The organism is Pseudomonas sp. Pseusp88, from assembly GCF_047303955.1.
Lineage (GTDB): Bacteria > Pseudomonadota > Gammaproteobacteria > Pseudomonadales > Pseudomonadaceae > Aquipseudomonas.
In genome coordinates this window covers 283,742-399,084 of sequence record NZ_JBGLYM010000003.1, presented here as the reverse complement: position 1 = coordinate 399,084, position 115,343 = coordinate 283,742, and the positions used below count along the sequence as shown (strand labels likewise).

Genomic DNA, 115,343 nt, shown 5'->3' with positions numbered 1-115,343 from the left:
TCACGCTCTCAGGCATGCCGCAGCCGGTATCGCTGACGCTGAGCATCACGTAGTCGCCGGGCAGCAGGTTTTCATGATCGACGGTGTAGCTGCGGTCCAGATGCTGGTTGCTGGTTTCAATCAGTAGCAGGCCGCCATCGGGCATGGCATCCCGAGCGTTGAGCACCAGATTGAGCAGGGCGCTTTCCAGTTGATTGGGGTCGGCTTCGGCAGTCCACAGCTTTTCATTGAGGACCATTTCCAGGCGAATGCTCTCATTGATGCTGCGGTGCAGTAGCTCGCCCATGGAGGTGACCAGTTGATTCATTTCCACCGGCTTGGAATCCAGTGACTGGCGGCGGGAGAAGGCCAGCAGGCGATGGGTCAGGGCGGCTGCGCGATTGGCCGAGGTGACGCCCAGATCGATCAGGCCATCGAGGTCCTCGGTACGGCCACGGGACAACCGTCGTCGCAATAACTCCAGGCTGCCGATAATGCCGGTCAGCATGTTGTTGAAGTCGTGGGCGATGCCACCGGTCAACTGGCCGACGGCTTCCATTTTCTGTGACTGGCGCAGCACTTCTTCGTTATGCCGCAGCTGTGACGTGCGTTCTTCGACCTGCTGCTCCAGGGTTTCGTTGAGGCGTCGTAGCTGGGCTTCAGCCTGTTTGCGCTCGGTGATGTCCGAAGTCACGCCGACCAGGGAAACCACCCGGCCATTGCGTGCGCGAATGGCTCGGGCGCGGACATCGACCCAGTTCAGCGACCCATCCGGCCAGACGTTGCGAAATTCGATAACGAAGTCATGGCCCATGTCCAGGCTCAGTTGCAGCGCCGATTGCATGCGCGGCTGGTCCTGGGGGTATACCGTTTCCAGCCAGTCCTCGTAAGTGAAGGGCTGTTCTTCGTCGCGACCGTAGTGGGATTTGCTCATGGCCGAGCAGTTAAGCACGCGAAACTCCGTTTCCAGCTGCCAGGAGCCCAGGCGTCCTGCTTTGAGCGCGTGCTGCAGGCGCTGCTCGCTTTCCAGCAGATCGGCCATGCGGCTGCGCGCCTCATATTGGCGGCGCCGACTGCGTACGGCGGTACTGACCAGGCTGACCAGGGTTGCGGGGTGAAATGGCCGCTCGAGAAAGGTCACGTTACCCAGCTGACGGCCCAAGTGGGCGGAAGGGTTGCGTTCCGGCCCGCCGTGGTGAGTCAGCAGGACGATGGGCAGGTCCGACCAGGCCGGTTGCGCGGCCAGCAGGCTCAGCAAAGGGTTTATGTCGGTGCCGCGCAATGCTTCGTCGGCGATGATTGCCAGCCCCACTCCGGCGCTGATTTCCCTGCTCAGCTCATTCAGATCGTGGGCGATCAGGGCCGGGAAACCGGCCTGTTGCAACACCATCAGGGCAATCTGACTGTCGCGCCCCAATGGCGCAAGAATGACGGCGCGTTCCGATAATAACCCTGGCGTGCTCACGTATCCTCGTCCTGCAATAACGGCATGCTTTCGCCAAAGTAATGGGGGACACCGCGCAGTACACCCTGGAAGGCTTCCAGCGGTGCTCCGATTTTCAGGCCGGTGGCGCCGATGCGGTATTCACGAATGGTGGACTCGTGATCGCCGGTGCGTTTCTTGATGATGGAAATGGCCCGGCGCACCTTGCCCAATGCCTCGAAGTAACGCAACAGAATTACCGTGTCAGCCAGGTAGGTGATGTCCACCGGCGCCCGCATATCGCCAACCAGGCCATGCTGGGCCACTGTCATGAAGGTCGACGCGCCCTGGCGATTCAAGTAGAGCAGCAGTTCGTGCATGTGCAAGACCAGCGCATTTTCTTCCGGCATGGCGGCCTGATAGCCGTTGAGGCTGTCGATGACCACGGTCCTGATATGTTTTTTGTCCACATAGCTACGCACCCGGTGCGAAAATTCTCCCGGCGACAGCTCGGCGGCGTCGACCTGTTCGATCAGCAGGTTGCCGGTTTCCTTCAAGGCCTGCAGATCGATGCCGATCTTGCGCATGCGCGAATGCAGCAGGCCCATTTCCTCATCGAAGATAAACAGGCCGACCCGCTCGCCACGAGCCACCGCAGCGGCGGCGAAGATCAGCGAAATCAATGACTTGCCAGTACCTGCCGGGCCAAGAATCAGGGTGCTGGAACCGCTGTCGATGCCACCGCCGAGCAGGTCATCGAGTTCCTGAATACCGCTGCTGATCTGCTGGCTGTCATTGCGGTTGCGGTGTTCGGCGGCCACCAGGCGTGGAAATACATGGATGCCGTCCTCCAGAATAGTGAAGTCGTGATAGCCGCCGCGATATTTCTGCCCGCGATACTTGACCACCCGCAGGCGGCGACGCTCGGCGCCGTAGTTGGGATTGAGTTCTTCCAGGCGGATCACGCCGTGGGCGACGCTGTGGACGGTCTTGTCCAGGGTCTCGGTGGTCAGGTCATCGAGTAGCAGTACGGTGGCGTCATAGCGCGCAAAGTAATGCTTGATGGCCAGGATCTGCCGTCGGTAGCGCAACGAGCTTTGCGCCAGCAGGCGGATTTCCGAGAGGCTGTCGATGACCACGCGGGTAGGACGCACGCGCTCGACGGCATCGAAAATCTGCCGGGTCGCCTCGCCCAGTTCCAGGTCCGAGGAGTACAGCAGGCTTTGCTGATGCTCGGGATCGAGGAGGCTTTCCGGCGGGGTCAGTTCAAAGATGTCGATGTGTTCGTCAAAGGTCCAGCCGTGGGAGAGCGCTCCGTCGCGCAACTCCTTGTCCGTCTCGGACAGAGTGATGTAGAGCGAGCGTTCGCCTGCTGCTGCGCCGGCCAGCAGAAACTGCTGGGCGACGGTGGTCTTGCCGGTACCGGGCTCGCCTTCGAGTAGAAAGACATGACTACGTGACAGACCGCCCGCCAGGATATTGTCGAGGCCGGCAATGCCGGTTGCTGCTTTGGATGTATTCAAGAGTCACCCTCATGTGACTGGGGGAAGTATCCTTTTACTGGACCGCACTCGAAGTTGACCGTTCCGAGTATTTGTGAAAAACCATGGCTTTTTGCCTTGTAAAACAAACGCCCGAGTCCGGGAAATGGCGTAACCACGCCCTGCGACGCTGCCTGCAGGATTGTTATAGTCCAAGACCTTTCTCCCCGTTCGATAAGGAATGTCGCCGTGCCTGACTATCAAGCTTTTCTGGTTGAGCTGACCGATAACATTGCCCACGTGCAAATCAATCGGCCCGAGAAAATCAACGCCATGAACACGGCGTTCTGGTCGGAAATTATCGAGATTTTCCAGTGGGCCGACGACGCCGACGAAGTGCGGGTTGTGGTTCTCAGCGGCGCTGGCAAGCATTTTTCTTCCGGTATCGATCTGATGATGCTGGCCTCGGTGGCCAATGAGCTGGGCAAGGATGCAGGCCGCAATGCACGCATTCTGCAGCGCAAGATCCGCCAGTTGCAGGCCTCGTTCACTGCCGTGGACAAGTGCCGCAAGCCGGTCCTGGCGGCCATCCAGGGTTATTGCATCGGTGGCGCCATCGACCTGATCTCAGCGTGCGACATGCGTTACGCTGCTGAAGACGCGCAATTTTCCATTCGCGAAATTGATATGGGCATGGCCGCCGATGTCGGCACCCTGCAACGCCTGCCGCGGATCATCGGCGACGGCATGATGCGTGAACTGGCCTACACCGGGCGTACCGTCGGCGCCGAGGAAGCCCAGCGTATCGGTCTGGTCAACCGAACCTTTGTCGATCAACCGGCACTGCTGGACGGGGTCTTTGCCATTGCCCGGGAAATCGCCGCCAAATCACCGATCGCCATTGCCGGGACCAAGGAAATGATCACCTATATGCGTGATCACAGCATCGCTGATGGTCTCGAACACGTTGCTATCTGGAACTCCGCCATGCTGCAATCGGCAGACCTGAAGCTGGCGATGGCGGCACAGATGGCCAAGCAAAAGCCCCGCTTTGAGGACTGAGTCGGTGTAAGGTGGCGATCCATGTCGCGTAATCCCTTCGGCTCCGTACGAAAAGTGGCTTCGCTCGCTGACCTTTCGTATAGACCCTTTAAGTAGAGGAGTTTTTTTCATGACACGCCCAAAGCGTTGGACAACTGCCGTACTGGATATCGAGGTCTCGGGCGGTTGGGCGGTCGTCCACAGTGACCAGGGGTTTCTGTTGGACGGCAACGGCGTAATGTTTCCCCGTGAATGGCTCAAGCGTCAGGAATTGGCGGTCGTCAGTGAGCACGGTATCGGCCATTTCGATGGCGAGCCGGTGTATCTGTTGGTGGTCAGCAAGGCGCAGGAGGTCGAGGGCTGTAACTGGCAGGGCTTGCGCCAGTTCATGTTGCAGGGCGACTTCGACGTCTATCAGAAGCTGGGCTATGCCGCGCAGATCAGTACATGGGCCCGGGAGCATCGCTTTTGCGGCGCCTGCGGTCGGCCGACCCGGCAGATCCCCGGCGAACGTGCCATGTACTGCGAGCATGACGACCTGCGTTTTTATCCGCGCATCTCGCCGAGCATGATCGTGCTGATCACCCGTGGCGATGAAATCCTTCTGGCCCGTTCGCCGCGTTTCGTCACCGGGATATACAGCACCCTGGCCGGATTTGCCGAACCGGGTGAGTCGGTAGAGGAGTGTGTGCGTCGCGAGGTGATGGAGGAAGTGCAGCTCAAGGTCAAAAATATTCAGTACATGGGCAGCCAGTGCTGGCCGTTCCCGCACTCGATGATGCTGGGCTTTCATGCCGAGTATGAAAGCGGCGAGATTGTCCCCCAGGCCGATGAAATCGAAGACGCGCAGTGGTTTTCGGTCCACGACCTGCCGCCGCTGCCGGCCGGGCGCTCCATCGCCCGTTACCTGATCGACAGTTACGTGGCGCGGCGCTTAGGCACCGCTGAACCAGTGCTGCCAGGCTAGGCGCACGGTCAGGCCCAGGACCACGGTGATGAAGACCGGGCGGATGAATCTGGCACCGCCCTTGATCGCCGTGCGGGCGCCAAGGAAGGCGCCGACCATCAGCGCCGAGCCCATGCTCAGCCCGATCAGCCAGTTGACCTGGCCGGAAAAGATAAACACCGACAGGGCTGCAGCATTGCTGACGAAGTTCATGCTGCGCGCCACACCGCTGGCCTTGACCAGGTCCAGCGGGTAGATGAGCAGGCTGCTGACCGTCCAGAACGCGCCGGTGCCCGGCCCGGCAACGCCGTCATAGAACCCCAGGCCCAGGCCCTGTGGCAGTTGCCACTTCTTATTGATCGGCGCATTGCTGTCCAGGGGCGCCTTGGGGGTGCCGCCAAACAGCAGATACAAGCCACAGGCGAAGACAATCACCGGCAGCATCTGATTCAACCAGGCGGCGGGCAGATAGTGGGCAATCACTGCGCCGATCAGGGCGCCGATTGCCGTGCCGATCAGGGCGTTGCGCCATTGCCGGGGCGAGAACAGCTTGCGCCGGTAGAAGGTGAAGCTGGCGGTGGCTGAGCCGAAGGTCGAACTGAGCTTGTTGGTACCCAATACCAGGTGCGGCGGCAGGCCGGCGGTCATCAGGGCAGGGGTGGTCAACAACCCACCGCCACCGGCGATGGCATCGATGAAGCCGGCAACAAAGGCGACGACCGCCAGGGCGGCCAGGGTGAGGGGCTCGACACTGAAATCTATAGGCATGGAGAAAGGCTTACTGGGCAGAATGGGCAGAAGGGCTGCCCGAAAGGCGCGCAGTTTAACCGCATTTGCTCAATAAAACGCTGTCATGCAGCAAGCACATCCCGGCTCCCGGAATTGGAATGCATTCTGTAGGAGCCGGCTTGCTGGCGATTGCGTCAGCTCAGCCAATGAAGATGGTGCCTTTGATACTGCAATCGCCAGCAAGCTGGCTCCTACAAATACGCGTTCAAATTCGAACGTTGTCGTGTTCGATAGGGCCGATATTAAAGCCTGACAACTGGCTCTACCCCAAGGCGCCGGGTAGGATAGCCAGATGCAATCACCAGCCAGTCCGTCGCCATGTTCAAACCCACTTTTGCCTGGGATGCCACCCGTCGCAGCCATCAACTGATTCTGCGCCTGCTTCCCGCCATCTGCGCGTTATTGCTGCTGATCGGCCTCGGTGGCTACTTGCTGGTCAAGAATGCCCTGAGTCAGGACCTCGACGTACAGCAGCGCTCGCGCATGTTTATTGCCCGCACCCTGGAGCAGGTGCGTAACGAGGTGGGGCGCAACATCATCAACTACAGCAAGTGGGGTGAGGCCTACAAGCACTTGCATGTCACGGTGGACAAGGGCTGGGCGGACGATCAGCGCAATGTCGGTGACATTCCCTTTCAGTTGTATGGCTACAACGGTGTACTGGTGATCAATGCCCAGGACCGCACGGTGTACGCGGTGATTGATGGCAAGGCATCGGATATCCAGGCCAGCGACTGGCTGGAAGGGGACCTCAACGGTCTCGTCGCGGCCGCACGGGCGTCGAACAACGACAACGACGGTGTGGTCCGCGCGCTCACCGTCGCCGGAGTTCCTGCGTTGGTGGCGGCCTCGACCATCTCGCCGGGCTGGGACCCGCTGATTCAGGTGACCCCCGGGCCGGCCTCGGTGATGATGTTCATTTCGGTTCTCGATGCCGACAAGCTCAATCATCTGAGTGAAACCTACGGCCTGCCGGGCATCACGGTTTCCCGCGAGCCGCTGGCTGATCATGAAAGCATGCCGTTGCTGGAATCCAATATCCAGCTCAACTGGAATGCGCCCCAGCCGGGTATGGAGTTGCTGCGACAAACCCTGCCGCTCTTTATCGCCGGGGTGCTGGCCCTGGCGGCGGTGTTGATCATATTGCTGCGCTACGCCATCGCGTCGGCACGGCAGATCGATGCGCAAATTGATGCACTACGCAGCAGCCAGGCTCAAGCGCATCATCTGTCTCTGCATGACTCGCTCACCGGTCTGCCCAATCGCTATCAGTTGCACCAGTTCCTCGCCAGCCAGTTGGACCCACACCCTGCACAACCCCTGGCGCTGCTCAGCCTGGACCTGGACCGCTTCAAGCCCATCAACGATGCGCTGGGTCACGCCGCCGGCGATCAGGTGCTGCAGGAAGTCGGCCGGCGTCTGCGCGACGCGGTTGCGGCGGATGGCATGGTCGCGCGCCTGGGCGGGGACGAATTTATTGTGGTAGTCCCCGGCCGTGTGGATCAGTCAGCGCTCTTCGAATTCTGTGCCCACCTGGTCGAGCAGCTGTGCCATCCCATTCACCTCGACGGCCATACGGTTGCCATCGGTACCAGTATCGGTATTGCCCTGGCACCGGAGCACGGTCGCAGCGCCATGGATCTGCTGCGCATGGGCGACATCGCCCTGTATCAGGCCAAGGCCGAAGGGCGTAATACCTGGTGCCTGTATGCTCAGACCATGAGCGCGCAACTGCTCGCTCGCCAGCAGCTTGAACAGGAGCTGCGCCTGGCCTTGCGTGAGGGTGAGTTGCGTGTGCATTACCAACCGCGTTATGCCACCGTCAACGGCGTCCTGTGCAGTTTCGAGGCGTTGGTACGCTGGCAGCATCCGCGCCAGGGGTTGCTGGCCCCCGACGTCTTCATAGCCCTGGCTGAAGACACCGGCCTGATCCTGCCGCTGGGCCGTTGGGTGCTGGAGCATGCCTGTCTCGAGGCTGTGAAATGGCCGGACGACGTTGGCCTGTCGGTCAACCTGTCTCCGTGCCAGTTCAGTGGCAGTGAAGATATCGTTGCCAGTGTCGGGCAAGCGCTGGCCAATAGCGGCTTGCCGGCGTCGCGCCTGGAGCTGGAAATCACCGAGCGGGTATTCCTGGAAAACACCCAGAGCGCCCTCAGTACCCTGCACGGGCTCAAGGCGTTGGGTGTACGCCTGAGCCTGGACGATTTCGGCACCGGCTTTTCATCCCTGGCCTATCTGCGCAGCTATCCGCTGGATGGGATCAAGATCGACCGCAGCTTCATTACTCACCTGATCGAGCACGGCACCGACCAGGCCATCGTCCAGGCTGTGATCGATCTTGGCCGTGCCCTCGGTATTCGCGTCACGGCCGAAGGCGTGGAGACCCTCGAGCAACTGGAATGCCTGCAACGCCATCCCTGCGATGAAGTGCAGGGCTTTCATTTCAGCAAAGCGCTGCCGGCGGAGCAGTTGGCGCCGCTGTTCGCGGCAGCACCGATGGCAAGGGGCATTTGAGCATGACTGCAACGCTGCCCAACGAACCCGCGTATCTGGGCAAGCCGTATCCCCTTGGCCAGTCCCTGGCTCCGTACTTTCCCTTATTGTTGCCATGCCAATCGGCTTTTACGCCCGTTGACGGTGAGTCTGAACAAATCCGCTGGATAGAGCAGTGCGACCATTCTCTCTATGACTAACCCGATTGCCTCGCGCTGATAATGTGGCACCGGCTTCAGCCGGGAATAACCCCCCCTCGGCTGAAGCCGGGCCCACAGAAAAGCGCGTCGTTTTAATATATTCAGGAATTCCCCTTGATCATCCGCCCTAGAACTCTCTCGACCCTGACCCTGCTGTTCTCCCTCAAAGGCTCGATCATCCCGGCCATCTGGCGCAAGGTGTTGTTCACTGTATTGGTCAGTTCGGCGGTGGTAACAATTCACGGCACGCTGTTCAACTTCAAGGTCATCCTCACCGCTACGCCCTTCACCCTGTGGGGGCTGACCCTGGCGATCTTCCTGGGCTTTCGCAATACCGTGGCCTACCAGCGTTTCTGGGAAGCGCGCACGCTGTGGGGCGAGCTGCTGATCGTCAGCCGTAACCTGACTCGTCAGAGCCTCAGCCTCTTGCCTGGCCTGAGTCGTGAGCATCGCCGTGATCTTGCCGAAGGGTTGATTGTGTTCAGCCGGGCGCTGAAGAACGACCTGCGTGCCGACCCGCAAAGCCCGGAGATTCAGGCGTGGATCGACAAGGGCCATGAGCACCCTGCAGCGCCCAGGCAGTGCCTGCCCAATGCCGTGCTCGGCGAGCTGGGCAAGCGCTATATGGCGGCGACCCAACTGGTGCAGACCAGCCCCGTGGTGCAGGTGGATATCGACCAACAATTGTCACGGCTGTCTTCGGTGCTCGGAGGCTGCGAGCGCATCAGCAACACGCCGATTCCCTATCCCTACATCCTGATGCTGCACCGCATCGTGCACGTCTACTGCTTCCTGTTGCCGTTCTGCCTGGTCGACACGATTGGCTGGTTTACGCCCCTCGCCGTGTGCGTACTGGCCTACACCTTCTTTGGCCTCGACGCCCTGGGTGATCAGATCGCCGATCCGTTCGACAAGCAGCCCAACGACCTGCCCCTGGAAGCCATGTGCCGGACGCTGGAGATTTCAGTGCTGGAGCTGCTCGATGAGCCTGCGCCGACACCGTTGCAACCCACGGGCGACGTACTGCTCTGATCAGGCCGGTACGCCAGGGATAATATGCGAGGCTTTGATCAAGGTGGCGGCGACAGTAATTTCAATCGTGCTCACCTGATGGCTGAAGCTCGACAACTACCTTGCCTGTCGCTCTGCCTTGCGCCACCAGCTCGTGAGCATCGTTCACGCTCTCCAGCGTAAAGCGTCGATCATCCAGACGGACCCGCAACTGACCGGCCTCGGCCATGCGTGTCGCTTCAGCCAGAATCTCGCCATGATGCTTGCGCCCCTTGCCGGTCAGCAGCGGCAGCAGGGTGAACACCCCGGAGTACGTCGCGCCGCGAAAGGACAGCGGCGCGAGCCTGTGTTCGCCCCAGCCCAGACAGCTGACGACATGGCCGGTGTAGATTTTCGCCACTCTGAATGAGGCATCAAGGGTGGCGCCGCCCACGGTGTCGTAGACGATGTCGAAACCTTCCCCGGCGCTGTGCTGCTCCATGTACTCGGCCGGGCTCTGGTTGCGGTAATCAATGGCCGTGACGCCGAAGCTTTCAATCGTTTCGCGACTGCTTTCGCTGCCAGTGGCAAATACCGCTGCGCCATGGGCCTTGGCGATCTGCACGGCGATATGGCCAACGCCACCCGCGCCGCCGTGGACCAGCACGCTGTGTCCGGCCTGGACCTTGGCCCGATCGACCAGGCCTTCCCAGGCAGTGATGAAAATCAGCGGCAGGGCGGCAGCCTCGCGCATGCTCAGGTTATGCGGCTTGGGTGCCAGCAGGTCGGCGTCCACCGCCATGTACTGCGCCAGCGAGCCCTGCTGGCCGCCGATGCCGCCGACCATGCCATACACCTCGTCACCCACCTTGAACGCACTGACTCCGGCCCCGAGTACCTCGACCACGCCGGCCATATCCATGCCCAGTACCGCTGGCAAAGGCTGGCGGGCATGGCCGCCCTGGCCGCGGCTGATCTTGGTATCCAGCGGGTTGACGCCGCTGGCCATGACTTTCACCAATACCTGGCCTGCCTGAGGCACAGGGACGGGCAGTTCCTCCAGCTGCAAAGGCGTTTCGGCTTGTACAGCGACGGCAGCGTGCATGGTGGTCTGGCTCATGGGGTAATCCTCTGAAGTTGGGCGATGGAGACACTGTGCGCTGTTCTGGTTATTTCAATAAGTCGCCAAATGCCTATAGTATTTATTCCAGATCGTCGCTAAGTGAGATGTATATGGACGCATTGGAAGCCATGACAATCTTCGTTCGGGTGGTGGAACGGGGCAGTTTCTCCTCGGTGGCCCGGGAACTCGGCGTCACCCAACCGACCATCAGCAAGCAGATCGGCCTGCTGGAAAAGCGCCTGGGTGGGCGCCTGTTTGCCCGGAGCACTCGGCAGTTATTCCTGACCGACGAAGGTCAGCGGTACTATGAGCACTGCCGACAAATCCTCAGCGCGGTGGACAGTGCCGAGCAGAGCTTCAAGACCGGGCAGGAGCAAGTGGCCGGCACATTGCGTATCGCTTCGTCAGGCAGCTTTGGCCGAGTGCAGATCGCGCCGCGCTTGCACGGTTTTTTGCAGCGCTATCCGGACGTGACCATCGACCTGCAGCTGAGCGACGAGAACGTCGATATCATCAGCGAGGGCATCGACGTCGCCATTCGCATCGGCGAGCTGAAGGACAGCGGTCTGATCGCCCGTCAGATTGGCCTGACCCGGCGCGGCGTATTCGCCGCGCCTGCCTACCTCGAGCAACACGGGCTACCGCTGACCCCCGCTGACCTGGCCCGCCACAATTGCCTGGTGTTCAGCCAACTGGCGCAGTTTGATCGGTGGCGCTTTGCCCGCGATGGCCAATGGCAGGCGGTGCAGGTCAAAGGTAATGTGCGCAGCAATAACAGCGAGTCGATTCGGCAACTGGTGCTTAGCGGTGCCGGTTTGTCGTTGTCGCCGTCATGGCTGTTTCGCGAGGATTTACAGGCGGGACGGGTGAGGGCGGTGCTGGAGGATTACACCACCGCTACATTGCCGATTCACGCGGTATTGGCACCGGATCGACGACAGTCGGCGCGGGTGCGTGCGTTCATCGAATATCTGGCGCAGGGTTTTGCCATGAATGGGGATATTGCCTTTGCAGGCGTTCCTGCTGCCGCGCAGCAAAAACTTGGCAGGGGCGGGAGTAAATCTGGTGGGAGCGAATTCATTCGCGAATAGGTGCATCGGACGCATTAGTATCGTCTGAAGTCCCGCTTTCGAGAATGATTTCGCTCCCACAGAGTTTAGTTATTCAGTGGGTTTTGCGTTTTTTGATCAAGGCTGCCGATGACGGCGAATGAGTCTGTCAGATACATCTATGTCATGCGGTGATGCTATCCGATAATACGCAATGCAGTATACAAAGACTCAATGATGTATCTTTCATTGCTACCCGTGTAGTTGATCTGAACCTCACCGCCAGGTTCGGTTTGGTCAAGCATGAACCGCCACATGTAGACAAAGTCCTCACCGTCGGCAATCCCGAAGCGCACTGTTGCAATTACATGGCCGTCGCGTGCATAGCTTGTCCATCCGGCACCGATTATTAAAGGTCCCTGAGGGAAGTTGATTCTCAAGCCTGGCTCTGGAATGTCGTGAGGATTGAACTCACCATTAGGGGCCTGCGGAACGGTTACCGGGTCGAGCGATCCAAGCGCGTCGACAATATAAATCTGTAAGGTGGGTGAGAACTCAACGTTTCCGCTGACCGGATCTTCGACTTCGTAGAAAATATCACATACGGGGGCTTCGCCCTCAACGATATTATCCAATACCAAATTTTTCGGCAGAACGAAATCTATATAACGACCTGCTTCCGTGACGGGCAATGTTGTACGGTAATTGGCTTTTCCCCTCCAGGTAAGTCGAATACTATTGCCAGCGCGAATGCTCTCGGTTGCCACTATCCGAACAGTGACGCCGGACTCGGCAACGGCGCCTGGATATAGTATAGGAGGGTCTCGTGCCTCAACAACGGTGGGCGCTAGCAGTGCTTGAGCTCCCGGTGCGTATTGCAGCTTGTTGGATATCTTCAGCTGTCCTGGCGGAGTGGGCATATGCTGGTGTGTCTTTGCCATTTTCGGTGACCTTCCTATAAGAGTCGGTAATGTGCCACCTCTCTCTGTAAAATTCCTGAATCTCATATTTTTCAAGGCAGGAGCGATGAGCGAGCACAAGGCAAGATTACAGCGCCCATATGGCTATCGATACTGATAGAAGTACTAGTATTTAGATTGATTGGAAATTATTGAAAGTTCATCGCTGCTGTTTAATTATTTTGTGGCAGTCAGAGATGGGCTCATCTGACTTCATCTTCCCCCAGATGATCAATATGCTCAAACCGCTCGACCAGAAAATCGATCAGGCTGCGTACCCTCGCTGACAGGTGCAGTTGTTGCGGGTAGACGGCGTAGACATCGGCCCGGGTCGGGGTTTGGTCTTCCAATACCAGGCGCAGACGGCCGCTGCGTACGTAGCGGGCGATATCCCATTCGGCGCGCAAGAGAATGCCGTAGCCCTCCAGTGCCCAGTTCAGTGCCACTTCACCATCGTTGCAGCCCAGGGCGCCGCGCACCTTGATGTTCTGCGTGCGCCCGCCGTTGGTGAAGCTCCAGACGCCATAGGGCGTTTCGTTCTGGCGCAGGAAGATACAGTTGTGTTGTTGCAGGTCGGCCAGGCGTTCGGGTACGCCGTGCTTTTCCAGGTACAGCGGTGAAGCGCACAGGAGTCTGCGATTGGAGGCGATCTTGCGCGCATGAAAGGCCGCGTCCGGCAGGCTGCCGAAGCGGATGCCCAGGTCGAAGCCGTGGGTGGTCAGGTCCAGGGGGTGGTCGCTGATTTCCAGCTGGATCTCCACCTCCGGGTAGCGCGCAAAGAATGCGGCCAAAGCCGGGCCGATATAGCGGCGGCCAAAGCCCAGGGAGGCGTTGACCCTGATCAGGCCCTTGGGCGTGGCACGGCTGCTGCTGACCAACTGCTCCACTTCATCGATCTGCGTGAGGATGCGTGCGGCATGGGAGAAATACAGCTCACCCTCGGTGGTCAGGCTCATCGAACGGGTGGTGCGATTGACCAGGCGGATCCCCAGGCGCGCCTCCAGAGTGCTCAAGCGCTTGCTCACGGCGGGCGGCGTCACACCCAGCTCCCTGGCCGTGGCGGCGAGGCTGCCTTGCTTGGCCAGCAGGTAGAAAAACGACAGATCCAGAGTCTGATTCATTCGTAACTCAAAGTTATGGATGTAGTGATTTTGAGTAACTCACTGCTTTTAAGTCACTACATATACTCCCCTCAACCCCTGCTTGAACAGTCCGGTTCGCCAGGTAAAACAAGAACGTTGAGAGAGTGGAAACCATCATGAATGCATACAGAATTGCTGCGGTTCCCGGTGATGGTATTGGCGTGGAAGTGATCGCTGCCGGTGTCGAGGTGTTGCAGGCACTGTCGAATAAATCCGGCTTTGCCCTGGACTTCAAACACTTCGACTGGAACTCCGACAATTATCTGAAGGACGGCTACTACATTCCCGAAGGCGGGCTTGCCGAGCTGAAAACCTTTGACGCGATTTTCTTCGGTGCGGTCGGTGCTCTGAATGTTCCCGACCATATCTCCCTGTGGGGCCTGCGCCTGCCGATCTGCCAGGGCTTCGACCAATACGCCAATGTCCGCCCGGCGAGGGTATTGCCGGGGGTGAAAAGCCCACTGCACAACGGCCATCTGATCGACTGGGTAGTGGTGCGGGAAAACTCCGAGGGCGAGTACTCCGGCAACGGCGGTCGCGTGCACCGGGGCCTGCCGGAAGAGGTGGCCACCGAGGTGTCGGTCTTCACTCGCGCCGGGGTCGAGCGCATTCATCGCTTCGCCTTCGAACTGGCCCGCAGTCGGCCGCGCAAGCATCTGACTATGGTCACCAAGTCCAACGCCCAGCGCCATGGCATGGTCCTGTGGGACGAGATTTTCTACGAGGTGGCCAAGGACTTCCCTGATGTGCACATCGACAAGGAACTGGTCGATGCCGTGACCACACGCATGGTGCTCAAACCGGCGACTCTGGATGTGATCGTTGCCACCAACCTGCACGCCGACATCCTTTCTGATCTTGCAGCGGCCCTGTCCGGCAGCCTGGGGATCGCACCGACCGCCAACCTGAACCCTTCGCGACAGTTTCCGTCGATGTTCGAACCCATCCATGGCTCTGCCTTCGACATCACCGGTAAAGGTGTGGCCAACCCCATCGCGACCTTCTGGACCGCTGCGATGATGCTCGAGCATCTCGGCGAGGCCGGTGCGGCCCGGCAGTTGATGGCGGCCATCGAAGCGGTCACCGAAAGCGGCCTGCACACCCCTGACCTGGGCGGTAGCGCCACGACTCGACAGATCACCGATGCCGTGCTGGAGCTGATCAACCGCTGATTCAAAACAGTACTGCGGCATAGCGCCAAGGGGCAGCTCTGCACCCTTGGCATTTCCTGACAACAATAAAAAATCAGGGCCCTGTGATGAAAAGAATAATTGGCAAACTCTATGTACAAGTCCTGATCGCCGTCATTCTCGGCGCCCTCGTCGGGGTGCTGTTCCCCGACACTGCCACGGCACTCAAGCCCTTGGGTGACGCCTTCATCAAGTTGATCAAAATGCTCCTGGCACCGGTGATTTTCCTCACCGTGGTCTCGGGTATCGCGCGTATGGAAAGCATGAAGGAACTGGGCCGCGTCGGTTTTCGCGCGCTGCTGTATTTCGAAGTAGTCTCGACCCTCGCGCTGGTGGTGGGCCTGATAGTGGTGGACGTCTTCAAGCCCGGCGCAGGCATGAATATCGATGCCGCCAGCCTGGACACCACCAGCCTTGCCACCTATACCAGCGCGGCCAGGCACAGCTCCTTTATGGAATTCGTGATGAACATCATCCCGGACACTATTGTTGACGCCTTCGCCAAGGGCAATGTGTTGCAGATCCTGTTGTTTTCGATCCTGCTGGGTGTCGCCCTGGCCCAGGTCGGGCCTCGGGGCAAGGTGTTTGTCGATGCCCTGGACAGCTTGATGCAAGGCATGTTTCGCATCGTCAATATGGTTATGCGCCTGGCGCCCGTCGGAGCCTTTGGCGCAATCGCCTTTACCATCGGTAAATACGGTTTCGGCTCCTTGTTTTCCCTGGGCAAGCTGATGGCCTGCGTCTACCTGACCTGCGCGCTGTTCGTGATCTTCGTGCTCGGGCCGATCTGCCGCTACAGCGGTTTCAGCCTGTGGAAGTTCCTGCGCTTTATCAAAGAGGAGTTGTTCACTGTGCTGGGCACCAGTTCCTCGGAATCGGTGTTGCCGCAAATGATCTCGAAAATGGAGCGGGCAGGGGTGTCGAAACCCGTGGCAGGGATGATCATTCCCTCGGGCCTGACCTTCAACCCGGACGGTCAGGCGATCTATTACACCATTGCCGCGATCTTCATTGCCCAGGCCACCAATACGCCGCTGACCCTGACCGATCAACTGATCGTCCTTGCCGTACTGATGTTCACCTCCAAGGGCTCGGCGGGGGTTACCGGCTCAGGCTTTATCATTCTTGCCGCAACCCTGGCGTCACTGGGCACCATTCCGGTAGCGGGCATGGTCCTGTTGCTGGGGGTGGACCGCTTCATGTCCGAAGCCCGGGCCATTACCAACACCATTGGCAATGGCGTCGGCACCATGGCCATTGCCAAGTGGGTCGGTGCGCTGGATACCGAGAAGATGAACCGGGCTCTCAATGGCGAGCCGGAGCCTGAAATCAGTCAGGCCGCAACGCCGGTTACGCTCGCCAAGCACGGGGCGATCAGCGGGGCGGCGCGGGCCTGATCCGGGGTGAGGGCGTTGCGATGACGCCCCTTATTCTTTGGCCGCATCCCCACCATGAGCCGCTGCCAATTCCTTGGCTTTTGCCAGGTGCTCTTTGAGCTTGGGCAGGGTTTCTTTGGCGAAGGCCTGCAATTGCGCGTCCTCGCTGCCAGCTGCCTCTTCCTCGAATAGCTTGACGGCGTCCTCGTGGGCCTTGACCTGATTATTGGCGTAGGCCTGGTCAAAGGATTTGGCGCTGCGCAGGTCAAGGATCATGGTCTTGATCTTGGCCATCACGGTTGGGTCTTCGCGAACCTCCAGTTTTTTACTCTGGGCGATTTCCTTGAGCTTGTTATTGGCCAAAGTGTGGTCCTCGACCATCATCCCGGCGAAGGCTTTTACATCTTCGGAAACGCCTTTTTGCTGTGCCAGTTGGCCTGCCTGAATTTCACCGACACCGGCGGCTGAAGCGTCATCGATGAAGCTTCGCGGGCTTTCGGCGGCGAAGGCGCTATGGCAACCGAGGGTGAGGGCGAGCGCCAGGGCGCTGGATTTGAAGGTGTGAGTGAAGTTGTTAGCCATGGTTAACATTCCTTATTGTTGGGCTGGGAACAGCCGTAACGAACGGCATGGAAATGTCGACTGAGGGCATTTGCGGGGGTTCAGTTTTTTTGGCTGGGTGGCAGGTCTCAGCCGCCAGATGCGTTGGAATGCCATTTTCTTTGTGGGAGCCGGCTTGCTGGCGATTGATATCTGGCAGGCGATATCGTCATTGAGTGACCTGACCCAATCGCCAGCAAGCCGACTCCCACAGTCCGATCAACTCGCAGGTTTATCCATCAAACGCACTTCCATCACCTCCAGCACGTCACAGCTATCGCGCAACAACAGGCTGGCGGCATGGGCGATATGGGACAGGTCCTGCTCGTCCGGGTCGGGCTTGCGGGTGCCGTCGAGGCATAGCATCAGGTTCTTCACCGCCTGCAGGCGCTCGTAGGCGACGCTGTGCAGGTCGCTTAACGGGGCGTCCGGGTTGATGAACAGGACGGTATTGCAGAGGGTGCTTAAAGGTATATAGCGAGTCATACGGGAACATCCATAAGTGGTAATAACTCTGCCGCCGTCTCGTCGCCAAACGAAACAGGGTGGCAGCTGTACGCGGGTTGGCGAACCGGTCCACTTTACCCGGCAGACTCGAAAGTCTCCCGCGCACAGTTGCCATATCGATGCCCACACAGAGTGAGGCAACCGAGCTTGCAGCTGTTGCGTAAAATGGATGCGGATCGCCAAATCCGATCGCTGGTATGCAGCGACGGGGCGAATCATAGGGGGGAGGAGGATAGGGTGCAACCGTTCGACGGCAGCGGTCTGAATGGAAATGCGGTTTTTGTGGGAGCTGCCGAAGGCTGCGAAAGCGGTTTATCAGGCAAACCTATTCGCAGCCTTCGGCAGCTCCTACAGATTCGGATTGCGGGCAAGCCTCGCGGCAGCAAGGCTGCATAGCGCTTAAAGCCAGGCTTTTATCCGCGCACTGACGGCGCTTGTTGATATGCCATAGCGATCATGCAACGTTGGCAATGCGCCCGCATCCAGGAAGGCATCGGGCAGGGCGATCTGGCGGAAGGTCGGCGTCACGCCATTGCGCAGCAGCACACCCGCAACCGCCTCACCCAGGCCGCCAATGATCGAATGGTTTTCCGCCGTGACCACCAGGCGCCCGCTCTTGCGCGCTTCGGCCAGGATGGTCTGCTCGTCCAGGGGCTTGATGGTCGGCACGTGCAGCACCGCAACATCGACACCATCGGCCTTGAGCTGTTCGGCGGCTTCCAGGGCGCGCATGGTCATCAGGCCCGTGGAAATGATCAGTACATCGTTGCCGGTGCGCAGGGTCTTGGCCTTGCCGATCTCGAATTTGTAACCGTATTCGTCCAGCACCACCGGCACGTTGCCGCGCAGCAGGCGCATGTACACCGGGCCCTGGTGAGCAGCGATGGCGGGGACGGCCTGTTCGATTTCCACGGCATCGCAAGGGTCGACGATCATCAGGTTGGGCATGGCGCGGAAGATCGCCAGATCGTCGGTGGCCTGGTGGCTCGGGCCGTAGCCGGTAGTCAGGCCGGGCAGGCCGCAGACGATCTTGACGTTGAGGTTCTCCTCGGCGATGGCCATGCAGATAAAGTCATAGGCACGCCGTGAGGCGAACACCGCATAGGTAGTAGCGAAGGGCACGCAACCTTCGCGGGCCATGCCGGCGGCGGCGCTCATCAGCAGTTGTTCGGCCATGCCCATCTGGTAGAACCGCTCGGGATGAGCCTTGGCGAAGATGTGCAGGTCAGTGTATTTCGACAGGTCCGCCGACAGCCCGACGATATCGGAACGCTGCTCGGCCAGCGCTGCGAGGGCATGACCAAAAGGCGCCGCGCGAGTGGCCTGGCCTTCGGACGCGATGGAGGCAATCATCGCCGAAGTGGTCAGGCGTTTCTTGCCGGTTGCTGCTGTGTTGGCGCTGCTCATTTGTCGCTCCCACCCTGAAGAATAGTCAATGCCACATCCCATTCGTTTTCATCGACGCGAATGAAGTGGGTCTTTTCCCGGTTTTCCAGAAACTCCACGCCCTTGCCCATTTTGGTGTCGCAGATGATCACCCGAGGCCGCGCGCCGGTATGGTTGCGGGCGGCATCGAAGGCGCCCACCAGTGCCTCGATATTGTTGCCGTCCACCCGCTGGACGAACCAGCCAAAGGCCTGCCAGCGGTCGACGATGGGCTCGAAGGCCAGTACCTCGCTGGAATGGCCGTCGGCCTGCTGATTGTTCACATCGATGATGGCGATGAGGTTGTCGAGCTTCCAGTGCGAGGCCGACATGGCGGCCTCCCAGGTCGAGCCTTCGTTCAGTTCGCCGTCGGACAGCAGGTTGTAAACGAATGAATCCGACTGCTTGCGCTTGAGCCCGAGACAGGCGCCGACGGCAATGCCCAGGCCGTGGCCGAGGGAGCCGCCGGTGATTTCCATGCCGGGGGTGTAGGCGGCCATGCCGGACATGGGCAGGCGGCTGTCATCGGTGCCGTAGGTTTCCAGTTCGTCGAGGGGAATCACCTCGGCTTCGATCAACGCGGCGTACAGAGCGATGGCGTAGTGACCGATGGACAGGTAGAACCGGTCACGGCCCTCCCATTGCGGGTTATGCGGCTGATAGCGCAGGGCGTGGAAATACGACACAGCCAGCAGGTCGGCCGCGCCCAGGGCCTGGCCGACATAGCCCTGGCCCTGCACCTGGCCCATGCGCAGGGCATGGCGGCGAATGTTATAGGCGCGCTGCTTGAGTGCAGGCCCTTGGTTAGAAGCTTTTGCAGTCATGGGTGTTTACTCCGATGTCTTAACGATTGACCGAGCTGGCCGGAATGCGCAGGACCAGCAGGACCCCGGCACACAGCACGGCGGTGATCAGGTACATGCCCAGGGCGCTGGAGCCGGTGCTGGTGGTGATCCAGCCGATCAGGTAGGGCGAGCAGAAGCCCGCGAGGTTGGCGAAACTGTTGATCCCGGCGATGCCTGCGGCAGCGGACACACCACCCAGCAAGGTGGTGGGCAGCATCCAGAACAGTGAGGACGCCGACAGCACACCAGAAGCGGCCAGGCACAGGCTCAGCACCGACAGCAACAGGTTGCCGCCGAGCAGCGCCGCCAGGGTCAGGCCTATCGCCCCGGCAATCATCGGAATGATCAGGTGCCAGCGGCGCTCGCGGTGCTTGTCGCTGCTGCGGCCCATCAACAGCATGGCGACGATGGCGCACATGTACGGCAGGCTGGTCAGCAGGCCGATATGCAACGGATCGGAGACCCCGGCGTTACGGATCAGGGTCGGCAGCCAGAAGGTAATGGCGTACTGGCCCATGACCACGCAGAAGTAGATACCGGCCAGCAGCCACAGGCGCCGGTCACGCAGGAACTCGGCAGCAGAGGCGTGGTTGACCTTGCGGCTGTTGTCTTCGGCCAGTTCCTTGTTGATCAACTCCTTTTCATCGTCATTGAGCCAGGTGGCCTGGTGCACGCCATCCTTGAGATACGCCAGGACCAACAGGCCGACGATCACCGTGGGGATGGCTTCAATGACGAACATCCATTGCCAGCCCGCCCAGCCATGCAACCCGGCGAATTTGGCCATGATGAAGCCCGACAGCGGCCCGCCGATCATCCCGGACAGGGGAATGGCCACGAACCACAGTACGGTCATGCGCGCCCGGCGATAGGACGGGAACCAGTAGGTCAGGTACAGCAGCAGCCCCGGTGCCAGGCCCGCTTCGGCGATGCCGAGGAGAAAGCGCAGGCTGTAGAACTGCCAGGCGGTCTCGACGAAGGCGAACAGTGCCGAGATGATTCCCCAGGAAATCATGATGCGGGCGATCCAGCGCCGCGCGCCGACCTTGTGCAGGATCAGGTTGCTCGGCACTTCGCAGAGAAAATAGCCAAGGAAGAACATGCCGGCGCCGAGGCCGTAGACGGTCTCGCTCAGGGCCAGGTCGTTCATCATCTGCAGCTTGGCGAAGCCGACATTGACGCGATCCAGGTAGGCGCACAGGTAGCACAACATCAGGAACGGCATCAGGCGCCACGCGGTCTTGCGATAGGCGTTGGAGCGGGCGGTGACGACCGCTTCCAGGGACAGGGTTGTCATGATGGTCTGATCTCTTTGTTTTTATTGGCAGCTGACGGCTGCAACGTCGATCGGAACAGCGCCAGCCTTACGAGCTGGCGTTAATGCATCAGTGGATAAGCATGCCGCCATTCACGTCCAGGGTAATGCCCGTGAGATAGGAGGACAGGTCGCTGGCCAGGAACAGCGCGGCATTGGCCACATCCTGGGCAGCACCCAGACGACCCAAAGGGATGCCGTCGATAATGGCGTGGCGGCGCTCGTCCTGCATCAGGCCACCGGTGATATCGGTCTGGATCAGGCCGGGGGCGATGGAGTTGACCCGTACGTTATCCGGCCCCAGTTCCCGCGCCATGGCTCTGGCCAGACCCAGTACACCGGCCTTGGCTGCGCTGTAATGCGGGCCGCCGAAGATGCCGCCACCGCGTTGCGCCGATACCGAGGACATGCAGACGATGCTGCCGGATGCCTGCTTGCGCATCAGCGGAATCACCGCCTGGGACATCAGCAGAGTGCCGCGCAGGCTGACGTCGAGGACCTTGTCATAGTCGCTGCGGCCGATATCGACGATCTTCAGCGGTTGGGTGATGCCGGCGTTATTGACCAGCACGTCGATGCGGCCGAAGTGTTCGCTGATCTGGCGCACGGCCTGGCTGACCTGGGTTTCATCGGCGACATTGGCGGCCAGGCCAAGGTGTTCGGCACCCAGGGAAGCGGCAGCGTCCCGGGCAGCGGATTGATCGAGATCGAGAATGACCACCCGGGCGCCGTGGGCGGCGAAGGTGGCAGCGGTGGCGCGACCGATACCGCGAGCGGAGGCGGCGCCGGTGATGATTGCAACTTTGCCTTGAAGCAGCATGAGGATTACCTCGAATTGTTTTTGTTGGGATGCGATTCGGGGTCAATCCTGTGCCGGGGGCAGTGGCTGAGCAATAACGCAAAAATCATTGGATGCTGAAAAAAATTCAGCTCTCGATGGGCAGGCACTATTTTTGTGGGACCGGCTTCAGCCGGGAAAGGGCCGGTGCAGACAACACATTTCCGTCGTCTGAACCATGGTCTTCCCGGCTAAAGCCGCTCCCATAGTGTGCGCGGCGTTTGCGGGGTCTTATTCGCTCAGGTAGCTTGGTAAAAAAATAACAAAGGAGTCGCCTCCATGCGGCCACCCGTCGATACCCCGCAAATCCTCCCACCCCTGAGAGCAATTCAGGCCTTCGAGCAGACGGCGCGCTTTGGCAACGTTGCCCGGGCCGCCGAAGTCCTGGACCTGACGCCCTCGGCGGTCAGCCATCAACTGGCCAAGCTGGAGGGCATGATCGGTCGCCAATTGTTCGTCCGTGCGGCCCGTGGTGTCAGCCTGACGCCAGTGGGGGAGCAGTACCTGCGGGAGATTTCCGGCATTCTGCACAGCCTGGCCGTGGCTACCGAACGGGCCGGCAGCGATGCCGCCCTGGACTGCCTGCGCCTGCACTCGGCACCGAGTTTCGGCCTGCTCTGGCTGATGCCGCGGCTGGAGGCGTTTCGTCTGAGCCATCCGGATATCCAGATCAACCTGTCATGTTCCTACGAGCCCCGGCATTTCAGCCGCGACAAGATAGACGTCGATATCCGCCATGGCGTGCCCGACTGGCCGAGCTATGAAGTACGCACCATTTGCAACGAGTCCTTCGCGGTACTGGCATCGCCCAAACTGCTGGCGCAACGGTCGATCAGCGCCGCTGCCGACCTGCTGCACAGCCCGCTGATTCTCTCGGAAACCACACTGCTCAAATGGCCCGACTGGTTTGCCCTGCATGGCCTGGCGCGCCCGGAAAAGCCCTACGAATTGAGCTTCGACCGCTCCTATATGACCCTGGAAGCGGCGAGCCATGGTCTGGGCTTTGCCCTGGAGAGCTCACTGCTGGCGCACAAATACCTGATCGCGGGAGATCTGGTGGAAGTGGCGCCCGAGGCATTGAGTGCGCCGGTGGCGGCCCATCATCTGGTCTTTCCCCGGGCGCACTCCAGCTTTCCTCGGGTACGGCGCTTTCTGGAGTGGATGGAGAGTGAGTTGGGGCATGGGTTTAGCTATTGAACATGGCCCGCTTGATGCGCTTTTTGTGGGACCGGCTTTAGACGGGAAGAGGGCAATACATTCGGCATGTCTCTGTTGTGCCGAGCCATGGTCTTCCCACCCAAAGCCGGTCCCACCATATCCTCCCAAAAAAACGCATGTCGCGAATACACGCCGCCCTGTCGGCCAGAAACAACCATCCCCTGATCGCATCGCACCGGTCGTCGCCACGCCTATTCAAAAAACGACAAGCCACTTTCCTGTAAGCGACCAGGTGGTTTTCGCCCTAAAAAACTAACCCCATGAAAAACAAGGGAAAATAAAAATACTCTCTGTGTTTTTATCGTATTTTCTATGTATACATAAGAAATACATTAGCTTGACCGCCATATATACCCATGCGAATCTGCATCCATCGGCCAGCCGCAAAGCGCGGCTAGACAACCTCCGGAGGTCGTTTGTGAAAAACGGCAAGAGCACTCTTTACGAAGACTTGAAGCGTCAGATCCTGACCATGGAATTGGACCCGGACGAAGCACTGGACGAGGTCATTCTCAGCGAACGCTACGGCCTGTCCCGTACCCCTGTTCGCGAAGTGTTCCGGCGCTTGGCCGGGGAGGGTTATCTGGATATCCGCGAGAACCGCGGTGCCCGGGTCATCCCCATGAATCATTCGACCCTGCGCAACTTCTTCCTGGTTGCGCCCATGATCTATGCCGCGATCGGCCGCCTGGCCGTGCAGAACTTCAAGCAGCGTCAACTGATCGAGTTGAAGGAAACCCAGTACCGCTTTCGCAAGGCCACGATTGATCGTGACGCCTTGGCGATGGCCGTCGAGAACACCCGCTTCCACGCAATCATGGGCGAGATGGCTGGCAACCAGTACCTGCAGCCCAGCCTGGAGCGCCTGCTGATTGATCATGCCCGTATCGGGTACACGTTTTTCCGGCCGAATAACGAGCAGATGGAAGAGCGCCTCGATCAGTCGGCCGGGCATCACGACTTGTTCATCGAGGCCATTGAACGGCGCGATGAAGCTTCAGTTGTCGACCTTGTGTTTGAGCATTGGGAACTGTCCCGGGAGGACATGGAAATGTATATCGCCCCGCAAGGCCTTAAAACTGATGCGCGGGTCGATATTCCCGGTCATTCATCTTCGGAGAAATCGTCTTGAGATTTGAAGGTATTTACACGCCTGCGGTAACGCCTCATACCCCCGATGGGGAAATAGACTGGAGCGTCTTCAGCGAAGTGCTGGAGTCGCTGGTCGAGGCGAAAGTGCACGGCATTATCATCGGTGGTTCCACCGGTGAATATTATGCGCAGACCGCCGAAGAACGCTTGAAGCTGGCCGCCCGGGCCAAGGACGTGATTGGTTCACGCACCCAACTGATCATCGGCACCGGTGCCATTCGCACCGAAGATGCCGTGCTGTTTGCTGAAGATGCGAAGAGGATCAAGGCCGACGCCATTCTCGTCACTACGCCGCCGTATGCGCTGCCGACCGACCAGGAAAACGCCATCCACGCCCTGACCATCGATCGCGCCGCCAATATGCCGATCATGCTTTACAACTATCCGGGGCGCATGTGCGTGCAGATGAACGAGGACTACCTGGCTCGCGTCGGCAAGTCGAAGAACGTCGTCGCGATCAAGGAAAGCTCCGGCGAGATGGGCCGCGTGCATCTGCTTGCCCGTGAGTTCCCGCACATTGCCCTGTCCTGTGGCTGGGACGACCAGGCCCTGGAATTCTTCGCCTGGGGTGCGCGTAGTTGGGTCTGTGCCGGTTCCAACTTCCTGCCCAGGGAGCATGTCGCGTTGTACGAAGCTTGTGTGGTCGAGAAGAACTTCGACAAGGGGCGCCAGATCATGTCGGCCATGATGCCGCTGATGAATGCCCTGGACGGCGGCAAGTTCGTTCAATGCATCAAGTTCGGCTGCGAGTTGAACGGCCTGAATGTCGGTGATGTGCGTGCTCCGCTGCGTCCGCTGAACTCGGAAGACAAGCGCAGCCTCCAGACCGTCATTACCAACGTGAAGCGCACCGTCGCCCACATCACTTCGGGAGCCAGCCATGCGTGATCTGCTGACCAAGGACGAATACGCTGCCATCGCCCAGTCGATGTCATATCCGTCCAATGCCTTTATCAACGGTTCGTTCAAGCCGGCGTTGTCGGGTAATACCTTCGCCACGATCAACCCGGCGACCGGAGCATTCCTTACCGACGTCGCGGCCTGCGCCAGCGAAGACGTCGACTACGCTGTAAGCAAAGCCAGGGAGGCCTTCGACGACGGCCGCTGGCGGCTGCTGGCACCGGGCGAGCGCAAGGCGGTTCTGCTCAAGTTTGCCAAGCTGCTGGAAAACAATCGCCATGAACTGGCCGTCCTGGAAAGCCTGGACAGCGGCAAGCCGGTAAGCGAGTGCCAGATGGTCGACGTCCCGGACACCATCCATACCTTGCGCTGGCATGCCGAGTCGATCGACAAGCTCTACGATCACACCGCCCCGGTCGGCAACGATGCTTTGACCATGGTTGTGCGTGAGCCCATCGGAGTGATCGGTTGTGTGCTGCCGTGGAATTTTCCGCTGCTGATGCTGGCCTGGAAAATCGGCCCGGCCCTGGCCGCCGGTTGCTCGGTGATCGTCAAACCCGCCGAACAGACCACCCTGACCACCCTGCGTGTCGCTGAACTGGCTTTCGAAGCCGGGGTGCCAGCGGGTGTGCTGAATATCGTCACCGGTACCGGCAAGGAAGTGGGCGAGCCCATCGGCCTGCATAAAGATGTCGACATGATCAGCTTCACCGGTTCGACCGCGACCGGCCGCCGCTTCTTGCATTACTCGGCGGATTCGAACCTCAAGCGCGTGGTGCTGGAGTGCGGCGGCAAAAACCCGGCTGTGGTCATGGACGATGCCGAAGACCTGGACCTGGTGGCCCAGCACGTGGTCAACGGAGCGTTCTGGAACATGGGTGAGAACTGCTCGGCAACCTCGCGTCTGCTGGTGCACGAATCGGTCAAGGCCGAGTTGCTTGAGCGCATGGGGGCCTATATCCGCGAATGGAAAATGGGTGATCCCCTTGACCCGCAGAACCGTGTCGGCGCCCTGGTCAGCAGCGATCACTTCGAGAAAGTGAAGTCCTACCTTGAATACGCCATCGCCGGGAAACTGGATGTGGTCTACGGCGGTGATACCCAGGATGGGGCGTTCGTGCAGCCGACCGTGATCGACGGCGTGGACCGCGACAGCCGCTTGTTCCAGGAAGAAATCTTCGGCCCGGTGCTGTCGGTAACGACTTTCACGTCGATCAGCGAAGCTATCGCCCTGGCCAACGATACCGCCTATGGCCTGGCTGCTTCGGTCTACACCGGCAACCTGCGCAAGGCGATCAAGCTGGCTCGGGAGATTCGCGCCGGAATCGTCACCGTCAACTGCTTCGGTGAAGGCGACGCCTCGACGCCGTTCGGTGGCTACAAGGAATCGGGCTTCGGTGGTCGCGACAAGTCGGTGTTCGCTCACGACCAGTACACCGAAATCAAAACCATCTGGATCGATGTGTCGGATCGGTCGGTTGACGAGACCATAAAATGAGCACCCACACCATCAAGCGTCTGCCGGTCGATACCGGGGTTTCAGGTTGGGAGGCGACTTCCACGCGTACGGCTCCCATCCGCATGCTTGATGGGCCGGTAGCAGCGGACTGGCTGATTATTGGTGCCGGTTTTGCCGGCCTGTCTGCGGCTCGCCGGTTGGCTCAACTGCGGCCCGGTGAGCGCATCGTGGTGGTGGATGCCCATGAAATCGCCAAGGGCCCGGCAGGGCGCAATTCCGGCTTCATGATTGACGTGCCTCATAGCCTGTCGTCGGGTGAGTACTCGGTTGCGGGTGAGTCGGCCACGGCTCAGGAAATCGCCCAGAACCGTTTCGCCATCGGCTTTGCCAGGCAAGCGGCGCTTGAATACGGCATGTCCGCCGAGACCTTCGACCCGTCGGGCAAGATCAACGCGGCGGCCACTGATCGCGGCGACAAGCTGAATATCAATTACGCGGCGTCACTCAAGCGTATTGGTGAGCGTTTCGAGTTGTTCGATGCCGTACAGATGCGCGAAATCACCGGCTCGAAGTATTACCACGGCGGGCTTTACACGCCCGGCGCGGTGATGATTCAGCCCGCGCAATACATCCGCGACCTGGCCGCCGGGCTGGGGGGCAAGATCAGCCTGTTCGAGCGCTCGCCGATCGTTGAACTGACCCGCATCGGCAACGACTGGCGGGCGGTATCCCATCGTGGTTCGGTGACGGCGCCTAAGGTGATTCTGGCGGTGAACGGTCATATCGAAGACTTCGGTCATTTCGCCGGGCGCCTGCTGCATGTCTTCACCTATGCGTCCATGACCGCCGCTTACAGTCATGATCAGTTCGGGCAAGCGGTGACCGGCCAGCCGAACTGGGCATTGCTGCCGGCCGACCCGATGGGCGCTACGGTGCGCAAGATCACCAGCGAGGGGCTGTCGCGTATTGTGATTCGTACCCGCTTTACCTACGACCCGAGCATCCAGGTCACGCCCAGGCGCGTCGCCGACATTGCCGAGGAGCAGCGCCATTCTCTGGATCTGCGTTTCCCCGAGCTGAAATCGACGCCGCTGGAATTCAGCTGGGCAGGGCGCCTGTGCCTGAGTCGCAACAGTGCTCCGGCATTCGGTGAGATAGAAGACAACCTGTACTCGGCCTGCTGTGAAAATGGCCTGGGTACAGTCAAGAGCACCTTGGCAGGCGTGATGGCCGCCGAGTTGGCAACGGGGACTCAGTCGCAGTTTCTCGATGAGTTCAACCGCGCACCAGGGCCCAGCAAACTTCCACCCAAAATAATTACCCAGCTGGGTGTCAGTTCAGTCATCCGCTGGCAGGAGTTGCGAGCAGGACGAGAGGGCTGATTAATGAGTTGCACAACTGCTTATAAAACCAATGGCTTTTAGTCAATAACAGCCTGCCTCCAGTTGTAATCACGTAACTGTATTAAATAACCAGGGGAATGCCATGAAGAATATGTGGAAGACACTTTGCGCCGTCGCGGTGGCGGGCATGATGAGCGTATCGGTTCAGGCGGAAGAAAAAACCATCACCATGGGCACCATGAACTGGGAAGATTTGACGCCTATTACGGGTATTACCAAAAAGGTTCTTGAGGACTCTGGTTATACCGTAAAAGTTGTCGAGTTCTCCGAGTGGGGCATTGCTTACGCTGCGCTGACTAAAGGTGATGTGCAGGTTCTGGCCTCGCAAACCGATTATGCGGCGTCGGATTACTGGAATAAGAACAAGAATAAACTCGAGAAGTTGTCACCGGTCTCGTTTGGTCTTTACCAGGGCCTGGCTGTTCCCAGTTACGTCGATATCGACTCCATTGATCAGTTGAACGCCAATGCGGAAAAACTCGGCGGCAAGATCATTGGCATCGAGCCGGGTTCGGGCCTGATGAGCGACGCCACCAACGTGGTCAAGGCCTATGACCTCAAGCTCAAGCTGGTCGAAGGCAGTACCACTGCCATGACCGCGGCCTTGAAGTCAGCGGTCGATCGCAAGGAATGGGTTGCGGTCACGGTCTGGGATCCGTCGTGGATGACCAAGAAATATGACCTGAAATTCCTCAAGGATCCAAAAGGCATCTTCCCGCCGCTGCAAGGTTACTACTGGATCGGCCACAAAGGTTTTGCCCTGGAAAATCCACGTGCCCGTGAACTGATGGCCAGTGTTTATGTACCGATTGGCGATATCACTTCGATGAACGCTGAAGTCAAAGATGGCAAGACCATGGATCAGGCAGTCAAGGCCTGGACCGACAGTCACGCTGACTTGCTCAAGCGTTGGGAAAACATCAAGAACTAAGCAATAACCAGAAAAGCAACTTGCTTGTGCACCACTGCTGCCGCCCTTTGATCAATTAGAGAAACCAGAAGTTACTGGTTCGACGGGTTACGAAATGACAACGGCAAAAATTGACACTAACGAAGTGCTGGTAGATTGCCAGTCAGTCTGGAAAATCTTCGGTGAAAGTGCACCTGCGGCGATGAAGGCTGTCGTCGAAAAGGGCCTGACCAAGACCCAGATACTGCAAGACTATAGCTGCGTAGTCGGGGTCTCTGACGTCAGTCTCCAGGTTCGTCGGGGAGAAATCTTCTGCATCATGGGGTTGTCAGGCAGTGGCAAATCCACCCTGATCAGGTTGCTCAACAAACTGATCACACCCAGCGCCGGCAAGGTCCTGGTCAAAGGCAAGGACCTTTCCTCCCTGAACCCCGCGCAGTTGCGCGAGGTCAGGGCGCGGCATATCGGCATGGTCTTTCAGAGCGTTGCCTTGCTACCCAATCGCACGGTGTTGGAAAACACGGCGTTTGGCCTGGAAATGCAGGGCGTCGGCAAGGCCGAGCGCTTTAAGGTGGCGGAACGCGCGCTGGCCAAGGTCGGGCTGACCGACTGGGCCTCGCGTTATCCGAACGAACTGTCTGGTGGCATGCAGCAACGGGTCGGTCTCGCCCGGGCCATCACCGCTGATCCTGAAGTGATCCTGATGGATGAACCCTTCAGTGCCCTGGACCCCTTGATCCGTCGACAACTGCAGGATGAATTCCGCCAGTTGACCAAGGAGCTGGGCAAGTCGGCGGTATTCATTACTCACGACCTTGACGAAGCGATTCGTATCGGTGATCGCATTGCGATCATGAAAGACGGCGTGATTATTCAAGTGGGTACAGCCGAAGATATCGTGCTCAACCCGGCCGACGATTATGTCGCCGAGTTCGTTGCGGGAATTTCCCGGCTGCACCTGGTAAAGGCTCATTCGGTGATGACACCTGTGGAGCCGTTCAAAGCAGCCAATCCCGGGTGTGATGTGTCGCGCCTGCTCAAGACCACCCCCGACGCCGATATCAACGCGCTGATCGGTCTGACCATGAAGTCCGAGCGCGACGCCCTGGCGGTAGTCGATAACGGCGCGGTGGTCGGCATCATCACCCTGCGTGACCTGTTGCGCGGCGTGCAGGGCATCCCCAACGAATTCGCGGCGACCTCGACGGCTGCGGTGCTGGAGACATCGGCATGAACACGCCTGACTTCTCCAGCCAGTTCGACGGGGTGGTCGACGCAAGCCTTGAGTGGCTGGGCGACCATGGCGAATTTTTCTTCGATTTTGTCAATGCGCTGTTGGCTGGCGGTTACAAGGGCATCCTCTGGTGCATCGCCTATCCGCCGTTCTACGTTATCGCTGCGCTGATCGCCCTGATCGGCTGGCGCATGGTCGGTTTGCGTTTTGCCATTCTGTCCGGCCTGGCCTTGTTGTTTTGTGCACTGATCGGCCTGTGGACAGAGACTGTCAGCACCCTGGCTCTGGTCCTGACGGCCACGGTCCTGGCACTGATAGTGGCGATTCCCTTGGGCGTCCTCGCCGGTCTGGCGCCGCGTTTCGACCGCGTGGTTGATCCGTGCCTGGATCTGGTGCAGACCATGCCACCCTATATCTACCTGCTGCCGGCGATTGCCTTGCTCGGTTATGGCCCGGCGACGGCGCTGCTGGCAACTTTTATTGTCGCGCTGCCTCCGGCCCTGCGCCTGACGTCGCTGGGAATCCGCATGACGCCCAGGGAGTTCATCGAACTGGGCGAGGCAAGTGGCGTCACCGGTTGGCAGATGTTCTACAAGATTCGCCTGCCGTTTGCCCTGCCGAGCATCATGGCCGGGGTCAACCAGAGCCTGATGATGGCCTTCGGCATGGTGGTGATCGCCGGGATTGTCGGCTCCGGCGGCCTGGGCGAGTCCATCTATGGCGCAGTGCGTACCCTGGATATCGCCAAGTCGATCAACGCGGCCATGGCCATCGTTATCCTGACCATGATTCTCGACCGCCTGGCGCAAAGCGCTGCACAATCGCGTAAAGGAGCAAGCCAATGACTGTGGCCGATATGCGTTTCTCGCCGGGCGAGTTCCTGGCTCCGGCGGTGGACTGGCTCAACGCCAATCTGCACGATTTCTTCCTGGTCATCAGCCGCATCATCGAGGCGGTGCTGGGTTTTGCCGAAGGCCTGCTGCTGGCGCCCCATCCCTACGTCCTGATGGCGATCATCTTCGCCGCGGCCTGGTTGCTGGCGAACAAGCGAGTAGCGGTGTTCGCCGTGTTGATGTTGGCGTTTTGCCTGTTCTCCGGGCTGTGGGTGGCGTCAATGCAGACCATTGCGCTGGTCTGTGTCTCGGTGCTGATCTCGGTGACCATCGCTTTTCCCCTGGGCGTGCTGGCGGCCCGGGTCAAGCGGGTTGACGAGGCCTTTGTGCCGATTCTCAACATCATGCAGACGGTGCCGCCCTGGGTGTACCTGATCCCTGCGGTGATCCTGTTCAGCCTGGGTCGGGTGCCGGCGATCATCGCCACTATTGTCTACGGCATTCCGCCGATGCTGCGCCTGACCACACTGGCATTCAAGCAGCTGCCCAAGGACCTGCTGGAACTGGGCCAGGCCAGCGGTGCCTCGCCCCGGGACATCCTGTTCAAGATCGAGCTGCCGACGGCAGCGCCGACCCTGTTGGTGGGGTTGAACCAGTGCATCCTCATGTCCCTTGCCATGGTGGTGCTGGCCGGTCTGGTCGGTGCCGGCGGCCTCGGCGCCGAGGTGACCCGCGGGCTGTCGCGCATGGAGATGGGCCTTGGCCTGCGTGCGGGCCTGGCCATTGTCGCCATAGCCTTGCTGCTGGACCGCTTGTCCCGAGGCGCGTTGCAGCGTCACTCCCCACGCAAGCTCGCTTGAGAGGACTGAATCATGAGACGCAGCTTTTTCTGTATCGATTCCCACGCCTGCGGCAACCCGGTGCGGGTCGTTGCCGGTGGCGGGCCTTTGTTGCCTTCGGTGTCCATGGCCGAGCGGCGGGAGATTTTTGTCCGTGACCATGACTGGGTGCGCACTGCGCTGATGTTCGAGCCCCGGGGGCACGACATCATGTCCGGAGTGATCATTTACCCGTCGTCCCGGGACGATTGCGATTTCGGTGCGCTGTTCATCGAAGTCAGCGGTTGCCTGCCGATGTGCGGCGCCGGGACCATCGGCCTGTCCACCGTGGTGATCGAAGAGGGTCTGGTCACGCCGAAAATGCCGGGAAAACTGGCTATCGAAACTCCGGCCGGGCGGGTGGACGTGGACTACACCATGGGCGGCGAGTTCGTCGAATCCATTCGTTTGTTCAACGTCGCCAGCTATCTGCATAGCGCTGATGTCGCTGTCGAGGTGCCCGGTGTCGGCGCCTTGATAGTGGACATTGCCTACGGTGGTAACTTCTATGCAGTGGTCGAGCCCCAGGCCAACTGGGCGGGGCTGGAAGGTTTGCAGACGGCAGATATCGTCGCTCTCAGCCAAAAGCTGCGCACGGCCCTGGCGGCGATCAGTAATCCGGTGCACCCGGAGAACGAGCGGATCAGCGGCGTGCATCACATCATTTGGTGTGACAAGCCTCAGAGTCGCACGGCCCATGGACGTTGCGCGGTGTTTTACGGCGACAAGGCCATCGACCGTTCGCCCGGTGGCACCGGCACTTCGGCGCGCATGGCGCAGCTGTATGGCAAGGGGCGCCTTCAGGTGGGCGATATCTATCGGCATGAGAGTCTGATCGGCACGATTTTCGAGGGCAAGGTTGAAGCAGCGGTGCAGGTTGGGGAATTCGACGGGATCAGGCCGAGCATCAGTGGCTGGGCCCAGGTCACGGGGCACAACACCATCTTTGTCGATGACAAAGACCCGCTTGCCCATGGCTTTCAACTGGCATAATCGGCGTTTCGTGCGGGCACCGGATACCTGTTCGTTACTACAAGAAAGGCGAGACGAGCATTGAACGAGCGACGCCAATTCAGCGGTGGCATGAAGGGCAAGAACCTTCGCTATGTCGAAGAGGGGCCCCGGGAAAGTACGCAACAGGCCCGGGCCGGTTTTCTGTTGCTCGAACACTTCTCCCTGCCAGCTTTCACTCAGGCGCTGGACACCATTGTGACCGCGAATCTGCTGCGCCCGCGTTTGTTTTCCTCGCGCACCTTCGGCCTTGCCGAGAGTGAGGTGATCAGCGACCTGGGCCTGGTGATCCGCCCTGATGCGCAGATCAACCTGGAGGCGATTCGTAATCTGGACCTGTTGGTGATCTGCGGCGGCTATCGCACCGAACTCAAGGCCAGTGATGAGTTGACCGGCCTGCTGCGTACCGCCGCCGAGGCAGGGGTGACACTGGCCGGGTTATGGAACGGCGCATGGTTTCTCGGCATGGCCGGTCTGCTGGAAGGCTACCGCTGCGCGATTCATCCGGAACATCGCCCGGCGCTGGCGGAGATCTCCAGGGTGACCCACGTTACCAGCGAGGCCTTTGTCATCGACCGCGACCGCTTGACGGCTTCCAGCCCGGCGGGGGCGTTCCATATGGCCCTGGAGTGGATCAAGGGTCTGCATGACAAGGCGTTGATCGAGGGTATTGAAGACATCCTGTCCTTCGAGGAATCGCGCTACCGGCGGATCAATCCTTCCCGGCATATTTCCATGAGCGCGCCGCTGCGCGAAGTGGTCAAGCTGATGGAAGCCAATCTGGAAGAGCCGCTGGAGATGGAGCAACTGGCGGTATACGCCGGCCGCTCCCGGCGCCAGGTCGAGCGGTTGTTCAAGGAGCAACTGGGCACGACGCCACAGCGTTATTACCTGGAACTGCGCATTACCGAAGCGCGGCGCCTGCTGCAACATACCGAGCTGTCTCAGGTGGAGGTACTGGTGGCCTGTGGTTTTGTTTCTCCGAGTCATTTCAGCAAGTGCTACAGCTCGTACTTTGGCTATCGGCCTTCGCGGGAGAAGCGGTTGGTCAAGTAGGAGGCATCGGACCGAAGCCAGTGGGAGCGAATTCATTCGCGAAAGCGTTATTCCAAGCGAAGAATATCTGTTGAATGAATCGGCCCCTTCGCGAATGAAATCGCTCCCACAACTGCCCCTGTAATTCCCACAAAGATCACCCCAACCGTTCTCTCCCGCAGGGGTTTCCACTCCATGAATTACCGACCCGGCCATTTATGATTAGTATCAGCACCGGCCGATACAGCCAGTTGCTCGCACCCGCAAGGGACGGTGAATGTATCCTCAGGCTTGCGTCGAATCTGCGAGTTGTCCGCAGACTGACCACAGTGGCTAGCGACTGACGAAGTAATAGGTCCGATCTCCAACCGTGAAGCGACTGAGGATCTTGAGGGGAGGAGCGGGTTCGCGGCGGCTTTCCATAACGGCAATGTTGTCGGGAGAGGCCATGAGAAAGCTGTTGAGCTGCGCTTCGCTGGCGATGGCGTCGACAATACTCTGGCGATAAAACACGCTGGCCCCTGCCAGGCGCTCACTGGGTTGAAACAGCACCACGTGCCGACCCTCAGTGGTCAGGGCCTGAACCCTTTGCATCAGCGGTACAAACGAAAGTTCTTTGTCAGCAAGCGGTGCGAGCCAGACTGCAGCGACCAGGTAAACGCCGACAACCAGTGTCATCGCCACGATCGCCAATAGCCTTGTGTGCCGCGCCACGGATGCCGCAAGGGATGAGCGACTTGTCAGCATCATCAGTTGCTCACGCAGGACGGCCAGGTATTCGGCAGCAATGACCGCAGCGGCTGGCGCCAGTGACATCAAATACACCATACGCTTGCTCGACGACAGCGACAGCAGTAGCAGTTGCGCTATCAGCCACAAGCTGAAAAACCGCAGATATCGATCGCTCGCAAGCTGTTTGCGAAAGTGCCAGAGCCCCACATACACCAGAAGATTCCAGGGCAGGAAGGCTTCGAAAAGCCTGGCCAGATAGTAGTAGAACGCTTCGTAATGCCCGGCCTCTTCGAACGAGCCACTGAAGCGGCCTACGCTATTGGTCCACAACACTTCCCGCACGGCTTCTGCACCGCCGTCTCTGTATAGAAAGCACAACCAGACCACCAGCGGCAGGAGCGCAAGCAGGGTAAATGCCGCAGGGCGCAGCCAGTCAGCCAGGCCTAAGCGCCTCTGGAGAATGGATTCACTGAGCAGATAGGCGAAGATCACTACACCAGGCAGTGCCAACCCCAGTACACCCTTGCTGAGGGTCGAGATGACCATGCCAAGGGCAAACAGCAGCCAGGTGCCGGTCTGCCGGTGATGGGCGCGCGCGTTGACGGTGGCCTGGAAGAAGGCCAACAACGCCGTCATAACCCCCAGGGCCAACAGAGCATCTTCACCGACCTGGCGAACATTGCTCCAGAAGCTGGCGGTGGTCGCGAGCAAAAATGCCGCGCCACAGGCAATATTGACAGGGCGCCCGAACCGACAAAGCATGGCATACAGCAGCAAGAGGCTGAGCAGCCCGGCCAGCGCAGAGGCCAGCCGCACAGCGCCGGTATTTGCACCGAACACGCGAATGGCCGAGGCATCCAGCCATACACTCAATGGCGGCTTTTCCAGAAACGGCTGATTATTGAGCTTTGGCGTGACCCAGTCCCCCGTCAAATGCATCTGCATCGCAATGCCGGCGACACGGGGCTCGGTAGAGTTCTGCAACTGATGATTGCCCAGTGCTAAAAAGAAAAGCACCCCTGCGAGCAGGAGCAGCAGGAGTGGACGAGCGATCATGGGGAGGCCTCGAGGCGGATGTGGACAAAATCAGAAATAAAGCTGTTTCGGGTCTAGTATAAGTAGGTGAATGTCGAAAAGTTGTTGGCGAACGACCTCGGATCAATATAAACATTGCGATGTAACCGTCGTACTCCTGCCTGAATTAATGACAGTCTGAATCAGTACGTTTTCAGGTCACTTGAAAAGGTCAATGCGACGATGATATTGAAACTGATAAGGCTAAAGGTCGGTGGATGGCTGATAGCTGTGCTTGTTTTAATGTCGGGTTGCGCGGCCCTGTTTAATTTCATGTTCAATTCGCCACCGGTGTATACGCCGCTGGTCGATGCTGATAGTTCGCAGGTCTCGATGATTGGTATCGGGGATCAGGGCTCAGGAAACCTCAAACAGTGGCAGGTAGCCTTGGCAATGGAGCGAGTCGCCCTCCGGGACGGTCGCCTGGACATGGTGGTGTTGTTGGGTGACAATTTTTACGGTAAATCCCTGACCGGAGTACACGACTGGAATTGGCAAATGAAATTCGAACGTGTGTATTGGGGGCACTACCTGAGCCATATTCCATTTTATGCAGTGCTGGGTAATCACGATTATCCTGTCTCCAGCGATATAGAGATTGAGTACAGTCGCCAACATGCCGGCTCCGGACGCTGGCAGATGCCCGCTCACAGTTATACCAAAGACTTTGGTCGGGTCGATGGTCGTCCATTGTTGCGTATGGTTTTTCTGGACACATCGGCACCCTTGAATGAACTCAAGACGCAAATAGAGGGTCTGGAAAAGGCGTTCGATCAGGGGGAACCCGAGCCGGTGTGGAGAGTTGTCGCTGCACACCATCCCGTGCGTAATGCGGGTGGGCATGGTGAGGAGTCGCGTCTGGTCGAGCAATTATTGCCCGCCCTGCAGCGCAGTCGTGTGGATTTATATCTGTCTGGACATGATCACAACCAACAGTTGCTGCTGCGTGAAGGCGAACCGGCCTGGTTGATATCTGGCGGAGGCGGACAGACCATCGCGCCGTTGCCTGTGAATGGCGTAACGACGACGTTCACAGCGTCACGTACAGGATTCGTCAAACTCGACTTCAGTCGAACCCGGATGCAACTGAGTTTCTACGATGACTCCAGCAGGCCGGAAATGCGTTATTTTTGGGACCGTGATTGCCCCTGGTTGGCAAGGAGCTGTGTAAAAGCTGGCGACCCTGACTCGCGCAAATAGCACGTCATGGACAAAGATCCCCTTACTCGGGGGGCCAGCATCGCCCTGTGCAGGAGTACGCATGAAGTTTCAAGAATTGATTGGCCGCAAAGCCCGGACGCCGAGCCTTGCGCAGACAATCGAGCAGAGCGCTGCGGTGGCCAGGGGACTTTGGTTGATTGCTGTCCTGATGTTGGCCACCTTGACACGGCTCTACGGTTCCACTGCATCGGCGATCTGGTGCGATGAAGGGTCCAGTCTGCTGATGAGCCGGTATTCACCCTCACTGATCTGGTTTCACAGCGCTCACGATGTCCATCCCCCCCTGTACTTCCTGCTTCTGCACGTCTGGACAGAGGCATTTGGCGACAGCCTGTTTTCGCTCAGGTTTCTCAGTGTATTGCCGGGTATCGGTACGGTGGCTCTAGGCGTCTGGCTGGTTTACCTCACAGCTAACCGACGCGCAGCCTTACTGGCAGGGGTTCTATTGGCTTTGCTCCCCATCGCGGTGCGCTACAGCCAGGAAGTGCGCATGTATGCGCTGATGGGATTCTGGTTGCTGGGGGCGACCATCGCGCTGGTCTGCTGGGTGAAAAATCCGCAGCGTCAGCGCTATCTCGTCGCTTATGCGCTGCTCATGACGGCGAGTTTCTATACCCATTACTTCACCTGCCTGTGCGTGCTGTCGCACTGGGCTTATCTGTGGCTCATCCGTAAAGAAAAAGACCGCCTTGTCCTGCGGACTGCCTGGTGGATCGCCAACGCTCTCATTGTGCTGATGTACGCTCCCTGGATTCCCGGTCTGATTGACTTGTTACAGCACCCGGCAGAGCTGAAAGCCGGTGGCGACATCGGCTGGATACCGCCCGTCAGCCTTTACTCACTGCCTTCAGCCATCTGGCAGTTTCTAACCTTGAGTGACGGCCTTGAGCACAATTGGCTGGTCTATTTTTCGCTGCCATTGGTCCTGGTATTGCTGACCGGTATGGTCTGCCGATTGGACCGGGGGCCACATCGGTTTTCGGTGTTATTGGCGATCTATACGTTTCTGCCGTTGATTCTGATCTTTGTGGTTTCGTGGAAAACCCCCGTGCTGGTTGAGCGCTACCTGATGTTTTCGGCTCTGGGTATTGCGCTGGTCATGGCCATGGCGATCGAGCGTATCAGTCGACGCTCGCGCCCTCTGGCCGCGCTGGTGTTTACTCTGCTGCTTGCGGTGGAGACGGCAGGGTTGGCAAGTGATTACCGGGCAGATCCCGACAAATTCGATGTGCTGGTCAATTATGTAAACGAACACTATGCCGCCAATGACCGTATCGTCGTCAGCGATATGTTCTGGTACTTCGGTTATATCTACTACAACCGGACTGGATCGGCGCCATTGCTCTACACGCCGCCCCTGGCCAACGGTGCTTCGGGGCGCCCGAACAGCTACGGCTTTGGTACGCTGGTGGAGGATGATGCCAATACGATTTATCTAGACAGTCTGGAACAGCTGAAGCCGGGAGCCGGCAGGGTCTGGTTGCTGAGCGGCAGCGAGCCGCCTGACGATTTCACTTCCATACCGGGCAACTGGCGGCAAGTAGACTCGTTGAAAATCGGCGCCGTGCAGATTCGTCTTTATGCGATCCCCACAGCACCTTGATTGTCGCTATTGCGCCAATGCACTCAGGTCGGCCAACAGGCTCGGTCCGTTGGGTTGCCAGCCCAGTTGTTCCCGGGTCAGTACACTTGAGGCCGACATGTCACGACCGACAAAGCCGGCCAGCCAGCCAAAGTGTTCCTCGGCCTGTGCCGCAGGTGTTGAGACCACTGGCAGGCCGAGGTTGTGACCGATGGTTACGGCGATCTGGCGAAAGGCAATCCGCTCTTCAGCCACGGCGTGATAGCGGGCGCCCGGTTGGTTCTTTTCCAGCGCCAGGCGATACAGCCGCGCAGTGTCGGAAATATGGGCGGCTGACCAGTTATTGGACCCCTCGTCCACATAAGCGGATACGCCGGTTCTGCGTGCCAGCTCAATGACATAGCTGACCAGGCCTTGTTTTACCCTGTCGTGAATCTGTGCCAGACGCATCACAGTTACGTTGATGCCACGTTGCGTCAGTTCAAAGCCTGCCAGTTCCGAGGCGGCGCGAGGGTGGGGGTGTGCAGGATTGAACTGGTCTTCTGTGGCCATCTGCCCCGGTACTGATGAACCCATGGGCGTGCCGGAGGTAATCAGCAGCGGACGGTCGGAGCCTTCCAGTGCCGCACCGAGGGCGAGAATGGCTCTACGATCCTTTTGGCAGTTCTCGACGAAATGCGCAAAGTCATGGTCGAAGGCGGTGTGGATCACGCCGTCGCACTGTTCGGCGCCATGCTGCAAACTGGCCAGGTCTTCGATGTCGCCGCGAAAGGCCTCGGCACCTATGGCCACCAGAGCCTCAGCGCCCTGGTCCGAGCGGGTAAGGCCAAGTACCTGATGCCCGCCACGAATCAATTCAAGGGCAACCTGAGAGCCGACAAAGCCTGTGGAACCGGTAACAAATATGCGCATGGGTTTATCTCCGTTTGCTGAAGAGCCAGCTTGCGCTTAGGCTTTATCCTGTAAAAGTAGTGTTGTTATCAGGGTATAAGAACTAACAGGATCAGCATGCCGGACTCGTCAGACAATTTGCTCGGGACGTATCTGAAGGACTACCGCGGTCGCATCGATCCGGCGACCTTCGGCTTCTCCAGTTCGCGCCGACGCACGCCGGGCCTGCGTCGGGAGGAAGTTGCCCTGCGCGCCAATATCAGTCCGACCTGGTACACCTGGCTGGAGCAAGGACGTGGAGGCGCGCCGTCCAAGGAGGTGTTGAACCGCATCGCCGAAAGCCTGCTGATGACCGCGCCGGAGCGCGAACACCTGTTCATGCTCGCCTTCGGTCATCCCCCGGAGGTGGTCTACACGGTGCCCGCTGGAGTGACGCCGCGCCTGCAGCGTCTGCTGGATCGCTTTGAGGTCAGCCCGGCAATCATCAAAACGGCGACTTGGGATGTGCTGGCCTGGAACCGTGCCGCTGCCGTAGTGTTGACCGACTACAGTCTGTTGCCGGTGGAGCAGCGCAATATTCTGCGCCTGATGTTCTCCAATGCTCGGGTGCGGGCCAAGCAGGATAACTGGCTGAGTATGGCGCGGTTTGTGGTCGCAGCCTTCAGGGCTGATGCCATTCGTGCCGGGGCCGCCTCGCAAGTCAATCGACTGGTCGATGAGTTATGTCAGCTCAGTCCAGAATTTGCCACCTTGTGGCGCGACAACGATGTTCGTGTGCACGGCGAAGGTACCAAGCGGCTGCAGCACCCTGTGATCGGTGCATTGGAGCTTGAGTATTCTTCGTTCGCCGTAGAGGGACGACCTGATTTGAGCATGATTGTTTACAACCCTGTTTCTATTGCAGAGGAAGAGCGTATCCGTTGGTTGATTTATCGATCGGCCACCCCCGAGCCGATTTTGTAAGGTGCGTGATGAGTTCAGGGTGCAACGATTTGAACGCGTTGCGGTCGATGAATGAACGCGCGGCACGGGGCTTATCAGGGCATGACCGTAGCGATAAGTTCGCTGTAGCAATTTCCTTGGTTTCGTTCACACTGTTGTATCTTTTATTCGGCGTTTTTCGCAAAATCCCGGGTTTTTAACGGCTGGTTGCAGTGCCTTTTTCGACGTGCATTGGCTGACGAATAGTTTCTCTAAGCGAATCCAGTAACGCACGGGTATTTGCCCGATTGTGTTTGTATATCTTCAGGAGTTGTATTAATGGCTACATTGCAGCAGCGCACCATTGACGCGATGAAAAAATCCGAAGCCGCACTGGCTTCGGACTGGCTGGCCAATCTGGAAGCCAGCGGAGCCATTCGCAACCTCAAAGGCGAGGACGTCAGGCAGCAGATCGCTGATTTCCTGCAGCTGCTGTTGGCCGCATTTGTCAGCGACAGCAATCAGAACCTGTCCGACAGCGTCTGGACCGATGCGCGCCTGTTCCTGGAAAAGCTTTCCCAAAGCCGCGCCCAGGCCGGTCAGGATTCGCAGCAGACCGCCAGTTTCATTTTTACCCTCAAGGGGCCGGTGTTTGCCCTGTTGCAACGTGAATACAGCGACGGTGGTGTCGATCTGGGTGAACAACTCTGGGTCGTCTCCGAACTGCTGGATGCTCTGGGCCTGTACACCATCCGTACTTTTCAGAAATCCCGGGAAGCGGTCATCAAGCGTCAACAGGAAGAGCTGCTGGAGTTGTCCACCCCGGTGGTCAAGCTGTGGGATGGTGTTCTCGCGTTGCCTATGATTGGTACCCTGGATTCGCAACGAACCCAGGTGGTGATGGAGTCCTTGCTTCAGCGCATCGTTGATACTGGTTCGGAAATAGCCATCATCGACATCACCGGCGTGCCGACCGTTGATACCCTGGTGGCGCAACACTTGCTCAAGACCGTTACCGCTATTCGCCTGATGGGTGCTGACTGCATCATCAGTGGGGTGCGTCCGCAGATCGCCCAGACCATCGTGCACTTGGGGCTTGACCTGCAGGGCGTAGTCACCAAGGCCAATCTCGCCGATGCATTGGCGCTGGCCCTCAAGCGCCTGGGCGTTACCGTCAGCAAGGCGGTGTAGGCTGATGGAGCGCATTCCGATTTTGCAGATGGGCAAATTCCTGCTCGTCACCATCCAGGTGGAAATGCATGACCAGCTCGCGTTGACCCTGCAGGATGATCTGGCCGAGCGTATCAGCACCAGTTCGGCGCGAGGGGTATTGATCGATATCTCTGCCGTGGACATTGTCGACTCGTTTATCGGCCGGGTCATCGGCACCATCTCCGCGTTGTCACGGATCATGGACGTCGAGACTGTGCTGGTCGGCATGCAGCCTGCGGTGGCCATCACCCTGGTCGAATTGGGCATGACCCTGCACGGCGTCAGCACGGCGCTGAACGTCGAGCGTGGAATGAAGTTGTTGCACCAGCGGGTAAGTGAGCAATGAATGTACGCCGCAGCGGCAGCCAGCCGATTTTAATCGAACAGGATGTGGTCCTGGCCCGGCAGACTGCGCGCAAGCTGGCGCAGGAGTGCGGCATGCGCCTGGTCGACCTGACCAAAATGGTGACGGCTGTCAGCGAGCTGGCGCGCAACACCGTGGTCTATGGCGGCGGTGGTGATATGGATTGGCAGATTGTCGAGGACGAAATGCGCACAGGCTTGCGCATCACCTTCCGTGATGAAGGCCCCGGCATTCCTGATCTGAAGCTGGCCATGACCGACGGCTGGACCTCCGGTGGCGGGCTGGGACTGGGTTTGACCGGAGCCAAGCGTCTGGTCGAGGATTTTGAACTGGATACCGCGCCCGGTGCCGGTACGCGGATAACCATTACGCGATGGACGTGACTCTACGCAGCAGCCTTACCCAGGTTCTTCCTATCGACGACAGCAGTCAGATCGGCTATGCCAGGCGCATTGCGCAAACCCTGGCCGAACGCTGTGGGTTCGATGCCACCGACGCCGGGCGTGTCGCTCTGATTGTCACCGAACTGGCCAGTAATATCCTCAAGCATGCCGGGCGCGGTGAGCTTCACCTGCGCGTACTGCCGGGCGGGCTACAGGCCGGCGTTGAAATTCTCGCCGTTGATCGTGGACCGGGCTTCGATCCGCATGTCTGCATGGCGGATGGTTTTTCCAGCCAGGGCACTCAAGGCATCGGTCTGGGGGCGATCTTTCGGCAGGCGCAGGTCTTTGATGTCTATTCAGATGCCCAGGGCTCAGTTGTTCTGGCGCGTTGCTACAGTCGAACCGACAAGGTTCAGGACCTGCGTTTCGGCGTCAGCCAGCACTCGTTGCGCGACGACCCGGCCTGTGGCGATGTCTGGGGCCTGGCGATTGCCGGTTCGCGCATCAGTGCGTTGATGATCGACGGGCTTGGTCACGGCGAAGAGGCTGAAGCAGCCGGTCTTGCCGGTGCGGCAATATTTCACCAGGAGCCTTTTACCGCGCTGCATACACTTTTGGACGACATGCATCTGGCGATGCGCGGCACTCGCGGTGGCGCAGTTGCGCTCAGCCAGTTTGACGCCAGCGAAGGGCGGTTGCGGTTCCTCGGCATCGGCAACATCGGTGCCAGCCTGATCGATGTCGAGAAGTCCCGTGGGCTGACCTCGCATCCGGGCATTGTCGGCCTGCAATATCGTAAACCGCAGGCGTATGAGTACTCCCAGTCCAACGGGCAGTTGCTGGTGCTTTACAGCGATGGTCTGCAATCGCGCTGGAGCCTGGGTGGTTACCACGGATTGCGTTATCGCCATCCGGCGATTATTGCCGCTTTGCTGCACCGTGATTTCTGTCGTGGTCGTGATGATGTAACGGTCATGGCCATTGCTCTGGAGAGCGCACATGTCTGAATCGCCTTCCCCGACCGTTTCGGCCATGGAGTTGGAGCTGCAACAATTGCGCGCGGAAACGGCGGCCTTGCGCGACGAACTGGATGAGACCAACCAGGGTGTGCTGGCCTTGTACGCGGAATTGGATACCCAGGCGGAGCAATTGCGGCAGGCGTCGGATCTCAAGAGCCGCTTCCTGGCCTACATGAGCCACGAATTCAGGACCCCCCTGGGTTCGATCTTGAGTATCGCCAGCATGCTGAGTGAGGAATTTGATGGCCCGCTCAGCGCTGAACAACATAAGCAGGTGACATTCGTCACCGTTGCGGCGCGGGAACTGAGCGATATGGTCGACGACCTGCTCGATCTGGCCAAGATCGAGGCCGGGCGTATCACCATTTCTCCGGCCTGGTTTGACATGTTTGATCTGTTTGTCGCCTTGCGCGGCATGTTCCGGCCCATTGCCGACGCCGGGGCGGTAGACCTGATTTTCGAAGAGCCCGAAGGCCTGCCGCGGTTGTACAACGATGACAAGAAGCTGGCGCAGATCCTGCGCAATTTCATCTCCAACTCGCTGAAATTCACCCAGCGTGGTGAGGTGCGGGTCTCGGTACGCATGGAGGGCGAGCAGCAGGTGCGGTTTGCCGTCAGTGATACCGGCATCGGCATTCCCCAGGAAATGCACGGCGCGCTGTTCGAGGACTTTTCACAGATCGATTCCCCCCTGCAGAAGCGTCTGCGGGGGACCGGCCTTGGGCTGTCGCTGTGCAAGCGCTTCGCTAACCTGATCGGCGGTAGCGTCGGGCTCGAGAGTGAGCCCGGCCGGGGATCTACCTTCTTTGTGGTCATCCCGTTGGCGATTGCTGTGGAGTCGAGCGATGAGTCGTGAACTGCAACTGCTGATAGTCGATGACAATACCGCGACCCGCTATGCCCTGCGCCGTCGGCTGGAACGGCATGGTTTCATTGTCAGAGAGGCGGGCACCGGCACTGATGGCCTGGAAATGCTTGCCGAGCAGATGCCGGATGCACTGATTCTCGACATCAATCTGCCGGACATGAGTGGCTTCGATATTGTCCGCCAGCTGCGTTCCGACCCCGCCACCGCGCTGCTGCCGGTGGTGCATGTTTCGGCTGCGTCGGTGCAGAGCGGCGATATCGTCACCGGTCTGGAAGCCGGGGCCGATGCCTATCTGATCCATCCGATCGATCCCGATGTGCTGCTGGCGACGTTGCGCACGCTGCTGCGTGTGCGTGACACCGAGTGGGCCTTGCGCGAAAGCGAAGCCCGCTTGCGGGAGATTTTCGTCAATGTCTCCGCGCCCATCGCGGTGATCGATGAAGAGCTCAGGGTGCATGAGTGCAACCATGCTTTTACCCGTCTTCTTCACGATGAACATGCCCAGGCCTCAGTGCTGCATGCCTTTGCGGACAATCAGGATCTGATCGTTCAGGAACTGCGCGAACGCCTGGCCGTCGGAGAGCGCTGGAAGGGGACGTTGAGCATGCGTGTCAAAGGCGAGGTGCGTGAGACCGAGTGGCAGATTTCGCCTTATCGCACTCCGGGCTTGAGCCTGGTATTCGTCGAGGATGTCACCGAGCACCGCCTGCGCGAGCAGTCGCACTTGCGCCAGCTGGACAGCATGAACCATCAGTTGGCCCATGAGGTCGCCGAGCGGGAGCGTACCGAAGCGCAGTTGCTCCAGGCACAGAAAATGGACGCCATCGGCAAGCTCACCGGGGGCATCGCCCATGACTTCAATAACCTGCTGACGGGCATCATCACCGGCATCGAACTGATCAAGAGGCGCACCCGAGACGGCAACACGGAAAAGGTGATGCGTTATGCCGACGCCGCATTGGCATCCGCCATGAGCGCGGCGGGCTTGACCCACAGGCTGCTGGCCTTTGCCCGTCAGCAGCCGCTGGACACCCGTTCGGTCGATATCAACGCCCATGTGCAGTCCCTGGAGGATCTGCTGCGCCGCACCATCGGCAAAGGCATCGTGCTCCAGCTCGATCTCACCAGCAAGGCGTCGATTGCCCTGGTCGACTCCAGTCAACTGGACAGCGCGATACTTAACCTGGTGATCAATGCCCGGGATGCCTTGCCTCAGGGCGGTACGGTGCTGATAAGTACCTATGCGATGCATTCCCATGGCGATGCGAAACTGGCGGATGGCGCGTATGTCGCCCTGTCGGTCAAGGATGATGGCGTGGGCATCGATCACAATGTCATCGACAAGGTATTCGACCCGTTCTTCACCACCAAGCCCCTGGGGCAGGGTACCGGTCTGGGGCTTTCGACCATCTACGGTTTTGCCCGCCAGTCCGGCGGGGATGTGCATATCCGCAGCCTGGTCGGGCACGGCACCGAGGTGACGCTGATGTTGCCGGCCGGCACCCAGTTGCCTGTGGTTGCAGCGCCTGTGTCCGATATTCTTCAACCCGGCGCCGGGGAACACATCCTGATCGTCGAAGATACGGCGTCGGTGCGCATGTTCGTCAACGAACTGCTGGTAGACAATGGCTACTGCTGTACCCAGGCTGCCGATATCGAAACGGCTTTGGCGATTCTCAAGAGTGATGCCCCAGTTGATTTGCTGCTCAGTGATGTCGGCCTGCCGCAGATGAACGGCAGGGAACTGGCGGATCTGGCCCGGACCTGGCGTCCCGGATTGCCGGTACTGTTCATGACCGGCTATGCGGAAAACGCCGTCAACCGCCAGCATTTTCTGGGTGAGGGCATGGACATGATCATCAAGCCGTTCCAGCTCAATGCACTGCTCAAGTGCGTGAAGAATATTCTCAAGAAAAGCTGAGGGTCGGGTTGGCGTTTGTGTTGGAACTGGATTTTTTGCAAGGGCTGCTGAAGCACGTGGGCAGCCCGTTCGCAAACTGAACAAGGAATTTCCGTTCGCCCAACGGCCAACCCACGTTACAGGAGTCACCATCATGAAAGTGCCAGGCCCTGACCATCCCATCACCATCACACCTGCCGAAGAGCTGATCGTGGTCAGCTTTCACGGTCAGGAAATCGCCTGTTCCAGGCGGGCCCTGGCCCTGACCGAGTCGACCTATCCGACGGCATTTTACATTCCGCGGGAAGACGCACGAATGGAGCTTTTGAGCGCCTCGGAGCATCACACCTATTGCCCGTACAAGGGCGAGGCCAGTTATTACAGTCTGGCCGAAGTCGCCGGCGACGGCTTGAACGCGGTGTGGAGTTATGAGGCGCCGTATCCGGCCATGGAGCAGATCCGTGGTCATCTGGCCTTCTACAGCAATCAGGTGCAGATCGTCAGGACGCCGCTGACCTGACGCTATCTGCTCCCATACCTCCTTGTTTTATTGATGGGAGTACAGCTTCAAGGCCTGGGCAAAGCCCTGTGCCTTGAAGATGGCGCTGCCTTCTCCCAGGTCACCGTCACTGGCCACCAGATACACCTCGTTGGTCTCCGGCTTGAACGCCAGGCTGGTAGAGCGCAGGTAGTGGCCGTTCTCGCGGCCGGGGATCAGGATCTGGCCGATGGGCAGGCCATTGGGGTTGAGCACCAGTACGCGGCCCTGACTGTACATGGCCACGTACAGATTGCCGTCCTGATCGACGCGCATCGAGTCCGGGGAAGGGCCGTTGAAGCGGTAGACCACGGCCTCGCCGAAAGGCGCAATGGTGGTGGCGTCTTTCAGCTCGATGCGGTGCAGCAGGCCGGTGGCGAATTCCGTGACCCACAGGGTTTTGCCATCGGGCGATAGGGCGATGCCGTTGGCTATGGCCAGGTTGGGCAGGATCGGCACCACGCGCTTCCCGTCGGCAGGCACGTAGTAGACGCCACCGCTCGGCTGGGTCGAGGTGCCCTTGAAGTCGGTGAAGTAAAAGCCGCCGTTGCTGTCAAATACCAGGTCGTCGACCAGGTAGTTGCTGTTGGCCGGGATGATCACCTGCTTGCCCGAGCCATCCGCCTTGTAGGCGGTCAGGTTGCCGGTGTCCTTGAAGTTGCCCAGGCCTGCGACAAATAATCGGCCATCCTTGTGAATGGCCAGGCCCGCCGAACCGAGGGCGTTCTTCGGCACCAGGGTGCTGAGCCTGCCTTGTGGGTCGACCTTGAGCACCTGGCCGCCGAACACCTCGACCAGCAGCAGGTTGCCGTCGCGGTCGAAGGAGGGCCCCTCCAGTTGCAGGGCGCCGTCCGAGACCTTGATCCAGCGTCGGGCGGTTATCGTGGGCAGGTCTCTTTCCGCCCCGGCGATGCCCTGCAATTGTTGGCCCTGCGCAGGATAGACAAGGGCCGGGAGTGGTTCTTCGGCGTAAGCGGTGACCGCCTGTGCGGCGAAAACGAACAGCATTGAAGCCAGCAGATGGTTTTGCATCATGGTCACTCAAGTGTTGTTGTTATGTGAATCAGACACCCATCAGGGCAGTCAGGGCCGGTACCGTCAGCACCGCGGTGTAGTAGCCCATGAACTGCACGCCGATGTTGAAACCGAGAAAACGCGAGAAAAGCCCGCCCAGCAGCCCGACGGTGACGATGACCAGCAGTCCCAGCAGGCCGCCTTCCCAGATGCCGATGACCAGGATCAGCCCGACGAAGGTCGAGATCACCGCCTCATGGCTGATCTTGCGTGACACGTAAGCGGCCGCTCGGTGCGCGTAATTCATGGTGAAGGGGTAGGCGATCAGGATGGCGATCAGTACCGCCAACAGGCCATAGCCGAGAAACTCCCAGGTACTGAGCAGCGAATGCAGGTTGTTCACCTGGCCGCTGGCGGCATCAACGCTGAAGCGTGGCGGGGCGTTGAACAGCGGCGCGGCCGGGCCAGCGGCAACCGGGCTGAGGGGCAGTCCGAAAGCGATCAGCGGAATCAGTGCTTCGGCGATATAGGTAGCCTCGGTGACGCCATTGCGAGCGGTGATCACCGTGGTCAGGCGATGGTAGACATGTTTGATCCGGGCTCCGACCATCTCGCCCATGATCACGGTCATGGCCACCGGGCTGAACACAAAAGTGGCACTGGAGATGACAGCGGTCACGGCGGTCCAGCGGCTCTGGTTACTGTCGAGGACCTTGAGCGGATTGGGAAAGAAACCGCCCCAGCTCTTGATGTCGGGCGACAGGGAAAAGGTGCGCACTGCCTGACGGCGCATGCCAGCCCGTTCGGCAGGTACGAGCAGGGAGAACAGCGTGGCGATCAGCGGCCCGATGGCGATGCCCAGGAAGTAGCTGACGCTGAGCTTGACCCCGTATTTACCGGTGATGCTCTGCAGGCCGATGATGATCAGCACGAAAGGGATCAGCGCCAGTACCGCCGCCAGGCGACCTTTGGAGAACCCGGCGATGGCAATGGCGGCCGCCAGGAACACCCAGGGCGCCGCCTGTTTGATCATGTCGCCGAAAGGCGCCAGCATTACCGCGAACAGTACCGCCATGGGTACGGCGATCAACGCTGCAATCACTGCGCCGGAAATCATCTTGCGCAGGGCGATATGGGGCACGCCCAGGTTGCGCAGGAAGTTGGCTTCGCGCATCAGCGGCGTGGCCAGGGTGTCGCCGGGAATACCCAGCAGCGCTGTAGGCACGGCATGGGTCATGTGCTTGGCCACGGCTCCGGCGAGAAAGAACGTCAGAATCCCAGGCGCGGGTACGCCGAGCAGCACTACAAGAAGCGTCAACGGCGCCAGGGTCGTGGTTTCGTCGCTGCCGGAAATCAGCCCGATCCCGGCGAAGATCACCGCCCCGAGGATGCCCATGCCTGCGGCGATCATCAACGAATCAAGCAACGGACCCATCATGGCGACCTCCCTGGACGCCCGGCGCGGTCTCAGTGGCCTGGTTCGTGGTCTTCAGGCCGCGCTCGTAATCGGCGAACAGTTGGTAGAGGTCCATCTCGTGGAGTTCGGCCACGGTCGCCGCGGGCAGGTCGGCCAGACGACCCAGATCGCCAAACTCCTCCTGCAATTCGAGCAGCACCTGGCCGCGCCAGGCCGGATCGGCCTGATGCTCGACAACATTGCGTTTGGGCTTGAACAGCAACGCGCTGAGTGCGCCCCCGGCCAGACAACCGATGATACCCACGAGCATGGCGTAAGCACGGGCCATTTGTTCGGAGGCGATCCAACCCAGGAACAGTTGCTGGGCGGTGAAGAAAGCGCCGAGGCTGACGGCTGCGCCGATGAGGATGGAATAGAGCAGGTGACGACCGTCGACGGTGTCGCCCCAGACTTCATAGAGTTCAGGCTTCAAAGGTGTCTCCCACTGCCCCTGAGGGCTCTTATTGTTATGACGGTGAAGAGATGCGGCTTAATTGAGTCCCTGCGCGTGGCGTTTACCGAGTAGCGCCCGGGCGACCCTGGAGGCCGTTGTGCGGCCCAGTTCGGCGTTGATGAACTCGCCAATATTGACCAGTGCGTCAAGGTCGACACCATGTTCGATGCCCAGTCCATTGAGCAGGTACAGCACGTCTTCGGTGGCCACGTTGCCGGTGGCGCCAGGCGAGTAAGGGCAGCCACCCAGGCCCGCCACGGAACTGTCGAACACCTGTAGATCGGCTTCCAGTGCCGCAAGGATGTTGGCGACGGCCATGCCATAGGTGTCATGGAAATGACCGGCAAGAGCGCTGACCGGCACCACCTGGCGACACGCGTCGATCAGCCTGCGGGTTGCCGCAGGAGTGCCGGCGCCGATGGTGTCGCCCAGGCTGATTTCATAACAACCCATGCCATATAGCGACGCGCTGACTGCGGCGACGGCTTGGGGGCTGACATACCCACTGAAAGGGCAGCCCATGACGCAAGAGACATAGCCTCTGACCCTGACACCGGCCTCTCGTGCCCGGAGCATGACCGCTTCGAAGCGCAGCAGGCTTTCGGCGATCGAGCAGTTGATGTTCTTTTGTGAGAAGGCCTCCGATGCCGCTGCAAATACCGCCACTTCGCGACAGCCTGCTGCCAGGGCCGCTTCCAGGCCCTGGAGATTGGGCACCAGGGCGGTCCAGGTTACACCGGGAAGTGTCGGCAGAGCCTTGAACACCTCGCCGGAGCCAGCCATTTGCGGCACCCAGCGCGGTGAGACAAAGGCTCCGGCTTCAAGAGTGCGCAAGCCGGCTTGCGCAAGCCTGCACAGCAGTTGCACGCGGATCTGCGGCGACAGGGTCAAGGCTTCGTTCTGCAGACCGTCCCGGGCGCCCACCTCGACCAGGCGAACCGAAGGGGTCGCGGCAGGGCTCATCGCTGTGCCCGCTTGTGCTTGAGCAGCTCGGCGGCATGATCGGCGCGAACATCACGTGCCTGTACCATCTGCTTGACCAGCCAGTTCACCTCATCGCCGTTGGCTCCGGCCGACAGGGCAATATTGCGGGCGTGCAAGGCCATATGTCCGCGTTGAATGCCTTCGGTGGACAGCGCTCGCAGGGCACCGAGATTTTGCGCGAGGCCCACGGCCACGGCGATTTCCGCCAGCTCCTGGGCGGTCTTCACCCCGAGGATGCGCAGTGACAGTTGGGCCAGCGGGTGGGTCTTGGTGGCGCCACCGACCAGGCCTACCGGCATGGGCATTTCCAGGGTGCCGACCAGATGGCCATGGCTGTCTTTTTCCCAGGTGGTCAGCGAGCCATAGTGGCCGTCGCGACAGGCGTAGGCATGGGCCCCGGCTTCCACTGCGCGCCAGTCATTGCCGGTGGCGACGATCAGCGGGTCGATGCCGTTCATGATGCCCTTGTTATGGGTTGCCGCCCGATACGGGTCGATCACGGCAAAGTTATAGGCGTCGAGAATGCCTTCGATGACGTCCTCACCCTTGAACTCCGCGGTATCCAGCAGCCGTGGGGCTATCCTCAGCTGGGCCCGGGCCAGTCGCAGGTCGGCCAGGTTGGACAGGATACGCAGACGCACTTTGCCACCGGTGATTTCCTCCATCAATGGCGCCACGGCTTCGGCCATGGTGTTGACGGTGTTGGCGCCCATGGCGTCGCGCACGTCAACGATCAGGTGGGCCACCAGCATCGGTCCACGGGGACTCTGGGCGAAGGTATGCACTTCAATGTCGCGACAGCCGCCGCCCAGCCGATTGAGCAATTGGTCCTTGCGGTTAGCCAGCTCGATGATCTCGTCCTTGCGCCGCAGCAGGCTCAGTCGAGCATTGAACGGGTCGCTGACTTCGACGATCTGCACCTGGGCGCGCATCAGCGGCAGCGAACTGGAGGTCTGGAAGCCGCCTGCGTCCCGGGCCAGCTTGGCCATGAACGAGGCCGCAGCCACGACCGAAGGTTCTTCGACCACCAGCGGCACGATGACGTCGCGGCCATTGATTTGAAAATTGCTGGCCACGGCATAGGGCAGCTCGAACTTGCCGATCACGTTCTCGATCATGCCATCGGCGATTTCCAGGGGCAGGGCGCCTACGTTGCTGAGCAGGGCAACGTCGCTGGCGGGCAACTCAAGCAATTCTTGCAGATGCGCCAGGCGCTCGCTGGGGGTCAGGTTGCGGAACATGGGAAGGCGTGAGTCGATGCTCATGGGGCGGGCTTCCTGTAGCAATTATTGTTTTTCAGTTGCCGCCACCCTAATGCGCCCTGTACCACGAAAGAAGGTACAGTTTTGACGGACAGTACCCAAGCTGTACCCTTGTTTTATCTTTCCTTGAGGATTGCACGCCATGGCACGCCAGACGCTGGCCCAGCAACTGACGGCATCACTGGTCGAACAGATCGGCAACGGCACTTATCGGGTCGGCGATCGCCTGCCGTCATTGCGCGAGTGCATGCGCCTGTTGGGCCATTCGAAAAACACGGTGATCAACGCCTACGAGTCACTGGCGTCCATGGGCCTGGTTGAGGCCCGCCATGGCCAGGGCTTTTTCGTCAAGCAGGGTGCGCCCAATGGCAGTGAGCCGGAAGAGCCGCTGCCCTACGCCCGGGCCATGGACACCATCTGGCTGATGCGCCAACAATTCGTTCGCGAGCCCGGCCACTCACCCCTGGGTGAAGGCTTTGCCCCGGTGGAATGGCTGATGGACCTGCGCCTGGACAAGTTCACCCGGCAGATCATGCGCACCGGTGTAACCACGCTGTTTCGCTACGGCAATCGCCTGGGCAATGCCCAGTTACGCCAGCACCTGGCGCAGAAGCTGGCCACCTATTCGATAAGTGTCAGCCCCCGGCAGATTGTCACCACCCATGGCGCCAATCATGGCCTGGACCTGATCATCCGGCGCTTTGTCGCCAGCGGTGACTGTGTATTGGTCGAGGATCCCGGGTATTACCCGCTGTTCGGCAAGCTGCAATTGCAGGGCGCACTCATGCTCAGCGTGCCGCGCCTGGCAGACGGCCCGGACATGGCGATGCTGGAGCAGCATCTGCGCGTGCACAAACCGAAGCTGTTCTTCCTGCAGTCGGTGGGACACAACCCCACCGGCTCCGATATCTCCCCTGGCAAGGCCCACCAGCTGGTACGACTGGCCGAAAAGCATCAGTTCATTCTGGTGGACGATGATGCCCTGGCGGATTTCAAACCGACGTCGGCGATCAAGGTCGCGGCCCTGGACCAGCTCAAGCGTTCGCTCTATGTCGGCAGTTTTTCCAAGTCGGTGTCGGCGGCGCTGCGGGTCGGTTTCATTGCCGGGAGTAAAGAGGTCATCGACGAGCTGGGTGACTTGAAGATGCTGCTCCATACCAGCTCATCGGAGTTCTGCGAACGCACGGTGGATGTGATTCTCACCGAGGGGCACTTTCTGCGCCATTTGGTGCGCTTGCAGGAGCGCCTGAAAGCGGCCACGGCGACGGGATTGCAGGTGCTGGACGAGATCGGTGCCGAGGTCTTCGTGCGGCCGGAACAGAGTCTTTACCTATGGGCGCGTTTCGGCCATATCGCCGATGCCAGGGAGCTGACCCGGCAACTGCTGCCCAAGGGCTTCATGATTGCCCCCGGGCATATCTTTTCCCCGGAGCAATCGAGGATCAATCCCTGGACCCGGCTGAATGTTGCCTACCTCGATGATCCGCTGCTGAAGGCGGTATTCAGTCACACCTGAGGTCAGCACGGGTGCACATCCTTCATCAACAAGCCAAAGCGCAGATCCAGCCCGTCGGCGATTGGCAGATACACGGTATGGCCATCTCCTGGCGCGACTTCGACAGGCTCGCCCTGGCTGTTGTGCAATTGCAGCAGATCGAAGTGATAGTTGCCGTCGGGCGTCATCAGTTCCATATGGTCGCCCCGGGCAAAGCGGTTCTTGACCTTGACCTCGGCCAGTCCGTCGCGGCGTTCGCCGGTGAGTTCACCGACGAACTGCTGGCGCTCCGAGACCGAGCTGCCGTTCTGGTAGTTCTGGTACTCGTCATGCACATGCCGACGCAGGAAACCCTCGGTATAACCACGTTGGGCCAGGGATTCCAGGTCAAGCATGAGGCTGCGGTCGAACTCGCGCCCGGCCATGGCGTCGTCAATGGCGCGGCGATAGACCTGAGTGGTACGGGCGCAGTAGAAGTGGGATTTGGTCCGGCCTTCGATCTTCAGCGAGTGCACGCCCATCTTGGTAAGGCGCTCCACATGCTGCACGGCGCGCAGATCCTTGGAGTTCATGATGTAAGTACCGTGCTCGTCCTCGAAGGCGGGCATCAGCTCACCCGGGCGATTGGCTTCCTGCAGCAGGAACACCTGGTCAGTGGGCGCACCGCTGCCCAGGGTGGGCTCGGGCTGGAAGGTCTGGACAATCTCGCCAAGCTGGTTTTCCTTGGCCTCTTGAGCTGAATACTTCCAGCGACAGGCGTTGGTGCAGCTGCCCTGATTGGCGTCGCGCTTGTTGATATAACCCGATAACAGGCAGCGGCCGGAATAGGCCATGCACAGCGCACCATGGACGAACACTTCCAGCTCCATGGCTGGCACTTGCCGATGGATTTCTTCGATCTCGTCCAGAGACAGCTCCCGGGACAGGATGATCCGGCTCACGCCTTGCTGCTGCCAGAACTCGACGCTGGCCCAGTTCACTGTATTGGCCTGCACTGACAGATGAATCGGCATCTGCGGGAAGTGTCGCCGCACCAGCATGATCAGGCCGGGGTCGGACATGATCAGCGCGTTCGGCGCCATGGCAATCACCGGCTCCAGGTCCTTGAGAAAGGTCTTGAGCTTGGCGTTGTGCGGCGCAATGTTGACCACCACATAGAAACGCTTGCCCTGATCCTGGGCCTCACGAATACCCAGCGCCAGGTTGGCGTGATCGAATTCATTGTTGCGCACGCGCAGGCTGTAGCGCGGCTGCCCGGCATACACGGCATCGGCGCCATAGGCAAAGGCATAACGCATGTTTTTCAGGGTGCCAGCGGGGGCGAGCAGTTCTGGAGTAGAGAGAGGCATGGCGGTTGCGGCTCGCAAAAGCCGGGCAGGGTAGCGGGGTTGGCGTCGGGTTTTATTGATGCGAGTCAACGCCTGTGCAGTGTCCCTGGCACCGTGCTGTTGTACAGCAGACAGGGTTTACAGGAGCCGCCGCAGGGTGCGAATGGGTCTATCTGATACACCGCTTTCTCGGATAGCCGGCTGATCCGCTCCTATGAGCCGGCTTTCTTCTCTTGCCGTTCAGTCGCCTTTACTGCCAGGTACTTTGGCCTCCCGCCGCTGCTCCTCCGAAGGCTCCTTGATCCGATACCAGGTCACATAAAGGGCCGGCAGGAATAGCAGGGTCAGCAGGGTGGCGATAATGATACCGCCGATCATTGCGTAAGCCATGGGCCCCCAGAACACTTCACGGGCGATGGGAATCATGCCCAGGCTGGCAGCGGCAGCGGTCAACAGGATCGGGCGGCGGCGGTGGCGGGTGGCTTCGGCCACGGCGTCCCAGGGCAGGTAGCCGTCACGTTCGTAGGCACCGATCTGGGTGACCAGGATCACCGAGTTGCGAATGATGATGCCGATCAGCGCCAGCACACCAAGGATCGCCACAAAACCAAGCGGCGTGCCAGTGGGGATCAGCGCCAGAACGACGCCGATCAGCCCCAGCGGCGCGACGCTGGCAACCAGGAACATCTTCTGCACGCTTTGCAGCTGAATCATCAGGAAGGTCGCCATGAGGAAGATCATCAGGGGCACGACCTTGGCAATCGGTCCCTGGGCCTTGGCGCTTTCTTCTACGGTGCCGCCGGTGGCGACCTTGTAGCCCGTTGGCAGGCCAGCGTTGAATTTGTCTATTTCTGGCTTGAGTTGTTTGACCAGGTCGGTGGGCTGCAGGTCGTCACTGACTGCTGCTTTCACGGTAATGGTCGGCTTGCGGTCGCGTCGCCAGACCAGGGGCTGCTCTAGCTCATAGCCCACGGTGGCGAAGGCCAGCAATGGAATCGAAGTACCGCCTGGCGTGACGATCTGCAGATTTTGCAGGGTTTCCGGCGAGCCACGTTCGGCATCTTCGGCACGGCCGACGACATTGATCAGGTAGATATCGTCGCGCACCTGGGTCACCGGCGAGCCGCTGACAATGCTGTTCATCAACTGCGCCACGTCCTCGGAAGACAGGCCCAGTTGCCGTGCCTTGTCCTGATTGATATCGATGCGCAGGACTTTGCCCGGCTCATTCCAGTCGTAGATCATTTCGCCGACATGGGGGTTCTTGTTCAGCAGGGTGGCCAGTTCAATGGCGTGCTGACGGACCTTGTCGATGTTCTCGCCGCTGACCCGATACTGCAACGGCCGTCCAACTGGCGGACCCATTTCCAGGGGCTGGACGTAACTGCCGATGCCGACGAAATCCTCGCGCAAGCGCTTGTTCAGGCGAGCGGTGAGGGCGGCACGTTCTTCCAGGCCTTTGCTGACGATGACCAGTTGGGCATAGAAGGGGTTTTCAAGTTGCTGGTCCAACGGAAGATAAAAGCGTACGGCGCCCTGACCGATGTAGGTGCTCCAGCGTACGATATCCGGATCGTCCTTGAAGGTGGCTTCCAGGCGATCGACCACCTTCCGGGTCTCGTTGATCGAGGCGTTCTGCGGCAGGTTCAGGTCGACGAGGATTTCCGGGCGGTCCGAGGAGGGGAAAAACTGGTTCTGCACGAACTGCATGGAAAACACGGCGCCAACAAACAGCAGAATCGTGAACGCAATGGTCAGCCAGCGATGACGCATGGCCCAGTACATGCTGCTGTTGAAGCCCCGGGCGATGCGCCCGTCCTCTTTCTTTTTCTTCTTCAATTCGCTGCTGAGGATATGCACACCGATCACTGGTGCGAACAGCACCGCGACCACCCAGGACACCAGCATCGCCACGGCAATCACGGCGAACAGGGTAAAGGTGTATTCACCGGCTGAACTGGCGTTGAGGCCAATGGGCACGAAACCGGCGACGGTGACGAGGGTGCCGGTGAGCATCGGGAAGGCCGTGGAGGTGTAGGCGAAGGTGGCGGCCTTTTCCTTGGAGTCACCCAGTTCCAGGCGCGTAACCATCATCTCCACGGTGATCATCGCGTCATCCACCAATAGACCCAGAGCGATGATCAGCGCACCGAGAGAAATCCGCTGCATGGTGATGCCGCTGTACTCCATGAACACGAAGACCATGGCCAGCACCAGCGGGATAGAGCAGGCCACCACCAGACCTGCGCGTACGCCCAGGCTGACGAAGCTGACGATCAGTACGATCACCACGGCCTCGAACAGCGCACTGGTAAAACCGCCGACGGCCTTTTCCACCACTTCGGCCTGATCCGAAACGTTATTGACCCCGACACCCACTGGCAGGTTCGCCGTGGCGCTGTCCATGCGCGCATGCAGCGCCTTGCCGAAATCCTGGATATTGCCGCCTTTCTTCATGGCAATGGCCAGACCGATGGCGGGCTTGCCGTTAAAGCGGAACAGGGGCTTGGGCGGATCGGCGTAACCGCGGGTGATGTCGGCGATATCGCTCAGGCGATAGAAACGGTTGTTGAGGCGCAGATTGACCTCGGCGAGGTCTTTCTCCGAAGCGAATTGCCCCGAGGTGCGCACCGAGATCCGCTCCGGGCCGGCTTCGATGACGCCGGCTGGGGTGACGGTATTCTGTGCTTGCAGGCTCTGCACTACCTGACGCTGATCCAGGCCCAGGGCAGCCAGTTTGCGGGTGGAGAAATTCAGGTATAGGACTTCGTCCTGCTGGCCGATCATCTCGACCTTGCCCAGGCCCGGCACCTCGCGAATCTCTGCACGCACCTGCTCCACGTAGTCACGCAGCTGGCGCATGGTGAAACCGTCGGCGGTGAAGGCATAGATCGAGCCGTAGACATCGCCGAATTCGTCGTTGAACGCCGGCCCCTGTATGCCCTGGGGGAACTGGCCGCGAATATCGTCGATTTTCTTGCGCACTTGATACCAGATTTCCGGAATCGCCTTGGCGTCGGTGGTATCGAGCAGGTTGAGCATGATGGTGGATTCGCCGGGGCGGGTGTAGCTTTTCACATAGTCGAGGGAGTCCAGCTCTTCGAGTTTTTTCTCGATGCGGTCGGTGACCTGTTCGAGGGTTTCGTCCACCGTTGCGCCGGGCCAGCGGGTCTGTATGACCATGGTCTTGATGGTGAAGGAAGGATCTTCTTCCCGGCCCAGGTTCATATAGGAATACACGCCCATGAGCAGGGCGACGAACATCAGGTACCAGACGAACGACTGATGCTTGATGGCCCACTCGGACAGGTTGAAACTCCCTTTCATCGCGGGCTTTCCTCATCGACTTTGACTTTCTGCCCCGGTTTCAGGCTGTTCACTCCGGCACTCACCACACGCTCCCCGGCCTGCACACCGCCGTTGAGAACCACGCTGTCGGCATTGCGGCTGGCAATGCTGATCGGGCGTGGAGTGACGGTCTGGCTGTGTTTGTCGACGATCCATACCTGGGCCTTGCCATCGACCTCCTGCAGGGCGCCGACGGGCAGCTCGATACGAGTGGCGATGGTCGAACTGATGGTCACGCTGATGGCGGTACCGAGACGCAAAGCGTCCGGTGTCTCGGCCAGCGTCAGGCGCGCGCGGCGCGTGCGGGTGGTACGGTCGGCCTGTGGTTCGATTTCACGCAGGGTCGCCAGCGTGTTGACCTCCGGGGCCAGTTGGCTGGCGACCTTGAACTCGACGCCTGCCGGTAGCTGGTCCACCACCGAGTCGGGCAGGTCGATCACTGCTTCCTTGATATCCGGGCGAGCCAGGGTCACTACTTCCTGACCGGCGCTGACCACTTGGCCGGCCTCGACCTGCCAGTGAGTAACCACAGCCGCGTGATCGGCGCGCAACTCGCTGTAGCCCAATTGATCCTGAGCCTGGCGAGCAGCAGCCTGCGCCTGCTCCAGGGACGAGCGGGTGGTTTTCAGGTCGGTCAGGGCAATGTCCAGTTGCGCCTGGGCACCGACGCCACGATCAAACAGCTCCTGCTGGCGCCGGGCGTTGGCCTGGCTGTTGATCCACTGCGCTTCGATACGCGCCAGGTCACCCTGGCTGGCACGCAGGTTGTTTTGCTGATCGGTGGGGTCGAGGGTCGCCAACAGGGTGTCCTTGTCCACCTCACTGCCGACGTCGACATAGCGCCGGGCGATGCGCCCGGAAATACGGAAACCCAGGGTGCTTTCATAGCGCGCTTCGATATTGCCGGCAAAGCGCCCCAGGCTTTCCTGGGAGATCGGCTGCACATCGACGAACAGCACGGGCCGTACCGGCTCCGGTGGCGGTTCTTCCTTGCTGCAGGCGCCGAGCAGGCCGAGCAAGAGCAGACAGGGCAATCGTTTCATGGCTGCGCTCCGGCCTTGGTCTCGGCGATTTCGACCTGCATGTCCGGATGCAGCAGCTGCCCGCCAGCGACCACGACTTTTTCGCCGTTTTTCAAGCCGTCGCTGATGATCACCTTGGCGGTCAGGTAACGCCCGACAGTGACGCCACGCAGATTGGCCTTGCCCTGGTCGTCAACGATCCACACGGCAGGCTTGCCCAGTTGATCGCCCAGGCCTTTGGTCAAGGCCGCCCAGGGCAGTTCGACGCTGCTCTTGCCGGATGTGCTCAGTGCGACGCTGACTACTGAACCTAGGTCCATGCCCGGCGGCAACTGCGTCAAAGCGATTTTTACTTGCAGGGTGCCGGTCTCGGCAGATACGGCAGGCGTAACCTCGCGGACCTTGCCGAAGGTGTTGACCTCAGGGTTGTCCAGCAGCGAAACCTGTACGGGTTGATCATTGGCCGGCTGCACAAACAGTGACTCATAGACGTTGAACACTGCATCGCGCTCGCCATCCCGGGCCAGGCTGAAGATCGGCATGGTCGCCTGGACCACTTGCCCGACCTCAGCCTGACGCGCCGTAATCACGCCTGGCGCCTCGGCAATCAACGCGGTGTAGCTGAGCTGTTCACGGGCACTGGCCAGTTGCGCCTGGGCCGCTTTCAGGGCGCTCTGGCTGCTGCGCAACGCTGCCTGGGCCGAGTCATATTCGCTGCGGCTGGTGTAGCCTTTGGGCAAAAGTTTTTCCTGGCGCACAAAGGCTGCGCTGGCCTGGGTGACCCGTGCCTGTTCGGCGGCGACGGCGGCCACGGCTGAGTCGACACTGGTCTGCAAATCCTTGGGGTCAAGCCGGGCCAGTACCTGCCGGGCGGAGATCCTGTCTCCGACATCGACCGAGCGCTGGATGATCTTGCCGCCCACGCGAAAGGACAACTGGGTTTGCACCCGCGCCTGGATATCGCCGGTGAGATTGACCTGGGAGGCGTAATCGACTTCCTTGACCGCCTGTACCTGAACCCTGGGAAGGACCGGCGCAGGCGGTTTTTCCTTGCCGCAGCCGCTCAGCGCGGCCAGTGACAGCGTCAGGCCGAGGAGGGTCAGTCTGGGTAGAGATGCGGGCATGCAAATTCCTTGTCAGGAGCCGGGTGCACGCCTGTTGCGGCGTCGATCACTATGCGACTTCGGCCGCTCTTGAGGGTTCCTTGACGGCTTCATCTGTCTCGCTGCTGTTTTTTGCGCTCGTAGTGGGCCAGCAGCGGTTGGGTGGTCAGGCCATGGATGAGGATGCTCAGGGCCACCACTGACAGAGTGAGATCGGTACTCGATGCGGCGATGTCAGGAGCGAGGTCGTGATTCAGAGCGTAGAACAGGTAGTAGAGGCTACCGATGCCACGGATGCCGAACCAGCCGAGCAACAGGCGCTGATGGCCGCCGAGCAGGGCTCCCCAGGGGATCAGCAGCACGCTCAGCGGACGGATCAGCAGAAATAACAGCGCCGCGACGATCAATGCGTGCCAGTCCCAGTACAAGGGCAGGACCACGCCGAGCAGGGTCACGATGAACACTTCCATGGAGCGCTCCACCAGGCTGCCGAAGGCGAGCATATCGCCCAGCATTATCCCTGCTGCGACCTGTGTTTCCTCCAGTTCTTCGATATCGCCATGGACCGCCTTGTCGGGGTCGATATGCTGATGCCCGACCACAGGCTGTACCAGATGCTCGGCGGGCGTTTGCGCATCGGCACTTGAATGCACTTCTGCCTGGCGCAACCCAAGCCCGGCGGCGAACACCGCGAGAAACCCGTAGCCATGGATCAACTCGGCCACGACATAAGCCAGGGCGATCAGGGCCAGGGTCAGATAGTCGTTGGGCGACACCGTGCTGTCGGCATGGCGGGTGCGCAGAAGCAACGTCAGGCGCCCCAGCCCGCGGCCCATCCAGTAACCACAGAGCAGCCCGGCAGGGACGGCCCAGAGCACATTGACCCAGACCCAGTCGCTCAGCCAGGCGTCGCTGGTCTGCGGCGCCATCAGGAGCAGCAAGCCGAGGATCACAAAGGGAAAGGCCACGCCGTCATTGAGTCCGGCTTCACCGGACAGGCCGAAACGCACCCGGTCATAGTCCTGGGCGTCGTTGACCTGTACCAGCGTCGCCAGTACCGGGTCGGTGGGTGCCAGGATCGCGCCAACCAGCACCGACACGCCCCAGGAAAGCTGCAGGCCGTAATGCAGCACCAGGCTGACCCCGGCAATACACAGCACCATCACCGGTCCGGCCAGGCCGAACGCAACGCGCCAACTGCGACTGGTCAGCGGCAGCCTGAGCTTGAGGCCGCTGACGAACAGGGAGAACAGCACCGCTACCTCGGTCAGGTGTTCCATCCAGCTGGCGCTCTGCTTGAGGTCCAGGTGCAGCAGCATCAATCCGCCGGGGCCGATGGCGATGCCCAATGCCAGGCAGACAACCGAAGTGGTCACGGGCATCCAGCGCAAATAAGAGGAGGTCAGGGCCAGGATCAATAACACCGCGCCCAATACGGCGACCCAGATACTGAAACTCATAACGGTTGGTACCCACTGGCTGCGGTAGCCGGTAACGATATGAGGGTAAAGCTCGGGCAGGCAGACATAGGCAAACCTTCATCCTTGTCAGTTGAAGCGGGGCGGGGATCATCTATTGATGACGTCCGACGAGGGCGGACGTTCCATCGGCAAGCCGGATGGTGCTGTGTGCGACGGCTGGATGGGCATCGCTTGATCTGTAGGACCGGCTTTAGCCGGGAAGGCAATATGAACGACGATAGAAATATGTCGGTTATGGCTGCGCTTTCCTGGCTGAGCCTCTGCGCTATGAAGTCATTGAATGCCGCAATGATTATCAGCCGGGATGGGTAAAAGCCGCAATTCGCAGTTCACGGTAAGCCTCAACAAGCCGATCCAGGCTGAAGGAGCGGTTCAGACCGCTGGGGTTGGGTAATACCCAGACCTTGGCTTCAACGAAGCCTTGCGCCTGCGCACCCCAGTGAATCTCGCGTTGGCCGGTGATGGCGGCATAAGCGGGTTTGCCGAGAAAGGCGACATACGTCGGCTGCCACTGGGCGATCTTGTCTTCCAGAGCCTGCGCCGCATCACGATATTCTTGGGCTTTCACCGCCTGTGCGGAGGTCGTGGCCCGGGGCACCACCGTGGTCAGGCCGCAGCCGAACTCGAGAACCCGGTTGTCCTCAAGGGGGCTTAGCTGCTCAGTGGTGAAACCCGCCAGATGCAGCGTGCGCCAGAAGCGGTTGCTGCGGTTGAGGAAGTGACGCTGTTCGAGGGCGGAGCTCAACCCGGGATTCAACCCGCAAAAGACTACGGATAGTCCCGGTGCCAGAAGATCAGGCAACCCCGTCGTGTCGTCGTTCATGTTGGCTCCGCCGCTGATTGTTGATGTTTCGATGATCAGCCCTCGACCGTCAGGCCGTGCATTCTGCCTCAGATACATGGAACGGGTAGTCCTCGTAGTCAACGGAAAAGCCCATCCGAAGATGGCAGAGGTGCATGGTCATGAGAGAGCAGACATATTGCTCCATTTGGCAGCGGCTTTAGCCGGGAAGGCAAACGGTCAGACGGTAGAAATATATAGATCCTGTCTGCGCCTTCGCGGCTGAAGCCGGTTCCACGGAAAAGCTGTTTTCCGACTCGAGATTCAAACCCCCTTGGTCGACGGCAACAGAATCGTCAGCACGCCAATCAGCGGCAGGTACGAGCACAGGGTGTACACGTATTCGATGCCACGGATGTCCGCCAGATGGCCGAGCAGCGCAGCACCAATCCCGCCGAAGCCGAACATCAGGCCGAAAAATATCCCGGCAATCATGCCGACATTGCCCGGTACCAGTTCCTGGGCGAAGACCACGATGGCGGAAAACGCCGAGGCCAGGATGAAGCCAATCAGCATACTCAGTACGCCGGTCCAGAACAGGTCCACATACGGCAGCGCCAGGGTGAAGGGCGCGGCGCCGAGAATGGAACACCAGATCACTTTCTTGCGGCCGATGCGGTCACCGATAGGACCGCCAAAGAACGTTCCGGCGGCAACGGAGCCGAGAAACAGGAACAGATACAACTGTGAGCTGGCGACGGAGAGGTCGAATTTCTCGATCAGGTAGAAGGTGAAGTAGCTGGTGAAACTGGTCATGTAGAAGTATTTCGAGAACACCAGCAATGCCAGCACGAACAGGGCAAAGGTCACGCGCTGCCGGGACAGACCATGGGTGGCCTGGCTGCCTTGCTTGAGCTTGAACAGGTTCAGGTGCTCGCGGTACCAGCGGCTCAGGCCGAACAGCACGAGGATGGCGAAGGCGGCAAACAGACCGAACCAGGCCACGTTGCCCTGGCCGTAGGGGATGATGATGACTGCGGCGAGCAGAGGGCCGAAAGCACTGCCCGCGTTACCGCCGACCTGAAAGGTTGACTGGGCCAGGCCATAGCGGCCGCCCGAGGCGAGACGGGCAACCCGGGAAGTCTCCGGGTGAAAAGTCGAGGAGCCGACTCCCACCAGCGCCGAGGCAACGAGAATCGCCGTAAAGCTGCCGACAAAAGCCAGCATCAGAATGCCGATCAGCGTGCAGACCATACCCGCAGGCAACAGCCAGGGCTTGGGATGACGATCCGTGTGATAACCAATCCACGGCTGTAGCAGTGAGGCGGTCAGTTGGAAAGTGAGGGTGATCAGGCCCACCTGAGTGAACGTCAGGCCATAGTTGGCCTTGAGCATGGGGTAGATCGAAGGCAGCACTGCCTGGATCAGGTCATTGATCAGGTGCGCCAGGGCGCAGGCTCCGATTATGCGCATGACTAACGGGCTGGCTTGGCTGGCAACCGAGGCGGTTGTTGCAGAGGAGGTTGTACTGATGGACATCGCAGGTCTTCCGGACTGTAAAGGGGAGGGCTGTGCGTAGCGTCATGTGGCGAACTGTCGCAGCTCATGACAGGGAACTATGCTAGATTTGCGATGCTTGCCTGTCTCGCGCTGTTCGGGCGCTTACTTTCGCAAAAAGGGCATTATGGTCAAGTCGCAGAAAGAGTTTCTGATCGAGTTGGATCAACGGGTCTGGACGGTCAGCAGCAGTGCCACCGATTACCCGGAAAACTGGCTTATCGAACCGCATGCCCATGCCAAGCATCAGTTGATCTATGCCATCGAGGGGGTCATGGTGGTGTATTCGGCGCTCGACCAATGGACGGTGCCGCCCAGCCGTGGGGTCTGGATGCCAGCGGGGCAGGAGCACTCGGTTCGTTGTGTCGGCGCGGTGAAAATGCGCAGCGTGTTCGTGCATCCTGAGCGGTTTCCCGGCATGCCGACACAAACCCGGGCGGTCAGTATCTCGCCGCTGTTGAGTGAGCTGATCAAGGCGTCGGTGGACATTGCCCATCCCGTTGATCCGGACTCACGAGAAGCCAGGGTCATGCGCTTGATCCTGGATGAACTGGCGATCCTGCCGGTGCTGCCACTGCACCTGCCTCAGCCGGCCGATCCACGTATCTACGACATCTGCTCGACCTTGCAGCGCGATCCGGGGGATGGATCAACACTGGCTGACTGGAGCGCGCGCCTGGGCCTGGATGAAAAGACCATCCAGCGTCTGTTCCACAGGGAAACCGGCATGACCTTCGGCCAATGGCGGCAACAGGCCCGGTTGCTCCTGGCTCTGGAACGCATTGCCGTCGGCGAGAAAATCATCGATATCGCCGGTGAACTGGGCTACGACAGCCCCAGCGCCTTTACTACCATGTTCAAAAAACAGTTTGGCAAGACGCCGAGTCAGTTCTTCAAATGACCCAGGGTGATACATAAGCCTTTCCTACAGAGCATGGTGGTTGGCTGTTTTGCCAAACGGCACTATTATTATTGCCATATGTCCCAGTACGAGGGAGAAAGCGATGACTGCTACAGCAGAGAGCCTGGAATCCGCCAAGGCTTCACCAAAAGCAGCCAAGGTGAAGGCTGAGGCGGCAAAACCGGGTACAAAAAATGCCACGACAAAGCGAGCGAGCAAGCCTGCGGTAAAGGCCCAGGCACGGGCGGTTGCAGTCGAGTCGCCCGGAGGGCAATACGTTGTCGCCCATGCAGCACCTTCCGGTACCTATCCGCCCATTATCGCCTTGCTATTGCCTGATACCGATACCGATGACCGCATGGAAGTGTTCCGTGCGACGAAAACCGGATTCCCGCTGAGCTCAGTCATTGAATTGGTGGAGTCGGTAGACGCCTTCAAGCGTAATAACGTGCTGTCCAAGATATTTGGCCTGTCCGACCGTACCCTGGCGCGGCGGATGAAGAACAAGGACGAGTCCCTGAATCAGGAACAGAGCGCTCGTGCCCTTTACTACGCTCAGGTGCTGGAAAAGGCCCAGGAGGTTTTCGGCACGCGCCAGCTGGCGGAGGAGTGGATGATCAAGCCCGCACTGGGCCTGGACGGCGAAACGCCCATCGACCTGCTGTCCAATCCGGTCGGCTATGAACTGGTAACGGATTTTCTCCATCGGCTCGAATACGGGGTCTATTGATGCTGACCGACCCCTTGAGCACGGACGTTCATTTCTGGCGTCTCGACCAGGCCCGGCATGCCGCTACCTGGAACAGCGGCATCGGCGCAGAAGGCAGCGGCGGGCGCTGGAATCCCAAGGGGCTGCAAGTGGTCTACACCAGCCTTGATGCTGCGACCGCCATTCTGGAGGTGGCGGTGCACAAGGGCTTTGCTGCGCTCGACTGCGTACCCCATACACTGACGGCAGCTCGCGTGCTGGATACCTCCAGAATTCACCGGGTTCGCCCGGAGGACATCCCCAATCCCAACTGGTTGATCCCCGGCACCCCCAGCCGCAGCCAACAGGCCTTTGGCGCGAGCCTGTTGGTACAGCATCCCTTTGTCCTGATTCCTTCCAGTGTGTCGCGCCATAGCTGGAATTTGCTGGTTAACCCGGCGTTGGCGAACGGGCTTTACGAGCTGGTGGTGCAGGAGCGATTCGGGCTGGATGGGCGGTTGAATCCGCCGGGCTCTTAAGGTGCGCAGTGCCAATGACCGTTCATGGGCACTGCGCTGCCGGGTGACAACACAAATGGCGCAGCGCCCTGAGCAACGTTGTGTTTCACCGCTGAACGGTCTTTATCGATGGTCACAGGCATTCCTGTACGATCCTGCATCGTTGCTCGATGCCGTTGCTGCCGTCAGGGAGCAGTCTGGTTTCCCGGCTGGTTGACAGGCGAAAGCCCCAAGCGTCTCATTTGTCGGAGCACCCGGCGCTAGTGTCCTGTTTACGAAATAAGCTGTTCACTGTTGACGGCGTGTGTTGTCGCCAGGCGGCGTTGCGACTCCTAGCCGTTGCCCTGCTATGACTCGTCGCCGCGCCTTGTCTGACAACAACGGCCGCTCGTCAAAAGAGAACGTATTTAGAAAACAGGACACTAGGTACTTTTCGCTTTACGGCCACGTGAGGCAGCCTTCACCGGCAAGCCTTTCCCGTACTCGTTCCACCATGTCGACAGCGCTTCCATCGTCGGCCCAAGTGCACGAGCTTTTGCCGTCATTTCATATTCAACGCGCGGGGGGACTTCTGCGAAGACCGTTCGCGAGATGAGACCATCGCTCTCAAGCTCCCGAAGTTGTGCCGTCAGCATGTGTTGTGTGATGCCATTGATCGCCTTGCGCAGTTCTCCAAAACGATAAATTCGCTGATTTAGCAGCCACATGATTTCCAGTTTCCACTTGCCTGAAAGCAGCGAAAACGCGCGCCGCATCTCCTCGTGCATGTTGCTCTGATCGCCATCGTTAGTCTGGTTTTCCATACTAAGCACCACTTTTTCATCCTACTTGCAGACTTTCATATTAGACGACATCTTTGCTCTAAGTCGACGTAACGATATCTGCTCAGGACTATCTCATGATCGTAAATTATATTTACTGGATCAGCACGGCACTGCTGTCGCTGCTTTATTTCGCTTCTGCCTGTTTGTATATCGCCAAAGCAGACTTTGTTCGGAATGCGCAAGCGGAGTTGGGGTATTCAGCGTCCCACCTTGTGCCTCTCATGATCGTGGTCAAGATACTCGGGCCCGCTGCGATTTTATCGCGTGTCAATCTGGCGCTTAGTGACCTTGCCTATGCCGGCATGTTTTACCACCTGCTTCTCTCAGCTTTCGCACACCTGGCTGTCAACAAGCCGAAAGGTTCAATCCCGGCCGCAGCAGGGCTCATTCTCCTGGTCGCCTCCTTCGTGACACAAAACACCGTTCGCGAACTTCCGTCGCCTTACGCACCGGCGGCGTTTATCCAAACGATTCTTGAATAATGGGGAACACTATGACTCGACTAAGTGGAAAAGTTGCGATTGTTACCGGCGCCGGTCGTGGTATCGGCCGAGCCACCGCAAGGCTTTTTGCGGCGCAGGGCGCAAAGGTCGCGGTCGTTTCACGCACGGCTGAAAATGTCGATCAGGTGGTTGCGGATATCCAGGCCGCAGGCGGCTTCGCCCTCGGAATCGTTTGTGATGTCGCTAATCCTGATCAAATCACTGCAGCCGTCGACGAGGTGTTGGCAGCCTATGGCCGGATCGACATTCTGGTGAACAATGCTTTCGATCCCTCTGTGGTTTTTTCATCGGTGGTCGAGCTATCCGTCGAGCAGTTGCAGCGTAATTTTGAAATGGGCCCGATTGCTTATCTGCGATCGATGCAGGCGTGCTACCCCCATCTCAAAGCCAGCGGCGAGGGCAGGGTCATCAATTTCGCTTCCCTGGCCGGTCTTATTGGCATGCAGGGCTATACGCCTTACAACATGGCAAAGGAGGCGGTACGGGCGCTGACTCGTACGGCCGCCAGGGAGTGGGGGGCCGACAAAATCACTGTCAACAATGTCATGCCTGTCGCTGACACTTGGGGGACGGCGGTCGATGTGCCTGCACCCACTAACGCACTTGGCCGTTATGGATCACCGGAAAAGGATATTGCGCCGGTGGTCTTGTTCCTGGCCAGCAAGGATGCGCAGTTCCTGACGGGATACAGCCTCACGCCTGACGGAGGCCAGATCATCGATACCGCCCGCTAACGGTCGTGTCCAGGTACCCGCCGTCGATCGACCGCAATCACGAGACATGCCTTGGCGTGTCTCGTGGTTGTTGTTCAGGTGACCCGAAGCGCATTCAGAACAAGCGAAAAGGCCGGAGTTGGCAGTCGACGGCTTGGATAGTACAGGTGATAACCCGAGAACAAAGGGCACCAGTCTTCCAGTACCCTTATCAGGCGGCCATCTTCAAGGTACGGAGCAAATTCTTCCTCCGGTAAATAGGCGATACCCAAGCCGTTAACTGCCGCCAGCGGGACATGTGCACTGGTGTTCACAATGACCTGCCCAGCCACACGCACGTTGATCGTTCGACCACGTTTTTCAAACTCCCAGGCGTCAAGTCCGCCGAGAGTCGGATAGCGTATGTCGATACAACGGTGATTCACCAGATCCTGGGGCTTCTTCGGCTCAGGGTAGTGGGCGAAATAGGATGGCGATGCCACTGCTGCCATCCGTACCTGCGGTCCAATCGGAACGGCGATCATATCTTTGTCGACGGTGTCGCCAAATCTTATGCCTGCGTCAAAGCGGTCGGCAACGATGTCTCGGAAGCCATAGTTGATATCAAACTCAACTTTTATATCGGGGTATTCGAGGAGTAAAGGCGTGAGTCGCGGCAGCAGGCATGTCTTCAGAACAAAATCGCCGCAGGTAATGCGCACCGTGCCAGCGGGTTTGTCACGAAGCTCGGTCAACGCATCCAGCTCGGCCTCTATCTCATCGAAGCGATGACCTATGGCGTGCATCAGGCGGTCACCCGCACTGGTCGGCGAAACGCTACGAGTGGTGCGCGTAAGCAAACGAATCTTCAAGCGCTTTTCAAGCCCGGAAACCGCCTGACTCAGCGCAGATTGCGTCACGCCCAAATGCGCAGCCGCTCGAGTAAAGCTGCCTTCTCTGGCGACCGTTACGAAGGCCAGTAGATCGTTGAGATTGTGTCGTGGCATCGAAGCCCGCCTATCGATATTGATTAGCTCTACTAATAGGTTCAACAAGCTTTCATTAGGTTATCAAGCATGACGTATTCCCCGAGAATAGGGCAAGCCTCACCTGTAGCCACAGGCAGGGCGCATACCCTTCGCTGATCCAGACCCGGCAACCGAGTCGATCGGCACTTATTCATTGACAGGGAGCACCTCATGAGAAAACTGGTTACCTTGCTTGGCCTTCTGATGACGTCGCTCTGCGCACTGGGGGCAGACATGTCTAACGGAGCCGATAACTTTTACAAAAGTGAGAAGGTCACGATGCAACACGTGACCTTCAACAATCAGTACCGAATGAAAACTGCGGGGAATCTGTTTGTTCCGAAAGATCTGAAACCCGGCAGTAAAAGCGCTGCGATAATCGTTGGCCATCCCATGGGCGCGGTCAAAGAGCAAAGCTCGAATCTCTACGCGCAAAAACTGGCGGAGCAAGGTTTCGTGACGCTTGCCATCGATCTGTCGTTCTGGGGCGAAAGTGATGGTCTGCCGCGCAATGCGGTCTCGCCGGAAATTTATGCAGAAGACTTCAGTGCGGCCGTGGATTACCTGGGTACGCAGACATTCATTGATCGAACGCGGATTGGCATGTTGGGCATTTGTGGGAGCGCGAGCTTCGTCATCAGCGCTGCCAAGATCGACCCGAGGATGAGGGCCATCGCCACGGTCAGTATGTATGACATGGGCGCGGCCAACCGAAATGGCCTGAAGCATTCCGTTACTGTCGAGCAAAGGAAGCAAGCTGTCGCCGCCGCTGCCGAGCAGCGCTATGTCGAGTTCATCGGTGGCGACGTCAAGTACACCAGCGGAACAGTCCATGAACTGACAGACAAATCCAACGCGATCGAGCGCGAGTTCTACGATTTCTACCGCACGCCACGCGGTGAGTTCACCCCCAAAGGCCAGTCGCCGTTACTGACTACTCACCCGACGCTGACCAGCAACGTCAAGTTCATGAACTTCTATCCGTTCAACGATATCGAGACCATCTCGCCGCGCCCGATGCTGTTCATCGCCGGTGAAAATGCTCACTCGCGTGAGTTCAGTGAAGAGGCGTATCGACTGGCTGGCAAGCCCAAAGAGCTGGTCATCATTCCAGGTGCGGGCCATGTGGATCTCTATGACCGGGTCGGTCTAATCCCGTTTGCCAAACTGGCTTCCTTCTTCCAGGACACTCTCAAGTGACATTTATCGCTGGGCGATCAGGCAACTGAGACGCTGGCCCCTGGCTCTGTAATTGAGTGGGGCCTGTTGATTTTATCCGGGTCAACCGTTCTGAGCCGCGGATCAATCCTCACGGCACGTACCCGCACAACGATTGCGACGCCACCGGTTTCGCGGGCGTTGGCGCTTCACCCATAGGAGCTAACCAGATGAGCAGTACTACTTTACCCATCCAGGTCGCAAGCCGACAGGTATGGGGAGCTGTCCTGGCGATGTCGCTGTGCGCCTTCGCCCTGGTGACTTCGGAGTTTCTGCCGGTGAGCCTGCTCACTCCCATTGCCGACGATCTGGCGCTGACAGAGGGGCAGGCCGGGCAGGCGATTTCAATTTCCGGCTTCTTCGCGGTCTTCACCAGTCTGTTCATCTCTTCAGCCATTCGCCGGCTCGACCGCAAGCCGGTTCTGCTTTTCTTCACAGCCTTGATGATTGCCTCAGGCACCTTGGTGGCCTTTGCCCCGAACTACTCGACACTGATGATGGGGCGCGCGATATTGGGAATCGCCATTGGTGGCAGTTGGTCAATGTCGACCGCCGTCATGATGCGTATTGCGCCCGAGCATTTTGTGCCTAAAGCAATCGCGCTGATGCAGGGCGGTACGGCACTTGCCACCGCAGTCGCAGCACCCATTGGCAGTTTTATGGGTGGGTTGATCGGTTGGCGCGGAGCATTTTTCTGCGTGGTTCCGCTAGCCGCTGTGGCGCTCTGCTGGCAGGCATTCACGTTGCCAAAAATGCCTGGGCAAACCGGGTCTGGATCTGCATGGGCAGTGTTTCGGCTGTTAGGTAACGCCAACGTCTCGTTGGGTATGGCAGCCATGGCATTTTTGTTTATGGGCCAGTTTGCGTTATTCACCTATCTGCGTCCGTTTCTGGAGTCGGTGACCCGTGTTGATGTGTCTGCGCTCTCCGTGCTGTTGCTGATTATCGGAATGGCCGGATTATTGGGCACGATGGTAATCGGCCCGGTGTTGAACAGAAGCCTTTATAGCGTGCTGATGATCATCCCCTTTTTGATGTCGGGGATTACTGTGGCTCTACTCGTATTTGGCAGCTCAATGTGGGCGACAGCCGTTCTGCTGGGAGTGTGGGGGCTGATTGCTACGTGCGCCCCTGTCGGTTGGTTCACCTGGTTATCACGCACGCTCCCCCAAGATGCCGAAACCGGAGGTGGTCTGATGGTGGCGGTGATTCAGTTGGCAATCACCCTAGGCGCGACGGCGGGCGGGTTGCTCTATGACAGAGCTGGATATCAGGCCACCTTTATCGCTAGTGGAGTATTTCTTTTACTGGCTGCGGCGTTTGCGCTTCTCGTGTCGCGTTGGGATCTGTCCTGATTGCGCCGACAATGCCACTGTTGCGTGGGAGCAAGCGTGAATTCAAGAAACAACTGCAATATTGCACAACAGGCCAGGCGGCGATGATCCACGCAAACTCGAACAGCTACCCAAGTGGTGAACAGGTTCAGAAACCGGGTGCTGCTACTCGATTTGTGCCAGCCAGTGGCCCGGCCTGGCGCGACAGTACGGGTCATGAGAAGGCTGACGCAGGGATGTTTGCGCTATGCCAGAAGTAGCATTTGATTTCGAGACGGCGCTTGAACACTCTCAGCATTTATCGACCGCATAAGCTGCAAGAAACGTTGTGACGGCCCGTTCTACGGCGATTTTGATTTGCGATTTTGAAAGCGTTGCTTCGGTACCCAACAGTAAGGGGGCGACGGTTTCACACTCAAGCAGCGCCTTGAGTTGGAGTGCCGCCAGTAGCGCGTCAGATCGTTTGAGCCGTCCTTGAGCCATCTGCCGTTCAAGAAACTCGGCAATCCTCTGCAGGCCTACCTTGGGACCGGATTCGTAAAAACGCTTGCCGATGTCTGTCCTTCCCGACTGAGCGATGATGGCTCGCAACGTCTGGATTCTGCTTGTCGAGCAAAGGAACTCCAGTATTTTCTCTCCGCAAATTTGCAGCGCCTGCTGCACATCACTTACTTCCTTGTCCAATGCCGAAAGAATCGGATCGAATTCTTTGATCGCTTCGTCGTGCATCGCAGCCACGAATAGCTCTTCCTTGGAACCGAAATAACCGTAAAGCGTCGCTTTCGAGCCGCCAATTCGCGTAGCGATATCGGCCATTGAAGCGCCTTCAAAGCCTGCATCGCGAAACACCTCACAGGCGGCGGCGAGAATCTCGCCGCGCTTGGCTTCTGTTTTGACTCTCATCGTGGTCCTCTTTTATCCATACCAACCGGTTCAGTATTGCTTGACTTCAAACGAGGGTCAATTAACTATACTGAACCGTACCGTATAGTTATTGGTCGAACTGCCACGTTCGTCGGAGCCCCAGCATGCGTATAGCCCTTCTTCTCTCGCTCGAAACCCTGATGATTATTTCGTGTCTGCTGAGCGCATGCGGCAAGCCCCCCATGGGCTCACCGCCTGCAGCCGGCATACCGGTTGTGGGGATAGTCACCGTGCAGACGCAACCGGTCGCGCTCAGCACCGAATTACCGGGTCGCACCGTTTCCTACCTCGTCGCCGACGTACGACCTCAGGTCAACGGGATCATCAAGGCTCGAAACTTTCGCGAGGGAAGTGACATAAAGGCCGGCCAGACGCTTTACGAAATTGATCCCGCCCCTTACCAGGCCACTTATGACAGCAATGTCGCGGCCCTGGCCAAGGCGCAAGCGAGCCTGAAGACAGCTCGACTCAAGTCTGATCGCTACAAGGAACTGGTCACTATCAAAGCGGTGAGCCAGCAGGATTACGACGATGCCGTCGCCAGCCTGGGCGAGCTTCAGGCAGATGTCGCCGCAGCAAAGGCGAATGTCGAAACCAGTCGTATCAACCTGGCCTATGCCCACGTGGTTGCACCGATTTCCGGCCGGGTAGGGCGGTCAACGGTGACACCGGGCGCATTGGTAACGGCCAGTCAGTCCACCGCGATGGCCACTATTCAGCAGCTCGACCCTATTTACGTAGACGTGACTCAACCCAGTGCAGCCTTGCTCAACCTCAAGGAAGCGCTTGCCAAGGGCGAAATCCAGAAGGCTGGTGCTAACGCGGCGAAGGTCTCGCTGGTACTGGAAAATGGACGGATTTATCCCCTTGAAGGGCAGCTGCAATTCTCTGACGTCACGGTGAATCAGGACACCGGGGCAATTACTTTGCGTGCTGTCTTCCCAAACCCTGACGCGGACCTGCTGCCTGGAATGTATGTAAGGGCGGTACTGCAAACAGGGGTAAAGGCACAGGGGCTACTGGTGCCGCAGCAGGCTGTCAGCCGCGACAGCACGGGTAAACCCACGGTCTATGTGGTGGGGGCCGGTAACAAGCTGGAGCTTCGGGTATTGGAAACCGACCGCGCCATGGGCGATCAGTGGTTGGTGCGTAGCGGCTTGCACGCCGGCGATCGGTTGGTCGTGGACGGGCAGCAACGCGCGGCGCCCGGCGTAGAAGTCGAGGTAACGCCCTGGTTCCCCAGTCAGTCAGCGAAAAACTCTGTTGTCGATCTTTCAGCCGCGAAAGCCACACAACCCACCACTGATAATCAATAGGCAATAGACGACCATGGCACGCTTTTTTATTGATCGTCCGATCTTTGCATGGGTCCTTGCCATCATTGTCATGCTGGCAGGTCTTATCTCGGTACTGACGCTGCCCATCGCGCAATACCCGGCCATCGCTCCGCCGGCTGTAGCGATTGTCGCGACCTACCCTGGTGCTTCAGCCAAGACACTGGAAGACACGGTCACCCAGGTTATCGAACAGAAGATGAAGGGGTTGGACCGGCTAAGTTACATGGCCTCGACCAGCGAGTCCTCGGGCACTGTGACGATCACGTTGACTTTCGAGAACGGGACGAACCCGGATACGGCGCAAGTACAGGTGCAGAACAAGTTGGCACTCGCCACGCCGTTACTGCCGCAAGAGGTACAGCAACAAGGCGTAGCGGTCAGTAAATCTGCAAGCAACTTTCTGAACGTACTGGCTTTTACGTCCGAAGACGCAAGCATGAACGGTTCCGATCTGTCGGACTATGTAGCGGCGAACGTCCAGGAGGCCATCAGCCGTGTCGACGGCGTCGGTGACACCACCTTGTTCGGATCCCAGTACGCCATGCGGATCTGGCTTGATCCTGACAAGCTCACCAGTTTCAGTCTGACACCCGTGGACGTCAAAACGGCTATCCAGGCGCAGAACGTTCAGGTGTCTGCGGGTCAACTGGGTGGCCTGCCCTCGGCCAGCAACCAACAGATCAATGCCACGATCACCGCGCAGACGCGCATGCGAACGGCCGGGGAGTTCGAGAACATCGTACTGCGTACGCTCACCGACGGCTCGCGGGTACGCTTGCGAGACGTTGCCCGGATCGAATTGGGCAGCGAGACCTATAACACGGTGGGCCGTTATAACGGTAAGCCTGCGGCCGGTCTGGCGATCAAACTGGCAACGGGGGCCAATGCGCTGGACACTGTCAAAGCGATCGATGCCCGCCTGGCGCAATTGCAAGCGTTTTTCCCTGCGGGCATGACGGTGCATAAACCCTATGACACCACCCCCTTCGTGCGCATCTCGATTGAAGAGGTCGTGCGCACCTTGGTCGAGGCAGTGGTGCTGGTGTTCCTGGTCATGTACCTGTTCATGCAGAACCTGCGCGCCACCCTGATCCCTACCATTGCGGTGCCTGTGGTGCTGCTGGGTACGTTTGGCATCCTGGCCATCTGTGGCTTCACCATCAATACCTTGACCATGTTTGCCATGGTGCTCGCCATCGGGCTGTTGGTGGATGACGCGATTGTCGTCGTGGAAAACGTCGAGCGGGTCATGACCGAAGACGGTTTGTCGCCCAGGGAGGCGACACGCAAGTCGATGGATCAGATCACCGGCGCATTGGTTGGTGTTGCTTTGGTGCTGGCAGCGGTATTCGTACCCATGGCGTTTTTCAGCGGCTCCAGTGGCGTTATTTATCGTCAGTTCTCGATCACCATTGTGTCGGCCATGTCGTTGTCGGTACTTGCTGCATTGGTGCTCACCCCGGCCTTGTGCGCCACAATGCTAAAACCGGTAGCCCAAGGGCATGGGTTGGCCACCCGGGGGTTCTTTGGCTGGTTCAACCGCACGTTCGATCGCGGCAATCATCAATACCAGGGCATCGTCAGCCACATGCTGAGCAAGGGGTGGTGGTACATGATCGTTTATGCGGTGGTGGTTGCGCTTGTAGTCGTCGTTTTCATGAAGTTGCCGGTCGGGTTTCTACCGAATGAAGACCAGGGCACGCTCTTCGCCAACATGCAATTGCCGCCAGGTGCCACCAAGGCGCGAACCGACGAGATCATCAAACAGGTAGAACAGCACTTTCTGGTCGACCAGAAAGACGCCGTGCAAGGCGTATTCTCGGTGTCAGGTTTCAGCTTTGCCGGCAGCGGCCAGAATATGGGCTTTGCGTTTGTTCAACTCAAACCCTGGGACGAACGCACAGAGCCCGGCCTGAGTGTGACCGACGTTGCGGCCAAGGCGGGTGCCTTTTTCAATACCATCAGGGACGCCAGGATTTTCGCCTTTGCGCCACCGGCAGTGTCGGAACTGGGCAACGCCACCGGGTTCGATCTAATGCTCAAGGACGAAGCCAACCTCGGGCACGCGGCTATGATGCAGGCACGCAACCAACTGCTGGCAATACTTACCAAGGATCAACGCCTGGTAGCGGTACGTCCCAACGGACTGGAGGATATGCCTGACTACCGATTGCAGGTCGACACATTCAAGGCCGGTGCATTAGGCGTTTCCATGGCCGACATCAACAACACCATTTCGGCCGCTTGGGGGAGCAATTACGTCAACGACTTCATTGACAAAGGCCGCGTCAAGAAAGTGATGTTACAGGGTGAGGATCGCTTTCGAATGCTGCCCGCGGATATTGACCGTTGGTACGTGCGCAACAGCGCCGGCACCATGGTGCCATTCACCTCGTTTGCCACTTCAAGCTGGGCAACCGCTTCGCCAAGACTGGAACGCTACAATGGCGTGCCGTCAATTGAGATTCTCGGCATGGCGTTTCCCGGACGCGCCTCCAGCGGTGAAGCCATGGCGATTGTCGAAGCTGCAGTGGCACAGCTTCCCGCCGGAATTGGCTACGAATGGACGGGTTTGTCGCGTCAGGAAAAAGCATCGAGCGGCCAGACTGGCATCCTCTACGGGCTGTCGATTCTTATTGTGTTTCTGTCTCTGGCCGCCTTGTATGAAAGCTGGGCAGTCCCGTTCTCGGTGATCCTGGTCATTCCCCTGGGCGTATTTGGCGTGCTGGCAGGTGCTGTCCTGACCTGGAAGTTCAACGATATTTACTTTCAGGTCGGATTGCTCACTACCATTGGGCTGGCCTGTAAAAACGCCATCCTCATCGTCGAGTTTGCGAAGGATCTCTACGAAGATGGCCAGGATCTGCTGAGCGCTACAATGGAAGCCGTGCGGATGCGCTTGCGCCCGATCCTGATGACGTCGCTGGCATTCATTCTGGGCGTGCTTCCACTCGTGCTGGGCAGCGGCGCCGGTGCGGGCGCCCAGCATGCACTGGGCACAGCGGTCATCGGCGGCATGCTTTCGGGAACGCTTTTGGCCATCTTTTTCGTGCCGCTGTTTTTTGTCCTGATCATGCGAATATTCAAGACGGAGCGGGCGCCCATCACCCTTTCCTGACGTACCAAAAAACGGCCCAGGGCGGTGCCCACCATTGTGTGGCATCGCCGCAGCGGATACTCAAACCGGCAACAGCCGGTGCGGTTTCAATGCTGCCACGGGGTGGCCATGTAATCGATAGCGCGCCGGATAGCGTCGATGTGGATCATTGGTCGTAGTGGAGTTTGAGGGCCAGACCTTCTCGCAATGACGGGCCGCTTTCAACTTGCGATGGCCAGTCGCATCCATCGTCATGCCGCTGCAGCTGCGATTGTTCTGGAACGCCAGGCGAAAGCCAGCACCATCAGCAGCCCCAGACCTGCCATTGCCGCCCCGGCCAGAGAAATCGCCGGATAACCCAGCCCGGCATTGATCACTGCTCCGCCCAGTGCCGCACCAATCGCGTTGCCGAGGTTGAAGGCACCGATGTTCACCGCCGAGGCCAGATTGGGCGCGTCCTTGGCAGCTTCCATGACACGCATCTGTAGTGGTGGCACCAGGGCGAAGCTGGCGATGCCCCAGATCAGGATGGCAACGGCGGCCGGCAGCGGCCAACGCATCAGTACGGTGAACGCCAGCAAGACGAGAATCAACACGCTCAGCGAAACGATCAGAGTGCGATCTATCGAGCGGTCGGCGGCCTTGCCGCCCCACATGTTGCCCAGCGTCAACCCCACACCGAACAGCACCAGCATGGCGGTGATGTAAGCGGTGGACGCATGGGTCTCGCTGCTGAGGATCGGTGCGATGTAGGTGAAGACGGTGAACATGGCACCCGAGCCGACTACCGTCAGGGCCAACGCCCCCAGCACCGGACCACGGCCCAGTACCCGGATTTCGGCCAGTACCCCGACGCTTTGCGGCGCCTGCAGGTTGGGCAGGGCGAACCACAACGCGGCCATGGCCACCACGCCGAGGCCGGTAATACCCCAGAATGCAGTGCGCCAGCCGAACAGTTCGCCAAACCAGGCGGCCAGCGGCACACCACCAATGGTCGCCAGGGTCAGGCCCATGAACATTGCCGCAACCGCCCCGGCACGTTTCTGCGGGGTGACCACGCTTGCAGCGACGATGGAGCCGACACCAAAGAACGCACCGTGGTTCAGTGAGGTCACCACCCTGGCGACCATGAGGCTGTAGTAGTCGGTCGCCAGGGCTGACATCAGATTACCCAGGGTGAAAATCGCCATGAGTCCGATCAGCAGATAGCGCCGGGGAATCCTGCCGGTGGTCAGGGTCATCAGCGGTGCGCCGAGCAGTACGCCCAGGGCGTAAGCACTGACCAACAGACCTGCGCAGGGAATGGAAACACCGAGATCCTCAGCGATGCCCGGCAACATGCCCATAGGGGCAAACTCGGTAACGCCGATGCCAAAGGCACCCATAGCGAGTGCAACAAGTGGTGGATTGATACGCATGGAAAGCTCCTTATCTATGCCGCTAATGCTACGATCCGGCTTTCTCAGGCGGTAGATAGCATTTCTGGCAATCACCTGTGCGTAAGGAGCACAAATGGACTTCAGCGGCAGATCAGGTGAAATGGGCGTGTTCGTCACCGTGGCGCAGGAAGGCAGCCTGTCGGCCGCCGGGCGTGCATTGGGGCTGACACCCTCGGCGGTCAGTCGGATCATCGCGCGTACCGAACAACGTCTTGGTACCCGCCTGCTGTTGCGTACCACCCGAGCAATCACCTTTACTGCCGAGGGCGAGGCTTTCCTGCGCGGCGCCCGACGCATCCTGGCCGACATGGCCGAGGTCGAAGAAGCCATCGCCGACCAGGGTGTACCAAGGGGCCGATTGCGGGTCAGCGCCGCCCTTGGCCATGGGCGGCTGGCCATCGTTCCCTTGGTGGCAGCCTTCAGCGCCCGTTACCCGAACATCGTCGTCGACCTCACCCTCGGCGACGAAGTCGTCGACATTCTCGGCGGTCAGGCCGACGTGGCGGTACGCTTTGGCCATCTGCCGGACAGTCCGCTGACTGCGCGCAGGATCGGTGGCACCGGCCAGGTAGTAGTGGCATCGCCCGAGTATCTGCAGCGCCACGGCGTCCCCCAGGAACCGGAAGACCTGCTACAGCACAACTGCCTGCGCTTCAACTTCCGGCGTGCCGAACCCAACTGGCCATTTATCCGCGACGCAAAAGAATTTTCCCTGAAGGTCAGCGGCAACATCGAGTGCAGCAGTGGTGAAGCGTTGGCACAACTCGCGCGAGTGGGTGCCGGCATTGCGCGTATCGGCGAGTTCAGCGTGAGCGAGGATCTGCAGCGTGGCGACCTGATACCGCTGCTGGAAGCCTGGAACCCCGGCGACCAGGAACCGATTCATGCGGTGTTCGCAGGGGGGGCGGCAATGCCGGCGCGGGTGCGGTTGTTCGTGGACTTCTTGCTGGAACATCACCGGATGTAGGCGATGGCGTCACCTGATCCTTGCGGTGGCTGGTCATGCTGTTCGCGTTATCAAGTCGTGACCAACACCCAGGAGGTGATCGGCACTCGTGTGGTCTGCGGACCGACCCGATACTGGCACCACCATCTGTCCCTGGTTCACCTGCGCTTGCTCCAACAGCCAATGCGCAAATGCCTGGATGGGCACACGGCTCAGCTCAAGGGGCTCGGGTAACACGAGGCAAAAGCTCTTGGCGACAGTCTTCTCCTGTGGCCATGGTGCAACCAGCCGGCCTTGTGCCAGCTCTGCTTCCACGTACAGGCGCGGTACGAGTGCCACGCCGAGACCGGCCAGTGCGGCCTCGATCAGCATTGCATGCAAATCGTAGCGCGCGCCCATCGCTGCGTTGCTCAGGACAATCCCGGTTTCCCGGGCATAGCGCTGCCAGGCATCCGGGTTCTGCCGTCGGTGTAATCGCGGCAGTGAATCCAGAGCCGTTACCTGCTTGCCTGGACTCAGGAGGGCAGGGTGACAAACCGGAATTAACACTTCGTTCAACAAACGGTGCGTATGCATGCCTGTCCAGGCCGGATGCTCAAAATGGATGGCGGCATCAAAGCCGCTGCCGGCAAGTACGAACGGTTCCATACGTTCTGAAAGGTGCACACAGATATTCGGGTGTTGCTGGCCGAAGCCAGACAACCGAGGAATCAGCCAGCGCAGGGCAAAGGTTGGGCTGACGGCGATATCCAGGCTTGCGCCGTCGCTGGGTTGGCCCATCAAATATTGGCTGTCCCTGTCGAGCCGGTCGAGTAGTTCGCGTACTTGGGCAGCGTAGCGCTCACCGTTAGGCAAGAGCCGCACGCGGTTGCCAACGCGCTCGAATAGTGTGACGCCCAGAAAGGCTTCCAGGCGACCTATCTGCCGGCTGATGGCGCCTTCAGTCACGGCCAATTCGTTTGCTGCACGGGCAAAACTGCCATGGCGGGCTGCTGTTTCAAACGCCATCAGGGCAGCGCTACTGGGGAGTTTTCGGCGCATGGGCTTTCCTGATTAAGGTCAAGACATTCACCTTGATGTTTAGTCACTGAAGGGTGCTGATAAGTCGTTTTATAAGTCATTAGAGCATCACTAGCATGATGGAACATCAACCCGTGAAGTGAAATGATGATTTACGCAGTCGAATGCAACTACGCTGAACCTGCCAGCGAAGCCGAATGGAATGCGTTTTACAGTCTGGAAAAACTGCCCGCGCTGATTTCGGTGAGCGGATTTAGCTCCTCACAACGTTTCAAAGCCTTGAGCGGCGATTGCCCGGCCTACTTGGCCCTCCATTCAGTCGACGCCCTTGCCGTATTGCAGAGCGACGAGTACAGGCAAAAAGGGGGCGGCAATTTTTCCCGTTGGCAATCGCACATCACTGATTGGAGGCGCAACCTCTATGCCGGGCTGGACCGGGCAGTGGCCGTGGGCGCGGACGAACTCCTGCTGGTCAGTGAACAAGGCCCTCAAGTACTGACTGGATTAGGTCTTACACCCGCAGTGCTGCACGCGGTTGCTTTGGACAAGACTCCTGTACACCGTTGGCTGGCGAAACTGGATTGCACTAAGGCAAGGTCCTGCGATCTGCAGGGCCTGAATGTATATCGCCCATTGACCGTGCAGTTACAGTCATGAGTACCGTGGGCATGAATTGCCGGAGATTCCCCAGCCAGTAAGTCGGCGAGTGTTCAATCACAGCCATCAGTTACGGCTACCTGGCGGCGAGCCTGGATTTTCTCTGCCCAACGATGCAGGGCTGCTGAGCAGCGTGCGTCACCTGCTGGCCGAGGACTGGACGGTGGAGCGTGCGATCTTCTGTCGAAACCCTGCCGTCTTCATCATTTGATGAAGATGGGTAGGCGCTGACCGCAGTTCGTAGCGTGTTTCTGCCTAATAATTCCCTTAAGGAATGAATAGGGTTTCTAATTTATCGCTTTTTCTACGAGGGCAGATTGCTGACCATATCGACTCCAATAAACATAAAAAACGGAGTGCACATGACTGCAATCGCCACCACTGGCACCGCCGCCCAGGCGGCCAGGTCAAAGTATCGCTGGGTCGTGCTGTCGGTCATTATCGTTGTCTACATGCTGGCCGCTGCCGACAGAGCAAACATCGGTATCGCGTTGCCTTACATCCAGAAAGAGTTCGGCGTGACCAACGCGCAAGCCGGGATGCTCGTCAGCGCTTTCTTCCTATTTTATTCATTGGGGCAGATCCCAGCCGGCTTTCTGCTCAGTCGCGTGGGCGTACGGTTGGTGGCGCCGGTGTCCATTGCCCTGACTTCCGTTGTCACATTACTGATCGGCACCGCGCACAATTTCGGACTGCTGAAAATCTACCGATCGGCGCTCGGCGTGGCGGAAGCAGCGCTGCCGTTGTCGATGCTCAGCACGATCAATCGCTGGTTTCCAGCGCGGGAGAAGGGTCTGGCGACAGGCGCCTTTCTGTCTGCCGCGAAGATGGGGGCTGTGATCGCTCCGCCCGTTGGTGCTGCGCTGATTATGCTCGATGGCTGGCGCACGATGTTCTTCGCCTTTGCCATTCCAGGGTTGCTGATGGCGCTGATTTGGTGGTGGCTGGTGCCCAACGAGCCGCGTTCAGGGCAGCGGGTCAATGAGGCTGAGGCCACTTATATCGAAAATCAAACCAAGACTGATGGCGGCGCCGTACGCACTCACAAGCAATTCGGCGCGCTAGACAAGTTTCTGCGTTACAAACACACGACGCCGCTGGCCACCTCGCGCTCAGTTTTTGTTTCATGGAATATCTGGGGCTGCGGTCTTGGCTATTTGATGATGACGGGCGTAGTCAACGTGCTTCTCGCCTGGCTGCCGAAGTATCTCGGTGAGGTAAAGCATTTCGAGTTAATGCAGATCGGTTTTGTCGCCTCGCTGCCGTTTGCGGGCGGTGTGTTGGGCAATATCGTGGGTGGCTGGCTGTCCGACACTATTCTGGACCGTCGCAGAAAACCTACCATGATGATCAGCGCTGTCGCGACTTGCCTGATGATGGTCGCGCTGGTCTACGCGCCTAACGATCTACTTTCCGTGAGCCTGCTGCTGTTCGGCACCGGCTTTTTGCTGAACATCGGTTATTCATCGTTCTCTGTCTATGCGATGGGCGTGACCACGCGCACCACCTACCCGGTCGCGGCCTCGCTGGTGAACAGCGCTGGTCAGGCGGGCGGGGCGATGGCGCCGTTGATCACCGGCATGCTGTTGGACAGCTACAGCTGGACGGCGGTGTTCCTCTTCCTGGGCGCATGCTCTATGGCAGCGCTGATCTTTGTGTTGACCATTCACGAGCCCGCCGACCTTGGCGAGCAGAAGGCCGTGGGGTAAGCGCTACTGCCTGTAGCGACAACACAGTGCCTGATCGAACAAGCGCACGAGCACCGTCTCGTGCACCTTGTCAGCTTTGCAGTTGCCTCGAGAAGTCACACAGCTCAACGGCGCGGGACGCCACCTCGGTGACGAACGCCAAAGGCCGGTCATTTCGGTACATCGCCATGTACGGCACCGGAGGCAACGCAGGGTCGGTCTTGATGATCGTCAGCTTTCCCTCATCGACCAGTGGACGAAAGCACTCCAGCGGCAGGTAGGTCACTCCCAGACCGGCGGCGGTAAGTCCGAGCATCGCAGTAAGGCTGTCGGAAGAGAGGGTCTTAGGCAGTTCGATGCCCAGCGCGCTGAGCCACTTGTTCACGAATAGCCCGGAACCCGAGCGCTTTCCCTGCACCAGAACCGGGTATTTGGCGAGTTCCGCCAACCCTACCACCCCTGACTGCGCGATCAATCCGGGCGCAGCCATCCACGCGTTTTCTACGATGGCCAGTGGCACGGCAGTCACCTCGGGCGCCGTGAAAGTGTTCGGGATAATGATGAGGTCGACCAAGTCATCCATCAGCTTTTCATGGAGGTTGCGGCTCATGTCGACTTCGGGCTCAACGGTCAGCCCTGGAAAGTCCTTCACCAATCGCGCAATCAGGCGCGGCAGCCAGGTCAGTGCCGTAAGTTCTGTAACACCCAGCCTCAACCGCCGGGTGACGACTTGAGTGCCATCTTTCAACGAGGTGATTCGATCGGCAAGGCTCAGCATTTCACGGGCAATGACCAGAAGCTCTTCGCCGGCTGCGGTGAGCCGTGCGCCACGCTGGGACCGATCGAACAGCTGCAGGCCCGTGCTCGACTCCAGTTCCTGCACACGCTTGGAAATCGCGGACTGCGTGGTGTGCAGGTGTTCGGCAGCGCGCTCGAATGTTCCCAGCCGTGCAATCCAGTGCAGTGCGTTGAGTTGGCGCAGGGTAATCACATCCATTCCTTATAAGCATGTATGGGCATACAATAATATCGCTTTTTCTATTTGACGGCGTCTTTATCCTCAGAGACATCAACCACCTGAGGAATACCTATGAACGCCATCGCCTCACCGTCAGACGTCAGCGCCTTGTTGGCGGCGTACACCCGAACCTCGACCTCCATCATCAGTGACTGCCTGGATCGTCTTCCCGGTGCGCGACTACAGCCGTTTCATCGTATTGAAGGCACAATGGCAGGCATTGCACTCACGGTAAAAGTCCCCTGTGGCGATAACCGTGCGATTCATCAGGCCCTTGAAATCCTGAGTCCTGGCCAAGTACTGGTCGTGGATGGCGGCGGCGATATCAGCCGGGCACTCATGGGCGACATCATGGCGGCCATCGCCGAGAAACGCGGCGCCGCTGGTGTGGTTGTGGATGGCGCCATTCGCGACCTCGCCACCATCGGCAAGGGCTCATTCCCGATGTTCGCCCGTGCGGGATTTCATCGCGGACCGTACAAAAACGGCCCTGGGGAAATCAACGTACCGGTTTGTATTGGCGGCATGCTCGTATCCCCCGGCGATTTCGTTGTAGGTGATCATGACGGTGTTGTGGCGTTCCCGGCATCGCACGCCGAAAGTCTGTTGCAACAATGCCTGGCTACCGAAGCAAGAGAAGCAGAGATGCTGGCGCAGATCGACGCTGGCACCTACAAAGGCGCCTACGCGGCCCACTGAAGCGGAAACCAGAACAATGAAAATCGGAATTATTGGAGCGGGTGAAGTCGGCCTGACGTATGCGCGGCCTTGGTCGGTAGCTGGGCATGACATCGTGCTGTGCGACCTGAAACCGTCGCCCCGCGCCCAGGCGTTCGCGGCAGAGCTGGGGCTGAGTGTTTCTACCTCCATTGCCGAGGTGGTACCCAAATGCGATGCAATCGTGTCCTGCGTTTTCGGTACGGTCTCCTTTGCGGTGGCTGAGCAGGCGCTCGGCAGCATGAAGAAAAACTCGCTGTTCGTCGACATGACCACCGCCGATCCGGCCCAGATCAGAATCGCTGCTGCCCATGCTGCAGAGTTGAGCGTTGCCTACGTGGACGTCGCCATTCTCGGCGCAATCGCCCTGACACACGAGAAAACCAACCTGCTCGGCGCAGGCGTAGGCATTGAGCGAGCGATCAGCCTGTTCACCTCAGTGGGGGCGCCTCTCAAGGTCGTGGACGATGGCGTTGCGGGTGATGCGGCAGCACTGAAAATCCTGCGCAGCGTTTTCACCAAAGGCCTGGAGGCTCTTACGATCGAGTGTTTCATGGTCGCTGAAAAACAGGGCGTGACCGATAAATTACACGACGCCTTGAGCGACATCGATCAGGCCAGTCTGCGCGATTTCCTCGGTGCTCTGATCCGCACCCACGTGGTCCATGCACCCCGTCGCCTGAAAGAAGTCGAAGAAGCTGAACGACAACTCCGGGCCGCCGACATGCCTGTAGCCGTACTGCCCGGTGTCAGAGAGTTGTTCCAGCGCACGGCTGACCAGATCAGTTCCACCCCCCCGGATACCAGTGCGCCAAATCTGGAGCAGGCATTCGAATGGTTGTTTAAGGCTAACGGGATCGGCCGTTAGTCGAGGATACAGACGCGCTGCGGCTGAAAGCTTTCTGATGGCTTGGCCTATAGGCTGAGCCACCTTGCCATTTCAACAAAGTACAAACCGTACGCAAAATCTGGCGCGACAGAAAGGCCGCTTTCGAACCCAAGGCGGCCATTTCAATTTCCGGGTGATTGCGGCCCTTGACGCTGCTCGGTCATTCTTATTGGCTGCCCTGGGCAGAACGGCGTGTGCCCGTCCTGCTTGAGATCCATTCGCTGAATCTTCCCGACAACCACCAGGTAGCAGAACACTGCGATAACGGCGTTTGCGGCCACGAAGACCAGCGCCATTTCGAACGAGCCCGTGGCCTGGATGATCAAGCCGATGATGATCGGCGTGGTAATGCCCGCTGTATTGCCGAATGCATTGAACAACCCACCGCACAGTCCGGCTATCGACTTCGGCGCGGTATCTGCCACCACTGCCCAGCCTATGGCACCGAAGCCTTTACCAAAGTAGGCGAGTGCCATGATTGCAACAATCAGCCACTCAGCGTCGACATAGTTGCAGGCGACCATAGTGGTCGACATTAACATCCCCAGTACCAGAGGGGCTTTTCGCGCGAACGTGAGTGATCGCCCGCTGCGAATCAATGCGTCCGAGATGATGCCGCCCAGTACTCCTCCCAGAAATCCACACACGGCGGGGATAGAAGCGATGAAGCCAGCCTTGAGAATGGACATGCCCCGTTCTTGAACCAGGTACACGGGAAACCAGGTCAGGAAGAAGTAGGAAAGTGTATTGATGCAATACTGACCTATGAATACACCCATCATCATACGGTTGGTCAGCAGTTGCTTGAAGTGTGTCCAGCCTGGCTTGGAGACGTCATTTTTTACGCCGGTTTGATCCATATCGATCAGACCACCACCGTCGGCAATGTGACGCAGCTCAGCTTCATTGATTCGAGGATGTTGTTTAGGCGAATAGACCGTCTTCAACCAGATACCGGTCATGATGATACCCAGGCCACCCATTACTACAAAAACATAGTGCCAGCCGAACTGGTACACGATCCAGCCCATGATCGGCGCGAACAGTACCGTGGCGAAGTACTGCGCGGAAGTGAAGATACCGGCGGCGGTACCACGCTCTGCCGAAGGGAACCAGGCCGCAGCCATGCGGCTGTTACCCGGGAAGGAGGGCGACTCCGCAAGCCCTACCATAAAGCGCAGAACGAACATCACAACGATTGCTACCGATACGCTGTACCAGCCAACGGTGGCTTGAAGAATAGTGAAGGTGGACCAGAGGAAGATACTCCAGGCATACACCCGCTTCGTACCGAAACGGTCCAGCAGCCATCCCCCTGGAATCTGACCCAGTACATAAGCCCAGGCGAATGCGGAGAACAGCAGGCCCATTTGTACGGGTGTGATGCCCAGTTCCTTCTGCATCGAGGAACCGACAATCGAGAGGATTGCCCTGTCGGCGTAGTTGATCGTTGTTACCAAAAAAAGCAAAAGGAGGATTACATAACGAATACGAGTGGGGTGCGCAGTCATGGCGGGGATCTCTTATTTTTGTATGGCTGGCAGCGTCCAGCCGCTGCCAGTCAGGTCAAAGCTGATTGCTTACTTGGCGGGGACCCGGGCTATCATTTTGGGAGGGCGCAGGAATTCGAAATCGCAACCCTTGTCTGCCTGGGTCATCTGCTCATAGAAAAGTTTGCGATAGCCACGCTCAGCATCCACGGGCTTGGGCAGTTGCAGATCGCGACGGCGTGATTGCAGCTCTTTTTCATCCACCAGCAGTTCGATGCTTCGCTGCTGAACGCTCAGACGGATCCGATCACCATTGCGCACCAGGGCCAACGTCCCGCCGAGGGCGGCTTCGGGAGTGACGTGCAGGACGATGGTGCCCGCTGCGGTACCGCTCATGCGCCCATCGGAAATGCGAACCATGTCTTTGACGCCTGCCTTGGCCAGCTTCTTCGGTATAGGCAGGTAACCCGCCTCGGGCATGCCCGGTGCACCGATAGGGCCAATATTTTTCAGCACCAGGACATCGTCTGCATTGACGTCCAGTTCCGGGTCATCGATACGGTTGGCCATGTCCTCGGAATTCTCGAACACCACCGCGCGGCCTTCGTGCTCCATCAACTGAGGGTCGGCAGCCGATTGTTTGATGATTGCTCCGCCTGGGGCGAGGTTGCCTTTGAGGAATGCGATGCCGCCAGCCGGGTAGATCGGGTTGGAAAAGCTGCGCACTACGTCTTGCTTGTACTCGGGGAAGTCGTCGAGTTCCTCGCCAAGCGTGCGCCCGCTGACCGTCATGGTGTCCAAGTGCAGTTGCGACCTGAGTTCGCGCAATACGGACTGCAATCCACCCGCGCGGTGGAGATCCTCCATGTAATGCTGCCCCGAGGGTTTGAGGTCCACCAACACTGGCGTCTCGCGGCTCATCCGGTCGAACGCTTCAAGGTCGATTTCGAAGCCCATACGGCCAGCGATGGCGGTAAGGTGGATGATGCCATTGGTGGAGCCGCCGATTGCCAGCAGCACCCGCAGGGCGTTCTCGAAGGCTTTTTCAGTGAGGATCTTGTCCGGGGTCAGCCCGGTGCGCGCCATGATCACAGCACGGCGCCCGCTTTCTTCGGCGACACGGATGCGGTCGCTCGTCACTGCCGGTGGGGTCGCGCCACCTGGCAGAACGATACCCAGCGCCTCACCGATGCAAGCCATGGTGCTTGCAGTCCCCATGACCGAGCAGGTGCCGACACTGGCCACCAGCTTGTTGTTCACCTCGTTGATTTCCTGCTCGTCGATTTCCTCAGCACGGTAGCGGCCCCAGAAGCGCCGGCAGTCTGTACACGCACCCACTCTTTCACCGCGGTGTCCGCCGGTCAGCATTGAACCCGTGACCAGTTGAATCATCGGCACGTTGGCCGAGGCGGCCCCCATTAGTTGGGCCGGGACAGTCTTGTCGCACCCACCGATAAGGACCACTGCATCCATGGGCTGTGCACGGATCATTTCTTCCGTATCTATGGCCATCAGGTTACGCAGGTACATGCTAGTGGGTTGAGAGAAGCTTTCTGCGATGGAAATGGTCGGGAAGTCGATCGCCAGTCCGCCTTCCATCATGACACCACGCTTGACCGCTTCGATCAGTTGCGGCGCGTTTCCATGGCAAGGGTTATAGCCACTACCCGTGTTGGCGATACCTATGATGGTCCGATCCAGAGCGTCGTCGCTGTAGCCGGCGCCTTTGATGAATGCCTTGCGAAGGAACAGCGCGAAGCCGGTATCGCCGTAGTTGGTCAAGCCCTTGCGGATACCGGTTGGCTTAATCACGGGAGGTTTGTCAGGCATGAGAAGTACCTTTGGAGAGTTATTGGTTTTATTATCGACTAGATTATTGATAATCGGTTGCTGCGCATGAAATCACGACCAGGGACGTTGCGCAAGGACCTTTATCGCGGGATGTTCAACCCCCCACTTGCTGCGAATGCACAGGTTTTGTGGCAGTCTCACCACTTAATTCACGTGCAGTGCCAAGGCATCAACCCATGCAACTCGTTGAAAATGTAGGCTCCGTAGGCCTGGAACAGGCCGTCAGCATCCTTGAGGAAGAGATAGTCCTGGGTTTCCTTCACCCTCGTGAACGTCTGGTAGAGGACGAGCTGTTGGAGCGCTTTGGTCTCAAGCGACATGTGGTACGCCAGGTTCTGGTAGAGCTGGAGCGGATGGGGCTGGTCGAGCGCAAGCGAAATATCGGAGCGCTGGTAAAGGCGTACACAGCCAAAGAGGTCGAAGATCTCTACGCCGTTCGGGAATTGCTGGAATGCCAGTGCGTGCGCCTGATCAAGTTCCCGCTTCCCCAAAGCGCACTTGACGCGTTGACAGCAACGCAGCAACTCCACGATGAGATGGTTCAGTCGGGCAATCTGCGGGGAGCTTTCAGGGCTAACATGCGCTTTCACGAACTGCTGTTCGGGCTTTCTGACAACCCGGTATTAGTCGCGGCGATTCGGGACCATGCGCAACGAGCACACTCAGTCCGCTCATCGTCATTGGTGGTGGCTGACCAGCTGGAACGCGCGCGTCGCGAGCACTGGTCAATTATCGAGGCGTTGAGGGATCAGGACGTTGAAAAGCTTGTTCATCTTTGTAGCGAACATCTCAAACCCTCCCGTGATAATTACATTGCCGCCTGCCATCGTAGAGCCGGCCAGTGACAGCTAATGGTGCCTGTTTTGTTATCGGTGCAGGGGCCACTTGTGGCCGATCCTGGGCGCGCTTAGTCCTTCTTGACCAGCTCGACCCTGCGGTTTTGTGCTTTGCCCGCTTCTGTGGCATTGTCAGCCACCGGGTCAGCATCGCCAAAGCCGGCAGCAGATAACCTGGCCGCGTCGATGCCCTTGGCGGTGATGGCGGCGACGACGGCCTTGGCGCGGCCGTATGACAGCGTCTTATTGTGCTCCGGATCACCGGTGTGATCGGTGTAGCCATTAACGGCCAATTTCAACGATGTATTTTGCTTGAGTAACTGCACCACTTGCTCAATCTGTGGCTGTGAGTCCGGAAGGATGCGCGTCTGGTCAGTCGCGAAGTTTACGTGCAATGCCACCTTGCCGGTTTTATCTATCTGCGCTTTCAGTTCGCTGACCGGCAACAGGCTGGCAGTAATTTGCAGCGGTTTGGTTTCGGCAATAAGCAGGCCGCCGCCAAAAGAATAGCTGCACAAGTGAATCCAGATATCGCGGTCAGCACGATGGATAACAAACACCTGCGTCGCGTTGTTCCAAATGTCGCCCAGGCCACTGTTGTATTTGAGCGCGAAGTCCCGCGGCCAGTCTTTGATCTTCTGGCTCGCGTCCTGCGCAATTCTGCCGTCGAAGATCTTGCTGCCGCCCAAGGACGACACCACCGATTCGAGATTACGCTGCAATTCCAGATCGGAGAATGCCTTGCCCTGCGCGGCATCGATATGGGCTGACCAGACCTTGCCTTCCACCACTTCAAGGTGATCGCCGGTCCAGAAGGGTACCTGATCGAAGTCGGAGACATCGGGCGTGGTTGCGATGACATATCCGTTGGGAAGCGCGATGTAGGGAAAGGCTCCCAAAGATACATCCGACACGGGCAGGCTGGCAGCCTCGAATACCTTGTTGTCCGCTGCCTGCACGGGTGACGAGTTTTGAATGCTCAGACCCAGAGTGATGGCTAAAACCAGAGTGGCTGCTGCTGTTTTTTTCAATAAAGTCATCTTTTCCCACTATTCCCCAGCACCCAAGATATGGCTGTCGACTAGATAAATAATACTGTTGTCGTTGGCGTCTTATAAAACCGGCGCTATCAACATAACGCAATAGCACAGCTGCACTATTGCCTTGCGCTTGATCGCTGGGTCAGTATTAAGCTGTACTCAGCTGTCTTGATTCAGAGGCCGTTCAATGAAGCCATAATGGATGCATCAGTGACGGCGAGGCAGATGTTGTCAAAGGGCGCCAGCCACTGCCCGGCTTGCAGCGAACAGGTGATAAAGGGAGCTTCTATTTTTTGAGCCAAAATATTAAGGCAGTGCGGTCGAGTATTGGAATGGCGCTGGCCTATTTAATGGAAAGTGTCTGTATGCGAAAACCCGATAAATATCCCCTGCTGGTGTTGGCTTTTGTCGGCATGCTGATTTCAGGATGCGGTACCACTGGCGGCATCGATGAAATCATTGCGCGGCAAATGTGGCGAGGAAAAACATTGGCTCAAGCGATCGACTCTTACGGTCAGCCTGATCGGAAATTTGTATCCAGGGAAAGTGGTGAGAAGAAACTCCAGTGGTTCATGGATGGTTCCTACAATCGAAACATCTACCTTGGCAGCTCCACTGAAATGCAAAACGGCGTAATGGTCACTACCAATAACTGGGATACCTCCGTCCGCAAAGGTATCTGTGTGATCACACTAACGTTCGACAAAAATGATGTGGTGACTGATTTCGATGCCAATGACGGTAATAACCAGATCACCCATACCTGCGTCAACAAAAGCAACTATTGAGTCAGGCCTGGCGGTATTGCAAATGCAGGGGGCATCGGGTCCCTTCAGTCCCTGATGATCCCTGCGTACAACTTTCTGCCTGGACAGCCTATCCTTCTGCGCACAATGTCTAACACCATTGCAGCCACGTTATGATTGCATCGAGTGTGGCCAGTAAGATCAGCATGCCAATGGCAGCGTCACCACAAATTCACTACCCAAGTCCTTCCCATCGCTGAGCGCGATAACCGTTCCGCCATGGGATTCAACCAGTTCGCGCACCACGGTCAGGCCAATGCCCAGCCCCACCTTGTTGAAACCCACAGCGTTCTCATCCTGAACAAACGGGTCAAAGATGTCGGGAAGCGTGTTTGCCGAGATCCCTATCCCATTATCCGCGACGCTTAAACGCAGCAGCTTTTTATCGACGCTTACCGTGATTGTGATGATCCCCTGTCTGGGCGTGTATTTGATGGCGTTGTTCAAAATGTTGGTGAAGACCTGCTCGAGGCGGGCCAAGTCACCCATGACGTAGAGAGGCCCTTCAGGCAAGTGGCTGATCAACTTTAGTTGTCGCGCAACAGCCATTGGCAGGCTGAAGTCGATGACTGCCTGAATGATCGGCACGACATCCATCACTGATAACTCTAACCGCAGCTTGCCCGTGCTGGCCCGCGACAAGTCGAGCAGATCGTCCACCAGCCTGGAGAGCTGTAGCACCTGGCGTTCGAGCAGGGCCTGAAACCTGGGTAGCTCATCGGCAGTGGCGCGGCTGATTCTTCCTGCAATCAGGCTGATAGGGGTCAGTGGGTTGCGCAACTCATGCGCTACCACAACGAGGATCTTGCGTTCGTGATCCAATGCGCGCTCTGCCAGGGTCTGTAGATTCTGGGCACTCAGTGCCGCAACGACCAATTGTTCGTTGGCGTCACGCAGCATCGGATACTGGCCGTCCGAAGAGGCCGCACGCAGGGATTCAGCATCGGCCTGTGCGGCAAGTATCGTCATCACCAACTGTTGGTTGACCTCCAGCAGGTTTGCTGTGTGTTGGCGGTCGCTGACTCGATCCTGGGTTTCGATCAGCGTTCGTTCCAGTGCGGCCAGTACGGCGCGGGCTTCAAGAGTTTTCTGCCCGAGCACCAGCAATTCGCTGGCGGCGCGTGCCATGGCGCGCTCGTTCTGACTGCGAATGTCAGTCATGACGTTTTACGTCTCATACTGATCCGACCCATGGGCTGACTCAGCACCACGCTGTCGGGTCGGGCTGCCACCGAGCAGGCCTTCCTGGTTAGTGAGCATATCGCCGATCTGGATGCCATCATCATCTATGCGGTAAAGACGCAGTTCGTCGCTATGGTCGCTGGCACGCACCTTGACCACCGCCATGATGCGCAGCAGGCGACTCTGTACTTCGATATAGCGCTGAACAATGATCGCATCCGTCAGGAAGGCCGTGCCGTAGGGGCTGAAGCGCAGGTCGGTGTAGCGATCTTCCAGTTCCGACGTCATCAAAACGCTGACGCCAGCATGAGTAAGTGCCGTGACCATGCGCGAAAGCGACTCGCGGAAGTCCTCGCGAAAGGTCGGTGCCAGTGCCAGTTCGAAGCCTGAAAGCGAGTCGATGACCACCCGTGTCGCTTTTAGCCGGCTGATCTCTTTCAAGAGCAAATGGACGACTTCATCGATCGACAGGTCTGGAGAGCGGCTATCCACCAGGCCAATCTTGCCGTCTGCGATCAGGCTGGCGAGCGTCGCGTTCTGAGAGTGGTTGGGGCGCTGCTCGAACACCGCAATCACACCGGTCTCACCCTCGAGGGCACCTTGGGTCAGAAACTTGGCCGCCAGAATACTTTTACCGGAACCTGATGGGCCGGCCACCAACAACGAATAACCTTGCGGCAGGCCGCCACCGAGCATCTCATCCAGGCGCGGCACGCCCATTTTCAGGCGTCTGGTCGTGACGGTTTTCGTGTGTGCCTGAATCAGGGGCACTGAGGCGCTCAGGCCCGCCGGCGCGAACACGTTGATGCCGCCAGCGCTGATGCGGAAGGTGTGAAGACCTGGCAGTGTCGGCTGGCCACGCATCTTCATGATTTCCATTTTGCGAACCATGGAATTGCGCTGCACGCTCTGGCGCAGCCAGATCAGGCCGTCAGCCACGGTAAAGATGGGATTGGTGTCAGCCTCGGTGAAGTATTCGCCGATCAGGAAAGTGGTGGCCTGCCAGGTGGTCATCAACATGCCGAGTTGCTGGATGAATTGCGGCAGGTTGTTGTTGGGGTTGTTCTGTGTCTGGCTGGCCAGCACGACAGAGCGGAAAGAATCGACAAAGACCAGTGCAGGGCTATAAGCCTCCACCTCGGCGACAATACGCCGAAGCACCTCATCGAGGTCTCCTGCCAGCGTATCGTCTGCCAGGTTGACGTAGCGTACTGAATGGTTGATTGCGTCGTTGTCGAAAAAGTCGAACTGCTGCTGATAGCGCAGCATTTTGAGCGGCGGCTCGCCCAGTACGGTGAAAAACAGGGCAGGGCGCTCGGGCGTGGCCAGCGCAAACATCATTTGATGCGCCAGCGTGGTTTTGCCACAGCCAGGAGGACCGGCGATCAGGTTGAATGAAAACTCCGGCAGCCCCCCGCCAAGCACTTCATCCAGCCCGGGAACGCCAGTGGCCAGACGGTTGATTATCACTTTGGTGTTCATGACGAAGTGTCCTGCGCGGGGAGGGCGCTCAACGGAGCTTCAAACACAGCGTCCAGCAAACGCGAGGTGAGTGACACCCCGATCAGCGTGCTGAGCAATTGGTAAAGCGTGCGGAGCAGGTGGTTTCCAAGACGCAGAGCGTCCTCTGGATTCTGCTGTTGGAGCAAAGATTCGAGGCACGAGGGATCCAGCTGATCCAGCGTGCTGTCGAATGCGCCGGTGAGATCGGGATGTGTAGACTCGCAAAGGTGAAGGCTGCGGCGATAAAGCGCCACAACACCTTTGCGTCCAATGATGGGCGACAGAGCGATGTCCATGTCTTGCAGTGTCGCAATAATCGCTGTGGCGACCTGAGCACTGGTAGGGCTATGGCCAACGCGGCGAGTCAGAGATACCGCAATATGGCGGGCCTCTTCGCTATCCGTTGACATTCGGGTCAGGTTCTAATGGACGATCTGAATCGTACACCTTATTCAGCAACGCTGGACGAATGATTAACCTAACCAGGATCAATTGGGCGGGTTGACTGGCCATCGTTCAGGGGGTGGATGCCGTCACGCTGACTGGCGCCACGACCAAGGCCATTTTGGCAGCAATGATGCCGGGTCAAGTTCAATCCACTCGACTGCAAGCCTGCGCGTCGATCAGTCGTCGCCAATCATCTGGCCGGCGATGTCGGCGAATGCGCGAAGCCGATCCATCTGCCGCATATCGTGGTGGTAGCCCATCCAGATATCGCGTCCTGGCGGTGATTGGCCGATGTCCAGCAGTCTGAGGGCGGGCAACTGATCACCCAGCGCGCGTGGCAGCACGCATATCCCGAGACCGAGGGCGCACATCCGCGCCTGCACCGTACGGCTGCTACTGGTGAATACGACTCTGGCCCGTGGATACAGGTTTTGCAGCCAGAGTACGTCTGGATAATGCGCTTGCGCGGTGTTCATGGTCACCAGGCCGATCCCTTCGCCATCGGGGCCCGGGCAGAACGGTTGTTGCGCACCCACGTACAACCCGTAGCTCATGGTGGTCAGGCGTCGCTGAACAATGTCCGGTTCGGTAAAAGGAACGATCCGAAACGCAATGTCGGCTTCCCTGCGTGTCAGGTCGAACAAACGGTGTCCGGCGATCACTTCGGGCACGATCAGAGGGTGGCGACGAAGCAGTTCGCTCAACACGGGGCCCAGCACGTAGCTGGCAAACCAGTCCGCCGATGAAATCCGCAGCAGGCCTTCCGGCTGATCGCTTTCACCGGCAATACGCCGCTCGATCGTCAGCGCGCTACGTTCCATCTCCTTGGCCAATTCGAAGATGAGCTCGCCACTGTCGGTCAGCACCAGCCCTGTTGCAGTGCGGCGAAAGAACACCTGACCACTGTCCTGCTCGAGCACATGAAGGCGCCGCCCCACAGTGGGGTGACTGACGCCCAACAGTTTCGCGGCCGCGCCCAGGGAGCCTCCGCGGGCGATGGCCAGAAAAACGCGCAGGTCATTCCAGTCCATGACTTACCTCGTACAAAAGTGAACGGCGAAGATGCAGCAATGGCAGTCCCGTCGCAACCCTGCGGCTCGCACAATGGCCCCGTAACAGCCAAAGACAGGCGGAGGATCATTGATGAACATCGGATTTATTGGCGTGGGGAGCATGGGGCGGGTGATGATCCCACGGCTGATCGCTGCAGGTCATCGCGTGAGTGCCTGGAACCGCAGCCCTCAGGCACTGCTGGGGCTTGAAGGCGTGATTGCGCTTCATGACCCTGCCATGGCTTTTGAGCAAGAAGTGGTCATCAGTATGCTCGCTGATGACCGTGCAGTGCAGCAGGTACTGTTGGACTCCAATGCATTGGCGGGTGCCGTCGAGCACTGCATTCACATCGTGATGTCAACGCTTTCGCCCGCTCTGATTGATCAGATGCATGAGCGGCATGATCACGCCGGTATTGCGCTAGTGGCTGCGCCGGTATTCGGCGTGCCCGCAACAGTGGCCAAAGGTGAAGTGAACATTTTGGCGGCTGGGGCCGCCTGGGCAATCGAGAAGATTCAGCCGCTGTTCGATGTGCTTGGAAAAAAGACCTGGCGGCTGGGCGAACGACCTGTGCTGGCCTGTATCGCGAAGATCGCCGGCAACATGATGATCACCCAGGCGATTGAGTCTCTGAGTGAAGCCAACAGCCTGGCCGAGGCATACGGCGTACGGCCTGCGGATTTCACCGAAATCGTCACTCAAACCCTTTTCGCCTGCCCGAGCTATCAACGTTATGGACACGCCATTGCCAATGGTATTCACGAGCCCGGCTTCAAGCTCTCCCTTGGCTTGAAGGATGTTGACCTTGCCTTCGATGCCGCTGCCAGCAAGGGGCTGGAGCTGCCTGCCGCCAGGGTCGTACGCGTCGCCATGTCAGGGGCTGTTGCCAACGGCTTGGGGGATCGGGACTGGTCGGTGTTCGCCAGCCTCTCCAGGAACACGCTGGCGCCTGATCTGCAGGCACAACCTTTGCTCAGTGCGCCGCTTATCAGCTCGCGGCGCGGGTATTTCTGGCTCACCGGGCCGCGTGTTGTCAAAGAGGGTCAGCACTTCCAGAGAGGCCCCATGTTCGTGGCATGGGAGTCACCCGAGCGTGTCACCCAGCCGTACCCGGTGGTGCTGGTGCACGGCGGCACTTTGCAAGGCACTGAATGGCTCACGACCCCTGACGGTCGTCCCGGGTGGGCGCAACGTTTCATCGAAGATGGGTACGCTGTGTTTTGCGTCGATCGGCCAGGCCACGGCCGCTCACCCTACCATCCTGAGATTATGGGACCGATGGGGCCTGCATTTTCCTACGAGCGCGCCCGTGAGGTTTACTTTCCGCAAGGAGGAGGGGAGACCCGGTGGCCGTTTGAAATAGACGACGAAGCCGCCTTCGATGCTTTCATCGCAGCCTATGGGCCCATGCCAGCTGATCTGGCGGCCTCGCAGGCTCTGGATGCCGAGCGCCTGGGCCAACTGCTGGATCGTATCGGCAGGGCAATCATCGTTACCCATTCAGCATCGGGCCCGGACGGGTGGTTATTGGCGGACTGCAGGCCAGGCATGATCGCGGCCATTGTTGCGGTCGAGCCGATGGGGCCGGTATTCGGCGAAACACCCGGTATCGGCGCCCTGGACTGGGGACTCACGGCGGCGCCCATCACCTTCGATCCTCCTTGCGCAACGGCGGCACAGGTACGGGCTGCCGATCCCGCGACACTGAGAATTCCTGCGCTCAAGGGCGTTCCTGTCGGCCTTGTGACCGGAGAAACGTCCGTGTTCGCTTCCTTCGCCAGCAGCATCGTGCCGTTCCTGCGCAATGCCGGCGCCCACGTCGACCACCTCGATCTGCCGGCCCTCGGCATCCATGGCAACGGTCACGGGTTGATCTATGAGCGCAACAGCGACGAGGTCTTCGAAGTGATTTCACACTGGCTTGGCGCAACCCTCAGCCGGACCGAACAGGCCTGACTCATTCACTGACAAAGGGATCTATCCATGACTGTTGAAACCCTGGTTGCCCGCCTGGAGGCACTGGAAAGTCGCGTGGCGATTGAATCGTTGATATCTGGCTACGCCAATGCGTTTGACCTGATGGACAGCGATCTCCTGCGCACCCTCTGGCATGACGACGCGACCCTGGACCTCCCGGGCTTCGGCGGAGGGGGAAACCGTGAAGAGATACTGGCCATGGCCCAAAGGAGTTGGCTGCAAATGCCCCACATGCATCATTGGATGTCCAATCCCATGATTCACATCGACGGAGCGATGGCGACAGCTACCGTCGCCGCAGACTGCCTGTTTCATGACGCTGAGCAAGGCCCTGTCCAGGTCAGTGGCCTTTATCACGATCGCTACGAACGCAGGGAAGGGCATTGGCGATTCACGTCACGCCGTTTCGAGCTGCACTTCCTCACCCCGTTGGCAAACTGGAAGCCTGTCGCCGGTTCGGAAAGATTCGAACGACTTTGACCCCCTTCTAGTTGCTTCGCGCGCATGGCATGGCCAGTCCCGCGATGCGCGCCCTCTTTTGATATCCACACTCTTGTGTCTGGAGGCATTCATGTCCCGGGAAGATGTTTCCCCGCCTGAACCACGCCGGTGGGCAATGTTCGTGATTCTGCTGGTCGGTGCGTTTCTGCCACCGCTGGATTTTTTTATCATCAACGTCGCACTGCCATCGGTCAGGCAGGATCTGGGGGCCTCGGCCGCCGCTGAACAACTGGTCATTTCGACCTATGCGGGGCTTTATGCCGTGACGCTGATTACCGGTGGGCGGCTTGGCGACATTTACGGACGCGGCCGTATGTTTTTTCTCGGCCTGATCGGTTTTGCAGCCGCATCACTTTTGTGTGGCTGCGCGTGGTCGCCTTGGGCGCTGGTCGCCGGGCGTGCATTACAGGGCGTGACCGCCGCAGTGATGGCACCACAGGCACTCGCGTCGGTGCAGGCGATCTTTCCCGAATCGGAAAAGCCGCTCGCGCTTAGCCTGTATGGCGCGGTCTTCGGGTTGGCTGCGGTGGTCGGCCAGGCGTTGGGCGGTATCCTGATTTCGCTGGATCTGATGGGCTTGGGGTGGCGGACTATCTTCCTCGTCAATCTTCCGGTCGCAGCCTTGATCGTGCTGTTCGGCATTCCCGTGCTCAAGGAAACCCGTGCGCGTAACACGGTCAAGCTCGATCTGGGCGGAATGACCCTGTCGATGTTGACTCTGGGCGCGCTCATCGTCCCATTGATCGAGGGGCGCGAGATGGGCTGGCCTCTGTGGTCCTGGGGCTCGCTGATCGCAGTGCCGATGCTGGCGGGGATATTCTGGCGTTACGAAGCCCGTCTGGGTCGCGCCGGTGGGGCACCACTGCTGGTTCCGGCGGCGTTGAAGGCTCCGGGGCTGGGGCGTGCACTGGTGGTTGCATTGTTGTACTACACCATCGCACCGTTTTTCCTGTTGTTCTCGGTCTACTTGCAAAATGCACTTAGCGTATCCGCGCTGAGCGCGGGGCTCGTGTTCCTGCCTTTTGGCGCAGGATTTCTGTTGGGACCGCTGTTAACGCCAATTTTTAAGCGCGTGTTCGGTGTCTATGTCAATCCGATTGGCCTTGCGCTGGAGTCCGCCGGTTTTTTTGGTCTGGCAGGGCTCATCCTGGTGACACCGACCGGTGGGTATCCAGTGCCCCAGTTGCTTGCTCTCATTCTGTTTATCATCGGTTTCGGCCAAGGACTCGGACTGCCTACCCTCATGCGGATGGTGACAGGACGGGTAGCGCCAGCCTATTCCGGCATGATTGCCGGTATCGCCAGCTCAACCCTGCAAATCAGCACAGCGCTGAGCGTTGCAGTGGTTGGCGGGATTTTCTATACCGTCCTTGGTACGAACAGCGACCCGTCGTCGATTACACATGCCTTCATAATCGCGCTGTTGTGCATCGCGTGCTGCCTGGGAGCGGGCATGCTGCTTAGCATCACGCTAGTGCGCCAACCTGCCGGGTGATTGCATTCACCTGACGACCCGGTTGCATTCGACGTGACCAGTCAATGCGGTCTTAGATCTGCTAAGTACGCCTGCCGCTTTTCCCTCTGCCTTCTGCAGATGATCTGTCGAGAACTTTTCGCGCGCGGGCAGAGGCGATGTTGGCCTGGATGGGAGAAGGACGTCGAGGGTTATCAGCGAGCAGGCATTGCGCAGTTATTGAGCAAAGTCAAATCAATCACCGTTCTGGCGTGCAGTCTATGGGCAGGTGTCCATTCAGCACCACCCTTCCAGTCACCCGGAGGCGCGTCATGATTCAGCCCATGCGATTGATGCTTATCACTCCCCACCAGGCTGTCCATTCCCCGGCGATTGATTATGCCGGTGCACTGGCAAAGAACCTTGGCGCATCGCTGCATCTGGTAGCTTTCGTGCACGACCAAATGGTGGACTGGTTAGGCCATCGTCATCCCTGCACCCGTGACAAGGCACGCCAGGGGATGATCGATACCCATCGCTTCTGGCTCAATACCGAGACGGTTCTGCTACGTGAACAAGGAGTGGACGCCCATTACGATGTGGTGTGGGCCGATTCGCTCGTCAAGGACATGATTGCCTATGCGAAAAAAGTCAACGCAGCGCTGATAATCAAGGATTTTCACGACGACGCTCACCTGAAACGCCTGGTGTTTTCGTGTATGGACTGGGATCTGCTGTGTGCCAGCCCGGTTTCCGTGTTGTATGTCGATCGCTCGAGCGGTGCCACCTGCAGAAGGTTCCTTGTCGCCGTGGATATTGAACTGGAGGCCGAGGGCATGCAGCAAGAGAATGATCAGATACTGACAGAGGCCCACCACATGGCGAGCCTCAATGAAGCCTCGCTGGACATGATTAGCATTTATGACAGTGGCATGGCGAAAAGAGTGCCGTTGATATCAAGCGCGGAGCCTGCGAATTACGCAGCCCGCAAGGAGGTCTTCGAGGCCCTGGCCACTCAATACAACATTGATCCGCAACATCGGCATTTCCTTGTCGGGACGCCCGTCACAGTTATTCGCGGACTTCTGCAACGCAATCCGTATGAGCTGCTGATCATCGGTTCGGCCAATCATCACCTGTTGCAGACCCAGGTGGGGTACACCACGGAGGGCATTCTGGAGAGCCCTGGCTGCAATGTGCTGGCAGTCAAACTGCCGCCCTTTGTGCGCCCGTCGAGTGCTTCGGCCTGACCGAGTCTCGGGGTCGCCCTTCATGCATCGAATGGGTCGAGTACGAGGGTTACCCGGCGCGCAGATCACAGGTATGTCCATGAGCAATTATCACAAGCTGCTGTTGGTGCTGGACCCGGACAAGCCGCTGGGTAGAGTGTTGGCATACGCCGTTGAACTGGCCCGGGCTCATGGTGCCGTATTGCACATTTGCGTGCCGGTCATGCTCGCCACCTCTGTAGAATCGACAGGGGCCCCTGAACGGTCACTTGAAAACAAGCTGCACCTTGCGCGGGTTCAGGCCTGGCTGCAGGCCGGGTTGGCCCAACTGGGCTCCTCAATCCATGGCGTATCGATTGTGGCCATTTACCCTTGGAGCCTATCCCTGCACGATTCTCTGATTGATACGCAGGAGCGGGTCGACCCCGACTTGCTGATCAAGCTTCAGGAGGAATATTCACTGGATGGCCGCCCCTTTATCATGCCTCTCGATTGGCGATTGCTGCGTGAGTGCCGGGCGCCTGTACTGCTGCAGTCGGCTGCGGCAGTGCATGGCCCTGAAAAAGTAATGGCTGCCCTTGACCTGGTAGCTCAGGGCCAAGGGCCATCACTGGACGAGCAGGTCGTCCGGGCCGCCCTGCAATTGGCCGCACCCTTCGGTGCTGCAGTTCATCTGGTGCATGCCTTCGACTTTGCCTCCATGGCGGGCTGGAACCATGAGATGGCCACGCAGCGTCGACACTGTGAAGCCCGCTTGGCGAGAATAGCCGGGTACCATGCTATACCGGCGCAAAACTGCCACCTTCTCGATGGACGTCCGCTGGCCACGCTGAGTCATTTGGTGGTGCCGCAACAGTGCGATGTGATGGTGATTGGGCGCTCCCCTCATGAGGCGCTGGACACCTGCCTGGGGAACACCGCCGAGCGGATTGTGGCCAGGCACCCGGCCTGCTGCCTGCTCGTGGTGGGTGCCCTTGATCATCCTTCGTTGCCGCGTTCCGGGTGGCGATCATTGCGCGAGCGGCTCGATTCGTTGGTGGGGGTTTTGTTTGCGGACTGACCGGTGACAGGTGTTCGCGACGTATCATCCTTGTCTGACAAGTGGCAGGGTCTATCTCATGGGATCGATGTGAAGCCTTGAAATTGCATAGCCATTGCAGCCCTAGGCAATCAGCAGATGGTTTTCCACATGCTCGACCCCCGGGACCGCCCAGGCAGTGTTTTGCGCCGCCTTGCGCTCGAGCCATAGATGAACATGGCCTTCGAGTTTTACTGTTTTACCTTCGACAGTGACCCGGATTTTTCTCGCGTCCAGTTCCGCATTGCGCGCCAGTGCGGCGTCAATACGCGCCTTTATGTCTTCGGGAGTCGACTTGGGGCATACCTTTAAAATGTTATTGATCTCGACAACCCCCGCCAGTTTACTCACGGCGCTTTGTGCCGCTTCCTTCTGATACTGCCATTCGACTTCACCTTCCAGGGTGACCCGGCCCTGCTGAACCTTGATCAGTATCTTGTCGTCAGGAAGAGCGCTGTTCCAGCGAATAACATCCAGGCAGCGGGAAGCGATGGTCTCATCGTCGATATCTTTGTCACCAGGTACGCGAACTTCAATCTCTTCTGCCACGGCCTTGACACCCTTTACCCCCTTGACTGCACGTTCAGCCGCAATTTTTTCGGCATAGGTTCGTACATGCCCTGACAGACAGACGATGCCATTGTTCACGGTTACCCCAATGGCGGCTGCGTCGAGATAGGGCTGGAATTCCAGCTCATCCAGAATGCTGCGCCGTAGCTCCAGATCGTTCATTGTCGATCCTCCTCATTCGAAGACAGGTTACAGATGCAAGCGATGAATGACTTGACGGCTATCGTCAGGATCATTGTGCGTCTCGAAGCCCAGGGTTTCGGCCAATTTCCGCATAGGCGTATTGTTCGAGGCGTCCACTGAATACATATGACGAAATCCGTTCTTGCGCGCAGCCTTTATCAGATGCTCCATCAACAGGGTGCCCAGGCCCAGGTGCTTCCATTCATCGGCGACCGTGATCGCGCATTCGCACTCACTTTCGCCGGTGGCGGCGTAGCGGGCGACGCCGATCTCGATCAACTGACTGTTTTCATGCGTCAGCGCGATATAAGCCAGGCGTTTTTTGTTATCGGTATCCATTAGTTGGTTGAGTAACACAGTGTCGGGTTCATTGATCTGTGCGAGGAAACGCATGTGCCGGGACTCGGGAGACAGGCGTTTGATAAAGGCGTACTCGCGGTCACGGTCCTTTTCCGCCAGGGGCCGGATCAACACATGACGGCCATCCTTGAGTGCTTCGATCCAGTGTCTGTCGACAACCGCAGCGTAGGCAGCCGCGGCCCGATCATTGTGGTCCTTGATGTTGAGCATGAGCGGATCCTCCAGGCGGTTCGTAAGGTCGGCGTTGCTGACAGAACGCACGATTTGTTCTTTTTTTTACGCCATTGCCTGCACATCAATCTGATCTGGATCAGACACCGGTAAAGTGGTGTCCGGCGCTGCTCTTTTCGTTTCATCCTGCATGGACCTGCGGTGCGGGTCTGTCGTCACTGTTGGTCCAGGCTTCGGTATAGCTCTTCCTCTTGCGCAAAGTGCAGCGCCACCAGTGCATCCAGACGGATCAGCGCGTCATGTACCTCGTCCAGGGTAATGGTGGGTGGATTGCTGCATAGCCCTTCGTTCAAGTGCTTCAACAGGCCGACCAGGCGGAATATCTCGCGATGCGTATGGCTCAGCGCCGCCAGCGGATCGTCGCCATGAAGGTAGGCAAGCAGTTGCGGATAGAGTCGACTTTCATCATTGCGCTCATGGGGCAGCAGTTGTTGCTCGACCCTGTCGATAAGTGCTCGCAATCGGGTCTTCGCCTGTTCTGGTGACAGATGGTGAAAGTCCCGGGCCAGTGCCCCGAGTTGTTCCAGCACCTGCATCAGGTTCAGGTGCTCGGCGGCAAGCTGTTGCAACTGCTCACTGGCCACGGCCGGCAGGCGACGCCAGCCAGGGCTGCTCAGTGCTCGCAAAGCATTAAGTATGACACCGACATCAATCAGTTCCTGCAGGATGGCGCCCATGAGCGGGGCAAGATAACCGGCGGCCGCAGCCAGCATGGCGATGAAAGAAAGACTCATGCCAATCAGCATGCTTTGCCGGGCGATGGCGCAGGAGCGTTTTGATATTTCCAGGGCCTGTGCCACGCGGTCGAGGCGGTCAAGCAGCAATACGACGCCAGCGGCCTCCGATGCGGCGCTGGCGCCATTGGCACCCATCGCTACGCCGATATCCGCCGCAGCTAGCGCTGGCGCGTCGTTAATGCCGTCACCGATCATCATCGTGATGCCCAGGGCGCAGCTGTCTTGCACGGCCTTGACCTTGTCCTGCGGGCTGAGGTCAGCTCTGACATCCTCAACCCCAGCCGAGGTCGCCACCCACAGCGCGCTGGCCAGGCGATCTCCCGTCAGCATGACGATTTTTTCTACCCCCATGCGCCGGATCCTGCGCAGGACTGAAGCCGACTCGACGCGTGGCGGGTCGGAAAATAAAATCGCGCCACACACCCTGGCGTTCATGGCGATGAAACTCGCGCCCAGCCCCTGATAATCCAGACGAGCCAGCAAGCCAGTGGCCCACGGGTCATTTTCACGGGTGACGAAGGTCAGGCTGCCCAGTCGGACCTCATACCCCTCGATTACGCCGCAAATGCCGGCGCCCGGGTGCTCCTGCAGTTGAGTCGGGATTGCCAGGGGAAGGGTGGGACTACGCCTGCGAGCCGCCTCCACGATTGCCCCCGATACCGGATGAGGCGAGCCTTGAGCAAGTGATCCCGCCAGATAGAGCAGACGTTCTCCCGTGATATCTCCAACCGTCTCTACGCGTTGAACAGACGCATGGCCGGTGGTGAGCGTGCCTGTTTTGTCCAGCATGAGGATTCTGGTCTTGGCCATCGCCTCCAGCGTGGCGCCGTCCTTGACCAGGATGCCGCGTCGGGCACAGCGAGAAATGCCCGACAGGATAGCGATGGGAACTGCCAGAATCAGCGGGCAAGGCGTCGATACAACCACCACCGCCAATGCTCGTAAAGGATCGTGAGTCCAGAGCCAGGCGCCAGCTGCCAGCAGGAGCGTGACGGGGACGAGCAACAATGCATATCGGTCCGCTGCTCTGACAAAGGGGGCGCGTGAGTGCTGCGCGGTCTGCGCCATCTTCACTATACCGGCATAGGTGCTCTGCTCGGCGCTGCGGGTCACCGTCAACGAAAAAGCCGGTCCGACATTCACTGCGCCGCTTCTGAGTTCGGCAGTGCAAGCGTACTGGACCGGCATGGGCTCTCCCGTCAGGGCAGACTCATCCACGGTCGCGCAGGTATCAAGCAATTGCCCGTCGAGGGGGATGACATCGCCCATGCGCACGAGGATGCGCTGCCCGGGGACAATTTGCGCAAGCGGCGTGTGAAACAGTTGCTCGCCGTCAATCGTCCAGGCGAAGGTAGGAGCGCGCTGTATCAGGTGTTTGAGTTCGCGTTCGGCACGATGGGAGGAGAAATACTCAAGCGTGCGCCCCGAAGCGAGCATGACGCAGACCACCGCAGCGACCAGGAATTGAGAAAAATACAGTGCACCGAGAATCGAGAGCAGAGCTGTGAGGTCAACACCTACCATGCCTCTTGCCAGATTGATGAGGACCTCGGCGGCAAGGATAAGCCCGATGAGCACCGATACCGACGCCCAGACTCCATGGGCAAGGGCAGAATATTCAAGCGCGTCGAGGATCACGCCTGCCACCAGTACGCCCAGGCAAAGGGCCAGCAGAACGGGATCGAATATTCCTCTGTTCATCGACGCTCCGTTTGGCCGGACATAAGGCGAGAGGCGGGGCTGATCCCTCATCTGACTATGCAGCGGCCGACGGGGGCGGGGTTGGACAGGTGATGGAACTGGACACATAGCCCCCCATCGCTTCACAGTGATGAGGGGTAAGTCACAACCCGCTGCCCGTTTTTGCATCCGGGTTCGAGACTTCGGCTTATTGCAGTGCCTTTCGAACAGCGCGTTCTCCAATGCTCCTTTTCCGGAAACAGGGGGCGGAAGTTGCGCTGCTGGAGCCGAATCAGCCATCAGGCCACCATCAGGTAATCTTCCACCTTGCTTACGCCAGGCACGGCCCATGCAGCACGCTCGATAATGTCGCGCTCATGCAGCAGGTGAATATTGCCCCGAAGCCTGACTACATCACCGTCGACGTTGACCTGAATTTGTCCGGCATCGATTTCGGCATTGCGCTTGAGCGCCTCCTCGATACGGCCCTTGATATTCCTCACATCAAGACGAGGGCGCAGTGTCAGTTTATTGGTCACACCAACCACTCCGGTCAGCTTGTGGACGGCCCGTAGAATCGAATCCCGCTCGAACTGCCAATCTGTCTGGCCTTCGAGCTCTACCCAGCCAGCTCGAACCGTGACTTTTATCGAACCCTCAGGGGCGTTTGTCGTCCAGGTGATGATATTGGCGGCCCGAGCTGCGATCATGTCGTCTGTAACATGATCCTCACCGACAGGGCGTACTTCGATTTCTTCGGCGATGGCCCGCACGCCTTTCATGACTTTCACAGCCCGTTCGGTTGCAAGTTTCTGTGCGTAAGTAGTGACATGGCCCGAGAGTGTCACTATGCCATTTTCGACGGTAACACCGATATTTGCCGGGTTGATATCCGGGCGGAACTCCAGTTCGGCCTGTATGTTTTTGCGCAGGCTTAAATCACTCATAGCAGTATCTCCATTTCCGTGGCACGGGAATTTACCCGTTGTGGAAACCAGTTTTTTAAACTTCTTTAACCTGACTGTGTTGAGATTTGTCAAACACTGTCATGCTCGGTGCGAGCCCGGACAATACCTTGTGACCTTCGCGGGATACATGACTAAACGCCAGTACCGAGGGGTACCTTTCAACCGGAACTAAAGCGCGCGTGAGCTATGACCAACGCCATTGATCAGGTGTTGGAGTCGCGAGACGTTGAGAATTTCTACCGCGCGGCCGGAGATGCTTACTATGCCGTTATCACGCAGAACAGCGATGGCCCGGCAGATGGTTTCAAGGCGCAATCCCAAGTAGGAACCGATATCCTCGCGAGTCATCCGCAAGACGAAAGCAGTCGGCGAGTAACCTCGTTTACCCATGCGGCAGGACAGGTTCAGCAAAAAGGCCGCCATACGCTCTTCAGCGCTGAGATTACCCATCAACATCAGCATTTCATGGTTTTGGACGATTTCCTGGCTGAGTATGCGATTGAGGTTGTGTTGCAGAGAGGGCAGTTCGCGGGAGAGTTTTTCCAGTTGGTTGAAGTGAATAGGGCAAACCTCGCTGTCCTCAAGGGCGACCGCATCACAGAGATGCATGGCATTGCTGATCGCGTCGCCTCCCATCAGTTCTCCACCCATGTGAAAGCCGGTCACTTGTTCACGACCGTCCTCGGATGACATGGTGGTCTTGAAAAAACCTACGTGCACAGCGTATAGCGATCGCAACGGATCCCCTGCACGGTAGAGCGTGGTCCCTTTGCGCACTTTGAGGCGCTGCGGCACGATGGTTGACAAGCGCTCCGTATCGCCTGAATTCATACCCGCCGAAAGGCAAAGTTCATGTACGCCACAACTCGTACAGTTTCTTTTAAGCGGTTGCCTGAGACTGACAATTGATGGCTCATTCATATTAGTGCTCCTGGCGAGGGTCGAATCTATTGGAAAGCACGTGGAGTTAGTCAGGCACTGTAGTCGCTATTATACGAAGAGGGTTGATCGATTTTGGTATATAGGCGCCTGTGAATCCGGCAGGAGGCTATATGTATGAGTGTGCGGCTCAAATAATTGCAGGGTAGATGGGCGGCTCTATACAGGGGCGTAGCACGATATCTCCATGTAGAGATTCTGCGTTACCCTGGCGGGCAGCTTCAAATCGCTTATTGTTTCAGCCCTGCGGGGTCATCGTATGCATTGGCCAGGATTCTGGAGGTCATGCCGTTCACCCGGTGTTGGAGTTGATTCGCAGCCCAAACGGCACGGAAACGAGCAGGGCAAGCACTGACCGGGATGAGTGCGCTTCGGAGAAAAGCGGGGTTTTATTGATATAAGTCAATAAGGCTTTATGGCTTCAACGGCGTTTGAACCGCACTTCTACCAACGTTTTTAATATCAGCCTCAGCCGGAGACCATCGGCGACGTCGCGCCATGAACAGGCGTAGATTGCATGGGCCTGAGGGGGGCGAACTCTTCTGCCGTCAGACTTTCCTTTTCCATCAGCAGCCGAGCGCCTTTATCCAGATCGGCGCGATGCGCCTGGAGCAGGGCCTTGGCCCGCCCGTAGGCATCGTCGAGCAGCGCGCGAATCCCCAAGTCGATTTCCCTGGCCGTCTGTTCCGAATAATCTCTCACGCGGTTGCTTTGCATCTGCTCACCCAGGTAGGTAACGTTTTGCTGCTCAAGTACCGGTTGGCCGAGCTCGGGGCTCATGCCAAAACGGGTTATCAACTGCCTGGCTATATCCGTTGCACGAACAAGATCATCCGCAGCTCCGGTGGACGTCTGGCCATAAACCAGATCCTCGGCGGCACGTCCGGCCATCAACACAACGATACGGTCCTTGAGCATCTGGCAACTGATCAAAAAATGATCTTCTGTAGGGCGCTGCAGGGTGTAGCCGAGAGAACCAATGGCGCGAGGTACAATCGACACCTTGTGCACGGGGTCCATGGCCGGTAGGTGACTCGCGGCCAGGGCATGCCCCATTTCGTGGTACGCCACCACCTGGCGTTCTTCGGGGCGCAGCAAACTGCTCTTGCGTTCGAGCCCCGCCACGATACGCTCGACCGCAGCAGTGAAGTCGTCGAGGCCCACCGTTTCCGCGCCACGGCGGGTGGCGACAATAGCAGCCTCGTTGACCAGATTGGCCAGGTCCGCGCCGGTAAAACCGGTGGTGATCTCGGCGATACGCGCGCTATCCAGCGTTGGGTCCACGGTGATTTTCTGCAGATGAACCCTGACGATCGCCTGGCGCCCTTGACGATCAGGGCGATCAATCACTACCTGGCGGTCGATGCGGCCGGCCCGGAGCAGGGCCGGGTCGAGAATTTCGGGGCGATTGGTCGCGGCCAGGAGTACGACGCCTTCTCGCGGATCGAACCCGTCCAGCTCTGCCAGAAGCTGGTTAAGGGTTTGTTCTTTCTCATCGTTACCGCCCAATACACCTACACCGCGCATCTTTCCCAGAGCATCCAATTCATCAATAAAAATGATGCAAGGCGCGGCGTTTCTCGCTTGCTCGAACAGGTCGTGGACCCGGGCGGCGCCCACGCCGACAAACATTTCGACGAACTCCGATCCCGAGATCGAGAAAAACGGCACCCCGGCCTCACCGGCGATGGCTTTGGCCACCAGGGTCTTGCCGGTCCCCGGCGGACCAACCAGTAACGTGCCTTTTGGAATATGTGCGCCCAGCCTTGCGTACCTGGCCTTGTCCTTCAGGAACGAGACGATTTCCACCAGTTCGGCCTTGGCCTCGTCGATACCCGCGACATCCGCGAAGGTGATGCCCGTATCGCGTTGGACAAACACCTTCGCCCGTGACTTGCCAATACTCATCAACCCACCGAGACCTTGTTTTTCCGCCATGCCACGAAACATAAAATGCCAGATCACCATGATCAGGATAAACGGCAGCAGCCAGCCCAGCAGGCCACTCAAAAACGTATTGTCATTGGCCCCGGTAAAGCTGGCACCCGATGCAGCGAGATCGGCGGCCAGCGCCGGGTCGACTCGCACCGTGGAAAACAGGCTGTGGCCATTGATGGGCACCTGCAGTTTGCCGCTGATCTGATCCTTCTCCACTCGCAGGTCAGTGACCTTCTGCTCGTTCAACAATTGCAGAAACTGGCTGTACGGGATGCTTTGCACCGCGCTACGTTCCGTCCACAGAAACTGCAGAAGGGTGAACACGACAAACGCAATCAGAAAGTAAGACAGGTTCCACTGATGGTTCTTTTTCATGAGTTTGACTCAAAGAAAGCATGGCAGCGCCCAACACCGCTGATTGCTCTGGCCCGGTTTACACAAGCCATGGGGTCGTCCTCTGTCGGAGTTGATGACTGCCGGGCATCGCGAGTGTCCTGTCAGTCGTTTCTACGCCCGGACCACGGGAGCGTATTGAGCTATATCAACAAGGATCGAGTGAGCCCGCCATCGCGTCTCTAACTGGGTGCAGGCCGGGAGTTGACAAAAGTCAGAGTCCACATTGAGTAGCGACCGATACTCGAATGATGATTTTTCAGTTGGAATGACGGGCTGGCTGTTCGACCTGGAGTTGGGCTGCGGTCAGAAGCCAACGCGCGCCCCCGACCGAGGTATGCCATGCTGAAACTCAAACGAATTTTATTGATAGCGCCCGCAGAGATGATGCGCACTCCGGCCTTTGACCGGGCCCAGGCGCTGGCACTTGCAACGGGGGCGTCGTTGCATATCGTGGCGTTTGATTACGTTGCATCGCTCGTGGTGGCTGGCTTGTTTGACCATGACGCGATGGCCCAGGCCAGGGAAGGCTACCTGCAGGTTCACCGTAAATGGTTGGAGGAGGAGGCCTGCTTTCAACGACGCACAGGGCTCAACGTCACCAGTGAAGTGCTTTGGGAAAAGCCAAGCCTGGAGCACGTGTTGGTCTATGTGAACGATTTTCGAGCCGACCTCGTGGTCAAGGATATCCAGTATGTTTCGGCGCTCGACCGGACCTTCCATCGCCCCCTGGATTGGCTGTTGCTGCGCGATTGTCGAATATCCCTGCACTTGGTCACCGACGCCAGACGCGCAAAGCCTTTGAAGATACTCGCGGCCGTTGATCTTTCTCATCTTGAAGAGCTGACATCCGGACTGAATGCGCGAATCCTCGAACTGGCCCAGACACTGGCGCTTGCCTGTGAAGCGCAACTGCACCTGCTCAATGTCGGCAACTGGTCGGTAGTCGGTGACTCAAGCACCGCTATGCCAACCCGAAGCCTGTACGGCAGCTTGAGTGACGCGGTCAGTGACGCTCAACAGGAGGCCTTTGATGCGATCGCTGAACGCCATGGTATCGAGAAGAAATACCAACATGCGCTGACAGGTATCCCCCCCCACGTGATCAGCCTGTTCGCCAGTGAGAATGCCTTCGACGTAGTAGTGCTTGGAACGGCCCATCGCAACCGGTTTTATCACCGGATTGGCAGCACTGCCGAGAGTGTGCTGAATCGCACTTCCTGCAGTTTGATGGTCGTAAAACCGTGAATTGGCTTTGCCGACGCAGGCCATCAGCGCGTCAGTTGAGAAAGGCCGGCTGCGTTTGGAGGGTTCAGTCCGACGTGCCTTGACATGGATCAGGCGCGCTCGCCAATACCGGGCCAGAATCAGACACTCGACTGACTCGCTCAGGGGCATGACATGCCTGTCAAACCGCCCACGTCCGGTTTCACCCATTCGTCTGTTCTTGACGACGGGCACACGTATAGTCGTTCTGCGCTCTGGCTGACATGGCTGCTGGGGGCGGCGATGTTTGCGACAGTAATTGGCGTCTCATTGCAATTTACTGACGTCGAGTCATTCACGCGCTTACTGACGCAGGCAGAGCCGCTATGGCTATTGGCCGCCTTTGCTCTGCAAGCGTGCACTTATATGGCGCAGGGGCAGGTTTTTCGAGAAGTGCTCAACGCCGGGGTACAACGGCTTTCACTTTGGGAGGCCAGTAAACTCAGCGTGATGAAGCTGTTTGTCGATCAAGCCCTGCCGTCCTCAGGAATAAGCGGAGCCTTTGCTGTCGTTGCTTCATTCGTACGCCTTGGCTTCGCAAAACCGCTGGTTCTGGCAAGCCTGGTACTGGATGTGTCGGGGTACTACCTGGCTTATGCCGTCTCAGTCGGTGTAGCGTTACCGGTGGTGATCTTGCAGGGGCATGCGACGGCTGCGGTCATGACGGCGTGTCTGGTGTTTGTCGCAGCGAGCCTGCTACTGGCAGTCGTGACGCCACTTTTGGCTGGTAATACGAAGCTGTTGAAATATTTGCCCGGTCAACGTTTTTCGATGATTGCCAGAGTGGTTTCACTGCTCACCGAGGCGGATAAACAACGGGTACGCAGCCGCAGTTTATTCTGGCGCATTACCGTGTTGGAGTTGTTGATCATCGTGCTGGACAGCGCAACGTTATGGTTGCTTGTTCGTGCACTAGGCGTATCAGCACCGCCGCTGGGTCTGTTTGCCGGTTTTATGCTGGCCAGTGTGCTGCGCAGTATCGGCATTGTGCCAGGTGGTCTCGGGGCCTTTGAAGCTGCGGCGGTGGTGACCTTGCACTGGGTTGGAGTGAACATTGCGGTGGCGCTTTCGGCCACATTGTTATTCCGAGGTCTGACCTTCTGGTTACCGATGCTGCCGGGCCTCTGGCTGGCACATCGCGAATGGCAATTCTCGGTCAAGCAGCCTGCACGCTTCACAAGCACCGATTATTGGAGCCCGCCGGTCAACCAGGTATTAAATACCCTGGATAGCACACCCGAGGGGGTGAGCCATGCCCAGGCAAGTGTCCGAATGCGCAGTGCTCCAGCCAAGGCCAAGGATCGGCCTCAGGGTTTGGTCAGACTGGTAATAGAGCAAATGCTCACCCCCCTGGTCATTATTCTCATTGTTGGCGCGCTGGTGGCTGTGCTGGTGGGGGACTGGCTGGATGCCGCGATCGTCGCCTGCATTGTATTTATCAGTGCGGTACTTAGTGCCTGGTACGAAAACCGGGCCAGTCATGCAGTTGAGCAACTACGCAGCAAGATCGCTCTGCGTGCGATGGTACGTCGTGAGGGCAAGCCCGTGGACGTTGCCGCCAGTGAAGTGGTGCCGGGGGATGTCTTGTTACTCAGCGCCGGCAGCCTGATTGCGGCTGATGGCCGAATCCTGCAGGCGCTCGATTGTTTCGTCAGCGAGGGTCTGCTGACTGGCGAAACCTTTCCGGTGGAAAAATTACCGGGCGACTGCGCCGCCGACGCCGCGCTGGGGCAGCGGCGCAATTGCGTATTCATGGGTACATCGGTGCGCAGCGGCACAGCGGAGGTCCTGGTCACGCGATATGCGCCGGAGAGTGAAATTGGCCGTATCGCCAAGACACTGGCGTTGCGTCCGCCCGAAACCGAGTTCGAACGCGGCGTAAGGCGCTTCGGCGGCTTACTGTTGCGCGTGATGCTGGTGATCACCATCGTGGTGTTCGGCATCAATATTCTGCTGCATCGGCCAACTCTCGACACCCTGTTGTTTGCCATCGCGTTGTCCATCGGGCTGTCACCGGAGCTGTTGCCAGCGATCCTGAGCATCACGCTGGCCAAAGGTGCGCAGCGCATGGCGACTAAAGGCGTCATCGTGCGTCACCTCAATGCCATCGAAAACCTGGGGGCGATGGATATCCTGTGTACCGACAAGACAGGCACATTGACCCGGGGTGTCGTCGTGCTGGATGGCGCCATGGACATTGAGGGCATTGTCGACCGCGATGTTCTGCAGTTGGCGGTATTCAACTCGAGTTTGCAGACCGGTATGAGCAATGCGATGGACGATGCCATCACGCTTGCGGGCAATGAACTGGCCCGATGTCCTGCTGTGACCAAAGTAGATGAAGTGCCCTATGACTTCGTCCGCAAGCGACTGAGCGTGGTAGTGGCCAATGCGCCAGAGGCCGGCAGGCTGATGGTGACCAAGGGTGCCTTGGATAACGTACTTGAGGTCTGTACGCACTTGCGCCGGGGCGAACAGGTACTGGCACTTACCCAGGCGGAGCGTGCGACGATTGCGCAGCGTTTTGCGGACTGGAGCGAGCAGGGCTTCAGAGTCCTGGGCCTGGCCACGCGCGCATTGCCGGATCAGCCGCACTATGGTCGGGATGAAGAAAAGGACATGACCTTTCGCGGCTTTCTACTGTTCTTCGACCCTCCGGAACCCGGGGTGAAAGACACCCTCGCCAGCCTCGACCGACTGGGGGTGCAAGTGAAGATCATCAGTGGCGACAGTCATCTGGTTGCGCGCCACGTTGGCAGGGCCGTGGGCCTGCCCGTAGACCGAATCATCACCGGCGCCGAGCTGTCGGCGATGAAAGACGAAGCCTTGATGCATCTCGCGCCGCTGACGACCCTATTCGCTGAAGTCGATCCCAACCAGAAAGAACGGATTATTCGCGCCCTGCAGAAGACCGGGCACGTCGTCGGCTACCTGGGCGATGGCATCAATGATGCTCCGGCGCTGCAGATAGCCGATATCGGGATATCCGTGGATAACGCCGCCGACGTGGCAAAGCAGGCAGCCGACTTCGTATTGCTGGAACACAATCTGGATGTTTTGCGCGAGGGCATTGAAGAGGGGCGGCATACCTTCGCCAATACCTTGAAGTACATTTCCATCGTTTCCAGTGCCAATTTCGGCAACATGATCAGCATGGCCTTTGCTTCCCTGGTGTTGCCTTTTCTGCCGATGCTGGCCAAGCAAATACTGCTCAATAACTTCCTGTCTGATATCCCGTCCATGGGCATTGCCAGCGACAACGTTGACCGGGAATGGGAAAACACCCCCCACCGGTGGAACATCACCGAGATTCGCAACTTCATGGTGGTGTTCGGACTGGTCAGCTCAGCGTTCGACATGCTCACATTCGTGGCCCTGTACCTTCTGGCACAAAAGGGCCCCGACGTTTTCCGCAGCGGCTGGTTCGTGGAGTCGCTGCTGACCCAGTTGCTGACGATATTCATCGTGCGCACTTACCGGCCGTTTTACCAAAGCCGCCCGGCAAAACCGCTGCTGATCAGTGCCGCCTGCATCGGCCTGCTGGCCGTGGGGTTGCCGTACAGTCCGGCGGCATCATGGTTCGGCCTGGTGCCACTGCCATTGCCTATCCTGGTGGCGGTGTTGGCAATCAGCCTGGTCTACATGCTGTCAGCTGAAGGGGTGAAGCGGCTTTTTTACCGCCGTCAGCGCTTGAGCCGTGCGGCGTTGCGCATGCGCGCTACCTGAGGACAGAGCTGGCATCTGCCTGACGCGACAGCGGAGCCTGCGCCGGTGCGACTTTGCTGATAAAAGTCAACGTCGCCGCATCGGCTTCAGAGAAGCTGCATGGACGTGTTTTTATCGACCTGGCAGGGCCATTCTTCGTTTTCTCGCTTCCTCAGTTGTTTCAGGTTTATCAAAATGGGTCGGGGCCATCCTCAACGCCGGTAAAGGTGATTTCAGAAGGTTCGCGTTCGCGTTGCCATCCGCATTGATAAACCAGCCATTGGTTAGCACCTTCTGACGATCCGCTATGAGTAAAAGCGTCCATCCATCCCGGAGTGGCAGGTTCGCGTTTTCTTAACCCCGGGTACTGGACAACTTCGTCGCCTTGTCGATGCTTATTTGGGGACCTTCACGTTGAAACCATTGAAGAAATATAGCCTTGAACCTGCTTGACCACATCCCGAGCGGTTCGGGTTACGCCGATCAGCGTGGCCGAAGCGAGGCCCGTCCACTCGCCATATCCCACCAGCCAAAGATTGGGTAATTCAACACTCCGGTTTTCGGTTACTGCGACTCTGTTGTCCATCCCCACGATCCCCAGGCTGGCCAGATGGTCGAGCGCCGCAGAGAAGCCAGTGCACCAGATGACGGCATCCACCCTCGTTTCGTTGCCCGATGGCCACAACACACCTGCTGGCGTGAAGCTTGCGAATGGACGTACTGAGTTCAATACGCCGCGCTCGCGAGCTTCCCTT

General features: G+C 58.8%; 98 protein-coding genes (2 of these 98 running past the window's edge). 52 read left to right on the top strand and 46 right to left on the bottom strand.

The features are described from left to right. Nucleotides 1-1,444, bottom strand: partial view of a response regulator gene (locus ACCD02_RS06340; RefSeq protein ID WP_413299519.1) — the 5' portion only. 590 nt of this gene lie to the left of the window's left edge; 1,444 of the gene's 2,034 nt are visible here — the first part of the coding sequence; the start codon lies at nt 1,442-1,444; the stop codon falls past the left edge of the window. After that, complete coding sequence (locus tag ACCD02_RS06335; RefSeq protein ID WP_413299517.1) at nt 1,441-2,925, bottom strand: ATPase domain-containing protein; 1,485 nt, start codon at nt 2,923-2,925, stop codon at nt 1,441-1,443. Before ACCD02_RS06335 ends, ACCD02_RS06340 begins: the two co-directional genes overlap by 4 nt. A 207-nt stretch (nt 2,926-3,132) precedes the next feature. Here ACCD02_RS06335 and ACCD02_RS06330 point away from each other — a divergent pair, with 207 nt between their 5' ends. Continuing rightward, a complete protein-coding gene (locus ACCD02_RS06330; protein ID WP_413299515.1) occupies nt 3,133-3,945 on the top strand; it encodes a crotonase/enoyl-CoA hydratase family protein in 813 nt (270 codons plus the stop codon). A gap of 109 nt (nt 3,946-4,054) precedes the next feature. Then, nucleotides 4,055-4,891: an NAD(+) diphosphatase gene (gene nudC / locus ACCD02_RS06325; protein ID WP_413299513.1), complete on the top strand. Its 837-nt coding sequence runs from the start codon at nt 4,055-4,057 to the stop codon at nt 4,889-4,891. On the opposite strand, the gene ACCD02_RS06320 is transcribed toward nudC, so the two are convergent. Then, nucleotides 4,859-5,638: a TSUP family transporter gene (locus ACCD02_RS06320; RefSeq protein WP_413299511.1), complete on the bottom strand. Its 780-nt coding sequence runs from the start codon at nt 5,636-5,638 to the stop codon at nt 4,859-4,861. The two genes, nudC and ACCD02_RS06320, sit on opposite strands and share 33 nt — an antisense overlap. A 339-nt stretch (nt 5,639-5,977) precedes the next feature. On the opposite strand from ACCD02_RS06320, the gene ACCD02_RS06315 reads away from it, so the two are divergent. Both ACCD02_RS06315 and ACCD02_RS06310 read left to right on the top strand, forming a co-directional pair. Next, complete coding sequence (locus tag ACCD02_RS06315) at nt 5,978-8,173, top strand: EAL domain-containing protein (RefSeq protein WP_413299509.1); 2,196 nt, start codon at nt 5,978-5,980, stop codon at nt 8,171-8,173. 293 nt (nt 8,174-8,466) lie between these two features. Next, the gene (locus tag ACCD02_RS06310; protein ID WP_413299507.1) at nt 8,467-9,384 is read left to right on the top strand and encodes a bestrophin family protein; all 918 of its coding nucleotides are present in this window, start codon (nt 8,467-8,469) and stop codon (nt 9,382-9,384) included. 61 nt (nt 9,385-9,445) lie between these two features. Here the strand turns inward: ACCD02_RS06310 and ACCD02_RS06305 are convergent, their stop codons facing one another. Beyond that, the gene (locus ACCD02_RS06305) at nt 9,446-10,462 is read right to left on the bottom strand and encodes a zinc-dependent alcohol dehydrogenase family protein (protein ID WP_413299505.1); all 1,017 of its coding nucleotides are present in this window, start codon (nt 10,460-10,462) and stop codon (nt 9,446-9,448) included. A gap of 113 nt (nt 10,463-10,575) precedes the next feature. Between ACCD02_RS06305 and ACCD02_RS06300 the strand changes: the two genes are divergently transcribed. Next, nucleotides 10,576-11,556 (top strand): LysR family transcriptional regulator, encoded by a 981-nt coding sequence (locus ACCD02_RS06300; protein ID WP_413299503.1) that lies wholly within the window; start codon nt 10,576-10,578, stop codon nt 11,554-11,556. 155 nt (nt 11,557-11,711) lie between these two features. Here ACCD02_RS06300 and ACCD02_RS06295 read toward each other — a convergent pair whose 3' ends face one another. Together ACCD02_RS06295 and ACCD02_RS06290 are read right to left on the bottom strand one after the other, a co-directional pair. Next, nucleotides 11,712-12,455 carry a hypothetical protein gene (locus ACCD02_RS06295; protein WP_413299501.1) on the bottom strand — a complete coding sequence of 248 codons (744 nt, stop codon included), beginning with the start codon at nt 12,453-12,455 and terminating at the stop codon, nt 11,712-11,714. 221 nt (nt 12,456-12,676) lie between these two features. Further along, the gene (locus ACCD02_RS06290) at nt 12,677-13,594 is read right to left on the bottom strand and encodes a LysR family transcriptional regulator (RefSeq protein ID WP_413299499.1); all 918 of its coding nucleotides are present in this window, start codon (nt 13,592-13,594) and stop codon (nt 12,677-12,679) included. Between the two features lie 137 nt (nt 13,595-13,731). Here ACCD02_RS06290 and ACCD02_RS06285 point away from each other — a divergent pair, with 137 nt between their 5' ends. Continuing rightward, nucleotides 13,732-14,787, top strand: coding sequence for a tartrate dehydrogenase (locus ACCD02_RS06285; RefSeq protein WP_413299497.1), 1,056 nt, complete (start codon nt 13,732-13,734; stop codon nt 14,785-14,787). 86 nt (nt 14,788-14,873) lie between these two features. Further along, on the top strand, nt 14,874-16,202 hold the full coding sequence (locus tag ACCD02_RS06280; protein WP_413299495.1) for a dicarboxylate/amino acid:cation symporter: 1,329 nt from the start codon (nt 14,874-14,876) through the stop codon (nt 16,200-16,202). A 30-nt stretch (nt 16,203-16,232) separates the two neighbouring features. On the opposite strand, the gene ACCD02_RS06275 is transcribed toward ACCD02_RS06280, so the two are convergent. From ACCD02_RS06275 to ACCD02_RS06250, 6 genes are all read right to left on the bottom strand, one after another. Then, complete coding sequence (locus ACCD02_RS06275) at nt 16,233-16,763, bottom strand: DUF4142 domain-containing protein (RefSeq protein ID WP_413299493.1); 531 nt, start codon at nt 16,761-16,763, stop codon at nt 16,233-16,235. A 237-nt stretch (nt 16,764-17,000) separates the two neighbouring features. Continuing rightward, nucleotides 17,001-17,267, bottom strand: coding sequence for a hypothetical protein (locus ACCD02_RS06270; RefSeq protein WP_413299491.1), 267 nt, complete (start codon nt 17,265-17,267; stop codon nt 17,001-17,003). Between the two features lie 420 nt (nt 17,268-17,687). Next, on the bottom strand, nt 17,688-18,695 hold the full coding sequence (locus ACCD02_RS06265; RefSeq protein ID WP_413299489.1) for a transketolase family protein: 1,008 nt from the start codon (nt 18,693-18,695) through the stop codon (nt 17,688-17,690). Beyond that, nucleotides 18,692-19,537, bottom strand: a complete 846-nt coding sequence (locus tag ACCD02_RS06260) for a transketolase (RefSeq protein WP_413299487.1) — start codon at nt 19,535-19,537, stop codon at nt 18,692-18,694. Before ACCD02_RS06260 ends, ACCD02_RS06265 begins: the two co-directional genes overlap by 4 nt. 19 nt (nt 19,538-19,556) lie before the next feature. Beyond that, nucleotides 19,557-20,855, bottom strand: a complete 1,299-nt coding sequence (locus ACCD02_RS06255) for an MFS transporter (RefSeq protein ID WP_413299485.1) — start codon at nt 20,853-20,855, stop codon at nt 19,557-19,559. An 88-nt stretch (nt 20,856-20,943) separates the two neighbouring features. Further along, on the bottom strand, nt 20,944-21,693 hold the full coding sequence (locus ACCD02_RS06250; protein ID WP_413299483.1) for an SDR family NAD(P)-dependent oxidoreductase: 750 nt from the start codon (nt 21,691-21,693) through the stop codon (nt 20,944-20,946). 297 nt (nt 21,694-21,990) lie between these two features. Between ACCD02_RS06250 and ACCD02_RS06245 the strand changes: the two genes are divergently transcribed. From ACCD02_RS06245 to ACCD02_RS06195, 11 genes are all read left to right on the top strand, one after another. Next, the gene (locus ACCD02_RS06245; RefSeq protein WP_413299481.1) at nt 21,991-22,908 is read left to right on the top strand and encodes a LysR substrate-binding domain-containing protein; all 918 of its coding nucleotides are present in this window, start codon (nt 21,991-21,993) and stop codon (nt 22,906-22,908) included. Nucleotides 22,909-23,347: 439 nt separating this feature from the next. Then, nucleotides 23,348-24,061: a GntR family transcriptional regulator gene (locus ACCD02_RS06240; RefSeq protein WP_413299479.1), complete on the top strand. Its 714-nt coding sequence runs from the start codon at nt 23,348-23,350 to the stop codon at nt 24,059-24,061. After that, nucleotides 24,058-24,969, top strand: coding sequence for a dihydrodipicolinate synthase family protein (locus ACCD02_RS06235; protein WP_413299477.1), 912 nt, complete (start codon nt 24,058-24,060; stop codon nt 24,967-24,969). The genes ACCD02_RS06240 and ACCD02_RS06235 overlap by 4 nt, the downstream gene beginning before the upstream one ends. Further along, entirely contained in the window at nt 24,962-26,479 is a 1,518-nt protein-coding gene (locus ACCD02_RS06230; protein WP_413299475.1) for an aldehyde dehydrogenase, read from the top strand. Before ACCD02_RS06235 ends, ACCD02_RS06230 begins: the two co-directional genes overlap by 8 nt. Then, on the top strand, nt 26,476-27,822 hold the full coding sequence (locus ACCD02_RS06225; RefSeq protein WP_413299473.1) for an NAD(P)/FAD-dependent oxidoreductase: 1,347 nt from the start codon (nt 26,476-26,478) through the stop codon (nt 27,820-27,822). The genes ACCD02_RS06230 and ACCD02_RS06225 overlap by 4 nt, the downstream gene beginning before the upstream one ends. A gap of 103 nt (nt 27,823-27,925) precedes the next feature. After that, a complete protein-coding gene (locus ACCD02_RS06220) occupies nt 27,926-28,774 on the top strand; it encodes a glycine betaine ABC transporter substrate-binding protein (RefSeq protein ID WP_413299471.1) in 849 nt (282 codons plus the stop codon). Between the two features lie 94 nt (nt 28,775-28,868). Further along, nucleotides 28,869-29,987 (top strand): quaternary amine ABC transporter ATP-binding protein, encoded by a 1,119-nt coding sequence (locus tag ACCD02_RS06215; protein WP_413299469.1) that lies wholly within the window; start codon nt 28,869-28,871, stop codon nt 29,985-29,987. Then, the gene (locus tag ACCD02_RS06210; protein WP_413299467.1) at nt 29,984-30,832 is read left to right on the top strand and encodes an ABC transporter permease; all 849 of its coding nucleotides are present in this window, start codon (nt 29,984-29,986) and stop codon (nt 30,830-30,832) included. Before ACCD02_RS06215 ends, ACCD02_RS06210 begins: the two co-directional genes overlap by 4 nt. Then, nucleotides 30,829-31,680 (top strand): ABC transporter permease, encoded by an 852-nt coding sequence (locus ACCD02_RS06205; RefSeq protein ID WP_413299465.1) that lies wholly within the window; start codon nt 30,829-30,831, stop codon nt 31,678-31,680. Before ACCD02_RS06210 ends, ACCD02_RS06205 begins: the two co-directional genes overlap by 4 nt. Nucleotides 31,681-31,692: 12 nt before the next feature. Next, nucleotides 31,693-32,691 (top strand): 4-hydroxyproline epimerase, encoded by a 999-nt coding sequence (locus ACCD02_RS06200; RefSeq protein WP_413299463.1) that lies wholly within the window; start codon nt 31,693-31,695, stop codon nt 32,689-32,691. Nucleotides 32,692-32,751: 60 nt separating this feature from the next. Next, nucleotides 32,752-33,765, top strand: coding sequence for a GlxA family transcriptional regulator (locus ACCD02_RS06195; RefSeq protein WP_413299461.1), 1,014 nt, complete (start codon nt 32,752-32,754; stop codon nt 33,763-33,765). Between the two features lie 312 nt (nt 33,766-34,077). Here ACCD02_RS06195 and ACCD02_RS06190 read toward each other — a convergent pair whose 3' ends face one another. Then, nucleotides 34,078-35,532 (bottom strand): ArnT family glycosyltransferase, encoded by a 1,455-nt coding sequence (locus tag ACCD02_RS06190; RefSeq protein ID WP_413299459.1) that lies wholly within the window; start codon nt 35,530-35,532, stop codon nt 34,078-34,080. Between the two features lie 201 nt (nt 35,533-35,733). Here ACCD02_RS06190 and ACCD02_RS06185 point away from each other — a divergent pair, with 201 nt between their 5' ends. Together ACCD02_RS06185 and ACCD02_RS06180 are read left to right on the top strand one after the other, a co-directional pair. After that, nucleotides 35,734-36,750 carry a metallophosphoesterase gene (locus ACCD02_RS06185; RefSeq protein ID WP_413299457.1) on the top strand — a complete coding sequence of 339 codons (1,017 nt, stop codon included), beginning with the start codon at nt 35,734-35,736 and terminating at the stop codon, nt 36,748-36,750. Between the two features lie 61 nt (nt 36,751-36,811). Continuing rightward, nucleotides 36,812-38,374 (top strand): glycosyltransferase family 39 protein, encoded by a 1,563-nt coding sequence (locus tag ACCD02_RS06180; protein WP_413299455.1) that lies wholly within the window; start codon nt 36,812-36,814, stop codon nt 38,372-38,374. A 6-nt stretch (nt 38,375-38,380) separates the two neighbouring features. On the opposite strand, the gene ACCD02_RS06175 is transcribed toward ACCD02_RS06180, so the two are convergent. Then, a complete protein-coding gene (locus tag ACCD02_RS06175) occupies nt 38,381-39,265 on the bottom strand; it encodes an SDR family oxidoreductase (RefSeq protein WP_413299453.1) in 885 nt (294 codons plus the stop codon). A gap of 96 nt (nt 39,266-39,361) precedes the next feature. Between ACCD02_RS06175 and ACCD02_RS06170 the strand changes: the two genes are divergently transcribed. The 8 genes from ACCD02_RS06170 (at nt 39,362) to ACCD02_RS06135 (ending at nt 46,431) form a co-directional block, all read left to right on the top strand. Beyond that, nucleotides 39,362-40,207 carry a helix-turn-helix transcriptional regulator gene (locus ACCD02_RS06170; protein WP_413299451.1) on the top strand — a complete coding sequence of 282 codons (846 nt, stop codon included), beginning with the start codon at nt 39,362-39,364 and terminating at the stop codon, nt 40,205-40,207. A gap of 297 nt (nt 40,208-40,504) precedes the next feature. After that, nucleotides 40,505-41,356 carry an STAS domain-containing protein gene (locus ACCD02_RS06165; RefSeq protein ID WP_413299449.1) on the top strand — a complete coding sequence of 284 codons (852 nt, stop codon included), beginning with the start codon at nt 40,505-40,507 and terminating at the stop codon, nt 41,354-41,356. Between the two features lie 4 nt (nt 41,357-41,360). Then, the gene (locus ACCD02_RS06160; protein WP_413299446.1) at nt 41,361-41,723 is read left to right on the top strand and encodes an STAS domain-containing protein; all 363 of its coding nucleotides are present in this window, start codon (nt 41,361-41,363) and stop codon (nt 41,721-41,723) included. Beyond that, a complete protein-coding gene (locus tag ACCD02_RS06155) occupies nt 41,720-42,124 on the top strand; it encodes an anti-sigma regulatory factor (RefSeq protein ID WP_413299444.1) in 405 nt (134 codons plus the stop codon). Before ACCD02_RS06160 ends, ACCD02_RS06155 begins: the two co-directional genes overlap by 4 nt. Beyond that, nucleotides 42,121-43,131, top strand: a complete 1,011-nt coding sequence (locus tag ACCD02_RS06150; protein WP_413299619.1) for an anti-sigma regulatory factor — start codon at nt 42,121-42,123, stop codon at nt 43,129-43,131. The genes ACCD02_RS06155 and ACCD02_RS06150 overlap by 4 nt, the downstream gene beginning before the upstream one ends. Before the next feature lie 25 nt (nt 43,132-43,156). After that, nucleotides 43,157-43,999: a sensor histidine kinase gene (locus ACCD02_RS06145; RefSeq protein ID WP_413299617.1), complete on the top strand. Its 843-nt coding sequence runs from the start codon at nt 43,157-43,159 to the stop codon at nt 43,997-43,999. Beyond that, on the top strand, nt 43,989-45,932 hold the full coding sequence (locus ACCD02_RS06140) for a response regulator (RefSeq protein ID WP_413299442.1): 1,944 nt from the start codon (nt 43,989-43,991) through the stop codon (nt 45,930-45,932). The genes ACCD02_RS06145 and ACCD02_RS06140 overlap by 11 nt, the downstream gene beginning before the upstream one ends. Before the next feature lie 133 nt (nt 45,933-46,065). Beyond that, nucleotides 46,066-46,431, top strand: a complete 366-nt coding sequence (locus ACCD02_RS06135) for a DUF427 domain-containing protein (RefSeq protein ID WP_413299440.1) — start codon at nt 46,066-46,068, stop codon at nt 46,429-46,431. A 27-nt stretch (nt 46,432-46,458) separates the two neighbouring features. On the opposite strand, the gene ACCD02_RS06130 is transcribed toward ACCD02_RS06135, so the two are convergent. From ACCD02_RS06130 to ACCD02_RS06110, 5 genes are read right to left on the bottom strand one after another with little or no spacing between them, the layout of a single operon-like run. Continuing rightward, nucleotides 46,459-47,484: an SMP-30/gluconolactonase/LRE family protein gene (locus tag ACCD02_RS06130; RefSeq protein ID WP_413299438.1), complete on the bottom strand. Its 1,026-nt coding sequence runs from the start codon at nt 47,482-47,484 to the stop codon at nt 46,459-46,461. 28 nt (nt 47,485-47,512) lie between these two features. Further along, entirely contained in the window at nt 47,513-48,901 is a 1,389-nt protein-coding gene (locus tag ACCD02_RS06125) for a tripartite tricarboxylate transporter permease (protein WP_413299436.1), read from the bottom strand. Next, on the bottom strand, nt 48,882-49,352 hold the full coding sequence (locus ACCD02_RS06120; protein WP_413299433.1) for a hypothetical protein: 471 nt from the start codon (nt 49,350-49,352) through the stop codon (nt 48,882-48,884). Before ACCD02_RS06120 ends, ACCD02_RS06125 begins: the two co-directional genes overlap by 20 nt. Before the next feature lie 57 nt (nt 49,353-49,409). After that, entirely contained in the window at nt 49,410-50,336 is a 927-nt protein-coding gene (locus tag ACCD02_RS06115; protein WP_413299431.1) for a hydroxymethylglutaryl-CoA lyase, read from the bottom strand. Continuing rightward, a complete protein-coding gene (locus ACCD02_RS06110) occupies nt 50,333-51,622 on the bottom strand; it encodes a hydroxymethylglutaryl-CoA reductase, degradative (RefSeq protein ID WP_413299429.1) in 1,290 nt (429 codons plus the stop codon). Before ACCD02_RS06110 ends, ACCD02_RS06115 begins: the two co-directional genes overlap by 4 nt. A gap of 139 nt (nt 51,623-51,761) precedes the next feature. On the opposite strand from ACCD02_RS06110, the gene ACCD02_RS06105 reads away from it, so the two are divergent. Beyond that, nucleotides 51,762-53,135, top strand: a complete 1,374-nt coding sequence (locus ACCD02_RS06105) for a PLP-dependent aminotransferase family protein (protein ID WP_413299427.1) — start codon at nt 51,762-51,764, stop codon at nt 53,133-53,135. Nucleotides 53,136-53,137: 2 nt separating this feature from the next. Here the strand turns inward: ACCD02_RS06105 and yegQ are convergent, their stop codons facing one another. The 7 genes from yegQ to ACCD02_RS06070 all read right to left on the bottom strand — a co-directional run bounded on the left by yegQ (nt 53,138) and on the right by ACCD02_RS06070 (nt 63,716). Next, the gene (yegQ, locus tag ACCD02_RS06100) at nt 53,138-54,463 is read right to left on the bottom strand and encodes a tRNA 5-hydroxyuridine modification protein YegQ (RefSeq protein WP_413299425.1); all 1,326 of its coding nucleotides are present in this window, start codon (nt 54,461-54,463) and stop codon (nt 53,138-53,140) included. A 219-nt stretch (nt 54,464-54,682) separates the two neighbouring features. Next, nucleotides 54,683-57,769 carry an efflux RND transporter permease subunit gene (locus ACCD02_RS06095; RefSeq protein ID WP_413299423.1) on the bottom strand — a complete coding sequence of 1,029 codons (3,087 nt, stop codon included), beginning with the start codon at nt 57,767-57,769 and terminating at the stop codon, nt 54,683-54,685. After that, entirely contained in the window at nt 57,766-58,833 is a 1,068-nt protein-coding gene (locus ACCD02_RS06090) for an efflux RND transporter periplasmic adaptor subunit (protein WP_413299421.1), read from the bottom strand. Before ACCD02_RS06090 ends, ACCD02_RS06095 begins: the two co-directional genes overlap by 4 nt. Beyond that, on the bottom strand, nt 58,830-59,936 hold the full coding sequence (locus ACCD02_RS06085; protein WP_413299419.1) for an efflux RND transporter periplasmic adaptor subunit: 1,107 nt from the start codon (nt 59,934-59,936) through the stop codon (nt 58,830-58,832). Before ACCD02_RS06085 ends, ACCD02_RS06090 begins: the two co-directional genes overlap by 4 nt. An 89-nt stretch (nt 59,937-60,025) precedes the next feature. Then, entirely contained in the window at nt 60,026-61,375 is a 1,350-nt protein-coding gene (locus ACCD02_RS06080) for a cation:proton antiporter (protein ID WP_413299417.1), read from the bottom strand. A gap of 316 nt (nt 61,376-61,691) precedes the next feature. Further along, on the bottom strand, nt 61,692-62,219 hold the full coding sequence (gene mug / locus ACCD02_RS06075) for a G/U mismatch-specific DNA glycosylase (RefSeq protein WP_413299415.1): 528 nt from the start codon (nt 62,217-62,219) through the stop codon (nt 61,692-61,694). Between the two features lie 282 nt (nt 62,220-62,501). Further along, nucleotides 62,502-63,716, bottom strand: a complete 1,215-nt coding sequence (locus tag ACCD02_RS06070) for an MFS transporter (protein ID WP_413299413.1) — start codon at nt 63,714-63,716, stop codon at nt 62,502-62,504. A 145-nt stretch (nt 63,717-63,861) separates the two neighbouring features. Here ACCD02_RS06070 and ACCD02_RS06065 point away from each other — a divergent pair, with 145 nt between their 5' ends. From ACCD02_RS06065 to ACCD02_RS06055, 3 genes are all read left to right on the top strand, one after another. After that, nucleotides 63,862-64,635, top strand: a complete 774-nt coding sequence (locus tag ACCD02_RS06065; protein WP_413299411.1) for an AraC family transcriptional regulator — start codon at nt 63,862-63,864, stop codon at nt 64,633-64,635. 103 nt (nt 64,636-64,738) lie between these two features. Continuing rightward, on the top strand, nt 64,739-65,365 hold the full coding sequence (locus tag ACCD02_RS06060; RefSeq protein ID WP_413299409.1) for an antitoxin Xre/MbcA/ParS toxin-binding domain-containing protein: 627 nt from the start codon (nt 64,739-64,741) through the stop codon (nt 65,363-65,365). After that, on the top strand, nt 65,365-65,862 hold the full coding sequence (locus ACCD02_RS06055; protein ID WP_413299407.1) for an RES family NAD+ phosphorylase: 498 nt from the start codon (nt 65,365-65,367) through the stop codon (nt 65,860-65,862). Before ACCD02_RS06060 ends, ACCD02_RS06055 begins: the two co-directional genes overlap by 1 nt. 401 nt (nt 65,863-66,263) lie before the next feature. Here the strand turns inward: ACCD02_RS06055 and ACCD02_RS06050 are convergent, their stop codons facing one another. After that, on the bottom strand, nt 66,264-66,644 hold the full coding sequence (locus ACCD02_RS06050) for a winged helix-turn-helix transcriptional regulator (RefSeq protein WP_413299405.1): 381 nt from the start codon (nt 66,642-66,644) through the stop codon (nt 66,264-66,266). Between the two features lie 95 nt (nt 66,645-66,739). On the opposite strand from ACCD02_RS06050, the gene ACCD02_RS06045 reads away from it, so the two are divergent. Then, the gene (locus ACCD02_RS06045) at nt 66,740-67,147 is read left to right on the top strand and encodes a DoxX family protein (protein ID WP_413299403.1); all 408 of its coding nucleotides are present in this window, start codon (nt 66,740-66,742) and stop codon (nt 67,145-67,147) included. Between the two features lie 11 nt (nt 67,148-67,158). Beyond that, nucleotides 67,159-67,902, top strand: a complete 744-nt coding sequence (locus ACCD02_RS06040; protein WP_413299401.1) for an SDR family NAD(P)-dependent oxidoreductase — start codon at nt 67,159-67,161, stop codon at nt 67,900-67,902. A 74-nt stretch (nt 67,903-67,976) separates the two neighbouring features. Here the strand turns inward: ACCD02_RS06040 and ACCD02_RS06035 are convergent, their stop codons facing one another. Continuing rightward, nucleotides 67,977-68,867, bottom strand: a complete 891-nt coding sequence (locus tag ACCD02_RS06035; protein WP_413299399.1) for a LysR family transcriptional regulator — start codon at nt 68,865-68,867, stop codon at nt 67,977-67,979. Between the two features lie 192 nt (nt 68,868-69,059). On the opposite strand from ACCD02_RS06035, the gene ACCD02_RS06030 reads away from it, so the two are divergent. Together ACCD02_RS06030 and ACCD02_RS06025 are read left to right on the top strand one after the other, a co-directional pair. Then, the gene (locus ACCD02_RS06030) at nt 69,060-70,088 is read left to right on the top strand and encodes an alpha/beta hydrolase (protein ID WP_413299397.1); all 1,029 of its coding nucleotides are present in this window, start codon (nt 69,060-69,062) and stop codon (nt 70,086-70,088) included. A gap of 188 nt (nt 70,089-70,276) precedes the next feature. Then, on the top strand, nt 70,277-71,461 hold the full coding sequence (locus ACCD02_RS06025; protein ID WP_413299395.1) for an MFS transporter: 1,185 nt from the start codon (nt 70,277-70,279) through the stop codon (nt 71,459-71,461). 270 nt (nt 71,462-71,731) lie between these two features. On the opposite strand, the gene ACCD02_RS06020 is transcribed toward ACCD02_RS06025, so the two are convergent. Further along, nucleotides 71,732-72,343 (bottom strand): TetR/AcrR family transcriptional regulator, encoded by a 612-nt coding sequence (locus tag ACCD02_RS06020; RefSeq protein ID WP_413299394.1) that lies wholly within the window; start codon nt 72,341-72,343, stop codon nt 71,732-71,734. A gap of 125 nt (nt 72,344-72,468) precedes the next feature. Between ACCD02_RS06020 and ACCD02_RS06015 the strand changes: the two genes are divergently transcribed. Both ACCD02_RS06015 and ACCD02_RS06010 read left to right on the top strand, forming a co-directional pair. Further along, on the top strand, nt 72,469-73,680 hold the full coding sequence (locus ACCD02_RS06015) for an efflux RND transporter periplasmic adaptor subunit (protein ID WP_413299392.1): 1,212 nt from the start codon (nt 72,469-72,471) through the stop codon (nt 73,678-73,680). 13 nt (nt 73,681-73,693) lie between these two features. Next, nucleotides 73,694-76,819: an efflux RND transporter permease subunit gene (locus ACCD02_RS06010; RefSeq protein ID WP_413299390.1), complete on the top strand. Its 3,126-nt coding sequence runs from the start codon at nt 73,694-73,696 to the stop codon at nt 76,817-76,819. A gap of 230 nt (nt 76,820-77,049) precedes the next feature. On the opposite strand, the gene ACCD02_RS06005 is transcribed toward ACCD02_RS06010, so the two are convergent. Beyond that, nucleotides 77,050-78,216, bottom strand: coding sequence for an MFS transporter (locus tag ACCD02_RS06005; RefSeq protein ID WP_413299388.1), 1,167 nt, complete (start codon nt 78,214-78,216; stop codon nt 77,050-77,052). Nucleotides 78,217-78,310: 94 nt separating this feature from the next. Between ACCD02_RS06005 and ACCD02_RS06000 the strand changes: the two genes are divergently transcribed. Then, nucleotides 78,311-79,204, top strand: a complete 894-nt coding sequence (locus tag ACCD02_RS06000) for a LysR family transcriptional regulator (RefSeq protein ID WP_413299386.1) — start codon at nt 78,311-78,313, stop codon at nt 79,202-79,204. A 33-nt stretch (nt 79,205-79,237) separates the two neighbouring features. Here ACCD02_RS06000 and ACCD02_RS05995 read toward each other — a convergent pair whose 3' ends face one another. Then, the gene (locus ACCD02_RS05995; protein ID WP_413299384.1) at nt 79,238-80,224 is read right to left on the bottom strand and encodes a LysR substrate-binding domain-containing protein; all 987 of its coding nucleotides are present in this window, start codon (nt 80,222-80,224) and stop codon (nt 79,238-79,240) included. A gap of 126 nt (nt 80,225-80,350) precedes the next feature. On the opposite strand from ACCD02_RS05995, the gene ACCD02_RS05990 reads away from it, so the two are divergent. Next, on the top strand, nt 80,351-80,860 hold the full coding sequence (locus ACCD02_RS05990; protein WP_413299615.1) for a sugar ABC transporter: 510 nt from the start codon (nt 80,351-80,353) through the stop codon (nt 80,858-80,860). 362 nt (nt 80,861-81,222) lie between these two features. Further along, nucleotides 81,223-82,569, top strand: a complete 1,347-nt coding sequence (locus tag ACCD02_RS05985; RefSeq protein ID WP_413299382.1) for an MFS transporter — start codon at nt 81,223-81,225, stop codon at nt 82,567-82,569. Nucleotides 82,570-82,639: 70 nt separating this feature from the next. Here the strand turns inward: ACCD02_RS05985 and ACCD02_RS05980 are convergent, their stop codons facing one another. Further along, a complete protein-coding gene (locus tag ACCD02_RS05980) occupies nt 82,640-83,545 on the bottom strand; it encodes a LysR family transcriptional regulator (protein WP_413299380.1) in 906 nt (301 codons plus the stop codon). A gap of 93 nt (nt 83,546-83,638) precedes the next feature. Between ACCD02_RS05980 and ACCD02_RS05975 the strand changes: the two genes are divergently transcribed. Both ACCD02_RS05975 and ACCD02_RS05970 read left to right on the top strand, forming a co-directional pair. Next, nucleotides 83,639-84,265 (top strand): RraA family protein, encoded by a 627-nt coding sequence (locus ACCD02_RS05975; RefSeq protein WP_413299378.1) that lies wholly within the window; start codon nt 83,639-83,641, stop codon nt 84,263-84,265. A 16-nt stretch (nt 84,266-84,281) separates the two neighbouring features. Next, nucleotides 84,282-85,151, top strand: a complete 870-nt coding sequence (locus ACCD02_RS05970) for an NAD(P)-binding domain-containing protein (protein WP_413299376.1) — start codon at nt 84,282-84,284, stop codon at nt 85,149-85,151. Between the two features lie 143 nt (nt 85,152-85,294). Here the strand turns inward: ACCD02_RS05970 and ACCD02_RS05965 are convergent, their stop codons facing one another. Together ACCD02_RS05965 and ACCD02_RS05960 are read right to left on the bottom strand one after the other, a co-directional pair. Then, nucleotides 85,295-86,683 (bottom strand): MFS transporter, encoded by a 1,389-nt coding sequence (locus tag ACCD02_RS05965; protein ID WP_413299374.1) that lies wholly within the window; start codon nt 86,681-86,683, stop codon nt 85,295-85,297. 69 nt (nt 86,684-86,752) lie between these two features. Further along, nucleotides 86,753-88,492, bottom strand: a complete 1,740-nt coding sequence (locus tag ACCD02_RS05960) for an IlvD/Edd family dehydratase (RefSeq protein ID WP_413299372.1) — start codon at nt 88,490-88,492, stop codon at nt 86,753-86,755. Nucleotides 88,493-88,689: 197 nt separating this feature from the next. Between ACCD02_RS05960 and ACCD02_RS05955 the strand changes: the two genes are divergently transcribed. Beyond that, nucleotides 88,690-89,358: a GntR family transcriptional regulator gene (locus ACCD02_RS05955; protein ID WP_413299370.1), complete on the top strand. Its 669-nt coding sequence runs from the start codon at nt 88,690-88,692 to the stop codon at nt 89,356-89,358. A gap of 62 nt (nt 89,359-89,420) precedes the next feature. On the opposite strand, the gene ACCD02_RS05950 is transcribed toward ACCD02_RS05955, so the two are convergent. Next, a complete protein-coding gene (locus ACCD02_RS05950) occupies nt 89,421-90,389 on the bottom strand; it encodes an OmpA family protein (RefSeq protein WP_413299368.1) in 969 nt (322 codons plus the stop codon). Nucleotides 90,390-90,721: 332 nt separating this feature from the next. On the opposite strand from ACCD02_RS05950, the gene ACCD02_RS05945 reads away from it, so the two are divergent. Continuing rightward, nucleotides 90,722-91,177 carry a hypothetical protein gene (locus ACCD02_RS05945; protein WP_413299366.1) on the top strand — a complete coding sequence of 152 codons (456 nt, stop codon included), beginning with the start codon at nt 90,722-90,724 and terminating at the stop codon, nt 91,175-91,177. A gap of 159 nt (nt 91,178-91,336) precedes the next feature. Here the strand turns inward: ACCD02_RS05945 and ACCD02_RS05940 are convergent, their stop codons facing one another. From ACCD02_RS05940 to ACCD02_RS05925, 4 genes are all read right to left on the bottom strand, one after another. Beyond that, nucleotides 91,337-92,356 (bottom strand): sensor histidine kinase, encoded by a 1,020-nt coding sequence (locus ACCD02_RS05940; protein ID WP_413299364.1) that lies wholly within the window; start codon nt 92,354-92,356, stop codon nt 91,337-91,339. Nucleotides 92,357-92,362: 6 nt separating this feature from the next. After that, on the bottom strand, nt 92,363-93,859 hold the full coding sequence (locus ACCD02_RS05935; RefSeq protein WP_413299362.1) for an RAD55 family ATPase: 1,497 nt from the start codon (nt 93,857-93,859) through the stop codon (nt 92,363-92,365). After that, the gene (locus ACCD02_RS05930; RefSeq protein WP_413299360.1) at nt 93,856-94,176 is read right to left on the bottom strand and encodes a hypothetical protein; all 321 of its coding nucleotides are present in this window, start codon (nt 94,174-94,176) and stop codon (nt 93,856-93,858) included. Before ACCD02_RS05930 ends, ACCD02_RS05935 begins: the two co-directional genes overlap by 4 nt. Nucleotides 94,177-94,503: 327 nt before the next feature. Further along, nucleotides 94,504-95,358: a LysR family transcriptional regulator gene (locus tag ACCD02_RS05925; protein WP_413299359.1), complete on the bottom strand. Its 855-nt coding sequence runs from the start codon at nt 95,356-95,358 to the stop codon at nt 94,504-94,506. 112 nt (nt 95,359-95,470) lie between these two features. On the opposite strand from ACCD02_RS05925, the gene ACCD02_RS05920 reads away from it, so the two are divergent. The 5 genes from ACCD02_RS05920 (at nt 95,471) to ACCD02_RS05900 (ending at nt 101,600) form a co-directional block, all read left to right on the top strand. Further along, nucleotides 95,471-97,336, top strand: coding sequence for an NAD(P)-binding domain-containing protein (locus ACCD02_RS05920; protein WP_413299357.1), 1,866 nt, complete (start codon nt 95,471-95,473; stop codon nt 97,334-97,336). Between the two features lie 27 nt (nt 97,337-97,363). Continuing rightward, nucleotides 97,364-97,837 (top strand): nuclear transport factor 2 family protein, encoded by a 474-nt coding sequence (locus tag ACCD02_RS05915; RefSeq protein WP_413299355.1) that lies wholly within the window; start codon nt 97,364-97,366, stop codon nt 97,835-97,837. 91 nt (nt 97,838-97,928) lie between these two features. Beyond that, complete coding sequence (locus ACCD02_RS05910; protein ID WP_413299353.1) at nt 97,929-99,353, top strand: MFS transporter; 1,425 nt, start codon at nt 97,929-97,931, stop codon at nt 99,351-99,353. Between the two features lie 290 nt (nt 99,354-99,643). Next, nucleotides 99,644-100,561: a universal stress protein gene (locus tag ACCD02_RS05905; protein WP_413299351.1), complete on the top strand. Its 918-nt coding sequence runs from the start codon at nt 99,644-99,646 to the stop codon at nt 100,559-100,561. A 79-nt stretch (nt 100,562-100,640) separates the two neighbouring features. Beyond that, on the top strand, nt 100,641-101,600 hold the full coding sequence (locus tag ACCD02_RS05900) for a universal stress protein (protein WP_413299349.1): 960 nt from the start codon (nt 100,641-100,643) through the stop codon (nt 101,598-101,600). A gap of 102 nt (nt 101,601-101,702) precedes the next feature. Here the strand turns inward: ACCD02_RS05900 and ACCD02_RS05895 are convergent, their stop codons facing one another. The 6 genes from ACCD02_RS05895 to ftsH form a co-directional block, all read right to left on the bottom strand. Further along, a complete protein-coding gene (locus ACCD02_RS05895) occupies nt 101,703-102,350 on the bottom strand; it encodes a BON domain-containing protein (RefSeq protein WP_413299347.1) in 648 nt (215 codons plus the stop codon). A gap of 27 nt (nt 102,351-102,377) precedes the next feature. Then, on the bottom strand, nt 102,378-102,941 hold the full coding sequence (locus tag ACCD02_RS05890; protein WP_413299613.1) for an N-acetyltransferase family protein: 564 nt from the start codon (nt 102,939-102,941) through the stop codon (nt 102,378-102,380). A gap of 176 nt (nt 102,942-103,117) precedes the next feature. Next, complete coding sequence (locus ACCD02_RS05885; RefSeq protein WP_413299345.1) at nt 103,118-105,400, bottom strand: heavy metal translocating P-type ATPase; 2,283 nt, start codon at nt 105,398-105,400, stop codon at nt 103,118-103,120. A gap of 278 nt (nt 105,401-105,678) precedes the next feature. Next, on the bottom strand, nt 105,679-106,326 hold the full coding sequence (locus tag ACCD02_RS05880; protein ID WP_413299343.1) for a BON domain-containing protein: 648 nt from the start codon (nt 106,324-106,326) through the stop codon (nt 105,679-105,681). A 189-nt stretch (nt 106,327-106,515) separates the two neighbouring features. Then, a complete protein-coding gene (locus tag ACCD02_RS05875) occupies nt 106,516-107,268 on the bottom strand; it encodes a helix-turn-helix domain-containing protein (RefSeq protein WP_413299341.1) in 753 nt (250 codons plus the stop codon). A 486-nt stretch (nt 107,269-107,754) separates the two neighbouring features. Continuing rightward, entirely contained in the window at nt 107,755-109,599 is a 1,845-nt protein-coding gene (ftsH, locus tag ACCD02_RS05870) for an ATP-dependent zinc metalloprotease FtsH (protein WP_413299339.1), read from the bottom strand. A gap of 360 nt (nt 109,600-109,959) precedes the next feature. Here ftsH and ACCD02_RS05865 point away from each other — a divergent pair, with 360 nt between their 5' ends. Continuing rightward, nucleotides 109,960-110,865, top strand: a complete 906-nt coding sequence (locus tag ACCD02_RS05865) for a universal stress protein (protein ID WP_413299337.1) — start codon at nt 109,960-109,962, stop codon at nt 110,863-110,865. A 153-nt stretch (nt 110,866-111,018) separates the two neighbouring features. Beyond that, nucleotides 111,019-114,609, top strand: a complete 3,591-nt coding sequence (gene mgtA, locus ACCD02_RS05860) for a magnesium-translocating P-type ATPase (protein WP_413299335.1) — start codon at nt 111,019-111,021, stop codon at nt 114,607-114,609. Nucleotides 114,610-114,997: 388 nt separating this feature from the next. On the opposite strand, the gene ACCD02_RS05855 is transcribed toward mgtA, so the two are convergent. Next, nucleotides 114,998-115,343 carry the end of an ArsO family NAD(P)H-dependent flavin-containing monooxygenase gene (locus ACCD02_RS05855; RefSeq protein ID WP_413299333.1) on the bottom strand. Its footprint extends 734 nt past the window's final position, so only the last 346 of its 1,080 coding nucleotides appear in the window; the start codon falls outside the window, past its right edge; it ends in the stop codon at nt 114,998-115,000.

What these genes read in the sequence shown, in the direction of transcription:
- nudC (WP_413299513.1), top strand. Translation starts at nt 4,055, where the DNA reads ATGACACGCCCAAAGCGTTGGACAACTGCCGTACTGGATATCGAGGTC.
- ACCD02_RS06320 (WP_413299511.1), bottom strand. Translation starts at nt 5,638, where the DNA reads ATGCCTATAGATTTCAGTGTCGAGCCCCTCACCCTGGCCGCCCTGGCG.
- ACCD02_RS06315 (WP_413299509.1), top strand. Translation starts at nt 5,978, where the DNA reads ATGTTCAAACCCACTTTTGCCTGGGATGCCACCCGTCGCAGCCATCAA.
- ACCD02_RS06305 (WP_413299505.1), bottom strand. Translation starts at nt 10,462, where the DNA reads ATGAGCCAGACCACCATGCACGCTGCCGTCGCTGTACAAGCCGAAACG.
- ACCD02_RS06300 (WP_413299503.1), top strand. Translation starts at nt 10,576, where the DNA reads ATGGACGCATTGGAAGCCATGACAATCTTCGTTCGGGTGGTGGAACGG.
- ACCD02_RS06295 (WP_413299501.1), bottom strand. Translation starts at nt 12,455, where the DNA reads ATGGCAAAGACACACCAGCATATGCCCACTCCGCCAGGACAGCTGAAG.
- ACCD02_RS06290 (WP_413299499.1), bottom strand. Translation starts at nt 13,594, where the DNA reads ATGAATCAGACTCTGGATCTGTCGTTTTTCTACCTGCTGGCCAAGCAA.
- ACCD02_RS06285 (WP_413299497.1), top strand. Translation starts at nt 13,732, where the DNA reads ATGAATGCATACAGAATTGCTGCGGTTCCCGGTGATGGTATTGGCGTG.
- ACCD02_RS06280 (WP_413299495.1), top strand. Translation starts at nt 14,874, where the DNA reads ATGAAAAGAATAATTGGCAAACTCTATGTACAAGTCCTGATCGCCGTC.
- ACCD02_RS06275 (WP_413299493.1), bottom strand. Translation starts at nt 16,763, where the DNA reads ATGGCTAACAACTTCACTCACACCTTCAAATCCAGCGCCCTGGCGCTC.
- ACCD02_RS06270 (WP_413299491.1), bottom strand. Translation starts at nt 17,267, where the DNA reads ATGACTCGCTATATACCTTTAAGCACCCTCTGCAATACCGTCCTGTTC.
- ACCD02_RS06265 (WP_413299489.1), bottom strand. Translation starts at nt 18,695, where the DNA reads ATGAGCAGCGCCAACACAGCAGCAACCGGCAAGAAACGCCTGACCACT.
- ACCD02_RS06260 (WP_413299487.1), bottom strand. Translation starts at nt 19,537, where the DNA reads ATGACTGCAAAAGCTTCTAACCAAGGGCCTGCACTCAAGCAGCGCGCC.
- ACCD02_RS06255 (WP_413299485.1), bottom strand. Translation starts at nt 20,855, where the DNA reads ATGACAACCCTGTCCCTGGAAGCGGTCGTCACCGCCCGCTCCAACGCC.
- ACCD02_RS06250 (WP_413299483.1), bottom strand. Translation starts at nt 21,693, where the DNA reads ATGCTGCTTCAAGGCAAAGTTGCAATCATCACCGGCGCCGCCTCCGCT.
- ACCD02_RS06245 (WP_413299481.1), top strand. Translation starts at nt 21,991, where the DNA reads ATGCGGCCACCCGTCGATACCCCGCAAATCCTCCCACCCCTGAGAGCA.
- ACCD02_RS06230 (WP_413299475.1), top strand. Translation starts at nt 24,962, where the DNA reads ATGCGTGATCTGCTGACCAAGGACGAATACGCTGCCATCGCCCAGTCG.
- ACCD02_RS06225 (WP_413299473.1), top strand. Translation starts at nt 26,476, where the DNA reads ATGAGCACCCACACCATCAAGCGTCTGCCGGTCGATACCGGGGTTTCA.
- ACCD02_RS06220 (WP_413299471.1), top strand. Translation starts at nt 27,926, where the DNA reads ATGAAGAATATGTGGAAGACACTTTGCGCCGTCGCGGTGGCGGGCATG.
- ACCD02_RS06215 (WP_413299469.1), top strand. Translation starts at nt 28,869, where the DNA reads ATGACAACGGCAAAAATTGACACTAACGAAGTGCTGGTAGATTGCCAG.
- ACCD02_RS06210 (WP_413299467.1), top strand. Translation starts at nt 29,984, where the DNA reads ATGAACACGCCTGACTTCTCCAGCCAGTTCGACGGGGTGGTCGACGCA.
- ACCD02_RS06205 (WP_413299465.1), top strand. Translation starts at nt 30,829, where the DNA reads ATGACTGTGGCCGATATGCGTTTCTCGCCGGGCGAGTTCCTGGCTCCG.
- ACCD02_RS06200 (WP_413299463.1), top strand. Translation starts at nt 31,693, where the DNA reads ATGAGACGCAGCTTTTTCTGTATCGATTCCCACGCCTGCGGCAACCCG.
- ACCD02_RS06190 (WP_413299459.1), bottom strand. Translation starts at nt 35,532, where the DNA reads ATGATCGCTCGTCCACTCCTGCTGCTCCTGCTCGCAGGGGTGCTTTTC.
- ACCD02_RS06185 (WP_413299457.1), top strand. Translation starts at nt 35,734, where the DNA reads ATGATATTGAAACTGATAAGGCTAAAGGTCGGTGGATGGCTGATAGCT.
- ACCD02_RS06180 (WP_413299455.1), top strand. Translation starts at nt 36,812, where the DNA reads ATGAAGTTTCAAGAATTGATTGGCCGCAAAGCCCGGACGCCGAGCCTT.
- ACCD02_RS06175 (WP_413299453.1), bottom strand. Translation starts at nt 39,265, where the DNA reads ATGCGCATATTTGTTACCGGTTCCACAGGCTTTGTCGGCTCTCAGGTT.
- ACCD02_RS06170 (WP_413299451.1), top strand. Translation starts at nt 39,362, where the DNA reads ATGCCGGACTCGTCAGACAATTTGCTCGGGACGTATCTGAAGGACTAC.
- ACCD02_RS06165 (WP_413299449.1), top strand. Translation starts at nt 40,505, where the DNA reads ATGGCTACATTGCAGCAGCGCACCATTGACGCGATGAAAAAATCCGAA.
- ACCD02_RS06160 (WP_413299446.1), top strand. Translation starts at nt 41,361, where the DNA reads ATGGAGCGCATTCCGATTTTGCAGATGGGCAAATTCCTGCTCGTCACC.
- ACCD02_RS06155 (WP_413299444.1), top strand. Translation starts at nt 41,720, where the DNA reads ATGAATGTACGCCGCAGCGGCAGCCAGCCGATTTTAATCGAACAGGAT.
- ACCD02_RS06145 (WP_413299617.1), top strand. Translation starts at nt 43,157, where the DNA reads ATGGAGTTGGAGCTGCAACAATTGCGCGCGGAAACGGCGGCCTTGCGC.
- ACCD02_RS06140 (WP_413299442.1), top strand. Translation starts at nt 43,989, where the DNA reads ATGAGTCGTGAACTGCAACTGCTGATAGTCGATGACAATACCGCGACC.
- ACCD02_RS06135 (WP_413299440.1), top strand. Translation starts at nt 46,066, where the DNA reads ATGAAAGTGCCAGGCCCTGACCATCCCATCACCATCACACCTGCCGAA.
- ACCD02_RS06130 (WP_413299438.1), bottom strand. Translation starts at nt 47,484, where the DNA reads ATGATGCAAAACCATCTGCTGGCTTCAATGCTGTTCGTTTTCGCCGCA.
- ACCD02_RS06125 (WP_413299436.1), bottom strand. Translation starts at nt 48,901, where the DNA reads ATGATGGGTCCGTTGCTTGATTCGTTGATGATCGCCGCAGGCATGGGC.
- ACCD02_RS06115 (WP_413299431.1), bottom strand. Translation starts at nt 50,336, where the DNA reads ATGAGCCCTGCCGCGACCCCTTCGGTTCGCCTGGTCGAGGTGGGCGCC.
- ACCD02_RS06110 (WP_413299429.1), bottom strand. Translation starts at nt 51,622, where the DNA reads ATGAGCATCGACTCACGCCTTCCCATGTTCCGCAACCTGACCCCCAGC.
- ACCD02_RS06105 (WP_413299427.1), top strand. Translation starts at nt 51,762, where the DNA reads ATGGCACGCCAGACGCTGGCCCAGCAACTGACGGCATCACTGGTCGAA.
- yegQ (WP_413299425.1), bottom strand. Translation starts at nt 54,463, where the DNA reads ATGCCTCTCTCTACTCCAGAACTGCTCGCCCCCGCTGGCACCCTGAAA.
- ACCD02_RS06095 (WP_413299423.1), bottom strand. Translation starts at nt 57,769, where the DNA reads ATGAAAGGGAGTTTCAACCTGTCCGAGTGGGCCATCAAGCATCAGTCG.
- ACCD02_RS06090 (WP_413299421.1), bottom strand. Translation starts at nt 58,833, where the DNA reads ATGAAACGATTGCCCTGTCTGCTCTTGCTCGGCCTGCTCGGCGCCTGC.
- ACCD02_RS06085 (WP_413299419.1), bottom strand. Translation starts at nt 59,936, where the DNA reads ATGCCCGCATCTCTACCCAGACTGACCCTCCTCGGCCTGACGCTGTCA.
- ACCD02_RS06080 (WP_413299417.1), bottom strand. Translation starts at nt 61,375, where the DNA reads ATGAGTTTCAGTATCTGGGTCGCCGTATTGGGCGCGGTGTTATTGATC.
- mug (WP_413299415.1), bottom strand. Translation starts at nt 62,219, where the DNA reads ATGAACGACGACACGACGGGGTTGCCTGATCTTCTGGCACCGGGACTA.
- ACCD02_RS06070 (WP_413299413.1), bottom strand. Translation starts at nt 63,716, where the DNA reads ATGTCCATCAGTACAACCTCCTCTGCAACAACCGCCTCGGTTGCCAGC.
- ACCD02_RS06065 (WP_413299411.1), top strand. Translation starts at nt 63,862, where the DNA reads ATGGTCAAGTCGCAGAAAGAGTTTCTGATCGAGTTGGATCAACGGGTC.
- ACCD02_RS06060 (WP_413299409.1), top strand. Translation starts at nt 64,739, where the DNA reads ATGACTGCTACAGCAGAGAGCCTGGAATCCGCCAAGGCTTCACCAAAA.
- ACCD02_RS06055 (WP_413299407.1), top strand. Translation starts at nt 65,365, where the DNA reads ATGCTGACCGACCCCTTGAGCACGGACGTTCATTTCTGGCGTCTCGAC.
- ACCD02_RS06050 (WP_413299405.1), bottom strand. Translation starts at nt 66,644, where the DNA reads ATGGAAAACCAGACTAACGATGGCGATCAGAGCAACATGCACGAGGAG.
- ACCD02_RS06045 (WP_413299403.1), top strand. Translation starts at nt 66,740, where the DNA reads ATGATCGTAAATTATATTTACTGGATCAGCACGGCACTGCTGTCGCTG.
- ACCD02_RS06040 (WP_413299401.1), top strand. Translation starts at nt 67,159, where the DNA reads ATGACTCGACTAAGTGGAAAAGTTGCGATTGTTACCGGCGCCGGTCGT.
- ACCD02_RS06035 (WP_413299399.1), bottom strand. Translation starts at nt 68,867, where the DNA reads ATGCCACGACACAATCTCAACGATCTACTGGCCTTCGTAACGGTCGCC.
- ACCD02_RS06030 (WP_413299397.1), top strand. Translation starts at nt 69,060, where the DNA reads ATGAGAAAACTGGTTACCTTGCTTGGCCTTCTGATGACGTCGCTCTGC.
- ACCD02_RS06025 (WP_413299395.1), top strand. Translation starts at nt 70,277, where the DNA reads ATGAGCAGTACTACTTTACCCATCCAGGTCGCAAGCCGACAGGTATGG.
- ACCD02_RS06020 (WP_413299394.1), bottom strand. Translation starts at nt 72,343, where the DNA reads ATGAGAGTCAAAACAGAAGCCAAGCGCGGCGAGATTCTCGCCGCCGCC.
- ACCD02_RS06015 (WP_413299392.1), top strand. Translation starts at nt 72,469, where the DNA reads ATGCGTATAGCCCTTCTTCTCTCGCTCGAAACCCTGATGATTATTTCG.
- ACCD02_RS06010 (WP_413299390.1), top strand. Translation starts at nt 73,694, where the DNA reads ATGGCACGCTTTTTTATTGATCGTCCGATCTTTGCATGGGTCCTTGCC.
- ACCD02_RS06005 (WP_413299388.1), bottom strand. Translation starts at nt 78,216, where the DNA reads ATGCGTATCAATCCACCACTTGTTGCACTCGCTATGGGTGCCTTTGGC.
- ACCD02_RS06000 (WP_413299386.1), top strand. Translation starts at nt 78,311, where the DNA reads ATGGACTTCAGCGGCAGATCAGGTGAAATGGGCGTGTTCGTCACCGTG.
- ACCD02_RS05995 (WP_413299384.1), bottom strand. Translation starts at nt 80,224, where the DNA reads ATGCGCCGAAAACTCCCCAGTAGCGCTGCCCTGATGGCGTTTGAAACA.
- ACCD02_RS05990 (WP_413299615.1), top strand. Translation starts at nt 80,351, where the DNA reads ATGATTTACGCAGTCGAATGCAACTACGCTGAACCTGCCAGCGAAGCC.
- ACCD02_RS05985 (WP_413299382.1), top strand. Translation starts at nt 81,223, where the DNA reads ATGACTGCAATCGCCACCACTGGCACCGCCGCCCAGGCGGCCAGGTCA.
- ACCD02_RS05980 (WP_413299380.1), bottom strand. Translation starts at nt 83,545, where the DNA reads ATGGATGTGATTACCCTGCGCCAACTCAACGCACTGCACTGGATTGCA.
- ACCD02_RS05975 (WP_413299378.1), top strand. Translation starts at nt 83,639, where the DNA reads ATGAACGCCATCGCCTCACCGTCAGACGTCAGCGCCTTGTTGGCGGCG.
- ACCD02_RS05970 (WP_413299376.1), top strand. Translation starts at nt 84,282, where the DNA reads ATGAAAATCGGAATTATTGGAGCGGGTGAAGTCGGCCTGACGTATGCG.
- ACCD02_RS05965 (WP_413299374.1), bottom strand. Translation starts at nt 86,683, where the DNA reads ATGACTGCGCACCCCACTCGTATTCGTTATGTAATCCTCCTTTTGCTT.
- ACCD02_RS05960 (WP_413299372.1), bottom strand. Translation starts at nt 88,492, where the DNA reads ATGCCTGACAAACCTCCCGTGATTAAGCCAACCGGTATCCGCAAGGGC.
- ACCD02_RS05955 (WP_413299370.1), top strand. Translation starts at nt 88,690, where the DNA reads ATGCAACTCGTTGAAAATGTAGGCTCCGTAGGCCTGGAACAGGCCGTC.
- ACCD02_RS05950 (WP_413299368.1), bottom strand. Translation starts at nt 90,389, where the DNA reads ATGACTTTATTGAAAAAAACAGCAGCAGCCACTCTGGTTTTAGCCATC.
- ACCD02_RS05945 (WP_413299366.1), top strand. Translation starts at nt 90,722, where the DNA reads ATGGCGCTGGCCTATTTAATGGAAAGTGTCTGTATGCGAAAACCCGAT.
- ACCD02_RS05940 (WP_413299364.1), bottom strand. Translation starts at nt 92,356, where the DNA reads ATGACTGACATTCGCAGTCAGAACGAGCGCGCCATGGCACGCGCCGCC.
- ACCD02_RS05935 (WP_413299362.1), bottom strand. Translation starts at nt 93,859, where the DNA reads ATGAACACCAAAGTGATAATCAACCGTCTGGCCACTGGCGTTCCCGGG.
- ACCD02_RS05930 (WP_413299360.1), bottom strand. Translation starts at nt 94,176, where the DNA reads ATGGACATCGCTCTGTCGCCCATCATTGGACGCAAAGGTGTTGTGGCG.
- ACCD02_RS05925 (WP_413299359.1), bottom strand. Translation starts at nt 95,358, where the DNA reads ATGGACTGGAATGACCTGCGCGTTTTTCTGGCCATCGCCCGCGGAGGC.
- ACCD02_RS05920 (WP_413299357.1), top strand. Translation starts at nt 95,471, where the DNA reads ATGAACATCGGATTTATTGGCGTGGGGAGCATGGGGCGGGTGATGATC.
- ACCD02_RS05915 (WP_413299355.1), top strand. Translation starts at nt 97,364, where the DNA reads ATGACTGTTGAAACCCTGGTTGCCCGCCTGGAGGCACTGGAAAGTCGC.
- ACCD02_RS05910 (WP_413299353.1), top strand. Translation starts at nt 97,929, where the DNA reads ATGTCCCGGGAAGATGTTTCCCCGCCTGAACCACGCCGGTGGGCAATG.
- ACCD02_RS05905 (WP_413299351.1), top strand. Translation starts at nt 99,644, where the DNA reads ATGATTCAGCCCATGCGATTGATGCTTATCACTCCCCACCAGGCTGTC.
- ACCD02_RS05900 (WP_413299349.1), top strand. Translation starts at nt 100,641, where the DNA reads ATGAGCAATTATCACAAGCTGCTGTTGGTGCTGGACCCGGACAAGCCG.
- ACCD02_RS05895 (WP_413299347.1), bottom strand. Translation starts at nt 102,350, where the DNA reads ATGAACGATCTGGAGCTACGGCGCAGCATTCTGGATGAGCTGGAATTC.
- ACCD02_RS05890 (WP_413299613.1), bottom strand. Translation starts at nt 102,941, where the DNA reads ATGCTCAACATCAAGGACCACAATGATCGGGCCGCGGCTGCCTACGCT.
- ACCD02_RS05885 (WP_413299345.1), bottom strand. Translation starts at nt 105,400, where the DNA reads ATGAACAGAGGAATATTCGATCCCGTTCTGCTGGCCCTTTGCCTGGGC.
- ACCD02_RS05880 (WP_413299343.1), bottom strand. Translation starts at nt 106,326, where the DNA reads ATGAGTGATTTAAGCCTGCGCAAAAACATACAGGCCGAACTGGAGTTC.
- ACCD02_RS05875 (WP_413299341.1), bottom strand. Translation starts at nt 107,268, where the DNA reads ATGAATGAGCCATCAATTGTCAGTCTCAGGCAACCGCTTAAAAGAAAC.
- ftsH (WP_413299339.1), bottom strand. Translation starts at nt 109,599, where the DNA reads ATGAAAAAGAACCATCAGTGGAACCTGTCTTACTTTCTGATTGCGTTT.
- ACCD02_RS05865 (WP_413299337.1), top strand. Translation starts at nt 109,960, where the DNA reads ATGCTGAAACTCAAACGAATTTTATTGATAGCGCCCGCAGAGATGATG.
- mgtA (WP_413299335.1), top strand. Translation starts at nt 111,019, where the DNA reads ATGCCTGTCAAACCGCCCACGTCCGGTTTCACCCATTCGTCTGTTCTT.